Source organism: Streptomyces canarius (assembly GCF_014650735.1).
In the GTDB taxonomy this organism is placed as follows: Bacteria; Actinomycetota; Actinomycetes; order Streptomycetales; family Streptomycetaceae; genus Streptomyces; species Streptomyces olivaceoviridis.
Genome location: NZ_BMVN01000004.1, coordinates 112,672 through 226,116 on the forward strand (window position 1 = coordinate 112,672; position 113,445 = coordinate 226,116).

102 protein-coding genes and 4 pseudogenes (2 of these 106 cut by a window edge) are annotated in these 113,445 nt (G+C 71.7%); 42 read left to right on the top strand and 64 right to left on the bottom strand.

Annotated elements, in window-relative coordinates:
* Positions 1-612, top strand: partial view of a TerD family protein gene (locus IE294_RS07480; RefSeq protein WP_189883636.1) — the 3' portion only. 585 nt of this gene lie to the left of the window's left edge; the window shows 612 of its 1,197 coding nt (coding positions 586-1,197); the start codon falls outside the window, past its left edge; it ends in the stop codon at positions 610-612.
* Between the two features lie 91 nt (positions 613-703).
* On the opposite strand, the gene IE294_RS07485 is transcribed toward IE294_RS07480, so the two are convergent.
* A complete protein-coding gene (locus IE294_RS07485) occupies positions 704-1,276 on the bottom strand; it encodes a TetR/AcrR family transcriptional regulator (RefSeq protein ID WP_189883638.1) in 573 nt (190 codons plus the stop codon).
* A 149-nt stretch (positions 1,277-1,425) separates the two neighbouring features.
* Between IE294_RS07485 and IE294_RS07490 the strand changes: the two genes are divergently transcribed.
* Positions 1,426-2,898 (top strand): MFS transporter, encoded by a 1,473-nt coding sequence (locus IE294_RS07490; RefSeq protein WP_189883640.1) that lies wholly within the window; start codon positions 1,426-1,428, stop codon positions 2,896-2,898.
* Between the two features lie 177 nt (positions 2,899-3,075).
* Here IE294_RS07490 and IE294_RS07495 read toward each other — a convergent pair whose 3' ends face one another.
* Positions 3,076-4,530: an alkaline phosphatase PhoX gene (locus IE294_RS07495; RefSeq protein WP_189883642.1), complete on the bottom strand. Its 1,455-nt coding sequence runs from the start codon at positions 4,528-4,530 to the stop codon at positions 3,076-3,078.
* A gap of 188 nt (positions 4,531-4,718) precedes the next feature.
* Entirely contained in the window at positions 4,719-6,146 is a 1,428-nt protein-coding gene (locus tag IE294_RS07500) for a hypothetical protein (protein ID WP_189883644.1), read from the bottom strand.
* 265 nt (positions 6,147-6,411) lie between these two features.
* Between IE294_RS07500 and IE294_RS07505 the strand changes: the two genes are divergently transcribed.
* Positions 6,412-8,238 carry a DUF8508 domain-containing protein gene (locus IE294_RS07505; protein ID WP_189883646.1) on the top strand — a complete coding sequence of 609 codons (1,827 nt, stop codon included), beginning with the start codon at positions 6,412-6,414 and terminating at the stop codon, positions 8,236-8,238.
* Positions 8,239-8,352: 114 nt separating this feature from the next.
* Here IE294_RS07505 and IE294_RS07510 read toward each other — a convergent pair whose 3' ends face one another.
* Genes IE294_RS07510 through IE294_RS07525 form a run of 4 tightly spaced genes read right to left on the bottom strand, consistent with a single transcriptional unit; the run spans position 8,353 to position 10,197 of the window.
* Entirely contained in the window at positions 8,353-8,886 is a 534-nt protein-coding gene (locus IE294_RS07510; RefSeq protein WP_189883648.1) for a DUF3618 domain-containing protein, read from the bottom strand.
* The gene (locus IE294_RS07515; RefSeq protein ID WP_014671967.1) at positions 8,883-9,302 is read right to left on the bottom strand and encodes a phage holin family protein; all 420 of its coding nucleotides are present in this window, start codon (positions 9,300-9,302) and stop codon (positions 8,883-8,885) included. Before IE294_RS07515 ends, IE294_RS07510 begins: the two co-directional genes overlap by 4 nt.
* Before the next feature lie 53 nt (positions 9,303-9,355).
* Positions 9,356-10,051, bottom strand: a complete 696-nt coding sequence (locus tag IE294_RS07520; protein WP_189883650.1) for a hypothetical protein — start codon at positions 10,049-10,051, stop codon at positions 9,356-9,358.
* Positions 10,048-10,197: a hypothetical protein gene (locus IE294_RS07525; RefSeq protein ID WP_189883652.1), complete on the bottom strand. Its 150-nt coding sequence runs from the start codon at positions 10,195-10,197 to the stop codon at positions 10,048-10,050. Before IE294_RS07525 ends, IE294_RS07520 begins: the two co-directional genes overlap by 4 nt.
* A 166-nt stretch (positions 10,198-10,363) precedes the next feature.
* Here IE294_RS07525 and dapA point away from each other — a divergent pair, with 166 nt between their 5' ends.
* A complete protein-coding gene (gene dapA / locus IE294_RS07530; RefSeq protein ID WP_189883654.1) occupies positions 10,364-11,263 on the top strand; it encodes a 4-hydroxy-tetrahydrodipicolinate synthase in 900 nt (299 codons plus the stop codon).
* Positions 11,264-11,323: 60 nt separating this feature from the next.
* Here dapA and dapD read toward each other — a convergent pair whose 3' ends face one another.
* The 3 genes from dapD to IE294_RS07545 form a co-directional block, all read right to left on the bottom strand.
* Positions 11,324-12,310: a 2,3,4,5-tetrahydropyridine-2,6-dicarboxylate N-succinyltransferase gene (dapD, locus tag IE294_RS07535; RefSeq protein ID WP_189883656.1), complete on the bottom strand. Its 987-nt coding sequence runs from the start codon at positions 12,308-12,310 to the stop codon at positions 11,324-11,326.
* 64 nt (positions 12,311-12,374) lie between these two features.
* The gene (locus IE294_RS07540; RefSeq protein WP_189883658.1) at positions 12,375-12,908 is read right to left on the bottom strand and encodes a TetR/AcrR family transcriptional regulator; all 534 of its coding nucleotides are present in this window, start codon (positions 12,906-12,908) and stop codon (positions 12,375-12,377) included.
* Positions 12,908-13,231, bottom strand: a complete 324-nt coding sequence (locus IE294_RS07545) for a DMT family transporter (protein ID WP_189815482.1) — start codon at positions 13,229-13,231, stop codon at positions 12,908-12,910. The genes IE294_RS07540 and IE294_RS07545 overlap by 1 nt, the downstream gene beginning before the upstream one ends.
* Before the next feature lie 110 nt (positions 13,232-13,341).
* Here IE294_RS07545 and IE294_RS49305 point away from each other — a divergent pair.
* Positions 13,342-13,437: pseudogene (locus IE294_RS49305) on the top strand (AbfB domain-containing protein); the annotation flags it as partial.
* A gap of 152 nt (positions 13,438-13,589) precedes the next feature.
* Here IE294_RS49305 and IE294_RS07555 read toward each other — a convergent pair.
* From IE294_RS07555 to IE294_RS07590, 8 genes are read right to left on the bottom strand one after another with little or no spacing between them, the layout of a single operon-like run.
* Positions 13,590-13,922, bottom strand: a complete 333-nt coding sequence (locus IE294_RS07555) for a metal-sulfur cluster assembly factor (protein ID WP_189815483.1) — start codon at positions 13,920-13,922, stop codon at positions 13,590-13,592.
* The gene (gene sufU / locus IE294_RS07560) at positions 13,919-14,386 is read right to left on the bottom strand and encodes a Fe-S cluster assembly sulfur transfer protein SufU (protein WP_189883660.1); all 468 of its coding nucleotides are present in this window, start codon (positions 14,384-14,386) and stop codon (positions 13,919-13,921) included. The genes IE294_RS07555 and sufU overlap by 4 nt, the downstream gene beginning before the upstream one ends.
* Before the next feature lie 18 nt (positions 14,387-14,404).
* Positions 14,405-15,661 carry a cysteine desulfurase gene (locus tag IE294_RS07565; RefSeq protein WP_189883662.1) on the bottom strand — a complete coding sequence of 419 codons (1,257 nt, stop codon included), beginning with the start codon at positions 15,659-15,661 and terminating at the stop codon, positions 14,405-14,407.
* Positions 15,658-16,422: a Fe-S cluster assembly ATPase SufC gene (gene sufC / locus IE294_RS07570; RefSeq protein WP_189883664.1), complete on the bottom strand. Its 765-nt coding sequence runs from the start codon at positions 16,420-16,422 to the stop codon at positions 15,658-15,660. The genes IE294_RS07565 and sufC overlap by 4 nt, the downstream gene beginning before the upstream one ends.
* Positions 16,423-16,429: 7 nt before the next feature.
* Positions 16,430-16,750 (bottom strand): non-heme iron oxygenase ferredoxin subunit, encoded by a 321-nt coding sequence (locus IE294_RS07575; protein ID WP_014671978.1) that lies wholly within the window; start codon positions 16,748-16,750, stop codon positions 16,430-16,432.
* Positions 16,747-17,931 carry a Fe-S cluster assembly protein SufD gene (sufD, locus tag IE294_RS07580; protein WP_189883666.1) on the bottom strand — a complete coding sequence of 395 codons (1,185 nt, stop codon included), beginning with the start codon at positions 17,929-17,931 and terminating at the stop codon, positions 16,747-16,749. The genes IE294_RS07575 and sufD overlap by 4 nt, the downstream gene beginning before the upstream one ends.
* A gap of 58 nt (positions 17,932-17,989) precedes the next feature.
* Positions 17,990-19,411 (bottom strand): Fe-S cluster assembly protein SufB, encoded by a 1,422-nt coding sequence (sufB, locus tag IE294_RS07585; RefSeq protein WP_189883668.1) that lies wholly within the window; start codon positions 19,409-19,411, stop codon positions 17,990-17,992.
* Entirely contained in the window at positions 19,408-20,142 is a 735-nt protein-coding gene (locus IE294_RS07590; RefSeq protein ID WP_189883670.1) for a helix-turn-helix transcriptional regulator, read from the bottom strand. The genes sufB and IE294_RS07590 overlap by 4 nt, the downstream gene beginning before the upstream one ends.
* Positions 20,143-20,325: 183 nt before the next feature.
* Here IE294_RS07590 and IE294_RS07595 point away from each other — a divergent pair, with 183 nt between their 5' ends.
* The 4 genes from IE294_RS07595 to IE294_RS07610 are packed head-to-tail and all read left to right on the top strand — an operon-like array spanning position 20,326 to position 23,933.
* Complete coding sequence (locus tag IE294_RS07595; protein ID WP_189883672.1) at positions 20,326-21,141, top strand: AAC(3) family N-acetyltransferase; 816 nt, start codon at positions 20,326-20,328, stop codon at positions 21,139-21,141.
* 31 nt (positions 21,142-21,172) lie between these two features.
* Positions 21,173-22,096: an ABC transporter ATP-binding protein gene (locus IE294_RS07600; protein WP_189883674.1), complete on the top strand. Its 924-nt coding sequence runs from the start codon at positions 21,173-21,175 to the stop codon at positions 22,094-22,096.
* Complete coding sequence (locus tag IE294_RS07605) at positions 22,093-22,863, top strand: ABC transporter permease (RefSeq protein WP_189883676.1); 771 nt, start codon at positions 22,093-22,095, stop codon at positions 22,861-22,863. Before IE294_RS07600 ends, IE294_RS07605 begins: the two co-directional genes overlap by 4 nt.
* A gap of 59 nt (positions 22,864-22,922) precedes the next feature.
* Positions 22,923-23,933 carry a COX15/CtaA family protein gene (locus IE294_RS07610; protein ID WP_189883678.1) on the top strand — a complete coding sequence of 337 codons (1,011 nt, stop codon included), beginning with the start codon at positions 22,923-22,925 and terminating at the stop codon, positions 23,931-23,933.
* Between the two features lies 1 nt (position 23,934).
* On the opposite strand, the gene IE294_RS07615 is transcribed toward IE294_RS07610, so the two are convergent.
* The 4 genes from IE294_RS07615 to IE294_RS07630 form a co-directional block, all read right to left on the bottom strand.
* Positions 23,935-24,678 (bottom strand): nucleotidyltransferase domain-containing protein, encoded by a 744-nt coding sequence (locus IE294_RS07615; protein WP_189883679.1) that lies wholly within the window; start codon positions 24,676-24,678, stop codon positions 23,935-23,937.
* 18 nt (positions 24,679-24,696) lie between these two features.
* Positions 24,697-25,803, bottom strand: a complete 1,107-nt coding sequence (locus IE294_RS07620) for an amidohydrolase family protein (protein ID WP_189883681.1) — start codon at positions 25,801-25,803, stop codon at positions 24,697-24,699.
* Positions 25,804-25,942: 139 nt separating this feature from the next.
* A complete protein-coding gene (locus tag IE294_RS07625; protein ID WP_189883683.1) occupies positions 25,943-26,263 on the bottom strand; it encodes a hypothetical protein in 321 nt (106 codons plus the stop codon).
* A gap of 70 nt (positions 26,264-26,333) precedes the next feature.
* On the bottom strand, positions 26,334-27,290 hold the full coding sequence (locus IE294_RS07630) for a heme o synthase (RefSeq protein ID WP_373315795.1): 957 nt from the start codon (positions 27,288-27,290) through the stop codon (positions 26,334-26,336).
* Between the two features lie 378 nt (positions 27,291-27,668).
* Between IE294_RS07630 and tkt the strand changes: the two genes are divergently transcribed.
* Genes tkt through pgl form a run of 5 tightly spaced genes read left to right on the top strand, consistent with a single transcriptional unit; the run spans position 27,669 to position 34,330 of the window.
* Entirely contained in the window at positions 27,669-29,756 is a 2,088-nt protein-coding gene (tkt, locus tag IE294_RS07635) for a transketolase (protein ID WP_189883687.1), read from the top strand.
* 33 nt (positions 29,757-29,789) lie between these two features.
* Positions 29,790-30,908 carry a transaldolase gene (gene tal, locus IE294_RS07640; protein ID WP_189883689.1) on the top strand — a complete coding sequence of 373 codons (1,119 nt, stop codon included), beginning with the start codon at positions 29,790-29,792 and terminating at the stop codon, positions 30,906-30,908.
* 1 nt (position 30,909) lies between these two features.
* Positions 30,910-32,448, top strand: a complete 1,539-nt coding sequence (gene zwf, locus IE294_RS07645) for a glucose-6-phosphate dehydrogenase (protein ID WP_189815494.1) — start codon at positions 30,910-30,912, stop codon at positions 32,446-32,448.
* Complete coding sequence (opcA, locus tag IE294_RS07650; protein ID WP_189883691.1) at positions 32,445-33,551, top strand: glucose-6-phosphate dehydrogenase assembly protein OpcA; 1,107 nt, start codon at positions 32,445-32,447, stop codon at positions 33,549-33,551. Before zwf ends, opcA begins: the two co-directional genes overlap by 4 nt.
* Complete coding sequence (gene pgl, locus IE294_RS07655) at positions 33,548-34,330, top strand: 6-phosphogluconolactonase (RefSeq protein ID WP_189883693.1); 783 nt, start codon at positions 33,548-33,550, stop codon at positions 34,328-34,330. Before opcA ends, pgl begins: the two co-directional genes overlap by 4 nt.
* A 47-nt stretch (positions 34,331-34,377) precedes the next feature.
* Here the strand turns inward: pgl and IE294_RS07660 are convergent, their stop codons facing one another.
* The 5 genes from IE294_RS07660 to IE294_RS07680 form a co-directional block, all read right to left on the bottom strand.
* Positions 34,378-35,217, bottom strand: coding sequence for a carbohydrate ABC transporter permease (locus IE294_RS07660; protein ID WP_189883695.1), 840 nt, complete (start codon positions 35,215-35,217; stop codon positions 34,378-34,380).
* 10 nt (positions 35,218-35,227) lie between these two features.
* Positions 35,228-36,583: an ABC transporter permease gene (locus IE294_RS07665; protein WP_189883697.1), complete on the bottom strand. Its 1,356-nt coding sequence runs from the start codon at positions 36,581-36,583 to the stop codon at positions 35,228-35,230.
* Between the two features lie 10 nt (positions 36,584-36,593).
* The gene (locus IE294_RS07670; RefSeq protein WP_189883699.1) at positions 36,594-37,919 is read right to left on the bottom strand and encodes an ABC transporter substrate-binding protein; all 1,326 of its coding nucleotides are present in this window, start codon (positions 37,917-37,919) and stop codon (positions 36,594-36,596) included.
* A gap of 32 nt (positions 37,920-37,951) precedes the next feature.
* Positions 37,952-39,562, bottom strand: a complete 1,611-nt coding sequence (locus IE294_RS07675) for a glycoside hydrolase family 13 protein (RefSeq protein WP_189883701.1) — start codon at positions 39,560-39,562, stop codon at positions 37,952-37,954.
* Between the two features lie 157 nt (positions 39,563-39,719).
* The gene (locus tag IE294_RS07680; RefSeq protein WP_189883703.1) at positions 39,720-40,991 is read right to left on the bottom strand and encodes an ABC transporter substrate-binding protein; all 1,272 of its coding nucleotides are present in this window, start codon (positions 40,989-40,991) and stop codon (positions 39,720-39,722) included.
* Positions 40,992-41,115: 124 nt separating this feature from the next.
* Here IE294_RS07680 and IE294_RS07685 point away from each other — a divergent pair, with 124 nt between their 5' ends.
* The 3 genes from IE294_RS07685 to IE294_RS07695 are packed head-to-tail and all read left to right on the top strand — an operon-like array spanning position 41,116 to position 44,683.
* Positions 41,116-41,631 carry a PadR family transcriptional regulator gene (locus IE294_RS07685; protein WP_189883705.1) on the top strand — a complete coding sequence of 172 codons (516 nt, stop codon included), beginning with the start codon at positions 41,116-41,118 and terminating at the stop codon, positions 41,629-41,631.
* Positions 41,628-42,380 carry an ABC transporter ATP-binding protein gene (locus IE294_RS07690; RefSeq protein ID WP_189815503.1) on the top strand — a complete coding sequence of 251 codons (753 nt, stop codon included), beginning with the start codon at positions 41,628-41,630 and terminating at the stop codon, positions 42,378-42,380. Before IE294_RS07685 ends, IE294_RS07690 begins: the two co-directional genes overlap by 4 nt.
* A 20-nt stretch (positions 42,381-42,400) precedes the next feature.
* Positions 42,401-44,683 carry an ABC transporter permease gene (locus IE294_RS07695; protein WP_189884078.1) on the top strand — a complete coding sequence of 761 codons (2,283 nt, stop codon included), beginning with the start codon at positions 42,401-42,403 and terminating at the stop codon, positions 44,681-44,683.
* Positions 44,684-44,793: 110 nt separating this feature from the next.
* On the opposite strand, the gene pgi is transcribed toward IE294_RS07695, so the two are convergent.
* From pgi to uvrC, 12 genes are all read right to left on the bottom strand, one after another.
* Complete coding sequence (gene pgi / locus IE294_RS07700) at positions 44,794-46,482, bottom strand: glucose-6-phosphate isomerase (protein WP_189883708.1); 1,689 nt, start codon at positions 46,480-46,482, stop codon at positions 44,794-44,796.
* A 52-nt stretch (positions 46,483-46,534) separates the two neighbouring features.
* Complete coding sequence (locus IE294_RS07705) at positions 46,535-47,728, bottom strand: MFS transporter (protein WP_229917057.1); 1,194 nt, start codon at positions 47,726-47,728, stop codon at positions 46,535-46,537.
* Between the two features lie 200 nt (positions 47,729-47,928).
* Positions 47,929-48,264, bottom strand: a complete 336-nt coding sequence (locus tag IE294_RS07710) for an RNA polymerase-binding protein RbpA (RefSeq protein WP_003976875.1) — start codon at positions 48,262-48,264, stop codon at positions 47,929-47,931.
* A gap of 204 nt (positions 48,265-48,468) precedes the next feature.
* A complete protein-coding gene (gene secG, locus IE294_RS07715) occupies positions 48,469-48,699 on the bottom strand; it encodes a preprotein translocase subunit SecG (protein WP_041665101.1) in 231 nt (76 codons plus the stop codon).
* 113 nt (positions 48,700-48,812) lie between these two features.
* The gene (gene tpiA / locus IE294_RS47365; RefSeq protein WP_229917051.1) at positions 48,813-49,589 is read right to left on the bottom strand and encodes a triose-phosphate isomerase; all 777 of its coding nucleotides are present in this window, start codon (positions 49,587-49,589) and stop codon (positions 48,813-48,815) included.
* Between the two features lie 3 nt (positions 49,590-49,592).
* Positions 49,593-50,804, bottom strand: a complete 1,212-nt coding sequence (locus tag IE294_RS47370) for a phosphoglycerate kinase (protein WP_229917052.1) — start codon at positions 50,802-50,804, stop codon at positions 49,593-49,595.
* A gap of 136 nt (positions 50,805-50,940) precedes the next feature.
* Entirely contained in the window at positions 50,941-51,948 is a 1,008-nt protein-coding gene (gap, locus tag IE294_RS07725; protein WP_189815505.1) for a type I glyceraldehyde-3-phosphate dehydrogenase, read from the bottom strand.
* Between the two features lie 298 nt (positions 51,949-52,246).
* On the bottom strand, positions 52,247-55,201 hold the full coding sequence (locus tag IE294_RS07730) for a M14 family metallopeptidase (protein ID WP_189883715.1): 2,955 nt from the start codon (positions 55,199-55,201) through the stop codon (positions 52,247-52,249).
* A gap of 152 nt (positions 55,202-55,353) precedes the next feature.
* A complete protein-coding gene (gene whiA / locus IE294_RS07735) occupies positions 55,354-56,343 on the bottom strand; it encodes a DNA-binding protein WhiA (RefSeq protein ID WP_030583311.1) in 990 nt (329 codons plus the stop codon).
* Positions 56,334-57,401: a gluconeogenesis factor YvcK family protein gene (locus IE294_RS07740; protein ID WP_189815508.1), complete on the bottom strand. Its 1,068-nt coding sequence runs from the start codon at positions 57,399-57,401 to the stop codon at positions 56,334-56,336. The genes whiA and IE294_RS07740 overlap by 10 nt, the downstream gene beginning before the upstream one ends.
* Positions 57,398-58,480: an RNase adapter RapZ gene (gene rapZ / locus IE294_RS07745; RefSeq protein ID WP_189883717.1), complete on the bottom strand. Its 1,083-nt coding sequence runs from the start codon at positions 58,478-58,480 to the stop codon at positions 57,398-57,400. Before rapZ ends, IE294_RS07740 begins: the two co-directional genes overlap by 4 nt.
* A complete protein-coding gene (gene uvrC, locus IE294_RS07750; protein ID WP_189883719.1) occupies positions 58,477-60,723 on the bottom strand; it encodes an excinuclease ABC subunit UvrC in 2,247 nt (748 codons plus the stop codon). The genes rapZ and uvrC overlap by 4 nt, the downstream gene beginning before the upstream one ends.
* A 716-nt stretch (positions 60,724-61,439) precedes the next feature.
* Between uvrC and IE294_RS07755 the strand changes: the two genes are divergently transcribed.
* Positions 61,440-62,387, top strand: a complete 948-nt coding sequence (locus IE294_RS07755; protein ID WP_189883721.1) for a hypothetical protein — start codon at positions 61,440-61,442, stop codon at positions 62,385-62,387.
* 69 nt (positions 62,388-62,456) lie between these two features.
* Here the strand turns inward: IE294_RS07755 and IE294_RS07760 are convergent, their stop codons facing one another.
* Positions 62,457-62,885, bottom strand: a complete 429-nt coding sequence (locus tag IE294_RS07760; RefSeq protein ID WP_189883723.1) for a Rieske (2Fe-2S) protein — start codon at positions 62,883-62,885, stop codon at positions 62,457-62,459.
* A gap of 276 nt (positions 62,886-63,161) precedes the next feature.
* Here IE294_RS07760 and IE294_RS07765 point away from each other — a divergent pair, with 276 nt between their 5' ends.
* The gene (locus IE294_RS07765; protein WP_189883724.1) at positions 63,162-64,289 is read left to right on the top strand and encodes a LacI family DNA-binding transcriptional regulator; all 1,128 of its coding nucleotides are present in this window, start codon (positions 63,162-63,164) and stop codon (positions 64,287-64,289) included.
* On the top strand, positions 64,286-65,206 hold the full coding sequence (locus tag IE294_RS07770) for a carbohydrate kinase family protein (RefSeq protein WP_189883725.1): 921 nt from the start codon (positions 64,286-64,288) through the stop codon (positions 65,204-65,206). Before IE294_RS07765 ends, IE294_RS07770 begins: the two co-directional genes overlap by 4 nt.
* A gap of 159 nt (positions 65,207-65,365) precedes the next feature.
* Here IE294_RS07770 and uvrA read toward each other — a convergent pair whose 3' ends face one another.
* The gene (gene uvrA / locus IE294_RS07775) at positions 65,366-68,392 is read right to left on the bottom strand and encodes an excinuclease ABC subunit UvrA (RefSeq protein ID WP_189883726.1); all 3,027 of its coding nucleotides are present in this window, start codon (positions 68,390-68,392) and stop codon (positions 65,366-65,368) included.
* A 224-nt stretch (positions 68,393-68,616) separates the two neighbouring features.
* Here uvrA and IE294_RS07780 point away from each other — a divergent pair, with 224 nt between their 5' ends.
* From IE294_RS07780 to IE294_RS07800, 5 genes are all read left to right on the top strand, one after another.
* The gene (locus IE294_RS07780) at positions 68,617-69,303 is read left to right on the top strand and encodes a maleylpyruvate isomerase family mycothiol-dependent enzyme (RefSeq protein WP_189883727.1); all 687 of its coding nucleotides are present in this window, start codon (positions 68,617-68,619) and stop codon (positions 69,301-69,303) included.
* 63 nt (positions 69,304-69,366) lie between these two features.
* Entirely contained in the window at positions 69,367-70,023 is a 657-nt protein-coding gene (locus IE294_RS07785; RefSeq protein ID WP_189815517.1) for an MBL fold metallo-hydrolase, read from the top strand.
* A gap of 451 nt (positions 70,024-70,474) precedes the next feature.
* Positions 70,475-71,359, top strand: a complete 885-nt coding sequence (locus IE294_RS07790) for an ABC transporter substrate-binding protein (RefSeq protein ID WP_189883728.1) — start codon at positions 70,475-70,477, stop codon at positions 71,357-71,359.
* A complete protein-coding gene (locus IE294_RS07795; protein WP_189883729.1) occupies positions 71,356-72,291 on the top strand; it encodes an amino acid ABC transporter permease in 936 nt (311 codons plus the stop codon). The genes IE294_RS07790 and IE294_RS07795 overlap by 4 nt, the downstream gene beginning before the upstream one ends.
* 67 nt (positions 72,292-72,358) lie before the next feature.
* A complete protein-coding gene (locus IE294_RS07800; RefSeq protein ID WP_306433387.1) occupies positions 72,359-73,087 on the top strand; it encodes an amino acid ABC transporter ATP-binding protein in 729 nt (242 codons plus the stop codon).
* Positions 73,088-73,100: 13 nt separating this feature from the next.
* Here IE294_RS07800 and aroQ read toward each other — a convergent pair whose 3' ends face one another.
* Positions 73,101-73,574, bottom strand: coding sequence for a type II 3-dehydroquinate dehydratase (aroQ, locus tag IE294_RS07805; protein ID WP_189883730.1), 474 nt, complete (start codon positions 73,572-73,574; stop codon positions 73,101-73,103).
* Between the two features lie 209 nt (positions 73,575-73,783).
* Between aroQ and IE294_RS07810 the strand changes: the two genes are divergently transcribed.
* Positions 73,784-75,055 carry an MFS transporter gene (locus tag IE294_RS07810; protein WP_189884084.1) on the top strand — a complete coding sequence of 424 codons (1,272 nt, stop codon included), beginning with the start codon at positions 73,784-73,786 and terminating at the stop codon, positions 75,053-75,055.
* A 27-nt stretch (positions 75,056-75,082) separates the two neighbouring features.
* Here the strand turns inward: IE294_RS07810 and IE294_RS07815 are convergent, their stop codons facing one another.
* From IE294_RS07815 to IE294_RS07840, 6 genes are all read right to left on the bottom strand, one after another.
* The gene (locus IE294_RS07815; RefSeq protein WP_189883731.1) at positions 75,083-76,183 is read right to left on the bottom strand and encodes a calcium:cation antiporter; all 1,101 of its coding nucleotides are present in this window, start codon (positions 76,181-76,183) and stop codon (positions 75,083-75,085) included.
* Between the two features lie 246 nt (positions 76,184-76,429).
* Positions 76,430-77,431, bottom strand: a complete 1,002-nt coding sequence (locus IE294_RS07820) for a TerC family protein (RefSeq protein ID WP_189883732.1) — start codon at positions 77,429-77,431, stop codon at positions 76,430-76,432.
* Between the two features lie 228 nt (positions 77,432-77,659).
* Complete coding sequence (locus tag IE294_RS07825; RefSeq protein WP_189883733.1) at positions 77,660-79,711, bottom strand: TerD family protein; 2,052 nt, start codon at positions 79,709-79,711, stop codon at positions 77,660-77,662.
* 266 nt (positions 79,712-79,977) lie between these two features.
* On the bottom strand, positions 79,978-80,556 hold the full coding sequence (locus IE294_RS07830; protein WP_014672031.1) for a TerD family protein: 579 nt from the start codon (positions 80,554-80,556) through the stop codon (positions 79,978-79,980).
* A 172-nt stretch (positions 80,557-80,728) separates the two neighbouring features.
* Positions 80,729-82,876: an excinuclease ABC subunit UvrB gene (uvrB, locus tag IE294_RS07835; RefSeq protein WP_189883734.1), complete on the bottom strand. Its 2,148-nt coding sequence runs from the start codon at positions 82,874-82,876 to the stop codon at positions 80,729-80,731.
* A gap of 40 nt (positions 82,877-82,916) precedes the next feature.
* The gene (locus IE294_RS07840; RefSeq protein WP_189883736.1) at positions 82,917-83,795 is read right to left on the bottom strand and encodes an MHYT domain-containing protein; all 879 of its coding nucleotides are present in this window, start codon (positions 83,793-83,795) and stop codon (positions 82,917-82,919) included.
* A gap of 279 nt (positions 83,796-84,074) precedes the next feature.
* Between IE294_RS07840 and IE294_RS07845 the strand changes: the two genes are divergently transcribed.
* Positions 84,075-84,947, top strand: coding sequence for a glycerophosphodiester phosphodiesterase (locus IE294_RS07845; protein WP_189883738.1), 873 nt, complete (start codon positions 84,075-84,077; stop codon positions 84,945-84,947).
* A gap of 41 nt (positions 84,948-84,988) precedes the next feature.
* Entirely contained in the window at positions 84,989-85,543 is a 555-nt protein-coding gene (locus IE294_RS07850) for a methylated-DNA--[protein]-cysteine S-methyltransferase (protein ID WP_189815527.1), read from the top strand.
* Positions 85,544-85,559: 16 nt separating this feature from the next.
* Here the strand turns inward: IE294_RS07850 and IE294_RS07855 are convergent, their stop codons facing one another.
* Positions 85,560-85,991 (bottom strand): VOC family protein, encoded by a 432-nt coding sequence (locus IE294_RS07855; RefSeq protein WP_189883740.1) that lies wholly within the window; start codon positions 85,989-85,991, stop codon positions 85,560-85,562.
* 100 nt (positions 85,992-86,091) lie between these two features.
* On the opposite strand from IE294_RS07855, the gene IE294_RS07860 reads away from it, so the two are divergent.
* Entirely contained in the window at positions 86,092-87,000 is a 909-nt protein-coding gene (locus IE294_RS07860; RefSeq protein WP_189883742.1) for a pseudouridine-5'-phosphate glycosidase, read from the top strand.
* Entirely contained in the window at positions 86,985-87,920 is a 936-nt protein-coding gene (locus tag IE294_RS07865; RefSeq protein ID WP_373315788.1) for a carbohydrate kinase family protein, read from the top strand. The genes IE294_RS07860 and IE294_RS07865 overlap by 16 nt, the downstream gene beginning before the upstream one ends.
* 213 nt (positions 87,921-88,133) lie before the next feature.
* Here the strand turns inward: IE294_RS07865 and IE294_RS07870 are convergent, their stop codons facing one another.
* Positions 88,134-88,928, bottom strand: coding sequence for a methyltransferase (locus tag IE294_RS07870; protein WP_189883743.1), 795 nt, complete (start codon positions 88,926-88,928; stop codon positions 88,134-88,136).
* A gap of 176 nt (positions 88,929-89,104) precedes the next feature.
* On the opposite strand from IE294_RS07870, the gene IE294_RS07875 reads away from it, so the two are divergent.
* Complete coding sequence (locus IE294_RS07875) at positions 89,105-90,232, top strand: magnesium and cobalt transport protein CorA (protein ID WP_189883744.1); 1,128 nt, start codon at positions 89,105-89,107, stop codon at positions 90,230-90,232.
* Between the two features lie 407 nt (positions 90,233-90,639).
* Here the strand turns inward: IE294_RS07875 and IE294_RS07880 are convergent, their stop codons facing one another.
* Together IE294_RS07880 and IE294_RS07885 are read right to left on the bottom strand one after the other, a co-directional pair.
* Positions 90,640-91,272, bottom strand: a complete 633-nt coding sequence (locus IE294_RS07880; protein WP_189883745.1) for a nucleoside/nucleotide kinase family protein — start codon at positions 91,270-91,272, stop codon at positions 90,640-90,642.
* A 50-nt stretch (positions 91,273-91,322) separates the two neighbouring features.
* Complete coding sequence (locus IE294_RS07885) at positions 91,323-91,715, bottom strand: winged helix-turn-helix transcriptional regulator (protein WP_229917053.1); 393 nt, start codon at positions 91,713-91,715, stop codon at positions 91,323-91,325.
* A 98-nt stretch (positions 91,716-91,813) separates the two neighbouring features.
* Between IE294_RS07885 and IE294_RS07890 the strand changes: the two genes are divergently transcribed.
* The 4 genes from IE294_RS07890 to IE294_RS07905 all read left to right on the top strand — a co-directional run bounded on the left by IE294_RS07890 (position 91,814) and on the right by IE294_RS07905 (position 95,891).
* Positions 91,814-92,506, top strand: coding sequence for an NAD(P)-dependent oxidoreductase (locus IE294_RS07890; protein WP_189883746.1), 693 nt, complete (start codon positions 91,814-91,816; stop codon positions 92,504-92,506).
* Between the two features lie 136 nt (positions 92,507-92,642).
* Complete coding sequence (locus tag IE294_RS07895) at positions 92,643-93,341, top strand: DUF2293 domain-containing protein (RefSeq protein ID WP_189883747.1); 699 nt, start codon at positions 92,643-92,645, stop codon at positions 93,339-93,341.
* A gap of 427 nt (positions 93,342-93,768) precedes the next feature.
* The gene (locus tag IE294_RS07900) at positions 93,769-94,248 is read left to right on the top strand and encodes an anthrone oxygenase family protein (protein ID WP_189884090.1); all 480 of its coding nucleotides are present in this window, start codon (positions 93,769-93,771) and stop codon (positions 94,246-94,248) included.
* A gap of 155 nt (positions 94,249-94,403) precedes the next feature.
* Positions 94,404-95,891, top strand: coding sequence for a glutamate synthase subunit beta (locus IE294_RS07905; protein ID WP_189883748.1), 1,488 nt, complete (start codon positions 94,404-94,406; stop codon positions 95,889-95,891).
* 58 nt (positions 95,892-95,949) lie between these two features.
* Here IE294_RS07905 and IE294_RS07910 read toward each other — a convergent pair whose 3' ends face one another.
* Positions 95,950-96,489 (bottom strand): carboxymuconolactone decarboxylase family protein, encoded by a 540-nt coding sequence (locus tag IE294_RS07910; RefSeq protein ID WP_189883750.1) that lies wholly within the window; start codon positions 96,487-96,489, stop codon positions 95,950-95,952.
* Positions 96,490-96,535: 46 nt separating this feature from the next.
* Here IE294_RS07910 and pdxR point away from each other — a divergent pair, with 46 nt between their 5' ends.
* Entirely contained in the window at positions 96,536-97,975 is a 1,440-nt protein-coding gene (gene pdxR / locus IE294_RS07915; RefSeq protein ID WP_189883752.1) for a MocR-like pyridoxine biosynthesis transcription factor PdxR, read from the top strand.
* A gap of 130 nt (positions 97,976-98,105) precedes the next feature.
* Here pdxR and IE294_RS07920 read toward each other — a convergent pair.
* The 3 genes and pseudogenes from IE294_RS07920 to IE294_RS07930 form a co-directional block, all read right to left on the bottom strand.
* Positions 98,106-98,914, bottom strand: a pseudogene (locus IE294_RS07920) (SAM-dependent methyltransferase).
* Positions 98,915-99,000: 86 nt separating this feature from the next.
* Positions 99,001-99,255, bottom strand: coding sequence for a DUF397 domain-containing protein (locus IE294_RS07925; protein WP_171157330.1), 255 nt, complete (start codon positions 99,253-99,255; stop codon positions 99,001-99,003).
* Positions 99,256-100,116, bottom strand: a complete 861-nt coding sequence (locus IE294_RS07930) for a Sco1979 family transcriptional regulator (RefSeq protein ID WP_189883754.1) — start codon at positions 100,114-100,116, stop codon at positions 99,256-99,258. It lies immediately after the preceding gene.
* 175 nt (positions 100,117-100,291) lie between these two features.
* Between IE294_RS07930 and IE294_RS47375 the strand changes: the two are divergent.
* From IE294_RS47375 to IE294_RS07945, 3 genes and pseudogenes are all read left to right on the top strand, one after another.
* Positions 100,292-100,999: pseudogene (locus IE294_RS47375) on the top strand (ATP-binding protein); the annotation flags it as partial.
* A 557-nt stretch (positions 101,000-101,556) separates the two neighbouring features.
* A complete protein-coding gene (locus IE294_RS07940) occupies positions 101,557-101,994 on the top strand; it encodes a hypothetical protein (protein ID WP_189883758.1) in 438 nt (145 codons plus the stop codon).
* Positions 101,995-102,293: 299 nt separating this feature from the next.
* On the top strand, positions 102,294-104,411 hold the full coding sequence (locus tag IE294_RS07945; RefSeq protein WP_189883767.1) for an ABC transporter ATP-binding protein: 2,118 nt from the start codon (positions 102,294-102,296) through the stop codon (positions 104,409-104,411).
* A gap of 15 nt (positions 104,412-104,426) precedes the next feature.
* Here IE294_RS07945 and IE294_RS07950 read toward each other — a convergent pair whose 3' ends face one another.
* The 5 genes and pseudogenes from IE294_RS07950 to IE294_RS07965 form a co-directional block, all read right to left on the bottom strand.
* The gene (locus IE294_RS07950; RefSeq protein ID WP_189883769.1) at positions 104,427-104,603 is read right to left on the bottom strand and encodes a DUF8839 family protein; all 177 of its coding nucleotides are present in this window, start codon (positions 104,601-104,603) and stop codon (positions 104,427-104,429) included.
* Between the two features lie 196 nt (positions 104,604-104,799).
* Positions 104,800-105,477 carry a DUF899 domain-containing protein gene (locus IE294_RS07955; RefSeq protein ID WP_189883771.1) on the bottom strand — a complete coding sequence of 226 codons (678 nt, stop codon included), beginning with the start codon at positions 105,475-105,477 and terminating at the stop codon, positions 104,800-104,802.
* Positions 105,478-105,532: 55 nt separating this feature from the next.
* Positions 105,533-106,159 (bottom strand): annotated as a pseudogene (locus IE294_RS47380) (amidohydrolase family protein); the annotation flags it as partial.
* A complete protein-coding gene (locus tag IE294_RS47385) occupies positions 106,141-108,000 on the bottom strand; it encodes an FUSC family protein (protein WP_229917054.1) in 1,860 nt (619 codons plus the stop codon). The gene IE294_RS47385 and the pseudogene IE294_RS47380, both read right to left, overlap by 19 nt.
* 127 nt (positions 108,001-108,127) lie before the next feature.
* Positions 108,128-108,895, bottom strand: a complete 768-nt coding sequence (locus tag IE294_RS07965; protein ID WP_189883773.1) for a nucleotidyltransferase domain-containing protein — start codon at positions 108,893-108,895, stop codon at positions 108,128-108,130.
* A 162-nt stretch (positions 108,896-109,057) separates the two neighbouring features.
* On the opposite strand from IE294_RS07965, the gene IE294_RS07970 reads away from it, so the two are divergent.
* Together IE294_RS07970 and IE294_RS07975 are read left to right on the top strand one after the other, a co-directional pair.
* A complete protein-coding gene (locus IE294_RS07970) occupies positions 109,058-109,477 on the top strand; it encodes a RidA family protein (protein ID WP_189883775.1) in 420 nt (139 codons plus the stop codon).
* On the top strand, positions 109,474-109,929 hold the full coding sequence (locus IE294_RS07975) for a GNAT family N-acetyltransferase (protein WP_189883777.1): 456 nt from the start codon (positions 109,474-109,476) through the stop codon (positions 109,927-109,929). Before IE294_RS07970 ends, IE294_RS07975 begins: the two co-directional genes overlap by 4 nt.
* Positions 109,930-110,352: 423 nt before the next feature.
* On the opposite strand, the gene IE294_RS07980 is transcribed toward IE294_RS07975, so the two are convergent.
* Positions 110,353-111,075 carry an aspartate/glutamate racemase family protein gene (locus IE294_RS07980; protein ID WP_189883778.1) on the bottom strand — a complete coding sequence of 241 codons (723 nt, stop codon included), beginning with the start codon at positions 111,073-111,075 and terminating at the stop codon, positions 110,353-110,355.
* A 5-nt stretch (positions 111,076-111,080) separates the two neighbouring features.
* Positions 111,081-112,538 carry an NCS1 family nucleobase:cation symporter-1 gene (locus IE294_RS07985; RefSeq protein ID WP_189883780.1) on the bottom strand — a complete coding sequence of 486 codons (1,458 nt, stop codon included), beginning with the start codon at positions 112,536-112,538 and terminating at the stop codon, positions 111,081-111,083.
* 167 nt (positions 112,539-112,705) lie between these two features.
* On the opposite strand from IE294_RS07985, the gene IE294_RS07990 reads away from it, so the two are divergent.
* Positions 112,706-113,407, top strand: a complete 702-nt coding sequence (locus tag IE294_RS07990) for a GntR family transcriptional regulator (RefSeq protein WP_189815549.1) — start codon at positions 112,706-112,708, stop codon at positions 113,405-113,407.
* Between the two features lie 22 nt (positions 113,408-113,429).
* Here IE294_RS07990 and IE294_RS07995 read toward each other — a convergent pair whose 3' ends face one another.
* Positions 113,430-113,445, bottom strand: the 3' end of a protein-coding gene (locus IE294_RS07995; RefSeq protein WP_189815550.1) for a uracil-DNA glycosylase. Its footprint extends 680 nt past the window's final position; only the last 16 of its 696 coding nucleotides appear in the window; its start codon lies off the right edge, out of view — the gene reads right to left on this strand; it ends in the stop codon at positions 113,430-113,432.

Consider the following 113,445-nt stretch of genomic DNA (forward strand, 5'->3'; position numbering starts at 1 on the left):
GTGGCACCTCCGCCCGCTCCCGCGCCGGGCGCCGGGAAGATCAATCTGGACAAGGGCCGGGTCAGCCTCCAGAAGAACCAGACCGTGTCCCTCATCAAGGGCGGCCGGCCGCTGCTCTCCCAGGTGCGGATGGGCCTCGGCTGGGAGCCGGCGTTCCGCGGCAAGGACATCGACCTGGACGCCTCGGTCATCGCCTACGGCCCGCAGCGCAACCACATCGACAGCTGCTACTTCGGCAAGCTGACGATCCTGAACGGCGCGATCCGGCACTCCGGGGACAACCTGACCGGCGAGGGCGGGGGCGACGACGAGGTCATCACGGTCGACCTGGGCCGGCTGCCCCAGGAGGTCACCGGGCTGGTCTTCACCGTCAACTCCTTCTCCGGCCAGAAGTTCACGGAGGTCGCCAAGGCGTACTGCCGTCTGGTCGACGCCTTCTCGGGCGAGGAGCTCGTCCGTTTCGACCTCACCGGCGCGGAGCCCCGGACCGGCGTCATGATGGCCAAGCTCATCCGCCAGTTCTCCGGCGAGTGGGACATGACGGCGATGGGCGAGTTCGTGAAGGCCCGCACCGTACGGAACATGGTGGAGCCGGGCGCCCGGGCCCTGTAGTCCGGTAGGGGCCGCAGCCGCGGCCGGGGACTCGCCGCCGTCCGGACGGCAGTCCCCCGGCCGCGGCTGAGCCGTGCCCGGGACCACCGGCTCAGCCGGCCCGCAGCCCCTCCGTCAGCAACCCCAGGTACCGCCGGATCTCCCGCTCCCCCACCCCCGCCAGTTCCGCCGCCGAAGCCACTCCGTGGGCCAGGCGCAGCACCTCGATCGGCTCCACGTCCCGCCGCAGCGCGCCCGCCGCCTGTGCCGCCTCCACCAGCCGGGTCGTCGCCCCCTTCACCACGGTCCCGCACGCCGTCAGCGCCGCCGCGCTGCCGGGCTCCGTCACCGCCGAGCTGAGCAGGGCCTTCATCCCCCGCACCTGAAGGGTGCGGACCGCCAGCTCGTACAGCCACTCCATGAGCGCCTCGCCCGGCGGCCGTTCCTCCGCCAGTTCGCCGGCGCGCGCCCCGAGCGCCTCGATCCGGTCGACGTACGCCGCCTCCAGCAGCGCCTGCCGGGTCGGGAAGTGCCGGTAGAGCGTGCCCGAGCCGACGCCCGCCCGCTTGGCGATGTCATCGAGTGACGCGTTCTCCCCATGCTCGGCGAAGGCCTCGGCCGCCACCTTCAGCAGCCGCTCGTAGTTGCGCCGAGCATCCGCGCGCATGGGCCTGCCCTGCGTCATCCACTCACTCCTTGCAAACCGGGGACCCTCTCCGTATCTTATCGAGCACTAAACGGAGACAGTCCCCGTTTACCGCGTAGTGCTCCGTGGGCAGCTCACCCCTGCCCGGACATCCGCGTGCCCGGGGACGCCCAGACCGGGAGACCGTCATGTCCACCCCGTCCACCCCGCCCGCCCCGTCGGCACCCTCCACGCCGTCGGCCTCGCCGACCACCGAACCCTCCGCCAGGGCCGCGCCACCGGCGCGGCTCGGCACCACGCTCCTCGTCATCGTCACCGCCTACCTGATGGTCGGCGTCGACTCCACCGTCGTCAACGTGGCGCTGCCGGACATCCAGCGCGGCCTGCACTTCAGCCGCACCGGCCTGTCCTGGGTCCTCAACGCCTACACCCTCGCCTTCGGCGGCCTGCTGCTGCTCGGCGGACGCGTCGGCGACCTCCTCGGCCGCCGCCGCACCCTGACCGCGGGCGTCCTGCTGTTCGCCCTGTCCTCCCTGCTCGGCGGCCTCGCCGCCGACGGCGGCCAACTGCTCGTCGCCCGCGCCCTACAGGGTCTGGGCGCCGCCCTGATCGCCCCGAGCACCCTGGCCCTGATCACCACCAGCTTCCCCGAGGGCCCGCGCCGGCACCGCGCGCTGAGCGTCTACTCCTCCATGGCCGGCGTCGGCGGCTCCGTCGGCCTGGTCCTCGGCGGCCTGCTCACCTCATGGGCCTCGTGGCGCTGGGCACTGCTCGTCAACGTCCCCATCGGCCTCGCCCTGGCCCTCGCCCTGCCCCGCTTCGCCCCCGAGACCCCGCGCCACACGGGCCGGTTCGACCTGCTGGGCGCGCTGACCGGGACGGCCGGCACGACCTCGCTGGTGTACGCGTTCATCCGGGTCTCGGAGGGCGGCTGGGGCGACACCCGCGCGCTGCTCGGCTTCGCCGCGGCGGCCGTCCTGCTCGCCTGCTTCCTGCTGGTGGAGTCCCGCGCGGACCAACCGGTGCTGCCGCTGCGGCTGTTCGCCGACCGCGACCGGGCCGGCGGGTACGCGAGCATCCTGCTGCTGCCCGCGGGGATGTTCGGCGCCTTCTACTTCCTCACCCTGTTCGGCCAGCAGGTGCTGGGCTACAGCCCGTTGCGCGCGGGCTTCGCGTTCCTGCCGATGACCCTGGTGATGTTCACGACCGTGCGGCTGGTGCCCCGGCTGCTGGCCCGGTTCGGCACCAAGCCGGTACTGCTGACCGGCATGTCCCTGGCCGCGCTCGGCACCGGCTGGCTGGCCCGGCTGGAGCCCGGGGACGGCTACGCGGCCGGGCTGCTCGGGCCGCTGCTCCTGGTGGGCCTGGGTCTCGGCCTGAGTTTCATGCCGCTCAACGCGACGATCCTGTCCGCCGTCACCCCGAGGGACGCGGGCGCGGCCTCCGGACTGCTCCAGACCTCGCAGTGGCTGGGCGGCACGGTCGGCCTGTCGGTCCTGGTCACGGTGTACGGCACGGCCACCCGGCACACCACCGGCTCCCCCGGCGCCGTCCTCACCCACGGCGCCGCCCAGGCCTTCGCCGCCGGTGCCCTGATCACCCTGGCCGGTCTGCTGCTGGCGGCGACGGTCCTGACCGGCCGACGCGAGCCGGTGAGGTGACCGCGGCTCCCGCGCCGGGAGGCGTCTGACGTTTCGCCGCCTTCCGCCGCCTTCTGCTGCCTTCCGCTCCCTTCCGCTGCCCGAAGACGCATGGCTCGTTCCCACGGCCACCCGTACGAGGATCACTCGCGAAGGGAACCGCGGGAACGAGCCGGCGCGTCAGTCACCGAGCAGGGCTCAGTCGCTCTTCTGGCGCTTCCAGGGGCCGGTGATGGCGAGCATGATGCCGGGCGTCTGGATGTTGGCGAAGAGGGTCTTGCCGTCGGGCGAGAAGGTGACGCCGGTGAACTCGCTGTACTCCGGCGCCTCGGCGGTGCCGATGTTGAGCTCGTTGCGGGCGATCGGGTAGGTCCGGCCGCTGTCGGTGGCGCCGAACAGGTGCTGGACGCCCTCGCCGTCCTCGGCGATGACCAGGCCGCCGTACGGGGAGACGGTGATGTTGTCGGGGCCGTCGAAGGCGCCGTCCTTCGCCGGGTCCGGGTTCACGCCGAGCAGCACCTTCAGCGTCAGCGTGCGGCGCTTGGGGTCGTAGAACCAGACCTGGCCGTCGTGCTGGACCGGGCTCTCCTGGCGGGCGTAGGAGGAGACGACGTAGACGCCGCCGTCGCCCCACCACATGCCCTCCAGCTTGCGGGCGCGGGTGACCTGGCCGTCGGTGAACTGCTTGCGCACCGAGACGGTCTTGGCGTCACGGTCGGGGACGTCCACCCAGTCGACGCCGTACACGGTGCCGATCCTGGTGGCGCGGGACAGGTCGTCCACGAACTTGCCGCCGGAGTCGAAGCACTTGAACGCCTGGAGCACGCCCGCGTCGTCGGCGAGGGTGCGCAGCTTGCCGCGGCCGTGGCGGAAGCCCTCCGGCGGGGTCCAGCGGTAGAACAGGCCGTTGGGGCCGGAGGCGTCCTCAGTGAGGTAGACGTGGCCGCGCTTGGGGTCGACCACGACGGCCTCGTGGGCGTAGCGGCCCAGCGCCTTGATCGGCTTGGGGTCACGGTTGGCCCGGCGGTCCTCCGGGTCGACCTCGAAGACGTAGCCGTGGTCCTTGGTGAAGCCGTTCTTTCCGGCCTTGTCCTCGGTCTCCTCGCAGGTCAGCCAGGTGCCCCAGGGGGTGCTGCCGCCGGCGCAGTTGGTGGCGGTGCCGGCGATGCCCACCCACTCGGCGACCTCGCCGCCGCGGCGGACCTCGACGACGGTGCAGCCACCGGCCGCCGCCGGGTCGTAGACCAGGCCCTCGGTGAGCGGCACCGGGTACGGCCACTGGGCGCGGGCACCGGCCAGCTCGTGGTTGTTGACGAGCAGGGTGGTGCCGCGGGGGCCCTCGAAGGTGGCCGTGCCGTCGTGGTTGGACGGGGTGAACTCGCCGGACTCCAGCTTGGTCCTGCCGCTGTACGTGACGATCTTGTACGAGAAGCCGGCGGGCAGGGCGAGGATGCCCTTGGGGTCGGCGATCAGCGGGCCGTAGCCGACGCCGCGGTGGTGGCCCCCGTGCGCGGACTCGGCCTCGGCGCTCTCGGTGTCCGTGGCGGCGAGGGCGTTCGGCGCGGTGGCGAGGGCGCCGACGCTGCCCGCCAGGGCGACCCCGGCACCGGTGATCGCGGATGCTCTGGCGAAGTCCCTGCGGGTGAGCGACATGGTGTCTCCTGTGACGACGGTGGTAGTGCCGTGGAGGGTGGGGGGCCTCGGTTCGGCGCACACGCTCCCGCCCACTTGTGAACGCGAGTTGAACGCCGGGCTACTTCACCGGTCCTTGTTCAAGAATCCGTACGCACTACCCCATCGCCAGCAAAAGGGCACGGGCCGGGCCGCGACCGGCCGGGCCCTCAACTCCCCTGCTGGGAGCGCGCCTTGAACGCCGCCTTCCGTGCCTGCTTGGCCACCTTCTTGTCCGGGTGCAGCCGTCCCATCGCGTCCAGGACCTCGGCGGTGGCGGGGTGCTCCACCCGCCAGGCCGCCGCGAAGAACCCGCTGTGCTGGGCGGCCAGCCCCTCCACGAGGGCCTGGAGCTCCTCGGAGTTGCCCTCGGCCGCCAGCTGTGCGGCCAGCGTGTCGACGGTCAGCCAGAACACCATGTCCTCGGACGGTGCCGGCACCCCGGCGGCGCCCCGCTCGCTCAGCCACACCCGGGCGAGCCCGCCCAGCTCGGGGTCGTCCAGCACCTCGCGCAGCGCGGGTTCGGCCTCGGCGCCGACGAGCGACAGCGCCTGCTGGCAGCGGAGCCTGCGCAGCGGGGCCCCGGCGTCCGCGCCGCGCGCCGCCGCGAGCAACTCCCGTGCCGCCGCGAGCGGTTCGCGGCGGGCCAGCCACTGCTCGGTCTCGGCCCGCGCGGCAAACCGGCCGAACCGGGCGGTGCCGTCGAGCAGGACGTCCGCTCCCTTGTCGGCCAGGTCACCGACGGCCGGCGCGTCGAACCCGGCCTCCAGCAGCCGCGACCGCAGCCCGTACACGCCGAGCGGAGTGAGACGGACCATGCCGTAGCGGGCGACGTCGGTGTCGTCCACGGTCGCGGCGGGTTCCTCGTCGGTGTCGGCCATCAGCGCCTCGTCCACCGGCCGGTAGTCCACGAGTCCGACCGGCTCCAGCACCCGGAACTGGTCGTCCAGCCGCATCATCGCGTCGGAGACCTGCTCCAGGACGTCGTTGGTGGGCTCGCCCATGCCGTCGGGCACGATCATGGAGGCGGCGAGGGCGGGCAGCGGGACGGTGCCGTCGCCGGGGCCGTCCTCACTGACGGTCAGCAGGTAGAGGTTGCCGAGGACGCCGTCGAGGAACTCCGCGTCGGCCTCCGGGTCCCAGTCGAGTGACGAGAAATCGACCTCCCCGCCCTGGTCCAGGGCGTCGACCAGGTCCTCCAGGTCGGGGACGGTCGCGTCGGCGACGACGGTCTCCAGCGCGGCCAGCCACACGGTGAGCACGTCGCGCGGGGAGCCGCCGGTGAGCAGCTTCAGCTCCTCCCCGGCCCGGACGGTGCCGGCCTCCTCGTCCACGATCTCGACCAGACCGGCGTCCACGGCGACCCGCCAGGCCTCGCTCGCGTACGCGGCGGCGTCGCCACCGGTCAGTCCGAGCAGTTCGACGGCGGCCGGCACCTGTTCCTCGACCAGCCCGCCGCCGGCGTCGACACGGGTGCCGGGCCCGGCCCAGCGCGCGAGGCGGGCCGCCCGGGAGAGCAATGGCGTGGACAGCGCGGCGCGCGCCAGCTCCGCTTCGGGATGCAGCCGTACGGGCGGCAGGGGGGAGCTGTCTGACATCGGCTGGTTCTCCTCGGACCGTGAACGGGCTCAGCCGCTCAGCCTAGACGGATTTCCACCCATGCCGCCCGGTTCATCTCACCGTAAGCAGCCGGACATGGCCGAAACCTTGACAACTTCCCGGGCCAGGCAGGAGATTGACGCGCGTAGAAGTTGGGGGGACAACTGTTCACTCGGCTCTACGCGCGTCACAGAGGGCTACGACCTCCACACGCTCCCGTTCCACCCTCGTCCCGGCGCATCGTCACGTCCCCGGAGGGATCCCTTGCCGAGCAGGTCTTCCGCGCGCCTCGCCGCGCTCACCGTCGCCGCCGTATGCAGCGCGGCGTCCGCCGTCGTCCTCACCTCCCCCGCGCACGCCGACTCGGTGCGCGTCCACGACATCCAGGGCACGACCCGGACGTCCCCGTTCGCCGGGCAGAAGGTGACGGACGTGCCCGGCATCGTCACGGCCACGCGCACCTACGGCTCCTCCAGGGGCTTCTGGATCCAGGACCCGGCCCCGGACGACAACCCGGCCACCAGCGAGGGCGTGTTCGTCTTCACCAGCTCCACGCCGAAGGTCGCGGTCGGTGACGCGGTGAAGGTGACCGGCACGGTCTCCGAGTACGTCCCGGGCGGCAACTCCTCCGGCAACCAGTCGCTGACGGAGATCACCAAGCCGGTGGTCACCACCGTCTCCACGGGCAACGCGGTCCCCGCGCCGGTCGTCGTCGACGAGGACGCGGTGCCGGACGCGTACGCGCCCGCCGGCGACGCCGCCGCGGCCAACTCGGTCAACGGCCTCCCCCTGGACCCGTCCGCGTACGCACTGGACTACTACGAGTCCCTGGAGGGCATGAACGTCCAGGTCGCCGACGTCCGCGTGGTCACCGCGACCGACCCGTACAGCGAGCTGTGGGTCACCGTGAAGCCGTGGGAGCACCGCAGCCGCCGCGGCGGCACGGTGTACGGCTCCTACGACTCCCAGAACACCGGCCGGCTCCAGATCCAGTCGCTGGGCTCGACCGCCGACTTCCCGAAGGCGAACGTCGGCGACACCCTGGAGGGCACCACCACCGGCCCGCTGGACTTCAACCAGTACGGCGGCTACACCCTGGTCGCGAGCGAGCTCGGCACGCTGAAGAGCGCCGGCCTGGAGCGGGAGACGACGCGCGAGCAGTCGGGCCGCGAGCTGGCGGTGGCGACCTACAACGTCGAGAACCTCGACCCGTCGGACGCCACCTTCGGCCGGCACGCCTCCGCGATCGTGCACCACCTCCAGTCGCCGGACATCGTGTCCCTGGAGGAGATCCAGGACAACAACGGCGCCAAGGACGACGGCACGGTCGACGCGGACCAGACCGTGACCAAGCTGATCGACGCCATCGTTGCCGCCGGCGGCCCGCGGTACGACTGGCGGTCGGTCAACCCGGTCAACGACCAGGACGGCGGCGAGCCCGGCGGCAACATCCGCCAGGTGTTCCTGTTCAACCCGGAGCGGGTGTCCTTCGTGGACCGCGCGGGCGGCGACCCGACCACTGCCGTCGGCGTCACCAAGGTGCACGGCAAGGCGCAGCTGACGGTCTCCCCGGGCCGGATAGATCCGGCGAACGCCGCCTGGAGCAACAGCCGCAAGCCGCTCGCGGGCGAGTTCCTCTTCCGCGGCAAGACCGTCTTCGTGATCGCCAACCACCTCAACTCCAAGGGCGGCGACCAGGGCCTGACCTCGCAGTACCAGCCGCCGGTGCGCAGCTCGGAGATCCAGCGGCACGCCCAGGCGACCGAGGTGAACGCGTTCGTCAAGGACATCCTGTCCGCGCAGAAGAACGCGGACGTCATCGCGCTCGGCGACATGAACGACTTCGAGTTCTCCGAGACCGCGCGGATCCTGGAGGGTGACGGCGAGCTGTGGTCGGCGATCAAGTCGCTGCCGAAGAACGAGCGTTACACCTATGACTACCAGGGCAACCAGCAGGTCCTGGACCAGATCCTGATCAGCCCGGCGATCCGCCGCGGCGGGGACTTCGAGTACGACAGCGTGCACATCAACTCGGAGTTCAACGACCAGATCAGCGACCACGACCCGCAGGTGCTGCGGTTCCGTCCGTGACACGACGGCGGGACCGGCCCGGCTTCGCGCCCGGCCCGTCCCGCCGTCCCGTGCTCACCGACCGCTGCTCACCGGCAGCGGCTCACCACCGGCAGCGGTTCGGCGGCAGGGGGCTCACTGGCAGCGGTCGACGCGGCGCCAGATCACGGCCGCGCCGACGACGACGGCGCCCGCCGCGCCGATGATCAGTACCGGCCGGGGGTGCCGCATCGCGGCGCTCACGGCGGACCGCACCGGGCGCGGCACCCGCGCGTCGTGCTCCATGGTGTGACCGGCGTGGGTCGCCCGGTCCCGCAGGGCGTGCCGGCCGTGTCCGGCCTGTTCCTGCACCAGGTGCCCGGCCTTGGTCATCCGTTCCTGCGCGGTGTGGCCGGCCCGCGCGGCGCGGTCCTGGACCAGGTGGCCCGCCTTGGCCGCCCGGTCCTGCACGCCGTGCCCCGCCTGGGCGGCGCCGACGCGCAGCTGGACGGTCATGGCGCCGGCCTTGTCCCTCAGGTCGGCGGCGCGCGCCCGGGCCCGGCCCTTCACATCGACCCGGTCCACCAGCTGGGCGACGGTGTCGCCGAGCTGGCTCCGGGTGTGTTCGATCTGCCGCCGCAGCTCATCGGGGCCCTTGGCGCCCGAGCCGTGCGGGTTCCTGTGCGTCATCGGTGTGCCCTTTCTCTGATCGCGTCGACGTCCGCCCTGACACTGCCGAGGGTCTTCTCGGGCGTGGGCGGGGCGGCGCGGCGCAGCTGGGCGCGGCCGGTCGCGGCCAGCAGGCCGGCGACGGCGAAGAACACCGCTGCCACGATCAGCGCCGCCGCCCACACGGGCAGTGCCAGGGACAGGGCGGCGGTGGCCGCTCCGGCCAGGGTGATCAGCCCGACGTAGCCGACGGCGCCGGCGGCGCCCAGCAGGCCGCCGCCGCGTCCGGCCCGGCGCCCTTTCTCGGTCAGCTCCTCCTTGGCGAGGGCGACCTCCTGCCGCAGCAGCCGGGAGAGCTGTTCGGTGGCCCGGCCGACGAGTTCGCCCGTGGAGGGGTGCCCGTCGGCCGCGGGCCGGGTGTGCGAGGTCACGGTCACGGCGTTCCGCCTCCTCTCAGTGCGGAACCTCCGGGTACCCGGGCCGAAGGTCGTTAGCCCTGCCCGGTGCCGCCGGGCCCGCGTTCGCCGAGCCGCGCGAGTTGGGACTGGAACCAGTCCAGACGGGCCTGCAACAGGGCCGCCTCGGCGACGAGTTCGGGTACGCCCGGCTCGCCGTCCGCTGTCAACCCGGCGGCGGCGGGGGCCGTACCGCCGACGGTCGCGATCACCCGGAGCCCGTGCCCGGCCAGCCGGGCGAACTCCGCGGGCGAGACCGGCGCGCGCCCGCGCACGCAGCCCCCGCAGACGGGTGCGAGGACCCGCCAGCCCGGCCGGCCCCAGCCGGCGTCGGCCAGCGCGACGGCACCGGCGCCGCAGCCACACGGCCCGGCCGTGGCCGTGCGCACCCGCTGCCGGGCGTAGCGGAAGCCGCGCTCGAAGCGGATGTAGGCGCCGAGGACGGAGACCTCCAGCAGGACGGCCGCGCGATGGTCGGCGGTGCACAGCAGGGCCTCGGCCGCCGCCCGGTCGTGCACACAGTGGAAACCGCAGTCGCACCGGCGGGCGGGCGGGCGGTGCCGGAAGCCGTAGACGCAGGAGGCATCGTCCAGGACGCCGTACGGCAGTGCGCCGCCGAGCGACACACCCGTGAACCCGGCCCGGGTGCCGTCCTGGGACAGCACCGGGTGGGCGATCTTGTAGCCGGTCGGCGGCTCCGTCGGGCGTTCCGCCGGGAGCCGCAGCCTCATCGGGCGGCCGGGACCTCTTCGCGGGCCGCCCCGGCCGGTTCGACCGCGTCCGCGCGGACGGTCTCCTCGGGGACCTGCGGCTTCTCCTCGCGGACGAGTGGCTGCTCCTCCGCGACTCCGGTGGCCAGTGCCTTGCCGAGCTTCATGGTGCCTCCATGACAGACGTCGGTGACCCTACGGCCATAGTGACCCATGAGGTGCCGAGTTGGACATAGGGCCTCCGCCCACACTGGCGAGCCGTTAGCAACTCTTACCGATACCTCGTAGGAGAATTAAGTAGAGCTTCACGAAGGTGCTGCCGAGACTACTCCCATGACGAGTCCCCGCAGGCCCGCTCCCTTCGGCCGCACCCTCTGCGCCATGATCACGCCGTTCACCGAGGAGGGCGCCCTCGACCTGGACGGCGCCCAGCGGCTGGCCGCGCACCTGGTGGCGCGGGGCTGTGACGGCCTGGTCCTCAACGGCACCACCGGCGAGTCGCCGACCACCACCGACGAGGAGAAGGCACGGCTGGTCGCGGCCGTGCGGGAGGCGGTCGGCGACCGGGCCGCGCTGGTCGCGGGCGTGGGCACGTCCGACACCCGGCACACGGTGGAGCTGGCGCTGGCGGCCGGGAAGGCGGGCGCCGACGGTGTCCTGGTGGTGACGCCGTACTACAGCCGGCCCCCGCAGGAGGCCGTGGCCGCCCACTTCCGCCAGGTCGCCGACGCGAGCAACCTCCCGGTGATGCTCTACGACATCCCGGGCCGCACGGGCACCCGGATCGAGCCGGACACGATGATCCGCCTCGCGGACCACCCGCGGATCGTGGCCGTCAAGGACTGCTCCTACGACTTCCTCGGCACCCTGAAGGTGCTCCGGCGCACGGAGTTGGCGTACTACGCCGGCTGCGACGAGCACGTACTGCCGCTGTACGCGGTCGGCGCGGCGGGGTGCGTGAGCACGGTCGCGAACGCCGTACCGGACCGGGTCGCCGCGATCCTGGCCGCGTTCGACGCCGGCGACACCGCCCGCGCGGCCGGACTCCAGCGGGCCGTGACCCCGTTGACCGAGGCGATGATGGGCGCGGGCCTGCCCGGCACGGTCACCGCGAAGGCCCTCCTGACCCGCCTCGGCCTGCCCTCGGGTCCGGTCCGCGCCCCCCTGCTGCCCGCCGACCGGGAGACGGCCGCCGGACTGCTGACGGCGTACCGGGCGCTCACCGCGGGCTGATCCGCGCGGTGCGCCCCGAAGACGCGGGGAACCGCGCGACCAGCAGTCGGACGCGGTGCGTCAGTTGTGGCTGTGCAGGATGTCGTTCAGGCCGCCCCAGACCGCGTTGTTCGGGCGGGCCTCGACCGTGCCGGTGACCGAGTTGCGGCGGAACAGGATGTTGGAGGCGCCGTTCAGCTCCCGGGCCTTGACGATCTGGCCGTCGGGCATGGTGATGCGGGTGCCCGCGGTGATGTACAGGCCGGCCTCGACCACGCACTCGTCGCCGAGCGCGATGCCGACGCCCGCCTCCGCGCCGACCAGGCACCGCTCGCCGATGGAGATGATCACGTTGCCGCCGCCGGACAGGGTGCCCATGGTGGAGGCGCCGCCGCCGATGTCCGAGCCGTCGCCGACCACGACACCCGCGGAGATCCGGCCCTCGACCATGGAGGTGCCGAGGGTGCCGGCGTTGAAGTTGACGAAGCCCTCGTGCATGACCGTGGTGCCCGCCGCGAGGTGCGCGCCGAGGCGGACCCGGTCGGCGTCGGCGATGCGCACGCCCTTCGGGGCGACGTAGTCCGTCATGCGCGGGAACTTGTCGATCGAGGTCACCTGGAGGTGCAGGCCCTCGGCGCGGGCGTTCAGGCGCACCTTCTCGATGTCGTCCACGGCGACCGGGCCGAGCGAGGTCCAGGCGACGTTGGCGAGGTGGCCGAAGATGCCGTCCAGGTTCTGGCCGTGCGGCTTGACCAGGCGGTGCGAGAGCAGGTGCAGGCGCAGGTAGACGTCGTGGGCGTCGACCGGCTTCTCGTCCAGCGAGGCGATGACCGTGCGGACCGCGACCACCTCGACGCCCCGGCGGGCGTCCGGGCCGGTCGCCGCGGTCGCGCCGCCGCCCAGCAGCTCGGCCGCCCGCTCGGCGGTCAGCCGCTCGGTGCCGGCCGGGCCCGGCTCCTCGACCAGCTCGGGGGCCGGGAACCAGGTGTCGAGAACGGTGCCGTCGGAGGCGATCGTGGCGAGGCCGGCGGCGACGGCGCCGGTGGTACGGGTTGCAGACTCGGTCATGGGAGAAAACCTAACGTGGGCGGGGTGGTGAGGGCGAACCGCGTCTCACGTGCCGGGCGCGGGTTCAGGGGATCAGCCGAGCCAGCGTGGCGCGCGCGTACTCCTCGTCGTAGGAGCCGCCCGTCAGCAGCACCTGGAGGCAGATGCCGTCCATCAGCGCGAGCAGGGCCCGCGCCGTGACCGGGTCGGTGCGGCGGGCCAGCAGCGCTGCCCCCCGCTCGGTCCACTCGGCGGCGACGGGACGCAGTGCGGGGCGGCGCAGCGCGGCCAGGTACAGCTCGTACTCCAGCTCCACCCCGGTGCGCTCGCCCGCCAGCCACTCCCCGAGCGCACGGGCGAGATCCGCGGCGAGATCGCCGCCGCCGCCCTCCGGCAACAGCTCGGCCAGCACCCGGCCGAACCCCTCGTTCGCCTGCCGCAGCGCGGCCACCAGCAGCTCTTCGAGGGTGGCGAAGTGGTACGTCGTGGAGCCGAGCGGCACGTCCGCCTCGACGGCGACCGTACGGTGGCTCAACCCCGCGATGCCGTCCCGGCCGACCACGCGGATCGCCGCGTCGATGATCCGCTGCCGGCGCCCGGGGTCGTAGCGGCGCGGCATCAGTGCGTCGCCCCGCCCAGGTTCAGCACCACCACTCCGCCGATGATCAGCACGATCCCGGCGACCTTGGTCAGGCTGAGCCCCTCGCCGAACAGCAGCAGACCGAGGACGGCGATGGTCGCGGTGCCCACGCCGGACCAGATCGCGTACGCCGTACCGATCTGGACGGTCTTCAGCGTCCGGGCGAGCAGCGCGAACGAGACGACGTACCCCACAGCGGTCACGAGCGAGGGCCAGAGCCGGCTGAATCCCTCGCTGTACTTCATCGCCGTCGTGGCGGCGACCTCGGCGGCGATGGCACCGGAGAGCAGCAGATACCCCATATGTACGAGCGTACACAACGACGCGTACGGCCGTACCCGAGGACTCCGGCAGGCCGCCACCCCGGCCGCCCCACCGGCACGGGACGTCCGTCCGCTCGTGAAGCTCGGCCGTGGACCGCCGCGCCGTCACCTTCACCCGCGTCAAGGGCCTCGCCGACGGCCGCTGTCGGTCCTTCACCACGGCCGACGGCGGCTGCCTCCGCCACCGCGACTTCCCGCTCCGCGCCGAACCCGCCGACGGCTCGCCCCTGTTCAGGCAGGACGCCGTTCTGCCCGCGTTCCGCTGGGCGGACGGGCTCCCCTGCGCATGCGAAAGGGGCCGTGGCACATGGCCACGGCCCCTGTCACAGGCGGTGTGTCAGACGTTGAACCCGAGCGCCCGCAGCTGCTCGCGGCCATCGTCCGTGATCTTGTCGGGACCCCACGGCGGCATCCAGACCCAGTTGATGCGGAGTTCGTTGACGAGGCCGTCCGTGGCGGACTTGGCCTGGTCCTCGATGACGTCCGTCAGCGGGCAGGCCGCCGAGGTCAAGGTCATGTCGATGGTGGCCACGTTGGAGTCGTCGACGTGGATGCCGTAGATCAGGCCGAGGTTGACCACGTCGATGCCCAGCTCGGGGTCGACCACGTCCATCAGGGCCTCGCGGAGTTCTTCCTCCGAGACCGGCTTCATCTCTGCGGTGTCGGTCATGCCGTCTTCCTTTCGGCGTCGGCGCCGCCCAGCGCCTGGGTCGTCGCGTCCTTCCACGCCATCCAGCTCAGGAGGGCGCACTTGACCCGCGCGGGGTACTTGGAGACACCGGCGAACGCGACCGCGTCCTCCAGGACCTCCTCCATCGCGTCGTCGGGCTCGATCCTGCCCTTGGACTGCATCAGCTCCAGGAAGGTCTCCTGGATCTTCTGCGCCTCGGCCAGGTCCTTGCCGACGAGGAGCTCGTTGAGCACGGAGGCGCTCGCCTGGCTGATCGAGCAGCCCTGGCCCTCGTACGAGACGTCCTCGATCTTCGTGCCGTCGTACCTCACGCGCAGGGTGATCTCGTCGCCGCAGGTCGGGTTCACATGGTGCACCTCGGCGTCGCCATCCCTCAGACCACGCCCGTGCGGGTTCTTGTAGTGGTCCAGGATGACGTCCTGGTACATCGAGTCCAGCTTCACGGTGTCAGCTCACGCCTCTCAGCCGAAGAAGTTCCGTACGTGCTCCAGGCCGTCGACCAGAGCATCGATCTCGGCCGGCGAGGAGTACAGGTAGAACGACGCTCGCGTGGTCGCAGGAATTCCGTAGCGGAGGCAGACCGGACGGGCGCAGTGGTGGCCGACCCGGACCGCGATGCCCTGCTCGTCCAGGACCTGGCCCACGTCGTGCGGGTGGATGTCCCCGAGCGTGAAGGAGATCGCCGCCCCGCGGTCCTCGGCCGTCGTCGGGCCGATGATCCTCAGGTCGGGAACCTCCGTCAGGCGCCGCACCGCGTACTCCGTCAGCGCGTGCTCATGGGCGAGGATCTTGTCCATGCCGATCGACTGGAGGTAGTCGATCGCCGCGCCGAGGCCGACCGCCTGGGCGATCGGGGGCGTGCCCGCCTCGAACTTGTGCGGGGCGGGGGCGTACGTCGAGGAGTGCATCGAGACCGTCTCGATCATCTCGCCGCCGCCGAGGAACGGAGGCAGGTCCTCCAGCAGCTCCTGGCGGCCCCAGAGGACGCCGATGCCGGTCGGGCCGCACATCTTGTGGCCGGTGAAGGCCACGAAGTCGGCCTGGAGCGCCTGCACGTCCAGCGGCATGTGCGGGGCGGCCTGGGAGGCGTCGATGCAGACGAGCGCGCCGACCTCCTGGGCGCGGCGGATTATCGCCTCGACCGGGTTGACCGTGCCCAGGATGTTGGACACCAGCACGAAGGAGACGATCTTCGTCTTCTCGGTGATGATCTCGTCGATGTTCGACAGGTCGAGCCGGCCGTCGTCGGTGAGGCCGAACCACTTCAGCTTCGCGCCCGTGCGCTGCGCGAGCAGCTGCCACGGCACGATGTTGGAGTGGTGCTCCATCTCCGTGATGACGATCTCGGTCTCGTGGTCCACCCGGTAGGGCTCGTCGGCCCAGCCCAGCATGTTCGCCACGAGGTTCAGCGACTCGGAGGCGTTCTTGGTGAAGATCACCTCGTCGCGGCTCGGCGCGTTGATGAACGCGGCGACCTTGTCGCGCGCGCCCTCGTACAGCGCCGTGGCCTCCTCGGCGAGCACATGCACACCGCGGTGGACGTTGGCGTTGTAGCGCTCGTAGTACTCGCTCAGGGCGTCCAGTACCTGGCGCGGCTTCTGCGAGGTCGCCGCGTTGTCCAGGTACACGAGCTTCTTGCCGTCGTGGACGACTCGGTCCAGAACGGGGAAGTCCTTGCGGATCGCCTCGACGTCGAGGAGGCCCGGCAGCTGTGTCACGCGGATGCGCCACCCTTCACGTATGTCTCGTAGCCCTCGTTCTCCAGCTTGTCCGCGAGCTCCGGGCCGCCGGACTCGACGATGCGGCCGCCGGCGAACACGTGGACGTGGTCGGGCTTGATGTAGCGCAGGATGCGCGTGTAGTGCGTGATCAGCAGGGTGCCGACCTCGCCGGACTCGCGGACGCGGTTGACGCCCTCGGAGACGATGCGCAGCGCGTCGACGTCCAGGCCGGAGTCGGTCTCGTCCAGGATCGCGACCTTCGGCTTGAGCAGCTCCAGCTGGAGGATCTCGTGGCGCTTCTTCTCACCGCCGGAGAAGCCCTCGTTGACGTTGCGCTCGGCGAAGGACGGGTCCATGTTGAGGCGCTCCATGGCCTCCTTGACCTCCTTCACCCAGGTGCGCAGCTTGGGGGCCTCGCCGCGGATGGCGGTGGCGGATGTGCGCAGGAAGTTGGAGACCGAGACGCCGGGGACCTCGACCGGGTACTGCATCGCCAGGAACAGGCCCGCACGGGCGCGCTCGTCGACGGACATCTCCAGGACGTCCTCGCCGTCCAGGGTGACGGTGCCGCCGGTGATCGTGTACTTCGGGTGACCCGCGAGGGAGTAGGCGAGGGTCGACTTGCCGGAGCCGTTGGGGCCCATGATGGCATGCGTCTCGCCCTGCTTCACGGTGAGGTCGACGCCCTTGAGGATCTCCTTCGTGGCGTTGTCGGCCTCGACGGTGACGTGCAGGTCTCGGATTTCAAGCGTTGCCATGGGTGCCTCAGGACTCCTGGGTGAGGGAGACGAGAACGTCGTCCCCTTCGATCTTTACGGGGTATACGGGGACGGGGCGCGTCGCGGGGAGGCCGGACGGCTTGCCGGTGCGCAGGTCGAAGGCGGAGCCGTGCAGCCAGCACTCGATCTGGCAGTCCTCCACCTCGCCCTCGGAGAGGGAGACGTTCGCGTGGGAGCAGATGTCGTAGATCGCGAACACCTCGCCCTCGGTCTTCACGACCGAGACCGGCGTGCCGTCGAGTTCCACCCGCTTCGGGGTGTCCTCCTCCAGCTCGCTCAGCCCACAGGCGCGTACGAACGACGTCATGCGACCGAAGCCTCCAGCTCTTCCTCGATCTTGGCGAGCAGGCGCTCCTCGATGTCGGCGACACCGATCTGCTGGACCAGCTCGGCGAAGAAGCCGCGGACCACCAGGCGGCGGGCCTCGTGCTCCGGGATGCCGCGGGCCATCAGGTAGAAGAGCTGCTCGTCGTCGAAGCGGCCGGTGGCGGAGGCGTGCCCGGCGCCGACGATCTCGCCGGTCTCGATCTCCAGGTTCGGCACCGAGTCGACGCGCGCGCCGTCCGTGAGGACCAGGTTGCGGTTCATCTCGTAGGTGTCCGTGCCCTCGGCCTTGGCCTCGATGAGCACGTCACCGATCCAGACCGCGTGCGCGTCGTCGCCCTGGAGGGCGCCCTTGTAGACGACGTTCGACTTGCAGTGCGGGGTGTTGTGGGTGACCAGCAGGCGGTGCTCCTGGTGCTGCCCGGCGTCGGTGAAGTACAGGCCGAACAGCTCGGCCTCGCCGCCGGGGCCGGCGTACTCCACGCGCGGGTGCAGGCGGACCACGTCACCGCCGAAGGTCACGACCACGGACTTCAAGGAGGCGTCCCGGCCGACCAGCGCGTTGTGCTGGGCGACGTGGACGGCCTTGTCGTCCCAGTCCTGGACGGAGACGACGGTCAGCTTGGCACCGTCCCCGAGGACGTAGTCGACGTTGGCGGCGAGCACCGCGTCACCGGTGTGGTCGATGACCACGACGGCCTCGGCGAAGGCGCCCAGCTCGATCACCTGGTGGCCGAAGGCGGTGCCGCCCCGGCCGTGCACGGCGATGCGGATCGGCTCGGTGAGGACGGTCTCCTTGGGGACGGTCACGACCGAGGCCTTCTCGAAGGCGGAGTACGCCTGGGCCGCGACGCGGTCCACCGGGGTGCCCGCCTTGCCGAGGCGCGCGTCGTCGCGGCCGACGGTCTCGACGGTGACGCCCTCGGGGGCTTGGACGTCGACCTTCACGCCGTCGCCGTTCGCGACGGCGGTGCCGTCGTGCAGGCCGCGCAGGCGCTCCAGCGGGGTGAACCGCCACTCCTCCTCACGGCCGTGCGGGACCGGGAAGTCCGCGACGTCGAAGGACGGGGGCGCGCTCATGCGCGAGACGACGGTCGACTCCGCGGCGACCGCGATCGAGCCGGCGGTGGTGGAACCCACCGGGATGTTCTGGGCCTCAGCCATGGCTGTCGTAATGCTCGCTTTCTTGCGTGTGGGCTTGACGGGGAGTGCGGACCGGTGGTTAACCGACCGCGCCCTCCATCTGCAGCTCGATCAGCCGGTTGAGCTCCAGCGCGTACTCCATGGGCAGTTCCTTGGCGATCGGCTCGACGAAGCCGCGCACGATCATCGCCATGGCCTCGTCCTCGGAGAGGCCGCGGCTCATCAGGTAGAAGAGCTGGTCCTCGGAGACCTTGGAGACGGTCGCCTCGTGGCCCATGGACACGTCGTCCTCGCGGACGTCGACGTACGGGTACGTGTCCGACCGGGAGATGGTGTCGACCAGCAGCGCGTCGCACAGCACGTTCGACTTCGACCCGGCGGCGCCCTCGCCGATCTCGATCAGACCACGGTAGGACGTACGGCCGCCACCGCGCGCGACCGACTTCGAGACGATGTTGGACGACGTGTTCGGCGCCATGTGGACCATCTTGGCGCCCGCGTCCTGGTGCTGGCCCTCGCCCGCGAAGGCGATGGACAGGGTCTCGCCCTTGGCGTGCTCGCCCATCAGGTAGACGGCCGGGTACTTCATCGTCACCTTGGAGCCGATGTTGCCGTCGATCCACTCCATGGTCGCGCCCTCGTAGGCCACGGCGCGCTTGGTGACCAGGTTGTAGACGTTGTTCGACCAGTTCTGGATGGTCGTGTAGCGGCAGCGGGCGTTCTTCTTGACGATGATCTCGACCACCGCGGAGTGCAGCGAGTCCGACTTGTAGATCGGCGCGGTGCAGCCCTCGACGTAGTGGACGTAGGCACCCTCGTCGACGATGATCAAGGTCCGCTCGAACTGGCCCATGTTCTCCGTGTTGATGCGGAAGTAGGCCTGGAGCGGGATCTCGACGTGCACGCCCTTCGGCACGTAGATGAAGGAGCCGCCGGACCACACGGCGGTGTTCAGCGCGGCGAACTTGTTGTCACCGGCCGGGATGACCGTGCCGAAGTACTCCTTGAAGAGCTCCGGGTGCTCCTTCAGCGCGGTGTCGGTGTCGAGGAAGATGACGCCCTGCTCCTCCAGGTCCTCGCGGATCTGGTGGTAGACGACCTCCGACTCGTACTGGGCGGCGACACCGGCGACCAGGCGCTGCTTCTCGGCCTCCGGGATGCCCAGCTTGTCGTAGGTGTTCTTGATGTCCTCGGGCAGGTCCTCCCAGGACTCCGCCTGCTTCTCCGTGGAGCGCACGAAGTACTTGATGTTGTCGAAGTCGATGCCCGAGAGGTCGGAGCCCCAGTTCGGCATCGGCTTCTTCCCGAAGAGCTTCAGGCCCTTCAGGCGCAGCTTCGTCATCCACTCCGGCTCGGACTTCTTGCCCGAGATGTCGCGGACGACGTCCTCGTTGAGGCCGCGCCTGGCGGAGGCACCGGCCACGTCGGAGTCGGCCCAGCCGTATTCGTACTTGCCCAGGCCCTCCAGCTCAGGGTGGGCAGTCTCCGTGGGGAGAGTCATGCGGGGTTCCTCCCGGCCGTGCTTGCAGGTGCGTCAGTGGAAATCTTGGGGATGAACGTCGTGCAGACGCCGTCGCCGTGCGCGATGGTCGCCAGTCGTTGGACGTGGGTGCCCAGCAGCTCGGCGAAGATCTCGGTCTCCGCCTCGCACAGCTGCGGGAACTGTTCCGCGGCGTGGGCGACCGGGCAGTGGTGCTGGCAGAGCTGCTCGCCGACCGGTGCGCTGCGCGCCGTAGCAGCGTACCCGTCGGCGCTCAGGGCCTTGGCCAGCGCTTCGGCGCGTTTTTCGGGGGTCACGGACTCGATCGCCTCGCGGTACGCGCCCGCCTGGGCGGCGATCCGGGCGCGGGCGAAGGCGGCGACCGCCTCGGGGCCGCCCCCCTGCTCGGCGATCCAGCGCAGCGCGTCCACGGCGAGCTTGTCGTACGACTGGTCGAAGGCGTCCCGGCCGCAGTCGGTCAGCGCGAAGACCTTCGCGGGGCGCCCGCGCGTGCGCGTGCCGTACACCCGCTGCTCGCGGGCCTCGACGACGTCGTCGGCGACCAGCGCGTCCAGGTGACGCCGGACGGCCGCCTGGGTCAGTCCCAGCCGGCCGGCGAGTTCGGCGACGGTCGACGGCCCGTGGTCCAGGATGGAGCGCGCGACCCGGTTGCGCGTCGAGCGCTCACCGGTCGCTAGCTCCTCCTGAGGGACCCCCGTGGGGGTCGCCCGAGCCTCGCCGACGTTTTTCACAACGCCATTGTTGCGTAATTCCGCGGAGCCTGACAAGCGGCGTCCGGATCACCCGACGGTGCCCTGCGTCACTTAGGCATACCTAATCTGACCTGCGGAAACGATCATCCGGTCGATCGCCCCGCTCACCGGCAGGGGCAATTCGGTGGCGCCCCGCGCGCCCGTCCGGGAGACTCCCGGACCATGCCCACACCCCCTCCGACCGGCCCTCTTGTCACCCGGGACGACATCGCCGCACAGCTGGGACCGCTCGGCGTCGAGACCGGTGAGACCCTTCTGGTGCACTCCTCGCTCAGCTCCCTCGGCTGGGTCAACGGAGGCGCGGTCGCCGTCGTCCAAGGGCTCCTGGACGCGCTCGGCCCGTCGGGCACGCTCGTCGTCCCCACCCAGACGGGCGGCCACTCCGATCCGGCCGTCTGGGCGAACCCTCCCGTTCCCGAGGAGTGGTGGGACCGCATCCGCGCCACCATGCCGCCGTACGACCCGCTGATCACCCCCTCCCTCGGGGTCGGCGTCGTCCCGGAGACCGTGCGCACCTGGCCGGGCGCCCGGCGCAGCGCCCACCCGCAGACCTCCTTCGCCGCTGTCGGCCCCCGCGCGCGGGAGATCACCGACGGCCACGCCCCCGACTGCCGGCTCGGCGAGCACAGCCCCCTCGCCCGGCTGGAGGAGCTGGGCGCCCGGGTCCTGCTGCTGGGCGCGGGCTACGACTCCTGCACCGCCTTCCACCTCGCCGAGTACCGGATATCCGCGCCCCGCGTGCGGGTCGGCCGGCCGGCTCCCGGCGGCGGCTGGGAGACGGTGACCGAGGTCTCGATCACCTCCGACCGGTTCGACGAGCTGGGGCACGACTTCGAGCGGGACCGGCCGGTCGTCCGGGGAAGGGTGGGTGCGGCGGACGTCCGGCTGTTCCCGGTGGCGGACGCCGTGGCCTACGCCGAACGGTGGCTTCCGCTGCACCGGCCCCGTGCGGAGGACTTCGGCCACCCCCGCGCCTGAGCACCGGACGGCGTACCTAGACTCTGGACCCATGCGAAGTGAGCCGGTGGTCCAGGTCCAGGCCTTGGTGAAGCGGTACGGCACGAAGACCGCGGTGGACGGCCTCGACCTGGTGGCCCAGCCGGGCGTGACCGCCGTACTCGGCCCCAACGGGGCGGGGAAGACGACCACGGTCGAGACCTGCGAGGGGTACCGGAAGCCGGATTCCGGCACGGTGCGCGTCCTGGGCCTCGACCCGGTACGGCAGTCCGCCGAGCTGCGTCCCCGCATCGGCGTGATGCTCCAGTCCGGAGGCGTGTACTCCGGTGCCCGGGCGGAGGAGATGCTGCGCCACATGGCGAAGCTGCACGCCCACCCGCTGGACGTCGACGCCCTCGTCGAACGCCTCGGCCTCGGTTCCTGCGGCCGGACCGGCTACCGCCGGCTCTCCGGCGGCCAGCAGCAGCGGCTCGCGCTCGCCATGGCCGTCGTGGGCCGCCCGGAGCTGGTGTTCCTGGACGAGCCGACCGCCGGGCTCGACCCACAGGCCCGCCGGGCCACCTGGGACCTGGTGAGGGACCTGCGCGCCGACGGCGTCTCGGTGATCCTCACCACGCACCACATGGACGAGGCCGAGCAGCTCGCCGACGACGTCGCGATCATCGACGGCGGCCGGGTCGTCGCCCAGGGCTCCCCGGAGGAGCTGTGCAAGGGCGGCGCCGAGAACACCCTGCGCTTCACCGGCCGGCCCGGCCTCGACGTCGGCTCCCTGCTCAAGGCGCTGCCGGCCGACTGCACGGCCGCCGAGCTGACCCCCGGCTCCTACCGGGTCGTCGGCAAGGTCGACCCCCAGCTGCTGGCCACGGTGACGTCCTGGTGCGCCCAGCACGGGGTGATGCCCGACCGGATCTCGGTGGAGCGGCACACGCTGGAGGACGTCTTTCTTGAGCTGACCGGCAAGGAGCTGCGCTCATGACCACGGCGGGTACGTACACCCCGAAGCCCGGAGCCGCCCCGCTCCCCCGCATGATCGCGGCGCAGGCGGCGCTGGAGACGAGGATGCTGCTGCGCAACGGCGAGCAGCTGCTGCTGACGGTCGTCATCCCGACCCTGCTGCTGGTGCTCTTCAGCTCGGTCGACATCGTGGACACCGGCAAGGGCGAGGCGGTCGACTTCCTCACCCCCGGCGTCCTGGCCCTGGCCGTGATGTCGACGGCGTTCACCGGCCAGGCCATCGCCACCGGCTTCGAGCGCCGCTACGGCGTGCTGAAACGGCTCGCCTCCTCGCCGCTGCCCCGCTGGGCCCTGATGACCGCGAAGACGGCGTCCGTGCTGGTCACGGAGGTCCTCCAGGTCGTCCTGCTGACCGTCATCGCCTTCGCGCTGGGCTGGTCCCCGCACGGCGACGCCGCCGCCGTCCTGCTGCTGCTCGTCGTCGGCACCGCCGCCTTCTCCGGGCTCGGCCTGCTGATGGCGGGCACGCTGAAGGCGGAGGCGACGCTGGCCGCCGCGAACCTGGTCTTCCTGCTGCTGCTCGTCGGCGGCGGGGTCATCGTGCCGCTGGAGAAGTTCGGCTCGACGGGTGAACAGGTCCTCGGCCTGCTGCCGATCTCCGCCCTGTCGGACGGCCTGCGGGACGTGCTCCAGCACGGCGCCGGCATGCCCTGGGGCGACCTGGGGATTCTCGCCGTCTGGGCGGTGGCCGGCCTCGCCGCGGCCGGGAAGTTCTTCCGCTGGGAGTGACAGATGCCGCACGCGTCGGGGCGGACCCTCGTGAACGCGTGCACAAGCGGCGGCCTACGATGGTGCGCGTGCCAAAGCTGAACCGCGCCGACGTCGAAGCCGCCCTGCGCAACCCGCTCGCGTTCATCGCCGACCGCTGGACCCCGGACCCCCGGACCGTCCGGCGGGCTGTGCTCGCCGCGCTCGTGATGTCGGTGGTGATCGTCGTGACCGGCGGCGCCGTCCGCCTGACCGGCTCGGGCCTCGGCTGCCCGACCTGGCCCACCTGCACCGACGACTCCCTGACCACCACCCGGGCCATGGGCTTCCACGGGGTCATCGAGTTCGGCAACCGCATGCTGACGTACGTGCTGTGCGCGGCCGTCGGCTGGGCGATCATCGCCGCCCGGGCCCAGAAGCCATGGCGGCGCGGCCTGACCCGGCTGGGCTGGGCCCAGTTCTGGGTGGTCATGGGCAATGCCGTGCTCGGCGGCATCGTCGTCCTGGTCGGCCTCAACCCGTACACCGTCGCCGCGCACTTCCTGCTCTCCACCGCCCTGATCGCCATCGCCACGGTGATGTGGGAGCGCGCGCGGGAGGGCGACGGGGCGCCGCGTCCGCTGGTCGGCCAGGCGGTCCGGCAGCTCGTGTGGTTCCTGGTGCTGGCGTCCGTGCTGCTCATCGCGGTCGGCACGGTGGTGACCGGGGCCGGGCCGCACGCCGGCGACTCCAGCGAGGTCGACCGCATCCCGATCGACTGGGAGACGGTCGCCAAGCTGCACGCGGTGCTCGCGTGGATCGTGGTGACGCTGACGTTCGCCCTGTGGTTCGTCCTGAAGGCGGTCGACGCGCCGAAGGGCCCCCTGGCCCGGACCCGCGAGCTGTTCATCGTGCTGCTGGCCCAGGGCGTGATCGGTTACGTGCAGTACTTCACGCACCTGCCCGAGGTCCTGGTCGCCCTGCACATGCTCGGCTCGTGCCTGATCTGGATCGCCGCCCTGCGCGTCCTGCTGTCGCTGCGCGAGCGCCCGGAGGCCGCCCTGGACCTGCCGGGCCCGGCGGCCGAGGTGCCGGTCGGCACCCGCGCCTGAGTCATCCGTACGTGGTGACGAGGGCGTCGATCGCCGGCCCCAGGTAGGCGCGGGTCAGCCCGGCCCGGCGGGTGGGCCAGTCGGTCGGCGCCGGGGCGGGGGCCGGAACGGCGTAGCGGCGGCGGGTGACGTCCTCGACGACCTCCGCCGGAGCGCCCAGCGCCACGAGCTCCGCCAGGGCCTCCCGCTTGGAGATCAGCCGGCCCTCGCGCAGGGTCACGGTGGCCCTCGCGAAGGTCAGCAGGCCCAGGTCGACCCAGATGTCCTGCCGCCACAGCCGGGCCTTGTCCACAGCCGGCCGCCAGTAGTCGCGCTGGTCGCGTACGACGAAGTCGGCCAGCTGCCCGTCCGGCACCGGCGGGAGCAGCGCTGCCGGGGCCTCGCCGTACAGCACGCGTCCGAAGGCGTGCAGCTCGCGCCGGGTGACGGGGGTGACCGGGCGGCGCATCACCCGTTCGTGTGCCCAGGTGAGGTGCGAGCGGTCCGCGTCGTGCAGGGTGGCCGGTGTGAGGTAGCTGCAATGGAGCTTCGCCGCGAGGGGTTCCCCGCGCCGCCCGCGGTGCAGCGCCACGAGCCGTCGTACGGTCCCCAAGGTCAGCGGGCCCGGCAGGACGGCGATCAGGTCGAGGTCGCTGCGGCCCTCCTGGTAGTCGCCGCCGGCCAGTGAGCCGTGCGCCCAGACGGCGCGGGGCCGCAGGGGCAGCAGGGCGTGCAGGAACCCGTCGAGCAGGGACGCGGTCGTCATCCGCTCAGTCTGGACGGCTCACCCGAGCCCGTACACCCGTCGTGCGTTGTCCGCCGCGATCATCTTCGCCACCCGCTGGGCGTCCTCCGGTGACCAGGCGCCTTCGGTGACCCAGTTGCCCAGCACGCGGCCCAGCGCCTCCCGGAAGAGGCAGGCGCCGACGACATGCAGTTCCGGCAGGCCCCGCGCGCCGGTGGAGAAGAGGATCTTGCCGAAGGGGGCCAGTTCCAGGATCTCGGCGAGGACCGTGGCCGCCCGGGCGCCGGTGCGGACCAGCGCGGCGCCGGAGTCGGCGTAGACGTGCGGGAAGACACCGGCCAGGTGGGCGGCGTGGCGGTGGTACGGATAGCCGTGCAGCAGGACCAGGTCGGTGCCGAGGCCGGCGGTGGCCCGGACGAAGTCGGTGAGCAGCACCGGGTCCGTGCGGTCGATGCGGGAGCCGGGCTCGCCGAGGCCCGCGTGCAGTTGCAGGGGCAGGCCCGAGGCGACGGCGATCCACAGCAGGTGCCGGAGCAGGACGGGGTCGGTGAGCGCCCCGCCGACGCGCCGTCCGGCCAGCCAGCGGCCCGCCGCGCCCCGCACCTCCCCCGGTCCCGGCGGCTCGGGCGCGAGGGCCAGGCCGTGTCTGAGGCCCGCGACGGAGGTGAAGGCGACGGCGGTGGCCGCGGCTCCGTGCACCGACTCGGCGAGGTTGGCGAGGAAGGACTCGACGGTGCCGGAGGTGTCGGCGACCTGCTCCGCGAGCGGTTCGAGCCGGATGGTCTCGCGGGCCTGGGCCGCCGCCGCGGAGGCCAGTTCGGCGGGGCCCGTGAGGTCGCCGGGCAGCCCCGTGTCGACCAGGTACGTCGTGATGCCGCTGCCGCGCAGCAGCCTGCGGCCCGACTCCAGGACGCCCAGTTCGCGGCGCCGGGCCAGATACCGGGCGGGCGGGCAGTGCGGTTCGAGGCCGAGCAGGGGCGGGCACCAGCGCCGTACGGCGAAGCCGGTCTGCGTGTCGAAGAGCGTGGTGCCCGGGGCCGGGGGTCCCTCGGTGCGGGCCAGCTGGGCCTCGAAGGTGCCGAGGCCCAGTTCCGTCCGCAGTACGCCGTGGCAGTACTGGTCCACGAGGGACGGCGTTTCGATCATTCCGGCTCCCCGTGGGACGTGGGCGCGCTGTGCTGCCTCACACGTCCTAACGGGTGATCCGGGGTTCAGGTGGCGGCAGCCGACCCGAAGGAACGCGGCGCTGCATCTGTGTACGGCTCCGCCACGGGCGCCGGCAGAGCTAGCCGCCGACCTGGATACCGGCCATCCGCTTCCACTCGTACGGGCCCGTCCGCACCTTCGCGGCGAACTCGCCGTCGAAGGACTCGTGGACCGTGATGCCCGCTTTCTCGACGGCCTTCTCGGCGATCTCGTACGTGGGAGCCACCAGGTCGCCCCAGCCGCCGTCCTCGCCGACGAGGACGATGCGGGCGCCGCGTTCACCGATGTGGGCCACCTGGCCCTCGGCGCCGCCGTGGGCCTTGGAGAAGGCGCTGATCTCCCGGGCGAGCCTGGCCACCTTGCGCTCGGCCCTCGCGTCAACCTGCTGCGTGTCTGCCATGACCAGGATGCTACCGACGGGTAGGTCGGCTGGCGAGGTCAGGGCTCTGTGACGTACGCCCGCCGACGTCTCAGCGCAGGAACGGGTCCACCGCGATCGCGACGAACAGCAGCGACACATAGGTGATCGACCAGTGGAACAGCCGCATCTCCTTCAGCTTCGCGCCCGTGACCTCGGCCTTGGCCCGGTTCTGGAGCGCGTGCGCCTCCCACAGCCACCAGCCGCCGGCGGCCAGCGCGACGGCCGTGTAGAACCAGCCGGTGTAGCCGAGGGGGGTGAGGAGCAGGGAGACGGCGACCATGACCCAGCTGTAGACGACGATCTGCCGGGCCACGACCTTGTTGGAGGCGACGACCGGCAGCATCGGCACGCCCACACGGGCGTAGTCGTCCTTCACCTTCATGGACAGCGGCCAGTAGTGCGGCGGGGTCCAGAAGAAGATCACCAGGAACAGGATGACCGGCGCCCAGGAGAGCGAGTTCGTCACGGCCGACCAGCCGATGAGCACGGGCATGCAGCCCGCGATGCCGCCCCACACGATGTTCTGCGCCGTACGCCGCTTGAGGAGCATCGTGTAGACGACGACGTAGAAGAGGAGCGCCCCGAGCGAGAGCCAGGCGCTCAGCCAGTTGACGGTGAGGCCGAACAGCAGTGTCGAGACCACCGCGAGGGTGATGCCGAAGACCAGGCACTCGGGCGGGCTGACCATGCCCGTCACCAGGGGCCGCTGCGAGGTGCGGTCCATCAGGGCGTCGATGTCCCGGTCGATGTACATGTTCAGCGCGTTGGCGCCGCCCGCCGACAGATAGCCGCCGACGCAGGTGAGCAGGACCAGCTTGAGGTCGGGCACGCCCTGCTGCGCCAGGAACATCACCGGAACGGTGGTGATGAGCAGCAGTTCGATGATCCGCGGCTTGGTCAGCGCCACGAACGCCTTGGCACGGGCCCCGAACGGCCGGCGAACCGGGCCTTGGCTCGCACCCCCGAGCACACCAGCTGGACGGGATTCGACGGCCGTCACGCACACCCCTGACAGAGACATCCCAGCGAGCCTCCCCCGTTAAGTACCGGTAAAGGCTCGCGCGTACCACGCCACTTTAGACGTTGCCCATACCCCGCCCTTCGCGGGGGTGGGGTCGTGTTGACGCACGTCCCATAAGAGGGGTCCCGGCACTCGATTGAGCGCTCAGATGACCGGCTCCGTATTCATGTGCCAAATGCCGTTCCCGGCCGGTCGGGAGGCGGATCGCGCGGACTCCCGGCAGTCTGGAAACACTCGAAAAAACGCACGTCCTTACGGGGGTAGGCTCGACAGCGGCCGGCGGGCGACAAGCCCGTCGGCGGCCGGGTGGGCGCATGCCCCGACGACCGGCGACCGACATGTGGAGAGGAGCCCTGACCCAGGGTGAGCACCAAGCCGACCACCACAGACCTTGAGTGGACCGAGCTGGACCAGCGGGCCGTGGACACCGCCCGTGTCCTGGCCGCAGACGCCGTACAGAAGGTCGGCAACGGCCATCCCGGTACGGCGATGAGCCTGGCCCCGGCCGCCTACACCCTCTTCCAGAAGGTGATGCGGCACGACCCGGCGGATCCGGAGTGGGTCGGCCGCGACCGCTTCGTGCTGTCCGCCGGACACTCGTCCCTGACCCTCTACACCCAGCTCTACCTGGCCGGCTTCGGCCTGGAGCTGGACGATCTGGAGTCGTTCAGGACGTGGGGCTCCAAGACCCCCGGCCACCCGGAGTACGGGCACACCAAGGGCGTCGAGACCACCACGGGCCCGCTGGGCCAGGGTGTCGCCAACGCGGTGGGCATGGCGATGGCCGCCCGCTACGAGCGCGGTCTGTTCGACCCCGAGGCCCCGGCCGGCGAGTCCCCCTTCGACCACTTCATCTACTGCATCGCCGGTGACGGCTGCCTCCAGGAGGGCATCTCCGCAGAGGCGTCCTCGCTGGCCGGCCACCAGAAGCTCGGCAACCTGATCCTGCTGTGGGACGACAACCACATCTCGATCGAGGGCGACACCGAGACGGCCGTCTCCGAGGACACCGTCAAGCGGTACGAGGCCTACGGCTGGCACGTGCAGCGCGTGGAGGCCAAGGAGACCGGCGACCTGGACCCGCAGGCGATCTTCGCCGCGATCCAGGAGGCGAAGCGGGTCACGGACCGGCCGTCCTTCATCGCGATGCGCTCCATCATCGCCTGGCCGGCCCCGAACGCCCAGAACACCGAGGCCGCGCACGGCTCGGCGCTGGGCGAGGACGAGGTCGCGGCCACCAAGCGCGTCCTCGGCTTCGACCCGGAGAAGTCGTTCGAGGTCGCCGACGAGGTCATCGCCCACACCCGCAAGGCGCTGGAGCGCGGCGCCGAGGCGAAGTCCGAGTGGGAGAAGTCCCTCCAGGAGTGGCGCGAGGCCAACCCGGAGCGGGCCGCCGAGTTCGACCGGATCAGCAAGGGCGAGCTGCCCACCGGCTGGGAGGAGAAGCTCCCGGTCTTCGAGCCCGGCAAGGGCGTCGCGACGCGTGCCGCGTCCGGCAAGGTGCTCCAGGCGCTCGGCGCGGTGATCCCCGAGCTGTGGGGCGGCTCCGCCGACCTCGCCGGGTCGAACAACACCACCATCGACAAGGACAGCTCGTTCCTGCCCGAGGGCAACCCGCTGCCCGAGGCCAACCCGTACGGCCGCACGATCCACTTCGGCATCCGCGAGCACTCGATGGGCGCGGAGCTGAACGGCATCACGCTGCACGGCAACACCCGGGTCTACGGCGGCACCTTCCTCGTCTTCTCCGACTACATGCGCAACGCGGTGCGCCTGTCGGCCCTGATGCACCTGCCGGTGACGTTCGTGTGGACGCACGACTCCATCGGCCTCGGCGAGGACGGCCCCACCCACCAGCCGGTCGAGCACCTGGCCTCGCTGCGCGCGATCCCGGGTCTGAACATCGTGCGCCCGGCGGACGCCAACGAGACCGCCATCGCCTGGCGCGAGATCCTGAGGCGCTGGACCAAGGAGTTCGGCAAGGGCCAGCCGCACGGCCTCGCGCTCACCCGCCAGGGCGTACCGGTGTACGAGCCGAACGAGGACGCGGCCAAGGGCGGCTACGTGCTGTTCGAGGCCGACGGCGGCGAGCCGCAGGTCATCCTGATCGCCACCGGTTCCGAGGTGCACGTGGCCGTCGAGGCGCGTGAGCAGCTCCAGGCCGAGGGCGTGCCCACGCGTGTCGTCTCGATGCCGTCCGTCGAGTGGTTCGAGCAGCAGGACCAGGGGTACCGGGACTCCGTGCTGCCGCCCTCCGTGAAGGCCCGGGTGTCGGTCGAGGCGGGCATCGGTCTCACCTGGCACAAGTACGTCGGGGATGCCGGCCGCATCGTTTCCCTGGAGCACTTCGGTGCTTCCGCCGACGGCAAGGTGCTCTTCCGGGAGTTCGGCTTCACCGCGGAGAACGTGGCCGCGAAGGCGCGGGAATCCCTCGCCGACGCTCAGCGCTGACGCTCATATACGACACGTAGGAGATGTAATTCCATGACAGACGCACTCAAGCGCCTCTCCGACGAAGGCGTCGCGATCTGGCTGGACGACCTGTCGCGCAAGCGGATCACCTCCGGCAATCTCGCCGAGCTGATCGACCAGCAGCACGTCGTGGGCGTCACCACCAACCCGACGATCTTCCAGAAGGCGATCTCCCAGGGCGACGGCTACGACCAGCAGCTGTCGGACCTCGCCGCCCGCAAGGTCACCGTCGAAGAGGCCATCCGCATGATCACGACGGCGGACGTCCGCGACGCCGCCGACATCCTGCGGCCGGTCTTCGACGCGACGAACGGCCAGGACGGCCGGGTCTCCATCGAGGTCGACCCGCGCCTGGCGCACAACACCAAGGCGACCGTCGCCGAGGCCAAGCAGCTGGCCTGGCTGGTGGACCGCCCCAACACCCTGATCAAGATCCCGGCCACCCAGGCGGGTCTGCCGGCGATCGCCGAGACCATCGGCCTCGGCATCAGCGTCAACGTCACGCTGATCTTCTCCCTGGAGCGCTACCGCAAGGTCATGGACGCGTACCTGACCGGCCTGGAGAAGGCGAAGGAGCGGGGTCTCGACCTGTCGAAGATCCACTCGGTGGCGTCCTTCTTCGTGTCCCGCGTGGACACCGAGATCGACAAGCGGCTGGACGGCATCGGCACCGACGAGGCCAAGGCGCTGCGCGGCAAGGCCGCCGTCGCCAACGCGCGTCTCGCCTACCAGGCGTACGAGGAGGTCTTCTCCTCGGACCGGTGGAGCGCGCTGGAGAACGCGGGCGCCAACAAGCAGCGTCCGCTGTGGGCGTCGACCGGCGTGAAGGACCCGGCGTACCAGGACACCCTGTACGTCACCGAGCTGGTCGCCCCGAACACGGTCAACACCATGCCGGAGGCCACGCTGGAGGCCACCGAGGACCACGGTGAGATCACCGGCGACACCATCTCCGGTACCTACGAGCAGGCGCGCGCCGACCTCGACGCGCTGGAGAAGCTCGGCATCTCGTACGACGACGTCGTGCAGGTGCTGGAGGACGAGGGCGTCGAGAAGTTCGAGGCGTCCTGGACCGACCTGCTGAAGTCCACCCAGGCGGAGCTTGAGCGCCTCGCCCCTTCGGAGGACTGACTTGTCACCCGTTTCCGGTTCCGGAGCGAACCCGCTTCGTGACCCGGCCGACCGACGGCTCCCGCGTATCGCGGGGCCGTCGGGCCTGGTCATCTTCGGCGTCACCGGCGACCTGTCGCGCAAGAAGCTGATGCCCGCGGTGTACGACCTCGCCAACCGGGGTCTGCTGCCGCCGGGCTTCTCGCTGGTGGGCTTCGCCCGCCGCGACTGGGAGCACGAGGACTTCGCCGAGGTCGTCCACGACGCGGTCAAGGAGCACTCGCGCACTCCGTTCCGCGAGGAGGTCTGGCAGCAGCTCATCCAGGGGATGCGCTTCGTCCAGGGCACCTTCGACGACGACGAGGCATTCGAGCGGCTGCGCGCCACCATCGACGAGCTGGACAAGGCACAGGGCACGGGCGGCAACTTCGCCTTCTACCTGTCCGTGCCGCCGCGCTCCTTCCCGGTGGTCATCCAGCAGCTGAAGAAGCACGGTCTGGCCGACCAGACCGGCGGTTCCTGGCGGCGAGCGGTCATCGAGAAGCCGTTCGGGCACGACCTCGAGTCGGCCGAGGAGCTGAACAAGGTCGTGCACGAGGTGTTCGAGCCGGAGCAGGTCTTCCGGATCGACCACTACCTCGGCAAGGAGACCGTCCAGAACATCCTGGCCCTGCGCTTCGCCAACCAGATGTTCGAGCCGATCTGGAACCGGTCCTTCGTGGACCACGTCCAGATCACCATGGCCGAGGACATCGGCATCGGCGGCCGGGCCGGCTACTACGACGGCATCGGCGCCGCCCGGGACGTCATCCAGAACCACCTGCTCCAGCTCATGGCCCTCACGGCCATGGAGGAGCCCGCCTCCTTCGGCGCGGACGCGCTGGCCGCGGAGAAGGAGAAGGTGCTCGGCGCCGTCCGGCTGCCGAAGGACCTGGGCGCCGACACCGTGCGCGGGCAGTACGCGGCGGGCTGGCAGGGCGGTGAGAAGGTCATCGGCTACCTCGAAGAGGAGGGCATCGACCCGAAGTCGAAGACCGACACCTACGCCGCGGTCAAGCTGGAGATCGACAACCGCCGCTGGGCGGGTGTCCCCTTCTACCTGCGCACCGGCAAGCGCCTCGGCCGCCGGGTGACCGAGATCGCGGTCGTCTTCCAGCGGGCCCCGCACTCGCCGTTCGACACGACGGCGACCGAGGAGCTGGGCCAGAACGCGATCGTCATCCGCGTCCAGCCCGACGAGGGCGTCACCGTCCGCTTCGGCTCCAAGGTGCCGGGCACCTCGATGGAGATCCGGGACGTCTCCATGGACTTCGCCTACGGCGAGTCGTTCACGGAGTCCAGCCCGGAGGCGTACGAGCGGCTCATCCTGGACGTGCTGCTGGGCGACGCCAACCTCTTCCCGCGCACGGAGGAGGTCGAGCTGTCCTGGAAGATCCTCGACCCGGTCGAGGAGTACTGGGACACGCACGGCAGGCCCGCGCAGTACAAGTCGGGCACCTGGGGTCCCGTGGAGGCGGACGAGATGCTCGCACGAGACGGACGGAGCTGGCGCCGGCCATGAAGATAGACCTGACCGACACCACCGCCGGAGCGATCAACAAGGCGCTCGTGCGGGGCCGCCGCGCCATCGGCACGCCCGCCGTCGGCATGGTGCTGACCCTCGTCCTCGTCACCGACGAGGAGAACGCCTACGACGCCCTGAAGGCCGCCAACGACGCCTCGCGCGAGCACCCCTCGCGCACGCTGGTGGTCATCAAGCGGGTCTCCCGCTCCCTGCGCGACCGCACGTCCTCGCGTCTGGACGCCGAGGTGCGGGTGGGCGCGGAGGCGGGCACCGGCGAGACGGTCGTCCTGCGTCTGTACGGCGAGGCCGCGGACCACGCCGACTCGGTGGTCCTGCCGCTGCTGCTGCCGGACGCGCCGGTCGTCGTGTGGTGGCCGGTGAACGCCCCGCTCGACCCGGCGAAGGACCCGCTGGGCGCGCTCGCCCAGCGCCGGGTCACCGACACCTACACGGCCGAGGAGCCGGTGCGGGAGCTGTCGGCCCGCGCCGAGGCCTACACGCCGGGCGACACCGACCTGTCCTGGACGAGGATCACGCCGTGGCGTTCCATGCTCGCGGCGGCCCTCGACCAGGTCACCTGTGAGGTGAAGGCCGTCGAGGTGGAGGGCGAGGAGTTCAACCCGAGCTGTGAGCTGCTGGCGATGTGGCTCGCGGACCGGCTGGACGTACCGGTGAAGCGCTCGCTGTCGTCCGGCCCGGGGCTCACGGCCGTCCGCATGGACACCGACTGCGGCCCGATCGTGCTGGACCGGGCCGACGGCTCGCTGGCCACGCTGTCCATCGAGGGCCAGCCGGCCCGTGCGGTAGCGCTGAAGCGGCGGGACACCGCCGAGCTGATCGCGGAGGAGCTGCGCCGGCTGGACCCGGACGACACCTACGCGTCGGCGCTGCGCTACGGCGTGGACCGGCTGGACACGGTGCCGCGGCAGGCGTCCGAGGCGCCGGCCGGGGATGCGGACGCCGGGTCCGCCGCCGAGCCGGTCGCCGTACCGGAACCGGTCGAGGAAGCGGCCAAGGCCCCCGCGAAGAAGGCGGCGGCCAAGACCGCGAAGAAGGCACCGGCGAAGAAGGCACCGGCGAGGAAGGCGACGGCGAAGTGAGCACTCCGCAGCTGGTCGTCCACCACGACAAGGAACTGATGGCGCAGGCCGCCGCGGCCCGCCTGATCACGAAGATCGTGGACGCGCAGGCCTCCCGGGGCACCGCGTCCGTGGTCCTCACCGGCGGGCGCAACGGCAACGGTCTGCTGGCCGCGCTGGCGGCGGCTCCCGCCCGGGACGCCGTCGACTGGGGCCGCCTCGACCTGTGGTGGGGCGACGAGCGCTACCTCCCCGAGGGCGACCCCGAGCGCAATGTCACGCAGGCCCGCGAGGCGCTGCTGGACTCCGTGCCGGTGGACCCGGAGCGCGTGCACGCCATGCCCGCCTCCGACGGCCCGCACGGCGCGGACGTGGAGGCGGCGGCGGAGGCGTACGCGGCGGAGCTGGCGAAGGCGGCCGGTCCGGAGAACCACGGCGCGGTGCCCACCTTCGACGTCCTGATGCTGGGCGTCGGCCCGGACACCCACGTGGCGTCGCTCTTCCCGGAGTTGCCCGCGGTCCGGGAGACCGAGCGCACGGTGGTCGGCGTCCACGGCGCCCCCAAGCCGCCGCCCACCCGGATCTCCCTCACCCTCCCGGCGATCCGCGCGGCCCGCGAGGTCTGGCTCCTCGCGGCCGGCGAGGACAAGGCGGAGGCCGTGGCCATCGCCCTGTCCGGCGCGGGCGAGATCCAGGCCCCGGCGGCGGGCGCGTACGGCCGCTCGCGCACGCTGTGGCTGCTGGACTCGGCGGCGGCTTCGCAGCTGCCGAGGTCGCTGTATCCGCCGGCGTCCGCCTGACGCACATGCCGGTGTAGCCGCGGCGGGGGCTCCGGCCCCCGCCGCCGCTATTTCACCGACCCGGCCATCACGCCCTGCACGAAGTGCCGCTGGAACGCGAAGAACACCACCACCGGCACGATCAGGGACAGGAACGCGCCCGGGGCGAGGACGTCGATGTTGCTGCCGAACTGGCGGATCTGCGACTGGAGTTCCACGGTCAGCGGCTGTGCCGAGCTGTCCGCGAACAGCAGGGCGACCAGCATGTCGTTCCAGACCCACAGGAACTGGAAGATGGCGAGCGAGGCGATGGCCGGGCGGCCCACCGGCAGGACCAGACGCGTGAAGATGCGCCATTCGCCGCCGCCGTCCATCCGTGCCGCCTCCAGCATCTCCTTCGGCATCTCCGCGAAGTAGTTCCGCAGCAGGAAGACGGCGAAGGGCAGACCGTAGGCGACGTGGAAGAGGACGACGCCGGGGATCGTGCCGAACAGGCCCAGCGCGCCGAAGAGTTTGGCGACGGGCAGCAGGCCGATCTGCACCGGCACCACCAACAGGGCCACCACCAGCAGGAAGAGGGGTTCCCGCAGCGGGAAGTCCAGCCAGGCGAAGGCGTATCCGGCGAGGGCCGCGATCACGACGACCAGCGTGGTGGCCGGCACCGAGATCAGCACGGTGTTCCAGAAGGCCTGGCTGATGCCCGCGTTCTTCAGCAGCGCCGAGTAGTTGTCGAAGGACAGCTGGCCGGGGCTGGCCAGCGCCGTCCACCAGCCGCCCTTCGCCGTGTCCTGGGCCGAGCGCAGGGAGGACAGGAACAGGCCGGCCAGCGGGGTCAGCCAGACCAGGCCGATGACCACCAGGAAGGCCTGCACCAGGCCGCTGCCCAGGCCGCGCCTGATCGCGTTCATCGCTGACTCCTCATCGTTGACTGTTGCGGAAGCGGCGGACGTTGAAGACCATCGCGGGGATCACCAGGAGCAGCAGGAGCACGCCGAGGGCGCTGCCGAGGCCCTGGTCGTTGCCGCCGCCGAAGGACACCAGCCACATCTGGGTGGCGAGGACGGTGGCGTCCTCCTGCACCGGGCCGGGCGCGATGATGTAGACGAGGTCGAAGACCTTCATCACGTTGATCACCAGGGTCACGAAGACCACGGTGAGCACGGGCGCGAGCAGCGGGACGGTGATCCGGCGGAAGATCTGCCACTCGTTGGCCCCGTCCATCCGGGCGGCCTCCAGGGCGTCCCGCGGGAGCGTGGAGAGGCCCGCGCCGATCAGGACCATCGCGAAACCGGTCCAGATCCACAGGTAGGCGCCGATGATCGCGGGGGTGACGAGGGTCGGACCGAGCCAGGAGACGCCCTGGTAGGGCGGGGCGAAGTTCGACTCCGGGAGCTTCACCGTGTACGGGCCCGCCGTGAGCCCGGAGAAGCGGAAGGAGCCGTCGGCGGCGGTGGTCGCGCTCGCCACCGTCTCGCCGTCGCGCACCGCCTCGACCTTCATGCCGGGCAGGCCGCTCTCCTTGGCGTCAACCTTGCCCTGCCGGCCTCCCCCGCCGGGGGTGAAGTCCAGGTAGACGACACCGCGGAGTTCGCCGGGCGCGGCCTTCCGCGCCGCCGCCGTACGGGCGGGCGAGGCGTCGCCGGGCAGGTCCTTGGGCAGCACGCCGACCATCGGCAGCGTCACGGTGTCGCCCGCCGAGGCGGTCATGCGGTAGGAGCCGTCCCGGTCCTGGGTGAGCGGTCCGGTGCGGCCACGGGCCGTCGGGTAGGTCGACGTGCCCTGGAAGGCGTCGTGGACGGAGACGACGGCCGCGTTGAGCACGCCCTTGTCCGGGTCCTCGTCGTAGGCGAGGCGGAAGATGATGCCGGCGGCGAGGAAGGACACCGCCATCGGCATGAAGAGGAGCAGCTTGAACGCCGTCGCCCAGCGGACCTTCTCCACCAGGACGGCGAGGATCAGGCCGAGGCCGGTGAGCAGGGCGGGGGCGACGACGACCCAGATGGTGGTGTTGCGGATGGCCTTCAGGGTGGCCGGGTCGCGGAACATCTCGGTGTAGTTGTCACCGCCGACGAACCGGGTGCCGGAGGCGTCGAAGAAGCTGCGGCCGACGGAGAACAGCACCGGGTAGACGACGAGCGCGCCGAGCAGGAGCAGCGCGGGGAGGACGAAGAGCAGGGCGATCAGCCGGGTGCGGCGCCGGCCGCGGCGCGCGGGCGCCGGGCCGGCGGCGGGACGCGGGTCCGCCTGCTGTTTCACGACAGTGGGGGCGGTCATGGTGTGCCGCTCAGCCCTGGTAGGCCTTGGCCGCGGCGGCTTCGAGCTTCGCCGCCGTGCCCTTCGGGTCCGACGGGTCGCGCAGGAAGTCCTGGAGGAGCTTCCACTCGCCGGCTCCCTTGGTGCCGCCGAAGGCCGCCGGTGCCTGGTCGGACATGTCGAAGCGGACCGAGTCCCCGGCGCCCACGAGGGACTTGGCGGTGGCGCGGGTGACGTCGTCGCCGTACGCGGAGAGGTTCAGCTTCTTGTTCGGGGACAGGAAGCCGCCCGCCTCCGCCCACACGGCCGCGGCCTCGGGGGTGGCCAGGTACTCCAGGAGCTGCATGCCGGCCTTGGCGTTCTTGCCGTCCTTGAGGACGACGGCCGCGTCACCGCCGCTGACGACGGGTGCCGTGCCGGCGCCGACCGCCGGGAAGGGGAAGAAGTCGGCCTCCTTGCCGATGGCCTTGCCGTACTGGTCGTGGGCGACGCCGGCGACGAAGTCGCCCTCGTAGACCATGCCGGCCTCGGGCTTGGGTCCGAACACCTTCTCCACCGAGCCGGGGAAGTCGGTGTTCAGGGCCCCGTTCTGGCCGCCGGCGATGAGCTGCTTGTCCTTGAAGAGCTTGCCGAGGGTGGTGAGCGCCTTGACGACGGACGCGTCCGTCCACTTCAGCTGGTGCGCGGCGAGGGCGTCGTACTTCTCGGGGCCCGCCTGGGAGAGGTAGATGTTCTCGAACCAGTCGGTGAGGGTCCAGCCGTCCTGTCCGGCGACCGCGAAGGCGGCGAGGCCGGAGTCGGAGACGGTGTGCCCGGCCTTGAGCAGCTCGTCGTACGTCTTCGGCGGCTTGACCCCGGCCTGGGCGAGGGCGTCGGGGCTGTACCAGACGGTGGACTTGTGGGCGGCCTTGAAGTAGAGGCCGTAGAGGGTGCCGTCGACGCTGCCGTACTTCTTCCACACCGGCGCGTAGTCGGCGTCGATGGTCTGCCGGGCGGTCGGCGAGAGCGGCTTGAGCCAGCCCTTCTGCGCGAACTGCTTCAGGACGCCGACCTGCGGGACCATCACGACGTCGGGCGCGTTGCCGCCCTCGATCTTGCTGCCGACGACCGTGGAGACGTTGTCGCCGGTCGACACGAACTGGGTCTTCGCGCCGGTCTTCTCGGTGAAGGCGTCCAGCACCTTCTGGAAGTTCTTCTGCTCGCTGCCGGACCAGACACCGGCCACGGTGACGGTCTGGCCGCTGAGCGCCTTGTCGCCGCCGCCCGCCGAGACGGGGCCGCCGCCGCAGGCGGTGGCGCCGAGGGCGAGGGCGAGGGCGGTGCAGCCGGTGAGCAGGGTCGTGCGTCGTCGCATCATCGTTGACGGACCTTTCATCGGGGACGGGGTGATCACAGGTCGTTCAGCCACCAGGCCGCCGTGGCGCCGGGCAGGACGCCGGGCGGGCAGGGGCCGCTGGAGAGCAGGGGGGTGCCGGGGGCCGGCGCGGGGGCGGGGGCCGTACCGAAGTTGACGGCGCAGACCAGGCCGTCGCCGCGGACGAAGGCGAGGACGTCCGGCGGGGTGTCCAGCCAGCGCAGCGTGCCTTCGCCCAGCTGGGGCAGGGACGCGCGCAGTTGGAGACCGTCCCGGTACAGGTGCCAGAAGGAGCGGGTGTCGGCGAGGGCGCGGTCGGTGGCGTACTCGGCGAAGTACGACGGCTGCGGCAGCCAGGGCTTGGCGCCCTCCACGCCGGAGGTGAAGCCGAACGGGGAGGCCTGTCCGGACCAGGGCAGCGGCACCCGGCAGCCGTCGCGGATGCGGGCGCGGCTGCCGGTGCGCCGGAAGATCGGGTCGGTGAGCACGTCGTCGGGCAGGTCGACGACCTCGGGCAGGCCCAGTTCCTCGCCCTGGTAGATGTACGCGGCTCCGGGCAGCGCCAGCATCAGCAGCGCGGCGGCGCGGGCGCGGGCGGCGCCGAGACCGCTGCCCCCGGTGGCCGGTTCTCCGTAGCGGGTGACGGTGCGGACCTGGTCGTGGTTGTTGAGGACCCAGGTGACCGTGGAGCCGGTGCCGGCGATGTCCTGCATGGCCTCGGAGATGACCTTGCGGAAGGCGTCGGCGTCCCAGGGGGCGCCGAGCAGGTCGAAGAAGAAGGCCTGGTGGAGCTCGTCCGGGCGGACGTACAGGGCGTGTTCGCGGGCGGTGGGGACGGAGACCTCGCCGACGAGCAGGCGTTCCAGGCCGTCCCGGTCGGCGTACTCCTCGCACAGGGAGCGCCAGCGCCGCCATACCTCGTGCACCTCGGGCTGGTTCCAGGCGAGCGGGTTGACCGAGTCGCGGGTGCGGGCGTCGGCCTCCGGGTCGTCGGAATCGGGCAGCTCGGGGTGCTTGAACAGACCGGCGGCGACGTCGATGCGGAACCCGTCGACGCCCCGGTCGAGCCAGAACCGCAGGGTCCGGTCGAACTCGTCGGGGATCTCGGGGTTGCGCCAGTTCCAGTCGGGCTGTTCGGGCGTGAACATGTGCAGGTACCACTGGCCGTCGGGGACCCGGGTCCAGGCGGGGCCGCCGAACATGGCGTGCCAGTTGTTGGGCGGCTCGCTGCCGTCGGGGCCGCGGCCGTCGGCGAAGTGGAAGCGGGCGCGGGCCGGGCTGCCGGGCTCGCCGGCCAGGGCCTCGCGGAACCACGGGTGCTCGCTGGAGCAGTGGTTGGGAACGATGTCGAGCAGCACCTTGATGCCGAGCCGCCGGGCGGCGGCCATCAGCGAGTCGAACTCGGCGAGGTCGCCGAAGAGCGGGTCGACACCGCGGTAGTCGGCCACGTCGTAGCCGTGGTCGTGCTGCGGCGAGGGGTAGAAGGGGCTCAGCCAGATCCCGTCGACGCCGAGCTTCTTCAGGTACGGCAGCCCGGCCCGGACGCCGGCCAGATCGCCGATGCCGTCACCGGTGCTGTCCAGGAAGCTGCGGACGTACACCTGGTAGATCACGGCGTCCCGCCACCAGTGGTGCTTACTCAACATGCATGCATGTTAGGTAGGCGTGTCACGGCGATGTCAACGAAAAGAACAGAGACTACTGGGGAGTTGGGGAGGCAAATGCGGACTTACCAGGACACTCGGAGGCCAGTTGAGATATCCGCGTTACCTAACAAGTATCTAGCGGTTGGTCCGCGACCGTCTAGCGGCTGGCGATGGCGTCGAGTTCGCGCGCCAGCCGGCGCACGGCCTGCCCGGGCGTCTGCCGCCCGGTGAGCGCGTCCTGCACGATCGCCTGCACGGCCAGGCTCACCTGGTCGTAGTGGGGGCTCTTGGGACGCGGCCGGGCGGTGAGCACGGCGGTGCGCAGGGTCGGCAGATAGGGGAACCGCCGGATGAGCGCGGGGTCTTCGTAGAGCCCGGCGCGCACGGGCGGCAGCGCGCCCCGCGTGAGCACCTGGCGCTGCACGGGCGCGCTGGTGAGGTAGGCGATCAGGCGCGCGGCGGAGTCCGGGTGCCGGGCGTGGGTGTTGACCGCGAGGTTGGAGCCGCCGAGGACGCTCGTCCCCGGACCGTCGGGCCCGGGCAGCGGTACGGCGCCGATCTTCCCGGCGACCCGGGAACCCGGGGCGGAGGCCACGGCGTAGGCGTAGGGCCAGTTGCGCAGGAAGAGCAGCCTGCCGTCCTGGAAGGCCTGTTTGGACTCCTCCTCCTTGTACGTCAGCGCCTGCCTCGGGATCCAGCCCTCGCGGATGCCGCGGGCGAGGAAGCCGATGCCCTCGCGGGCGGCGGCCGAGTCGACGGTGACGCGGGTGCCCTCGCCGCCGACGATGGTGCCGCCCGCCGAGTACACCGCCTCGGCCGCGTTCACGGTCAGGCCCTCGTAGGGCAGGAACTGGCCCGCGTAACCGCCGAGTCCGTACTTCGGCGCGATGGTCCTCGCGTCGTGCTCCAGCTCGGCCCAGGTGCGCGGCGGGGACACCCCCTCCTGGTCGAGGATGTCCTTGCGGTACAGCAGGAGTCCGGCGTTCGTGACGTACGGGACCGCGTACAGCCGTCCGTCGTAGGTCGCCGTGTCCACGACCGGAGGCAGGAAGCTGTCCAGCGGGAAGCGGTCGCGGGGCAGGGGGCGGATCCAGCCGGCCGCCGCGAACTCGGAGGTCCAGTCGACGTCGATGTTGAGGACGTCGAACCGGCCCCGGTCGCCGCCGCGCAGGTCGGTCGTCATCTGCGCGTGCGTCTCGTCGGCGGAGTCCGGCAGCTCGACCAGGGTGACCTTCTCGCCGGGGTGGGTGCGGTTCCAGCCCTGGAGCAGCGGGCCGAGATAGCCGGTGAGGTCACCGGCGGTGGCCAGCGTGAGCGGGCCTCGGCCGCCTCCCGCGCCCTCGTCGGCGTGGGCGCCCGAGGCCCCGTAGCCGGCCATGACCACGACGAGAACGAGAAGGCCCCTACCGGCGGCGCGTATCCACCGCATAGGTTCCTCCCTGTACACCCGGCACCACGGGCACCCTCGCCCGGGGACAGAGGCCATGTATACCTGTTAGGTATGCGCGATACTAGGGCCTGGAGCACATGAACCAGACAGGAGGACAGCACGAGTGCGCCTGCCCCTCCTGGCACTCCTCGCCCGCGGCCCGGCCCACGGCTACGAGCTGAAGCAGGACCTTGAGCAACTGCTGGGCGCCGCGTACCCTCAGCCGAACGTCGGCCAGATCTACGTCACCCTCGGCCGCCTGGAGAAGTCCGGGCTGATCGAGGGCGAGGACGTCGAGCAGTCCAGCCGGCCCAACAAGAAGGTCTACCACCTCACCGACGCCGGGCGCGAGGCGCTGCAAGCCTGGTTCGAGGAGACCGAGGACGAGCCGCGGGTGCGGGACGAGTTCTTCATGAAGCTCGCCCTCGCCCCGCAGACCGGCCTCGCCGACCAGATCGCCCTCATCAACCGGCAGCGGCGCCAGTACCTCAACACCATGCGCAACCTGTCGAAACTGGCCGCGGCCGAGAGCCGGGACAACCGAATCGCCCACCTGCTGATCGAGGGCGCGATGCTGCACCTCCAGGCCGACCTCGACTGGCTGGAGCGGTGCCAGGAGGAACTGGAGGATCTGGAGTGAGTGACGGCCACGCTCCGGTGCTGCGGGCCGAGGGGCTGGTGAAGACCCACTACGGCGAGGGCGCGCCCGCGCACGCCGTGCGCGGGGTCGACCTCGGCGTGGCCCGCGGCGAGTTCGTCGCGATCACCGGGCCGTCCGGCGCGGGCAAGTCCACGCTGCTGCACCTGCTCGGCGGGCTCCAGCGGCCGGACGAGGGCAGCGTCTGGCTCGACGGCCGGTGCACGGACTCCTTCAGCGAGGCCCGCTGGGCGGTGGAGCGCAGGAAGGCCATCGGGATCGTGTTCCAGTTCTTCAACCTGGTCTCGAACCTGTCGGTCGCCGACAACGTGGAGCTGCCCGCGCTGCTGGCCGGGGTCCCGCCGAAGAAGGCCCGCGCCGAACGGGAGGCGCTGCTCGCCGAGCTGGGTCTGGAGGGCAAGGAGCGCAGCATGCCGGGTGAGCTGTCCGGCGGTGAGCAGCAGCGGGTCGCGCTCGCCCGGGCGCTGGTCAACCATCCGCCGCTGCTGCTCGCGGACGAGCCGGCCGGCAGCCTGGACAGCAAGGGCACCCGCGAGGTGATGCGGCTGCTGTCCCGCTTCCACGGGCGCGGCCAGACCATCGTGCTGGTCACCCACGACGCCCGGCTGGCCAGCGCCGCCGACCGCGTGATCAGCTTCTTCGACGGCCGCATCGCCGACGACGCGACCCTGGACGGCGCGCCGCCGCCCCGGCGGAGCGGCATCACCGGCGTGCTGGAGCTGAGGGACTGACCGTGCCGGACCTGAGGGACGTGCGGGCCACCCTGCGCTGGGCCCACTCCGACCTGCGCACCCACCGCGGCGAGGCACTGTTCCTGGTGCTGGCCACCGCGGGCATCGTCGCCTCGCTGCTGCTCGCCGCCGCCCTGTTCGGCTACGCCACGAACCCCTGGCAGCGGACCTTCGCCGAGGCACGCGGCGCCCACGTCTGGCTGCACACCGTGCCGTCCGCCGACGCCCGCGCGCTGGCCCGGCTGGACGGCGTCACCTCCGTCGCCGGTCCCTACCGCGCCGAGTCCGCCACCGTCGCCGCCCGCGGCACCCGCGCCTCCGTCGAACTGCGCGCCACCCCGGAACCGCCCACCGTCGGCCGGCCCCTGCTCACCGCCGGGCACTGGCTGGACCCGGCCGCGCCGGACGGCGTGGTGCTGGAGAGCAGCCTGGCCCGCGCCCTGCTGGCCGAGCCCGGCGACACCCTGACGCTGCCCGGCACGGCCCGCACCCTCACCGTCGAGGGCATCGCGGACAGCGCCGAACCCCCGTACCGCCCCGGCGAGCAGTCCGGTCTCGTGTGGGCGCTGCCGTCCGCCGTGCGGGCCCCGGCCGGCCAGGTCATCGGGCTGCGGCTCGGCGATCCGTCCGACACCGACTACGCCGTCCAGCGGGCCGTCACCGTGCTGGGCGCCGGCGCGGTCGGCGAGGTCTCCACCTGGCAGCAGGCCCGCGCCGAGGCACAGGGCGAGAACCGGCTGCTCGGCCAGGTGCTCGGGCTGTTCGGTCTGGGCGCCCTCGTCGCCGCCGGGTTCGCGGTGCACGGCGCCATCGCGACCCGCATCCGCGGGCACCTGCGGGACCTGTCGGTGCTGAAGGCGATCGGCTTCACGCCCGGCCAGGTCGTACGGATCTTCCTGCTCCAGCACCTGGCGTACGCGCTGCTCGGCGCGGTGGCCGCGGCCACGCTCACCGAGGGGCTGGGCAACCGGGTCCCCGGGCGGCTCGGGGACGCGGTCGGTGTGTGGCAGGGGCTGCCCGGACACACGCTCGCGCTGTGTGCGGTGCCGGCGGGCGCGGTGCTGTTCATCGGTCTGACCACGGGGCTCGCGGCCTGGCGGGCGGGGCGGGTGCCACCGGTCCCGGTGCCGCGTCCGGCCGCGCCGACGGGCGGACGGCTGAGCGGGGCGGCCCGGCGGGCGCTCGGGCTGCGGCTGCCGGCCGCGCTGGTCCTCGGCTGCCACAAGGCGTTCGCGGGGCGCGGCCGGTCACTGGCGACCGTGGCCCGGCTGACGCTGCCGCTGCTGCTCATCGTGGTGGCGCTCAGCGCCTGGACCACGATCGACCGCTTGCACAGCAGCCCCGAGCGGGTGGGCCTGCCGACGGCGCTCACGGTCCGCTCGGACGGCGCCCTGGACGCGTCCGGGGTACGGACCGTGCTGGCCCGCGACTCCCGGGTCGCCGCCGCCTACCCCGGCGTCGAGGTGGCCGCGCTGGTCCCCGGCCAGAACGCGACCATCGCCCTGCGCGGCGTCGGCACCCGCGCCGAGCCCTATCCCTACGCCCTCGCCGAGGGCCGCGCCGCACGCGGACCGGACGAGGCGGTGGCCGGGCAGGGCCTGCTCGACCTGCTGGACGCGCGGGTCGGCGACTGGGTGCGGATGACGGTGGGCGACCGGCCGCAGATCCTGCACATCGTCGGCCGCACCCTCGAACCGCGCAACGCCGGCCGGGTCGTCACCACCTCACTGGACGCCCTCAGGGAGAACGACCCGGAGCTGTCCCCGGCCTTCTACGAGCTGCGGCTGCGGCCGGGCGCGGACCCGCACCGCGTGGCCGCCGCCCTCGCCTCGGCCGGCCACGGCCACCTGGAGGTGCATCCCGTGACGAACCCCGCCGACGGGCTGTCCCCGCTGCGCGGTGTCGTCGCCGGACTGATCGCCGTCCTGGCGCTGATCGGGCTGGTGGAACTGCTCACCGCGATCGGCGGCAGCGTCCGCGAGGGCGAGCGGGACGTGCTGGCGCTCCGGGCGATCGGCATGTCGCCACGGCAGATCACCGCGATCACCGTCACGGCGACGAGCTGTACGGCCCTGGCGGCGGTCGTCGCCGGTACGGCGCTGGGGCTGCCCCTGGCCCGCCGGCTGATCGACGCCCAGGGCGGGTCCAGCGGCATCGGCGCCGGAATCGCCCAGCCCCCCTCCCCCGGCCTGCTGCTCCTGCTGGGCTCGGCCGCCGTTCTGGGGGCGGCGGCCCTGGCCACCCTGCCCGCGTCCCGCGCGGCCCGCCGGCGCCTCGCGGACACACTGAGCGCGGTGGCCTGAGCCGGCTCAGGGGCGCGAGTGAGCAGGCAGGCGTCGGTGAACCCCTCTGCCCCGGCCGGAACCGAGCCCGGACGGGGCCCGCTCCGGACGGGCCCCGCTCCGGCCGGGGATCAGCTCCGGCCGCGCAGTTCCCGGTACGTGGCGACCAGCGCCTTCGTCGACGCGTCCAGGCCGGGTACGTCGGCGCCCTCGGTGAGCGCGGGCTCGACACGCTTGGCGAGCACCTTGCCCAGCTCCACGCCCCACTGGTCGAAGGAGTCGATGTTCCACACCGCGCCCTGCACGAACACCTTGTGCTCGTAGAGGGCGACGAGCTGGCCGAGGACGGACGGGGTCAGCTCACGGGCGAGGATCGTCGTGGTCGGCCGGTTGCCCTGGAAGGTCTTGTGCGGGACCAGCTCCTCGGGGACCCCCTCCGCGCGGACCTCCTCGGCGGTCTTGCCGAAGGCGAGCGCCTGGGTCTGGGCGAAGAAGTTGGCCATCAACAGGTCGTGCTGGGCCTTCAGTTCCTCGCTCAGCTCCGCGACCGGCCGGGCGAAGCCGATGAAGTCGGCCGGGATCAGCTTGGTGCCCTGGTGGATCAACTGGTAGTAGGCGTGCTGCCCGTTGGTGCCGGGCGTGCCCCACACGATGGGCCCGGTCTGCCAGTCCACCTGCTTGCCGTCGCGGGCGACGTACTTGCCGTTGGACTCCATGTCGAGCTGCTGGAGATAGGCGGTGAACTTGGAGAGGTAGTGGCTGTACGGCAGCACGGCGTGCGACTGGGCGTCGTGGAAGTTGTCGTACCAGATGCCCAGCAGGCCCAGCAGCAGCGGGACGTTGTCCTCGGCCGGTGCGGTGCGGAAGTGGTCGTCGACGATCCGGAAGCCGTCCAGCATCTCCCGGAAGCGGTCCGGGCCGATCGCGATCATCAGGGAGAGGCCGATCGCGGAGTCGTACGAGTACCGGCCGCCGACCCAGTCCCAGAACTCGAACATGTTGGCCGTGTCGATGCCGAACTCGGCGACCTTCTCGGCGTTCGTGGACAGCGCGACGAAGTGCTTGGCCACGGCGGCCTCTCCCCCACTCTCGGCTTCGCTCGAGCGGGAGGTGCCCCCATCGAGCGCGGCCAGCAGCCACTTCCGCGCCGAGGTGGCGTTGGTGATGGTCTCGATGGTGGTGAAGGTCTTGGAGGCGACGACGAACAGCGTCTCCGCCGGGTCGAGGTCCCGGGTGGCCTCGTGCAGGTCCGCGCCGTCCACGTTGGAGACGAAGCGGACCGTGAGGTCGCGGTCGGTGAAGCAGCGCAGCACCTCGTAGGCCATCGCGGGCCCGAGGTCCGAGCCGCCGATGCCGATGTTGATCACGTTCCTGATGCGTTTGCCGGTGTGCCCGGTCCAGGCGCCGGAACGGACGCGGTCGGCGAAGCCGGCCATCCTGTCGAGCACGGCGTGCACGGCCGGGACCACGTTCTCGCCGTCGACCTCGACGGCCGCGTCACGCCGGGCGCGCAGCGCGGTGTGCAGCACGGCCCGGTTCTCGGTGACGTTGATCTTCTCGCCGCGGAACATGGCGTCCCTGAGGCCGAAGACGTCCGTCGCCGCGGCCAGCTCGCGCAGCAGGCGCAGGGTCTCGTCGGTGACCAGGTGCTTCGAGTAGTCGATGTACAGGTCGCCGACCTGGAGCGTGTACCCGGTGCCGCGCGCCGGATCGGCGGCGAACAGGTCCCTGAGACGGGTGTCCGCCAGCTCCTCCCGGTGCTTGGCCAGAGCGGTCCACTCGGGCGTCTGGTTGAGCCTGGTACGGCCGTCTGCGTTCATGTCCGACTTCCGCCTTCTTTCGTGCCTGTCCCAGCTGTTCCAACCTAATTGATCAGCGCGCGGGACGGGCGGTGGAGACGCTGTCCGCACGGGCGGCGACGGGTGCGCCGGGCTCGCGTGCCGGTATCAGCGCGATGACGGCCGAGGCGAACAGGCCGGCCGCGAGCAGGGCGGGCGCGTTGAGGCCGTACAGCCCGGCCACGGCCCCGCCGAGGAACGCGCCGAGCGGGGCACCGGAGGTGGAGGACGTACGGAAGGCCGAGGCGATGCGGCCCACCATGGACTCGGGGCTGCGCTGCTGCATCAGGGTGACCTGGTTGATGTTCCAGACCAGGTTCATCGCGCCGAGCAGCAGCATCCCGGCCACCAGCGCGGGTACGTGCCGCACGGAGCCGATGAGCAGCAGCGCGCCCGTCTGGAGTGTGCCGCCGAGCAGCAGGGCCCGCACCCGACCGGTGCGGCGCGCGATCCGCTGGGCGACGAGACCGCCGGCCAGGCTGCCGGCCGAGTACGCCGTCATGGCGGCGACGTAGCCGGTGTCGCCCGCGTGCAGCCAGCGGGTGACGTGCAGCGCCAGCGTGGCGATCAGGGCGCCCATGCCGATGTTGCACAGCAGTGTGGCCACGCACACCGCGCGGAGCGCCCGGTCGCGCCACAGCGCGCGCAGGCCCTCCCCGATCTCCGTGCGCAGGGTGCTGCCCACCGGGCGGGGCTCCCGCTCCGGCGGCCGTATCCGCAGGGACGCCACGAGCGCGGCGGCCAGCAGGTACGTGCCCGCGTCCGCCGCGAACGGCATGAACGCCCCGGCCGCCAGCAGCAGCGGCACGAACGGGCCTGCCAGCAGTCCGCCCGCGAGCTGCTGACCGGTCATCAGCCGGGCGTTCGCACTGCCCAGGGCCTCCTGGTCCACCAGGGACGGCAACAGGGCCGTGGAGGCGTTGTCGAAGAGCGTCTGGAGCGCGGTGAGGGAGAAGGCGAGGGCGATCAGCAGGGTTACGGAGGCGTGCCCGAGGCCCACGGCGAGGGCGAAACCGGCGACGAGCAGACCCCGTGCCGTGTCCACGAGCCACATCGCCCGCCGCTGGTCGACACGGTCCGCCACAGCACCGCCGAACAGCCCGAACAGCAGCCAGGGCAGATAGCCGCAGGCGGTGACGGAGGCGACGACGAGGGGCTCGTCGGTGAGGCTCACGGCGAGCAACGGCAGCGCGGACGTGCGCAACGCGTCGCCGAACCGGGAGACCACGGCGGCCGTCCACAGCCGGCCGAATCCCCCGCGCCAGGCAGGTGTCCCGCCCCTGCTCGCCGTCCCGGCCACAGCCACGCTCGCCCCCTCACGATGCGCCGATGCACACACCGTAGAGGGCACCACTGACAACGGGCCGTCCGCAGCGGGGGAAAACGGCTCCGGCCAGGCACCCGCGGGCACCCGGCCGGTCACAACTCCTAGATCTCGCCTCGCAGTTTGGCGAGCGCCTCGGCGAGGATCGCCTCGCCGTCCGCGTCGCTGCGCCGCTCCCGTACGTACGCCAGGTGCGTCTTGTACGGCTCGGTGCGCGGCGGGTCCGGCGGGTTGTCCCGGTCCTGGCCGGCCGGGAAGCCGCAGCGCGGGCAGTCCCAGGTCTCGGGAACCTGCGCGTCGCTGGCGAAGCTGGGCTGCGTCTCGTGCCCGTTGGAGCACCAGAAGGAGATGCGCAGACGCGGCGCGGACTCGCCGCGCTCGGCCTCGCCCATCGGCCCCGCCCCGACCCGGCTTCCTCGGATCGCGTTGCCACTTGCCACGGTCGTAACTCCCTGCGTGATGGTGCCGCGAAGCGAGTCGGCGTTTCGCTTCGCCGCGAGCGCCTCAGTCTACGTAAGGCCCAACGCGCGTCCAGTGATTGGAGTTACCGGCCCCCACACCCAGACGCAAGCCCCATGATAGGCCGCGCTCAGGAGCGCGTACCGAACATGGGGCTTTACGTGCGGAATGTACTGCTCGCGTGTTCAGCTGTTCGTCTTGATCAGCATGCCGAGGACGATGATGCACGCGAACCACAGCAGGCCGACCACGATGGTGATCCGGTCGAGGTTGCGCTCGGCGACCGAGGAGCCGCCGACGGAGGACTGCATACCGCCACCGAACATGTCGGAGAGGCCGCCGCCCTTTCCCTTGTGCATCAGCACCAGCAGCATCAGCAGCAGGCTGAAGATGATCAGGGCGATCGAGAACCCCAAAACCACGGCTGGACCAACTTCCTCGGATTCGGATGGACGACGGGGGCACAGCACCTGGCTGTGCCCCCGCAAGGGTACGACGTATCGCCGCTACCGCCTACTCACGGACATGATCACTGGTCGCGGAAGCGCACGATCTTGACGAACTCCTCGGCGTCCAGCGAAGCACCGCCGACCAGGGCGCCGTCGATGTCGGCCTGGGACATGATCTCCGCGACGTTGCCCGACTTCACGGAGCCGCCGTACTGGATGCGGACCTGCTCGGCCACGTCCTGGGAGTACAGCTCGGCGATCTTGGCGCGGATGGCGGCGCAGACCTCCTGGGCGTCCTCGGCACCGCAGACCTTGCCGGTGCCGATGGCCCACACCGGCTCGTAGGCGATCACGATGGTCTCGGCCTGCTCGGCCGGCAGGTCCTTGAGACCGCCCTCGACCTGGGTGAGGGTGTGGCTGACGTGGTCGCCCGCCTCGCGGACGTCCAGCTCCTCGCCGACGCACAGGATCGGGGTGAGGCCGTGCTTGTAGGCGGCCTTGACCTTGGCGTTGACCAGCTCGTCGGTCTCGTTGTGGTACTGGCGCCGCTCGGAGTGGCCGATCGCCACGTAGGTGCACTTCAGCTTGGCCAGCATCGGGCCGGAGATCTCGCCCGTGTAGGCGCCGGAGTCGTGCTGGGAGATGTCCTGGGCGCCGTACTTGATCTTGAGCTTGTCGCCGTCGACCAGGGTCTGCACGGAGCGCAGGTCGGTGAAGGGCGGCAGGACGGCGACCTCGACGGCCTCGTAGTCCTTGTCGGCCAGGGCGAACGCGAGCTTCTGGACGTGTGCGATGGCCTCCAGGTGGTTGAGGTTCATCTTCCAGTTGCCCGCCATCAGCGGCGTGCGCGTGCTCAAGGGTCAGTCCTCCAGTGCGGCGAGGCCGGGGAGCGTCTTGCCCTCAAGGTATTCGAGGGAGGCGCCGCCACCGGTCGAGATGTGGCCGAATGCGTTCTCGTCGAAGCCGAGCGTGCGCACGGCCGCGGCGGAGTCACCGCCGCCGACGACGGTGAAACCGTTCGTGCCGACGAGCGCCTGGGCGACCGCCTTGGTGCCCTCGGCGTAGTCGGGGTGCTCGAAGACGCCCATGGGACCGTTCCAGAAGACGGTCTCGGCGTCGGCGAGCTTCGAGGCGTAGAGCTCTCGGGTCTTGGGGCCGATGTCCAGGCCCTCCTGGTCGGCGGGGATCTTGTCCGCGTCGACCACGGTGTTCTCGGTGGGCGCCTTGGTCTTCAGGTCCGGGAAGGTCCGGGAGACCACGACGTCGACGGGGAGCAGCAGCTCGACGCCCTGCTTCTCGGCGCGCTCCATGTACTCCCTGACGGCGGGGACCTGGTCCTCCTGGAGGAGGGAGATGCCGACCTCGTAGCCCTTGGCCTTGAGGAAGGTGTAGGCCATGCCGCCGCCGATCAGGAGCCGGTCGGCCTTGCCGAGCAGCTGGTCGATGACGGCCAGCTTGTCGGAGACCTTGGCGCCGCCGAGCGCGACGACGTAGGGGCGCTTGACGTCCTCGGTGAGCTTCTTCAGGACGCCGACCTCGGTGGCGATCAGGTAACCGGCGTAGTGCGGCAGCCGGGCCGGGAGGTCGTAGACCGAGGCGTGCCCCCGGTGCACGGCGCCGAAGCCGTCACCGACGTAGACGTCGGCGAGAGCGGCCAGCCGGTCGGCGAACTCACCGCGCTCGGTGTCGTCCTTGGACGTCTCGCCGGGGTTGAAGCGCAGGTTCTCGATGACCGCGACCTGGCCGGGCTGGAGGCCGTCGACGGCGTCGTGGGCGGCGGGACCGACGGTGTCCTGGGCGAAGGCGACCGGGGCGCCGAGCAGTTCACCGAGGCGCTCGGCGGCGGGCAGCAGCGAGAAGGCGAGGTCCGGGGCACCCTTGGGGCGGCCCAGGTGCGAGGCGACGATCACCTTGGCGCCCGCGTCCGCGAGGGCCTTGACGGTGGGCAGGACGGCGCGGATGCGGCCGTCGTCGGTGATCGTCCCGTCGGCGAGCGGCACGTTGAGGTCGGCGCGGACGAAGACCCGCTTGCCGCTCACGCCGTCGGCGAGAAGTTCGTCGATCGTCTTCATGGGAGTGGACTCCTACAGGAGAGCTCGTGGTGCACCTGATCGTAAAAGGACGTGGTCAGTACGTGGGACAGGGCCCGGACAGCGCGGCGGTGCGCTGCACGGGCCCTGCTCCCACTTCGGGGTCCTGCTTCGGCGATCAGAGCTGGTTGCCGACGAAGACCGTGAGGTCGACGAGGCGGTTGGAGTAGCCCCACTCGTTGTCGTACCAGCCGATGACCTTCACGTTCTTGCCCTCCTGGACCATGGTCAGGGAGGAGTCGAAGGTGCAGGAGGCCGGGGCGTTGACGATGTCGGAGGAGACGATCGGGTCCTCCGTGTAGTCGAGCAGGCCCTTCAGCTCACCCTCGGCGGCCTTCTGGAAGGCGGCGTTGACCTCTTCCTTGGTGACCTCGCGGCCCAGCTCCACGACCAGGTCGGTGACGGAGCCGGTCGGGACCGGGACGCGCATGGCGATGCCGTCCAGCTTGCCCTTGAGCTGCGGCAGGACCAGGGCGGTGGCCTTGGCGGCACCGGTGGTGGTCGGGATGATGTTCTCGGCGGCGGCACGGGCGCGGCGCAGGTCCTTGTGCGGGAAGTCCAGGATGCGCTGGTCGTTCGTGTACGCGTGCACCGTGGTCATCAGACCCCTGACGATGCCGAAGTTCTCGTCGAGGACCTTCGCCATCGGCGCCACACAGTTGGTGGTGCAGGAGGCGTTGGAGATGACGTGGTGGTTCGCCGGGTCGTACTTGTCCTGGTTGACGCCCATCACGATGGTGATGTCCTCGTCCTTGGCCGGAGCCGAGATGAGGACCTTCTTCGCGCCACCGGCGATGTGCTTCGCGGCGTCTTCCTTCTTGGTGAAGATGCCGGTCGACTCGATGACGATGTCGACGCCCAGCTCGCCCCACGGGATGTCGGCCGGGTTGCGCTCGGACAGCACCTTGATGGTGTGGCCGTCGACGGTGATGGTGTCGGCGGTGTGGGAGACCTCCTGCTTGAGGCGGCCCAGGATCGTGTCGTACTTGAGCAGGTGCGCGGTGGTCGCGGTGTCACCCAGGTCGTTGACAGCCACAACCTCGATGTCCGCTCCCTGCTCCAGCAGCGCGCGGAAGTAGTTACGACCGATGCGGCCGAAGCCGTTGATGCCTACGCGGATCGTCACGAACCGATCTCCTCGTTGGTACGCCGGCTATGCGGTGCCGACGAGCTCTGTTTGGGATGTCCCCGACCACCACCGACCCTACCTCTCTGCGGGCCCCGGGGTGACATCGAGATGGCGCATACACGGGCAGGCGGTCCGTACCAGTCAGTAGAGGTACGGACCGCCTTGGATCGACAGCGGATTCACCCGTATTTGGTACGGAACGCGGGGCGCTTCCGACGCCGGTTTCACTCGTTCGTGAGCGTGTCGGCTCACTTGATGCGCACGCTCTGCGCGCACCCTTGAGAAGGGGTCCCGCTCACCTGTCGAGCGAGTCGAACGCCTTCCGCAGCAGAGCCGTCCGATCGGCCGCCGACGGCACCTGTTCCAGACCGAAACCGAGCAGCACGGTGTCGTCCGTGGTGACCGATCCGTACGTCTGGAACAGCGTCCCGGTGCGCGTCCAGTCCTTCAGCACCGCCGGGCTGCCGGCGGGTGGTCCGGCCGCCTTCCAGGCGCCGAGGTCCGACTCGAAGCCCTCGGTCTCCCGCGCCGTGCCGCCGACGACCAGCGAGGCGTCGTCGGCGAGGACACCGTGCCCGCCGCTGCCGGGGTCGGTGATGTAGCCGATCGAGATCTCGACGGACTTCCCGGCGTACGCGCTCAGGTCGAAGCCCACCTGCTGCCAGCCGCCGGAGCTGCCGGTGAGGCTGTGCCACGCACCGGTGGTGCCGGTCGCGGCGCAGGTGTTGCCGGTGAGCGTCAGGTAGTGCTTCAGCCACGGGTGCTCACCGATCAGGAAGCCTGCCCCGCACTCGTCCGGCACGGCCGCCTTCGTGGCCCCTCCGGCCTCCGGCAGGGTCGTCCAGTCGTCGGCGCCGACGGTGTGCGCCTCGACCACCGCGTGGTCGTAGCCGCGCTCGGTGTCCCACAGCAGCCGGGTGCTCAGGGCGGGCTTGTCGGCGGCGGCGACCCCGGTGAGGTCGACGGTGCGGGTGAGACGCTTGTAGGCGTCGTCGGTGTGCACGGCGGCGGCCATCGAGGCACCCGTGTACGGCCCGTACGGGTTGACGGTGCCGGCGAAGGTGCCCGCGCCCGCGCTCTCGAACTGCGGGTGGGTGGCCACCGGCAGTTCGTCGGAGGTGACGCCGTAGGTGCCGGCCTTGTCCAGCGGGTTGCCGGGCGCGTCGCCGAGGGCGCCGGTGAAGCCGTCGAGCGCGCCGGAGCCGGTGAAACCGTTGGCCCCCTTGGTCGACGTACGGCTGTAGGCGCCGAGGTAGTACTGGCTGAAGTCGTCGGACAGGGCGCCGTCGCCGAGGTCGACGCTGCCACCGGCCAGCTCGCCGGCCTCGATCAGCCTGCCGCCCTCGTTGAGGTAGGCGCGCAGCCGGAGCTGGGTGGCGTTGGCGGGGCCGTTGGCTCCGGAGTAGTGCACGACCGTCCGGAAGTGCTTCAGCACGCCGAGCGCGTCCGGGGCGCCCTGCGTGGCCACGTCCCACACCAGCGCCCGGTGCCCGGCGCCCTTCAGCGCGTCCACGTACGTCCGCGCCTGTGCGGCGGCCGTGCCCTCCTCGGCGACCACCAGGGTGTCGGCCGCCGGCCGCTTCGCGATCGTGTAGGTGAAGTGGGTGCTGGAGACCTTCTTCCCGCTCCTGGTCCGTCCGGTGAACCACACCTCGACCTTGTCGCCCGGCTCGCCGTCCCGCACCTTCGCGCGGTACTCGTCGAAGTAGAGGTTGTCCTCACCGCCGTACGTCTCTCCGCCCTTCCAGTGCTTCAGCGCCTGGTCGCGCGTACGGCCGCCGTTGACGCGGTACTTGAGTTCCTTGTCCCGGACCGCCTTGCGGACGACGACCGAGACCTCCTGGTCCGCGCCCCGGGAGTACGACGTCGAGAACGCGGCCGGGGTGAAGTCGGCGGCGCTCAGACCGACCGAGGAGACCGGCTTGTCGGGGTGTACGGCGGTCTCGGCGACGGAGAGCGCGAACGGGATGTTCTTGGCGAACTCCTGCTGGACCAGCTTCTCGTCGTCGGGGAAGTTGAAGACGGACTGGCAGTCCTGGCTCTTCCAGGCGTCGTCCGGGTCGAGGTCCGACGCGGTCTGACAGGTCGACATCTCCGGGGTGAACATCGCCATCCCGTTGACGTTCGACGCGTGGCCGTCCGCCTCGCCGTTGGTGGTGTACAGCTCCGAGGAGACCTGCGGGTGGTAGCCCGGGACGGCGGAGTCGCCGGGGGTGCCCGCGAGCGCCTTGTAGAGGACGTCGTCGGGCGTCGGGGTGGCCACCTGCCAGCCGACGCCGTAGAGGAGGAGTTCGGCGGCGGAGTGGTAGTTGATGCCGTACCGGAAGCCGACGCGCTTCTCGAAGGCGTCGAGGGCCTTGGTCTCGGGCTCGGAGCCGGGGCTCGCGCCCCGGTAGGTCTGGCTGGTGGGGTTGGGGGACGAACCCTCGTCGTCGTAACCCCACTTGTAGGGGAAGTTGCGGTTGAGGTCGACGCCGTCGCCCGTGCCGATGACGCCGTCGCCGTTGACGTCCCGCAGGTTCTTGCGCCACAGGCGGGTGCCGGAGTCCTTGAACGTGTAGTCGTAGCCGTCCGGGTTGGCCGAGAGGACGAACCACAGCTCCGTCGAGTCGACGATCTTCTTGACGCGCCGGTCGGTCGTGTAGCGGTCCAGGTAGTAGTGCATCAGGCGCCGGGTCATCTCCGGCGTGATCCACTCGCGCGCGTGCTGGTTGGACATGTAGAGCACGGCGGGCCTGGAGCCGTCCTTCGACTTCTTCGCGTTCCTGGTCAGTTTGAGCGCGAGGATGTCCTGGCCGCCGAGGGTCTGGCCGATGGACTCGACCTTGGTGAGGCCGGGGTGGGCCCGGGCGGTCCGGAGGATCTCCTCCTTGAGCCCGCCGCTTCCGCCGTACGGGCGGAACACGCCCTGGGCGGCGTCCTCGACCCTGGCCTCCGCCTTGGCCGAGAGCGCGTGCTCGGTGAGGTCGACGCCCTGCTCGCGCAGTCGCGCGGCCTGCTTGCCGGTGAGGTAGACCTCGACCTCGGTCCTACCGCCTGCGCCCACCCGCTCACCGAGTTCATGGCCGTCCTGGCCGGCCTTGAGCAGCAGGGGTACCTGCTGCCCGGTGACCTCGGCGCGGTAGACCTTGACCTCTTCCGGCCCGGACGGCGCCGGACTTCCGTTCTGTGCCTGGGCGATGGGCGCGAGACTCGCTCCGCCGATCAGAAACGCGCCGACAGCGAGGATCGATCTCGCTCTGTGTCTCATGAACCCCCCTAGCGGTGGTCCGCCACAGCGACGAACAGGTTGCCAGGCTCATGCCACTTGATGATCGAGTCAAGAGCACCACAAGGACACGCAAAAGCCGGTGCCGACCACCCGAACGGCCGTCGGCACCGGCGAATTGACGTGTCGTCCGGTCAGCCGGCGAGGTTGTCCGCCAGCTCCTCGCTGAGGTTGGCCTCCGTGCCCGGGATGCCCAGGTCGGCGGCGCGCTTGTCGGCCATCGCCAGCAGCCGGCGGATACGGCCCGCGACCGCGTCCTTCGTCAGCGGCGGATCGGCGAGCGCGCCCAACTCCTCCAGGGATGCCTGCTTGTGCTCCATGCGCAGCCGCCCTGCCGCGGCCAGGTGCTCCGGCACCTCGTCGCCCAGGATCTCCAGGGCGCGCTGGACCCGGGCCCCGGCGGCCACGGCGGCACGGGCCGAACGGCGCAGATTGGCGTCGTCGAAGTTGGCGAGCCGGTTGGCCGTGGCCCGCACCTCGCGGCGCATCCGGCGCTCCTCCCAGGCCAGCACGGACTCATGGGCGCCCAGCCGGGTGAGCAGGGCACCGATCGCGTCACCGTCCCGGACGACCACCCGGTCCACCCCGCGCACCTCGCGGGCCTTCGCGGCGATCGACAGTCTGCGCGCGGCACCGACCAGCGCGAGCGCCGCCTCCGGGCCCGGGCAGGTCACCTCCAGCGACGAGGAACGGCCGGGCTCGGTCAGCGAGCCGTGCGCCAGGAAGGCACCGCGCCAGGCCGCCTCCGCGTCGCAGGTGGCCCCCGAGACCACCTGCGGGGGCAGACCGCGGATCGGGCGGCCCCGGCCGTCCACGAGACCCGTCTGCCGGGCCAGCTGGTCACCGCCCGCGACGACCCGTACGACATACCGCGAGCCGCGGCGCAGCCCGCCGGGCGCCATCACGATCAGCTCGGAGCTGTGCCCGAAGATCTCCAGGATGTCCCGCTTGAGCCGGCGCGCCGCCATCGCGGTGTCCAGCTCCGCCTCGATCACGATGCGCCCGCTCACCAGGTGGAGGCCTCCGGCGAACCGCAGAATGGCGGAGACCTCCGCCTTCCTGCAACAGGTCCGGGTGACGGGTAGCCGGGAGATCTCGTCCTTCACCGCTGCCGTCATCGCCATGGGCCGATCCTTCCATGCATCCGAAAAATACGGTCGTACGCGGCGGCCAACAGCTCCGGATCGTGCCGGGGTGATCCGTCGGTCCGGGCCACCGGGGCCAGCTCGACCGCGGCTCCCAGCCGCTTGGCGGCCTCGGTGAGCGAGTCGCGGTCGGGCACGGCGGCCACGTCGGCCAGCACCACGTCCAGGGCGAGTTTAGGGGCGTGTCGCCCCAAAACCTCCAAATGACGCTGCGGGGAGAAGCCCTCGGTTTCTCCCGGCTGCGGCGCCAGGTTCAGCGAGAGCACCCGGCGCGCCTTGGTCTCGGTGAGGGCGTCCAGCAGCTCGGGGACGAGCAGGTGCGGGATGACCGAGGAGAACCAGGAACCGGGGCCGAGCACCACCCAGTCGGCGTCCAGGACCGCCGCCACGGCCTCGGGGACGGCGGGCGGATCGTTGGGCACGAGGTGCACCGACTGCACCTCGCCGGGCGTCAGGGCCACGGTCGCCTGCCCGCGCACCGTGTCCACGTCGTCCGGGCGCTCCGGGTCGTGCCCCTTGACCAGGGCCTGGAGCTCCAGCGGCACGGCCGACATGGGCAGCACCCGCCCATGTGCGCCGAGCAGCTTGCCGACCAGGTCCAGGGCCTGCACATGGTCGCCGAGCTGCTCCCACAGGGCGACGATCAGCAGGTTGCCGACCGCGTGCTCGTGCAGCTCGCCCTGGGACTGGAAGCGGTGCTGGATGACCCGGGCCCACGTCTGGCCCCAGTCGTCGTCCCCGCACAGCGCGGCCAGCGCCTTGCGCAGGTCGCCGGGCGGCAGCACGCCCAGCTCGTCCCGGAGTCGCCCGCTGGAGCCGCCGTCGTCGGCCACGGTGACGACGGCGGTGAGATCACCGGTGATCCGGCGCAGCGCGGCGAGCGAGGCGGACAGGCCCATGCCGCCGCCGAGCGCGACCACCTTGGGCTGGGCGCCGCGCCGGCGGGGCCGCGCCCCGCGGGCCTCGGCCGAGCGGCCGGCGCGCGCCTCGGGCACCATCCGGCGCAGCCGGCTCAGCCGCGGTGTACGTTCCGTCATTCCCGTCCCATGTCCCGGTGCACGACCACCGTCTCCACGCCCTCGGCCGCGAGACGCGCGGCGAGCTTCTCCGACATCGCGACCGAGCGGTGCTTGCCGCCGGTACAGCCGATGGCGATGGTCACATACCGCTTGCCCTCGCGCCGGTAGCCGGCCGCGATGAGCCGCAGCAGTTCGGCGTACCGGTCGAGGAACTCCTTCGCACCGGGCTGGTTGAAGACGTAGGCGGCGACCTCCTCGTTGAGGCCGGTGTAGGGACGCAGTTCCGGGACCCAGTGCGGGTTGGGCAGGAACCGCATGTCCGCGACCAGATCGGCGTCGACCGGGAGGCCGTACTTGAAGCCGAAGGACATCACGGTGGCCCGCAGCTCGGGCTCCTCCTCACCGGCGAACTGGGCGTCCATCTTGGCGCGCAGCTCGTGCACGTTGAGGCTGGAGGTGTCGATCACCAGGTCGGCGTCGCCGCGCAGCTCGCGCAGCAGCTCCCGCTCGGCGGCGATGCCGTCCACGATGCGTCCGTCGCCCTGGAGCGGGTGCGGGCGGCGCACCGACTCGAAGCGGCGGACCAGGGCCTCGTCGGAGGACTCCAGGAAGACGATCCGCCGGGTGACGCCCCGGGTGTCCAGGTCGGCGAGGGACTCGCGCAGGTTGTCGAAGAAGCGCCGGCCGCGCACGTCCACGACGACCGCGATCCGCGCCACGTTGCCCTGGGAGCGGGCTCCCAGCTCCACCATGGTCGGGATGAGGGCGGGCGGGAGGTTGTCGACGACGAACCAGCCGAGGTCCTCCAGACACTTCGCCGCCGTGGACCGGCCGGCCCCGGACATGCCGGAGATGATCACCAGCTCGGGGATGGCCGCCTCGGGGACCCCGGCTGTTTCGTTGCCCGTACTCACCTGTGCTCCGTTGTCCTGACCGGTGTCCTGTCCGGCGTCCTGGTCGGTGCCGGGCCGGCCGGTGTCCCGGCCGGTCTCGGGCCGGGCGGTCTCCCGGCCGGTGTCGTGCCGGACGACATCGTCGCCCGTGCCGCTGTGCGCCTGATCTCGCTGTGCTGTGGGCTCTGCGTCGTGCTCGGTCATGTCTCCTGCCCCCGTCGTTCGTCCGGGACGCCCGCGGTCACGGGCTCCCCCGAGGAACCCCCCGTCGTATCGGGTTCCTCGTCCTCAATGATCTCTCCGGTCGCCGTGTTCACGGCGGGAGCGGCCGGGGCTGCCTGGGCGAGAGCCACGGCGATGGTCTCGGCCGTCTTCCGGCCTATCCCGGGCACTTCCTGGATCTGCTCGATTGTGGCGGACCGCAGCTTCTTCACCGAGCCGAAATGCTTGATGAGCGCCTGTTTGCGGGTCTCGCCGAGGCCGGGGACGTCGTCCAGCGGGCCCGCGCGGAAACGCTTGGCGCGCTTGGTGCGCTGGTAGGTGATCGCGAACCGGTGCGCCTCGTCGCGAACGCGCTGGAGCAGATAGAGACCCTCGCTGGTGCGGGGCAGCACCACCGGATCGTCCTCGCCGGGCACCCAGACCTCCTCCAGGCGCTTGGCGAGACCGCACACGGCGATGTCGTCGATGCCCAGCTCGTCCAGCGCGCGCCGGGCCGCCGCGACCTGCGGCTGGCCACCGTCGACCACGACGAGCTGGGGCGGGTAGGCGAACTTCTTGGGACGGCCGTCGTCGTCCTTGAGGGAATCGGCGATCACCTCGGCGTCGGCGAGCACGGCGCCGGCGTCGAGGAGGGAGCCGTTGACGCCGGGGCCTCCGGCCAGGAGGGCGGGGGTGCCGGAGCCTCCGGTCAGGGGGGTGTCAGTGCCGGAGCCTTGGGCGAGGGAGCCGTGGGTGCCGGATTCTCCGGTCAGGGGGTTGTCGGTACCGGAGCCTTCGGCCAGGGAGTCGTCGGTGCCGGAGCCGTCGGCCCACTCCCCCGTCCGCTCCTTCTCGGCGAGGTAGCGCTTGAAGCGGCGGGTGATCACCTCGTGCATGGAGCGGACGTCGTCCTGCCCCGCGAAGCCCTTGATCTGGAACCGCCGGTACTCGCTCTTGCGCTGCAAGCCGTCCTCGAAGACGACCATGGAGGCGACCACGTCGTCACCCTGGAGATGCGAGATGTCGTAGCACTCGATCCGCAGCGGGGCGCTGTCCAGGTCGAGGGCCTCGGCGATCTCCTCCAGCGCACGCGAGCGCGTGGTCAGGTCGGAGGCGCGCTTGGTCTTGTGCAGCGCGAGGGCCTGCTGGGCGTTGCGCTCCACGGTCTCCATGAGCGCCTTCTTGTCGCCGCGCTGCGGGATGCGCAGCGACACGTTCGACCCGCGACGGCCGGTCAGCCACTCCTGGACCGGCTCGACCGGCTCGGGCAGGGCCGGGACCAGCACCTCCTTGGGGACCGCGTCCCCGCTCTCCTCGCCGTACAGCTGCTGCAAGGCGTGCTCGACCAGGGCGCCGGTGGTGACCTCCTCGACCTTGTCGGTCACCCAGCCACGCTGACCGCGGACCCGGCCGCCACGCACATGGAAGATCTGCACGGCCGCCTCCAGCTCGTCCTCGGCGACGGCGATGAGGTCGGCGTCGGTCGCGTCGGCGAGCACGACCGCGTTCTTCTCCATGGCCTTCTTCAAGGCCCCTATGTCGTCCCGCAGGCGGGCCGCCCGCTCGTACTCCATCTCCTCGGCCGCCTCCATCATCTGCTTCTCCAGACGGCGGAGGTAGGTGCCGGTGCGGCCGGCCATGAAGTCGCAGAACTCCTCGGCCAGCTCCTGGTGGTCCTCGGGGGTGATCCGGCCGACACAGGGGGCGGAACACTTGCCGATGTAGCCGAGCAGGCAGGGCCGGCCGGTGCGGGCGGCGTTCTTGAAGACGCCGGCCGAGCAGGTGCGCACCGGGAAGACCCGCAGCAGCAGATCGACGGTGTCCCGGATGGCCCACGCGTGCGCGTAGGGCCCGAAGTAGCGGACGCCCTTCTTCTTGTGACCGCGCATCACCTGGACCCGCGGGAACTGCTCGTTCATCGTGACCGCGAGGTACGGGTAGCTCTTGTCGTCCCGGTACTTGACGTTGAACCGGGGGTCGTACTCCTTGATCCAGGAGTACTCCAGCTGGAGCGCCTCGACCTCCGTGGACACCACCGTCCACTCCACGGACGCTGCTGTGGTCACCATCGTCCGGGTGCGCGGGTGCAGGTTCGCCAGGTCCTGGAAGTAGTTCGCCAGGCGCTGGCGCAGGCTCTTCGCCTTTCCGACGTAGATCACCCGGCGGTGCTCGTCACGGAACCTGTACACCCCCGGAGAGTCCGGGATGTCTCCCGGCCTGGGGCGGTAGCTGGAGGGGTCGGCCATGTCTCACACCCTACTGGCGAGCACCGACACCGCGTCGGGCCTGTGGACAACGCCCCCACCCGGACGGCGCCCGCGCGGGGGCCCCGCCGCACCCCTTTTGGCCTGCGGCCGGCCGGCGGTCTCTTTCGGGGGCTTGCGGGGTCTCCTGGACATGGTGCACGCGCTGGGATGGGCGGTACGAGGGCGGTAGGGCCGCAGGGCGGCAGGAGAGGAGACGGGGCACGGTCCGCGTCGAGAGGAGAGAACCGGAGACCGGGGCACGGGCGCCCTCTCCTGACGTTCTCCGTACCGCTCTTCCTGACGTCCTCCGCGCCCCTCCTCCTGACGTCTCCGCGCCCCGCGGCCCGGCCGTCAGTCGCCTTCCCCGCCATGCCGGTGACGTTCCCTCCCGGCGTCGTCTCTCCGGTCAAGCCCTGGATGAGGCAGGCGGCCACTCCCGCCGCCCCCGCCCACCTACCCCGCCCACCGGCCGCGGAACGGCAGGGTCCGGCCAGTCGGCCGGAACGGCCGGGTCCTAAGTGTTGTCGGGTTCTGGTCAACACGCTTCAATGCGGGGGAACTCGGGGCCCTGCACACATGCGTACGGGCCGGCGCGGCGTGCCCAGCCAGGCGCGCCCGCGGTGCCCACGGGGGTGGCCCCGCACACCCGCACACCCGCACACCCGCACAGACGGTCTGACCAGCCGTAGCGACACCTCACAGGAAGGCCCCTCGGCATGCGGCATGCCACAGAGCACGCGGACGTCCCCACCACGGAACTGGACGCGGCCCTGCGCGGCGGCCCCTTCCATGTGGCGCTGCGCGCCGCGATCGCCGCACGCGGACTGCCGCTCCAGCGCGTCCAGCACCATCTGTCACGCCACGGGGTCAAGGTCGGCGTCACCAGCCTGAGTTACTGGCAGCAAGGTGCTCGCCGCCCGCAGCGCCCGGAGTCGCTGCGCGCCGTACGCGCGCTGGAGGAGATCCTCCGGCTACCGGACGAGTCACTGATCCGGCTGCTCGCCGAGTCCGACGAGCGGGCGACGGCCGACCGTCCGGCGGGCCGCTCCTACCGCTCCCTGATCGAGGCCTCGGGCGTCGTGGACCGGCTCACCGCCGACCTCGGCTGGTCCCTGGACGGCGGCCTGCACACCGTGGGGCACCACGAACGCGTCCGGATCGGCGCCCGGCGCGAGCTGGTGAGCCGCGAAGCCCACCACATCGTGCGGGCCCACCACGACGGCGTTGACCGCTTCGTCGCCCTCCACCACGGCGACCTCGGCTGCGACCCGCGCCGTGTCACCGTGCACGCCCTGGAGAACTGTCGCACCGGTCGCCTCCGCTGGGACCAGGACACCGGCGTCCTCGTCGCCGAACTGCTCTTCGGCACCCGGCTGCGCGCCGGCGACACCTTCCTCTTCCGGTACGGCATCGAGGACGGCACGGCCGGGACGTCCCGCGAGTATCTCCAGCGGTTCGGCTTCCCCGGCGGCCAGTACGCGCTCCAGGTGCGCTTCGACACGGCCGCGCTGCCGGTGCGCTGCCACCGCTTCGCCCAGCACTCGGCCGCGGCCCCGCGCAGCGGCTGGCAGGAGCTGCCCGTGACCAGTCCGCACCACTGTGCCCACCTGGTCGATCCCCGGATCCGGCCGGGTGTCCTGGGGATCGCCTGGGACTGGGAGTGAGCTCGCCCCCGCGTCCGCACGCTGAGCCGGCCTTCCGCCCACCGCTCCCGTCGGCCCGCGGCTCTTCGGTCAGTCCGCGGGACCGGCGACGATCCTGCCCTTCGCGGCCTTCACCGACAGCTCGGTCAGGGGCTCGGTGGCCGGCGCCTGGACCACCTTGCCCGTCACGGCATCGAACTCGCTGCCGTGGCAGGGGCAGACCAGGGTCGTTCCCCGCAGCTTGTTGATGGGGCAGCCGGCGTGCGTGCAGATCGTGCTGTACGCCTTCAGGGTGCCGTCCTCGGCACGGCTGACCACCACGTTGTGATCCCGGTAGAGCTTGGCCCCGCCCTTCGCGACCTCGTTCTCGGCGCCGAGGTCGACCGGTGCGGTGGGGGCGGCAGTGGCGGAACCACTGCCGTCCGGGGCCGAGCACGCGGCCAGGCCGAGCCCGGCGACCGGGGCCGCGGCGGCCCCTCGAAGGACGGTACGGCGGGTCGCGGAGGAGTGGGCGGGCATCTGGAACTCCACTGGTCAAGGGGTGTGCAGGGCGACGATACCCGGGCAGAGGGGGCGGTCTGGGAGCGGGGGCCGCTCTGGCTGGGGACGGGGCCCGATGTCCGCCCGAAGGGCAGCGAGGCGAGTCCAGTGGTGTGGAGGGAGGAGGCACCCCAGGAACGTAAACGCTTACGTAAGCGTTTACGCGGGGCAGGGGCATGGGATAGCGTCCGGCCGGAAGCTGAGAAGACCGGGGCCGGCGCCGACCGAACGGCAGCCTCGGGGAAGGGAGCGCGCATGGCCACCATGGCGGATGTCGCCCGTAGTGCCGGGGTCTCCGTGGCGACCGTCTCCCACGTGCTCAACGGCACCCGGCCGGTGCTCCCCCACACCCGCCAGGCCGTGCTCGACGCCGTGGACACCCTCGGCTACACCCCGAACACCCTGGCCCGCTCTCTGGTGACCTCGCGCACCCGCTCCATCGGGCTCGCGGTGTCGGCCATCAGCAACCCGTACTTCACGGAGATCCTGCAAGGCGTCGAGGCGGCTGCCCTGGAGGCGGGCTACAGCCTGCTCATCGCGGATCCGCATGACGACCCCCGGCACGAGCGCAAGGTCGTGCAGTTCCTCCACGAGCGCCGGGTGGACGGCATGATCGTCGCCCCGTCCGCCGAGCCGAGTGACCTCGTCGGCTACCTGCGCCGCCACGCCGTACCGACGGTGTTCCTGGACCGGCTGGTCGACGCCCGCGCGGCGGAGGACGGTGCACCAGGTGACGGTGCGGACGGTGCCGCCGCTTCGCCGAGCACCCCGTGCTTCGACCAGGTCTGTGCCGAGAGCGCCGCGCCGACGGCCCTGCTCGTGACCCATCTCGCCGGGCTGGGGCACCACCGGATCGCCCTGGTCGCGGGCCTGCCCGGGCTCAGTACCACCAGCGAGCGCGTCTCCGGCTACCGGGAGGGCCTCATCGCGGCCGGTCTGGCATACGACGAGCGTCTCCTCGTGTCCGGCAACTCCGAGTCCGCCGGGGCCGAGCGGGCCACGGCCGACCTGCTCGCCCTGCCCGATCCGCCCACCGCACTCGTCACCGCCAACAACGCGATGACCATCGGCGCGCTGCGCGCGCTGCGCCGGCACGGCCGGTCCGTTCCGGACGACCTCGCTCTGTGCTGCTTCGACGACTTCGCCTGGGCCGACCTGTTCTCGCCCCGGCTGACCGCCATCGCCCAGCCCAGCCGGGAGTTGGGCGCCCGTGCCGTCCGGGTGCTCCTGGACCGTCTGGCCGAGCCGGACCGGCCGGCCCGGACGGTCCGGCTGCCGTGCGCGTTCGTCCACCGCACGTCCTGCGGCTGCCCGGAGGAGCCAGGCAGCGGCACCGGGGCCACCGCATCATCCACGCTTGCCGAGAAGGGAACCGCCTCGTGATCGTCGTCGCCGGTGAGGCACTGATCGACCTGGTTCCGCAGGGCCCCGGTGCCCTCGCGGACCTGAAGCCGGCGCTCGGCGGCGGCCCGTACAACACCGCCGTGGCGCTGGGCCGGCTCGGCTCCCGCACCGCCTTCTGCTCCCGGACGTCGGACGACGCCTTCGGCGAGGCCCTGCTCGACGGGCTGCGGCGGGCCGGCGTCGATGTGTCCGGCGTCCAGCGGGGACCGGAACCGACGACCCTCGCCGTGGCCACGCTCGACGCCGCCGGTTCGGCCGCCTACTCCTTCTATGTCGACGGCACCGCCGACCGTCTGTTCACGGCGCCGGCCGCGCTCCCCGCCGGTACGCGCGCGGTGTCCTTCGGCACCTGTTCGCTCGTCCTGGAACCGGGGGCGAGCGCCTACGAGGAACTGATGCGGACCGCGGCCGGGCAGGGGCTCTTCACCGCCCTGGATCCCAACATCCGGGCGGGACTCATCCCGGACGCGGACGCCTACCGGGCACGCTTCAAGAGCTGGCTGCCCTCGGTGACGCTGCTGAAGCTGTCCGCGGAGGACGCGGCGTGGCTCGGCGGCACCCCGAGCGAGTGGCTGGCCGCGGGACCGGCGGCCGTGGTGGTCACGCGGGGCGGCGACGGTCTGACCGTGTTCACCCGGGACGGCGGGGAGCACTCCGTGCCGGGTGAGAAGGTCGATGTCGTGGACACCATCGGCGCCGGTGACACGGTGAACGCGGCCTTGCTGCACGGGCTGGCCGCCCGGGACGCGCTGTCCGCGGAAGCGCTCGCCGCCCTCGGGACGGAGGGCTGGACACGGCTGCTGCGCTTCGCGGCACGGGCGGCGGCGATCACCTGCTCGCGGGCGGGGGCCGAGCCGCCGTACGCGGCGGAGCTGGGCGGTTCGGCCGCGCTGTGAGCGGTCTGCTTTCCCTGTGCTGTTGACAAGGTACGACCGGTCCTGCGGTGTGGCGGGGACCTGTCGGACCGCCGGACCGGGCTGGCTGATGGTGGAACGAACGGCGCCCCGCGGGAAGTTCCCGCGGGGCGCCGCATTTTTGATGGCGTGTCAGACGGCTCAGGCCTTACGGGCCCGCGTCGTCTTCTTCGCGGGCGTCGCCGTCTTCGTGGCCGTGACCGCCTTCTTGGTCGCGGTGTTGTTGGCCTTGGCCGTCACCGTCTTCCTCGTCGACGACTTGGCCGCGGCCGTCTTCCGTGCCGTGCCGCCCCGCTGTGCCTTGACCGGCTCGGCGTCACTGATGCGGTCGGCGCCGAGGATGTCGCGCAGGAACTTGCCCGTGTGGCTCGCCGGAACCCCGGCGACCTCCTCCGGCGTACCCTCGGCGACCACCAGGCCACCGCCGGCGCCGCCCTCCGGACCCATGTCCACGACCCAGTCGGCGGTCTTGATCACGTCGAGGTTGTGCTCGATGACGATGACCGTGTTGCCCTTGTCGACCAGTCCGCCGAGCACCGTCAGCAGCTTGCTGATGTCCTCGAAGTGCAGACCCGTGGTCGGCTCGTCCAGGACGTAGACCGTGCGTCCGGTGGACCGCTTCTGTAGTTCGCTGGCGAGCTTGACGCGCTGCGCCTCACCACCGGAGAGGGTGGTGGCGGACTGGCCGAGGCGGACGTAACCGAGGCCCACGTCGTTCAGCGTCCTGAGGTGACGGGAGATCGCCGGGACCGCCTCGAAGAAGTGCATGGCCTCCTCGATCGGCATGTTCAGCACCTCGGCGATGGACTTGCCCTTGTAGTGGACCTCCAGGGTCTCCCGGTTGTACCGGGCGCCGTGGCAGACCTCGCACGGGACGTAGACGTCCGGGAGGAAGTTCATCTCGATCTTGATGGTGCCGTCGCCCGCGCAGTTCTCGCAGCGGCCGCCCTTGACGTTGAAGGAGAAGCGCCCGGGCTGGTAGCCACGGACCTTCGCCTCGGTGGTCTCGGCGAACAGCTTGCGGATGTGGTCGAAGACACCGGTGTACGTCGCCGGGTTGGACCGCGGGGTGCGGCCGATCGGTGACTGGTCGACGTGCACGACCTTGTCGACCAGGTCGTCGCCGTCCACGCGCGTGTGCCGTCCGGGGACGGTCCGCGCGCCGTTCAGCTCGCGCGCCAGGTGCGTGTAGAGGATGTCGTTGACCAGGGTCGACTTGCCGGACCCGGAGACGCCGGTGACGGCCGTGAAGACACCCAGCGGGAAGGACACGTCGATGTCCTGGAGGTTGTTCTCACGGGCGCCGTGCACGGTGAGCTGCCGGGAGGGGTCGCGGGGGCGCCGTACGTCCGGGAGCGGGATCGACTTGCGGCCCGAGAGGTACGCGCCGGTCTGCGACTCGGTGTTGGCGAGCAGTTCCTTCACGGAGCCGCTGTGCACGACCTTGCCGCCGTGCTCACCGGCGCCGGGGCCGATGTCCACGATCCAGTCGGCGACCTTGATGGTGTCCTCGTCGTGCTCCACCACGATGAGCGTGTTGCCCATGTCGCGCAGGCGGACCAGGGTCTCGATCAGACGGTGGTTGTCCCGCTGGTGCAGGCCGATGGACGGCTCGTCCAGGACGTACAGCACGCCGACGAGACCGGAGCCGATCTGGGTGGCGAGGCGGATGCGCTGGGCCTCGCCGCCGGAGAGGGTGCCGGCCGCGCGGTTGAGGGAAAGGTAGTCCAGGCCGACGTCGACCAGGAAGCGGAGCCGCTCGTTGACCTCCTTCAGGACCCGCTCGGCGATCTTCTTGTCGCGGGCGTTCAGCTTCAGCTCGCCCAGGAAGTCCGCGCAGTCGCTGATCGACATCGCGGAGACCTCGGCGATCGACTTCCCCATGATCGTGACCGCGAGGACGATCGGCTTCAGACGCGTGCCCTCGCAGGAGGGGCAGGGCACCTCGCGCATGTAGCCCTCGAAGCGCTCGCGGCTGGCGTCGCTCTCGGCCTCGCTGTGGCGGCGCTTGACGAAGGGCACCGCGCCCTCGAAGGGGGTGGTGTAGACCCGCTCGCGGCCGTACCGGTTGCGGTAGCGCACCTCGATCTGGGTCTTGTGGCCGTAGAGCAGGGCCTTCTTGGCCCGCTGGGGCAGGCCCGCGAAGGGGATGTCCGTGCGGAAGCCGAGGGCGTCGGCCAGGGCGCCGATCAGGCGGCCGAAGTAGTCCTTGGTGTGGCCGTGCGACCACGGGTGGATGGCGCCCTCGTCCAGGGACTTGTCCTCGTCCGGGACGATCAGCTCCGGGTCGACCTCCATGCGCGTGCCGATGCCGGTGCACTCCGGACAGGCGCCGAAGGGCGAGTTGAAGGAGAAGGAGCGGGGCTCCAGCTCCTCGAAGGACAGGTCGTCGTACGGGCAGTACAGGTGCTCCGAGTACATGCGCTCGCGCTCGGGGTCCTCCTCGGGGAGGTCCACGAAGTCGAGCACGACCATGCCGCCGGACAGGCCGAGGGCGGTCTCCACCGAGTCGGTGAGGCGGCGCTTGGCGGAGTCCTTCACCGTGAGGCGGTCCACGACCACCTCGATGGTGTGCTTCTCCTGCTTCTTCAGGACCGGCGGCTCGGACAGCTGGACGGTCTGGCCGTCCACGCGCGCGCGGGAGTAGCCCTTGGTCTGGAGGTCGGCGAAGAGGTCGACGAACTCGCCCTTGCGCTCGCGCACCAGGGGGGACAGCACCTGGAAGCGGCTCCCCTCGGGCAGCTCCAGGACCTTGTCCACGATGGCCTGCGGCGACTGGCGCGAGATCGGGCGGCCGCACTGGGGGCAGTGCGGCTTGCCGATGCGCGCGAAGAGCAGACGGAGGTAGTCGTAGACCTCGGTGATCGTGCCGACCGTCGAGCGCGGGTTGCGCGAGGTCGACTTCTGGTCGATGGAGACCGCCGGGGAGAGGCCCTCGATGAAGTCGACGTCGGGCTTGTCCATCTGGCCGAGGAACTGCCGTGCGTACGAGGAGAGCGACTCCACGTAACGGCGCTGGCCCTCCGCGAAGATCGTGTCGAAGGCCAGGGAGGACTTGCCCGACCCGGACAGGCCCGTGAAGACGATGAGCGAGTCACGTGGCAGGTCGAGCGAGACATTCTTCAGGTTGTGCTCGCGCGCGCCACGGACGATGAGACGGTCGGCCACGCCGGTCCGCACCTTTCTTGAGAGAAGTGACAGGGGCGGGGCCCCCGTGCTTCTTCAGACTAGGGGGAGCCACTGACAACGCCGGTCGGATTGCCCGGTTGCATAACAACCCCCGACCATCCAGCATGCCCGACTCCGCCCTCGACCTTATAGCACGTGCATTCGATTTTCGGGCGGGGTTCGTCACCTTCACCCGAAGGAGTGGCCGGACTAGGGTCGGCGTCATGATGGATCACGCTCATGACCTGGCCTGTGTACGGGAAGCGACGGATCGGCTCCTCAGCGCGGTCATCGCCCTTGACAACGCATCGCTCGCCGAGCCGTCACGGCTTCCGGGCTGGAGCCGCGGACACGTCCTGGCCCATCTCGCCCGCAACGCGGACGCGCTCGTGAACGTCCTCCAGGGCCGTCCCATGTACGCGAGCGCCGAGGCGCGGGACGCCGACATCGAGCGGGACGCCCCGCGCCCCGTGGAGGTCCAGGTCACCGACGTCCGCGAGAGCGCGGCCCGCTTCCAGGCGGCCGGGCAGGCCCCCGCGGACTGGACGCGCACGGTGGAGCTGCGCAACGGAGTCACCGACTCCGCGTCCCGGGTGCCGTTCCGCCGGTGGGGGGAGGTGGAGCTGCACCACGTCGACCTCGGGACCGGGTACGAGCTGGAGGATCTTCCGGCGGAATTCCTGGAGCGGGAGACCGGCTTCCTCACCGAGCGGTTCTCCGGGCACCCGGACGTCCCGGCGACCCGGGTCACGGACGGCACGCACGCGTGGACGACCGGGCGCGCGGCGGACGAGCCCCGGATCACGGTCACCGGCCGGCCGGCGGACCTGGTGGGCTGGCTCGCCGGGCGCCGCGACGGGGCGGCGCTGGAGGTGCGGGGCGGGACGCTGCCGGAACTGCCCCCGCTGTAGGTCGGACCGTGCGCGGCCCGACCCGGCCGTCCACCAGGGCTCCCGCGCTATAGGCTGACCTTCATGACGTACTCCGGAGAGGTCAGGGTCGGCGGACCGGCGGATGTGCACGAGCTGAAAGACCTGATGATCACCAAGATCGCGGTCGGCCCGATGGACAACAACGCCTATCTGCTGCGCTGCCGTGCCACCGACGAGCAGCTCCTGATCGACGCCGCCAACGAGGCGGAGACGCTCCTCGGCATGATCGGTGACGACGGCATCGCGTCCGTCGTCACCACGCACCAGCACGGCGACCACTGGCAGGCACTCGCCGAGGTCGTCGCGGGCACGGGCGCGCGTACGTACGCCGGCCGCGACGACGCCCCCGGCATCCCGGTGCCCACCGACGTCCTCGTCGACGACGGCGACGTCATCAGGGTGGGCCGCGTGGAGCTCACCGCGCGCCATCTGGTCGGGCACACGCCCGGATCGATCGCCCTGGTCTACGACGACCCGCACGGCCACCCGCACGTCTTCACCGGCGACTGCCTCTTCCCCGGCGGTGTCGGCAACACGCGCAAGGACCCGAAGGCGTTCGCCAGCCTGATCCACGATGTGGAGACGAAGCTCTTCGACGTGCTGCCGGACGAGACGTGGGTCTACCCGGGGCACGGCAACGACACCACGCTGGGCGCGGAACGGCCGCATCTGCCGGAGTGGCACGCGCGCGGGTGGTGAGCGGGGCGCCGACCGGCTCGCATCCCTCATCCTCGATCAGCTCGCACCTCTGGTCGGCTCACGTCCCAGGGCGCGCCTCGGTGCACAGGCCGTACGCGCGCCCCACGCAGGGCAGTTGTGCGTGAGCCGCGCGTGCGCCGTACACGCACCCGGCGTGCACGCCCCCTCCGCGCGCCCCGTGTGAACCTTTCGCACGCACCGGACCTCCGTGCGCACTCCCGGAGAGCGGGCGACCGCAGTCAACTGGTAGCAGCCCCGCGCAGGATGACGGCTCCTGAGCGGTAGGGGCCGCCGGTCTCCAACCCCGCCCTCGGCCGGCGGCCCAGGCGCGGCCCACGCGCGCGTGGGCCGCGCGCAGCCGCGTTCACACGGCCGCAACACCCCTTCCCAGCATGCGGACAACCACCGTCGTGACCTGGACAGACGCCGCGTTCACTGCCAGTCTCCCGCCATGCATGCTGCCCCTCTCGCCCTGCGCCGCGCGGTCGCCGCCGTCACCATAGCCCTGCTCGCCACCGCCGTCGGCTGCGCTCCACAGCCCGAGGAGAAGGCGTCGGCCGCCCCGTCCGGGTCGGCCGCGAAGAGCTGCGCCAAGGGCGAACTCGCCACCAAGACGGCCGGAAAACTGACGATCGCGACGGACGAACCGGCGTACGAGCCCTGGTTCAAGGACGACAAGCCCGCCAACGGCAAGGGCTTCGAGTCGGCCGTCGCCTACGCCGTGGCGAAGCAACTGGGGTACGACAAGAACGCGGTCGTCTGGCAGAGCGTGCCCTTCAACAAGGCGTTCGCGCCCGGGGTGAAGACGTTCGACTTCGACATCAACCAGGTGTCGATCAGCGCCGAGCGCAAGACGGCCGTGGACTTCTCCTCCGGTTACTACGACGTGCGTCAGGCGGTCATCGCCCTGAAGGGCGGCAAGGCCGCCGAGGCGAAGAGCATCGCGGACCTCAAGAAGCTGAAGCTGGGCGCGCAGGTCGGCACCACGAGCCTCGACTACATCACCGACGTCGTGAAGCCGGCACAGGACGCTGCCGTCTACGCCAAGAACGACCAGGCGAAGTCAGCCCTGAAGAACGGCCAGGTCGACGCCATCATCACGGACCTGCCGACCGCGTTCTACATCACGGCCGCCGAGGTGACGAACGCCAGGATCGTCGGCCAGTTCGAGCACCGGACCGGCACACCCGAGCAGTTCGGGCTCGTGCTGGACAAGGGCAGTGCGCTGACCACGTGCGTGAGCGGCGCCGTCGATGCCCTCCGCAAGGACGGCACGCTGGCCGCGATCGAGAAGCAGTGGCTCTCGGACGCCGTCGACGCCCCGGTGCTCAAGTGACGGTCACCAAGGGTGAGTCGGCCCGGGAGGGGGCGGACGACAAGGGGGACATGACCGGCGGCACCGGCGGCGGTGTCCCGGACGACGGCTACGCGCCCTCCGAGCGGCGTCTGGCGCGCGAGCGCTACCGACGCGCGCGGGCCCGCCGCGCCACCGCCGTCGCGGCCCTCTCCACGCTCGTCACGGCCGCCCTGCTCTACCTGGTCGTCGTCAGCGCACCAGGCTGGCCGCGCACCAAGGAGACGTTCTTCAGCGCGCACTACGCGCGCGAGGCGTTCCCGAAGGTCCTCGAAGGACTGTGGCTGAACGTCCGCCTCCTGCTGATCTGCGGTGTCGCCGTCCTGGTCCTGGGCATGCTGATCGCCGTCGCGCGGACCCTGCGCGGCCCGGTCTTCTTCCCGCTGCGGGTGCTCGCGGCGGCCTACACCGACTTCTTCCGCGGTCTGCCGCTGATCATCAACCTGATGATCGTGGTCCTGGGTGTGCCGGCGCTGCGGCTCCAGGGCGTGACGGTCGATCCGGTGCTGCTCGGCGGTACGGCGCTGACGCTGACGTACTCGGCGTACGTGGCGGAGGTGTTCCGGGCCGGCATCGAGTCGATCCACCCCTCGCAGCGTGCCGCGGCGCGCTCGCTGGGCCTCACCAACCGGCAGGCCCTGCGTTACGTCGTCCTGCCGCAGGCGGTGCGCCGCCAGGTGCCGCCGCTGCTCAACGACCTGGTGTCGTTGCAGAAGGACACCGGCCTGGTGTCCATCGGGGGTGCGGTGGACGCGGTACGGGCGGCCGACATCATCGTGGGCCGCAGTCTGAACTACACGCCGTACATCGTCGCGGGGCTGGTGTTCGTGGCGCTGACCATCCCGATGACCCGGTTCACCGACTGGGTGACGGCCCGGATGGACCGGCGGCGGGCCCAGGGAGGGTCCCTGTGAGCGCCTGGGGAGGAGCCCTGTGAGCACGCCCGAGAACACGCCCGTCAGCAACGCGCCGGTGCTGCGGATGGAGTCCGTCCGCAAGACCTTCGGCGGCTCGGTCGTCCTGCGGGACGTCGGTCTGGAGGTCGCCCCGCACACGGTGACCGCGCTGATCGGCGCCTCCGGCTCGGGCAAGTCCACGCTGCTGCGCTGCGCCAATCTCCTGGAGGAGATCGACGACGGCGCCATCTGGCTGGACGGTGAGGAGATCACCGACCCGCGCGTGGACCAGGACGCGGTACGGCGCCGGATCGGCGTCGTCTTCCAGGCGTACAACCTCTTCCCGCACATGACGGTGCTGGACAACATCACGCTCGCTCCGCGCCGGGTGCACGGCGTCTCCCGCACGGAGGCCGAGGAGCGGGCCAGGGAGCTGCTGGAGCGCCTCGGGCTGGGCGGCAAGGCCGATGCCTACCCGGACCGGCTCAGCGGCGGTCAGCAGCAGCGTGTGGCGATCGTCCGGGCCCTCGCGGTGCGGCCCCGGCTGTTGCTGCTGGACGAGATCACGGCCGCGCTCGACCCCGAGCTGGTGGGCGAGGTGCTGGAGGTGGTGCGTGGCCTCAAGGACGAGGGCATGACCATGGTGCTGGCCACGCACGAGATGGGCTTCGCGCGGGACGTCGCCGATCAGGTCTGCTTCCTGGACAGTGGGGTCGTGCTGGAGCGCGGCACCGCCGAGCAGGTCTTCGGTGACCCGCAGCAGGAGCGCACGCGGCGCTTCCTGCGGCGGATCGTGGAGGCGGGCCGGCTGTAGTCCCGCGCGCGGGTCACGCGTCCGCTCGCGCCGCTCCGGCCAGTGCCGCGACCCGCTCCACGCCGAACACATAGCCCTGCACTCCGCATCCCGCGATCACGCCGTCGGCGCGCAGCGAGACGTAGGAGTGGTGCCGGAACGATTCGCGCCGGTGGATGTTGGAGATGTGCACCTCCAGCACGGGCATGCCGTCACAGGTGTTGAGCGCGTCCAGGATGGCGACCGACGTGTGCGAGTAGGCGCCGGGATTGATGACGATCCCGCAGTGGCTCAGCCGCGCCTCGTGGATCCAGTCGACCAGCTCCCCCTCGTGGTTGGACTGCCGGAAGTCGACCGTGCCGCCGTGCGCGGCCGCCGCCTTGGCGCACAGCGCCTCGACGTCGGCCAGTGTCTCGTTGCCGTAGATCTCGGGCTGGCGCTGACCGAGGAGGTTCAGGTTGGGCCCGTTGAGGATCATGATCGGGGCGTTGGCCAGGGTGCGGGGCACGGTTCCTCCGGTCCGTTCGGGGCGGTCCGTCCACGACCGCTGCTCGCACCGGTCTATCACGCCGGTCGGCGCCGGCAGCGGGCCCCGTACGCCGGTCGCCACGGCGCGCACCCACGTCCCGTGATCGCCTCCGCGCGCCCCCGTAACCCTTGATTACTGTGGGTAGTTGACGCGGCATGCACGATGTACGCGCCGTAAACGCCCCGTCCATGCCGCGGCTCGCCGCCGCCTCGCTCGCCGGGACAGCGATCGAGTTCTACGACTTCTTCGTCTACGGGACCGCGGCGGCTCTGGTCCTGGGGCCGCTGTTCTTCCCGACGTTCTCGCCGGTCGCCGGGACGCTCGCGGCGTTCGGGACGTTCGGGGTGGGGTTCGTGGCCCGGCCGCTGGGCTCGGTGATCTTCGGGCACCTCGGGGACCGGCGCGGCCGGCGTCCGGTGCTCGTCATCTCGCTGCTGCTCACCGGCGCCTCGACGGTCGCGGTCGGCTGTGTGCCGTCCTACGGGACCATCGGCGTGGCCGCGCCCGTGCTGCTGCTCGTGCTGCGTTTCCTACAGGGGCTGGGGCTCGGCGGCGAGTGGGGCGGGGCGGTGCTGCTGACCGCCGAACACGCTCCCGCCGGGCGGCGTGCCCTGTGGTCGAGCTTCCCCCAGATCGGGCCGGCACTCGGCTTCGTCCTGGCCAACGGGGTGGTGCTCGCGCTGTCGGCAGGGCTGTCCGACGCGGAGTTCGCCCGGTGGGGCTGGCGCGTGCCGTTCTGGGCGGCCGGCGTCCTCGCGCTGGCCGGTCTGTGGCTGCGCTCCTCCCTCAGGGAGAGTCCCCGCTTCCTGGAGATCGACGATCACGCGCGCGTGCCGCTCGTGGAGGTCGTACGGCACCACGGGCGGCTGGTGCTGCTGACGGCCGGAGCTCTCGCGGTCGGTTACGCGGTGTTCTATGCGGTGACGACCTGGTCGCTGGCGTACGCGACGGAACGGCTCGGCGTGAGCCGTACGGTCATGCTGATGTGCGTCATGGGCGCGGTGCTGGTGAAGGGCGCGCTCACGCCCGTCGTGGCACTGTTCGGCGACCGGTACGGACGCCGGCCGCTGTGTCTGACGGGGTGTACGGCCTGTGTCCTGTGGATGCTGCCGATGGTCGCCCTCCTCGCGACCGGCGAGCAGCTGCTGATGTTCCTGGCCATCCTGGGCGCCCTGATCGCCTTCATCACCATGTTCGCGGTGATCGCCGCGTACCTGCCGGAACTGTACGAGGCCCGGGTGCGCTGCACGGGCGCCGCCGTGGGCTACAACCTCGGTGGGGTCTTCGGCGGCGCCCTCACCCCGATCGTCGCCACGGCGCTCGCGGAGCGGGGCGGACGGGTCCCCTGGGGCGTGGGGGCGTACCTCACGGGCATCGCGCTGATCAGCCTGGTCTGTTTCGCACTGCTGCCGGAGACGCGGCCGGTGCCCGTGCCGGCGGTCGAGCCGGTCACGGGCTGACCGGACGCATCGCGGGCTTCCCGCCCGCTACGGGTTGATCGCCAGTTCCAGGTAGGCGGCGAACAGCACCAGGTGGACACCCCCTTGGAGGGGCGTGGCCCGGCCCGGCACGACGGTCAGGGAACTGACCACCACGGTCAGCGCGAGCAGCAGCATGTGGGTCGCGCCGAGGCCCAGGACGAGCGGCCCGGACAGCCATACGGACGCGAGCGCCACGGCCGGGATGGTCAGGCCGATGCTGGCCATCGCGGAGCCGAGCGCCAGGTTGAGGCTGGTCTGCACGCGGTCGCGGCGAGCGGAGCGCAGGGCGGCGATGGTCTCGGGCAGGAGGACGAGCAGGGCGATGATCACACCGACGACGGCCTGGTGCAGGCCCGCCGCCACCACGCCCGACTCGATCGTGGGCGACACGCCCTTGGCAAGGCCGACCACGCCGATCAGCGCCAGCCCGAGCAGGCCGAGGCTGGTCCAGGCGGTACGCGCGGACGGGGGCCGGGCGTGGTCGTCGGCCGTGATGACCTCTCCCTGCCGGGTGATCGGCAGGAAGTAGTCGCGGTGGCGCACGGTCTGGGTGGCCACGAACAGCCCGTACAGGATCAGTGAGGACAGCGCCGCGAAGGTCAGCTGGATGGTGGAGAACTCGGGTCCGGGCTTGCTGGTGGTGAAGGTCGGCAGCACCAGGCTGAGCGTGGCCAGCGTCGCCACGGTCGCCAGCGCCGCGCCGGTGCCCTCGGGGTTGAAGACGGCCGTGCCGTGCCGCAGGGATGCGACGAGCAGGCAGATCCCGACGACGCCGTTGCAGGTGATCATCACCGCGGCGAAGACGGTGTCCCGGGCCAGGGTGGCACTCTTGTCGCCGCCGTCCGCCATGAGGGTGACGATCAAGGCCACCTCGATGATCGTGACGGCGATGGCGAGCACCAGGGAACCGAAGGGCTCGCCGACTCGGTGGGCGACCACCTCGGCGTGGTGCACGGCTGCCAGGACGGCACCGGCGAGAACGAGGGTCATCAGGCCGACGACCGCGCCGGGCATGCCCCGGCCCCAGGTGAAGACCAGCAGGACGACCGCGAGCACCGGCACGAGGATCGTCCATTGGCGGGCGAGCGACCGGAGCCGAGTGATCATGCGGCGATGGTCGCAGAGGCGTACAGAGTTCGCATTCCGTTCTTTCCGGATACCTCTCATCCTTTCCGGTGCGGAGCCCGGCGCCGGTGGGGCCGGGCCCCGCGTCGCTACGAGACGCCGCCGAGGGGCGATGAGACCCCGCCGAGGACCGATGACCTCGCCGAGGGATCACGCACCCCCGGCGAGGGCCGATATCCCCGTTCACTATGCGGCTACGCGGAACCTCGTGCTTCCGCTGCGCCCCGGTCAGACATCGACGCTGCTCTTGCGAGCGTCCTCGCCGTCGGCATGCGCCTCCTCGACGGCCGCCTGCTTCTTTGAGGCCAGCAAGCTGGTGACCGTGGTCACGGCCAGGACCGCGCAGATCACGCCGAGCGAGACCGGGATGCTGATCTCGGGCACGTGGACACCGGACTCGTGCAGGGCGTGCAGCACCAGCTTGACGCCGATGAAGCCGAGGATGATCGACAGCCCGTACGACAGGTGGACCAGCTTCCTGAGCAGCCCGCCGATGAGGAAGTACAGCTGCCGCAGACCCATCAGGGCGAACGCGTTGGCGGTGAAAACGATGTACGGGTCCTGGGTCAGACCGAAGATCGCAGGGATGGAGTCCAGGGCGAACAGCACGTCCGTGGTGCCGATGGCGAGCATCACGACCAGCATCGGGGTCATGACGCGCTTGCCGTTCTGCTGGATCCACAGCTTGGTGCCGTGGTACCGGTCGGCCACTCCGAACTTGCGCTCCACGGCCTTCAGCAGCTTGTTCTCCTCGTACTCCTCGTCGGCCTCGTCCGAACGGGCCTCCTGGATGAGCTTCCAGGCGGTCCAGATCAGGAAGGCGCCGAAGAGGTAGAACACCCAGGAGAAGCTGGCGAGGATCGCGGCCCCGGCGGCGATGAAGACGGCCCGCAGGACCAGGGCTATGAGGACGCCGACGAGCAGGACGCGCTGCTGGTACTGCGCGGGAACCGCGAACTTCGCCATGATCAGGACGAAGACGAAGAGATTGTCGACGCTCAGGGACTTCTCGGTGATGAAGCCCGCGAAGAACTCACCGGCCGGTTGCCCGCCACCGAAGACGAGGAGGCCGAGACCGAAGAGACCGGCCAGGGCGATCCAGACGACCGTCCAGATGCCCGCTTCCTTGATCGACACCTCGTGCGGCTTGCGGCCGATGAAGAAGTCGACCGCGATCAGGGCGGCGAGACCCGCGATGGTGAGGACCCACAGGGTCATGGAGACTTCCACTGCACCTCCGGCATTACGTGACGGCAAACACATCAGCGTTGTCGCTGCCGGAGGTCTCTTCCACCCGCGATGGGCCGACGCCCCGGGACCGGACCGGTCCGTACTGACGGGTGCGCCGCAGTCAAGGAGTACTCCCCTCCGTACGGAAGACTGTACCCCAATCACCAAGGAAAGGTAAAGCAATAAGTAAAGGAAACACCAAGTTAGCTGGTCAAGCGACCTTTACCATCACTTGGTGCGGACTCTGGCCACCTCGGTGAGCACGGCGTGCACGATCCGGTCGGCGGCCGGGGGCCGTGAGGGTTCGTATGTCCAGGCGTGACCGATCCACGGATCGGCGAGGTGGTCGTCGGGCAGCGGTGTGAGTCGCAGCAGCGAACGCCACAGTGGATCGAGCAAGGGGCCGTAGGCGGCGGCCTCCCCACGGTCGGCGACGAGAAGGAGGTGTACGCCGGCGGCCGGGCCCTCGTCGGCGAGGTACCGGAGCCGGGTCACCGACCGGTCGTCGAACCCGTGCGGGAAGTCGTTGACGATCAGGAGCTGCTGGGCGGTGTCCACATCGGCCGACAGCGACTCGGCCGCGCCGCCGCGCACCGCCATCTGCACCAGGTCGACCCGCCGGGTGAGCCGCTCCAGCGTCTGCGAGACACCCGCCGCCCCGGTCGCGGGCGGCGACGCGAGAACCCCGGCCCGCGTCAGCGGCAGCAGCGCGTGGTTCCCGGCACCGGCAGGGTCGACCACCTGCACGGCGAACTCCCCAGCCGGGTGGACGGCGAGCAGGCGCGCCGCGAGGGCGACGGCCACGGACATGGCCAGGTGCCGCAGCTCGGCGGGGTCCGTCAGGGGAGCGGCGTCGGCCGCCGACGGACCGCTGTCGATCCACAACCCCCTCTCCAGGGGCAGCCTGACCAGCAGGGGGATGCGCAGGGGCGCGCTTTCGGGCAGGTGGACATCGCCGAGCCGCAGCGCCATCGGCGGCTCGGCAGGAACGCGGTAGGCGTGCCAGACGGGGCTGTCCCAGCGGGCGTAGGCGGGCGGGAGCGCGGGTTCGACCACCTCGGCCTCGGCGATGAGCTGGGCGAGGTCGCGATCGAAGGCTGCCCGCGCTTGGCCGGCCAACTGGGTCCGGCGAACGTGGGCCGCCTCGCGCGCGGCACCGCCCGCCGTGCCGAGCCGCGTGCGGGGGTCGGCGAGGGCCTGGTCCAGTTCCTGCTCCAGGCGGGAGTCGGCGAAGTCGATGGCGCTCCGGTAGGCCGCCGTGGTGCGGGCGAGGTCCTCGAACATGCCCCAGACCTGGTTGTACAGCCGTTCCTCCATCGACCAGCCCACAGCGTCTCCGGCAACGGGCCGCGCGGGCTGTCCGTCGGCGACCGAGGGGGCCGGGGGCGGGGACGGACGGCCGCGGGTGCGGCGCGGGTGTGTGTAGTCGACGGGGCCGCCCGGCTGGTGGGGATCGGGGCCGCCGTCCTCGTCAGGGCGCCGCGGGCCGTACGAACGCGGCGGCTCCGCCGGCCCGGAAGCGGGCGACCGGGACGCGGTGGCGGGCCGAGGAGCCGACGCGGGTGGGGAAGGTGGTGAAGCGGTGGCGGGCTGAGAAGCCGACGCGGACGGGGACGCGGTGGCCGGCTGAGAAGTGGGCACCGCCTGATGGGTGGGCGAGGCCTGCGGTGCCGGAGCGGAGGTGGTCCGGGGATCGCGATCGGTCGGCGGTACGGGTGTCGTACCGGGCAGGCCCTGGGCCAACGTCTCCTGGATGGCCGTCGCGAGGTCGTCCGCGTCGGGCAGCCCCCGGTCGGCGAGGAGGGCGGGCAGGCCGCGCGCATAGCCCTGGCCCATCGCGCGCACTTTCCAGGCGCCCTGTCTGCGGTACAGCTCCAGGGCGATCACGGCCGTCTCGGTGTCCAGGCCGGTGAGGGTGTAACAGGCCAGTTCGGTGCCGTCGTGGCCGCTCACCGTGGTGTGCGGGGCCGGGACGGCGCCGAAACCGAGCGGGCCCGCCGTGCCGGTGGGCAGGGCGAGGAACACGTCGACGCGGTGCACGGCCTCGGGCAGGGCGGCCAGGTCGACGGCCAGGCGGTGCTCGGCGGCCACCTGCCGGGGCACCTCGACCCCGGGCAGGTGGGAAGCGCCGGGGTGGGCCACCCACTGGCGGCCGTGCACCGTGCCGTGCTCGTCGCCGAGCGTGGCTCCGGCGAGGACCGGCACTCCGGCCGAGATCCGGATCTCCAGCCGGACCTGGGACAGCGGGTGGTTCTGCCCCCGCACCAGCTCGGCTCCCATCGCCGTCGCGCCCCCTGTGTCGTTCGCTCGTGCGTGCCGCGCCGGGTGAGCGGGCGGTCCGGTGCCAGGGCCTGTCGTCACCTTCCCGTCCGTCGCCCGCAGGACGGCCCCGCGGCGTCTGGTGCGTGCTCTGGGGTTCCCCCGGCCGAAGGCCGGGGGAAAGTGCCGGGCCCAGGCCCTCGTGCGGGACGCACTCGGGTCTGGGGCGGGCGCGGCGACACTACGTGCGTGGCGTCGCGCGGCGGACGCGCGCTGTCGGACAGGCCCTAGAGGTGCGGCAGGATCGCCGGCATCAGGTCCTGGAAGGTACGGCCCCTGGCCGGGGCGCCGATGGCCGTCATCGTCCAGCCGGAGCCCGCCCGCTGCACCTTGGCCATGATCTGGGCGGTGTACTCGCCGCCACCGGCCAGGGTGTAACGGGCGAGTTCCTGGCCGTTGGTCTCGTCCACGAGCCGGCAGAAGGCGTTCTGCACCTCCTGGAAGGTCTGGCCGGTGAAGGAGTTGACCGTGAAGACGATCTGGTCGATGTGGACCGGGACGCGTTGCAGGTCCACCAGGATGGCCTCGTCGTCCCCGCCCTGGCCGGCGCCGCCGACGAGGTTGTCACCGGTGTGGCGCACGGAACCGTCGTCGCTGACCAGGTGGCGGAAGAAGACGACGTCCTTGGGTTCCGCGCCGGCGAAGAGGACCGCCGAGGCGTCCAGGTCGATCTCGCGGGTGCGGGAGCCGAACAGGCCGCGCCGCTTGGCGGCCTGCCAGCCGAGGCCCATGCGGACCGCCGTCAGGGTGGCCCCGTCCTTCTTCTCCAGGCTGATGGCCTGACCCTTGGACAAGTTGACGGACACGGCTGAATCCCCTCTCGACGGTCCCCTGTTGCCGCGCCGAGCCGTTGCTGCGCACCGCGCGGTTGATCAGAACACTACGCAGGACCGCGGACAGTGCCGACCCCCGGCCCGGGCTTTGTGTCGGGGTTGCAACACTTGGCGTGCGGGCCGGGGGCCGGTACCGGGCGGAGACTCAGGCGAGGCCGGCCTCGCGCATCTGGCGCAGTTCCTTCTTCATCTCGGACACCTCGTCGCGCAGCCGGGCCGCGATCTCGAACTGCAGCTCCGCGGCGGCGGCACGCATGCGCTCGGTCATCTCCTCGATCTGCTCCGCCAGTTCGGCCGCGGGACGGTCCGTGGGCACCGCCTTGGCCTTGGCCGTCCTGGTGGCCTTTCCGGCCTTCGCGCCCTTGGCCGCCTTGTCGCCGAGCGACGGGACGGGGGCCTTGGCTCCCTTGCCGTCCTTCGTCTTGCGGTAGCCGGAGCCGAGGAGCTGTTCCGTGTCGACCTCCTCGCGGGCGATCTGGGCGACGATGTCGTTGATCTTCTTGCGCAGGGGCTGCGGGTCGATGCCGTTCGCCTTGTTGTAGGCGACCTGCTTCTCCCGGCGGCGGTTGGTCTCCTCGATGGCCTTCTCCATCGCCGGGGTGATCTTGTCGGCGTACATGTGGACCTGACCGGAGACGTTGCGTGCCGCGCGGCCGATGGTCTGGATCAACGAGGTACCCGAGCGGAGGAAGCCCTCCTTGTCGGCGTCCAGGATCGCCACCAGGGACACCTCGGGCAGGTCGAGGCCCTCACGGAGCAGGTTGATGCCGACCAGGACGTCGTACTCACCGGAGCGCAGTTCGCGCAGCAGCTCGACGCGGCGCAGGGTGTCGACGTCGCTGTGCAGGTAGCGCACCTGGATGCCGAGTTCCAGGAAGTAGTCGGTGAGGTCCTCGGCCATCTTCTTGGTCAGCGTGGTGACGAGGACCCGCTCGTCCTTCTCGGTGCGCTTGCGGATCTCGTGCACCAGGTCGTCGATCTGGCCCTCGGTGGGCTTGACCACGACCTCCGGGTCGACCAGGCCGGTCGGGCGGATGATCTGCTCCACGAAGCCGTCCGAGCGCGACAGCTCGTAGGGGCCCGGGGTGGCCGACAGGTAGACGGTCTGCCCGATGCGCTCCTGGAACTCCTCCCACTTCAGCGGCCGGTTGTCGAGGGCGGAGGGCAGGCGGAAGCCGTGGTCCACGAGAGTGCGCTTGCGGGAGGCGTCACCCTCGTACATCGCGCCGATCTGCGGGACGGTGACGTGCGACTCGTCGATGACGAGCAGGAAGTCGTCCGGGAAGTAGTCCAGCAGCGTGTTGGGCGGGGAGCCCGGCGAGCGGCCGTCGAAGTGCATCGAGTAGTTCTCCACGCCGGAGCAGGTGCCGATCTGGCGGAGCATCTCGATGTCGTAGGTGGTGCGCATCCGCAGACGCTGGGCCTCCAGGAGCTTGCCCTGCTTCTCCAGCTCGGCCAGGCGCTCCCCCAGCTCCTTCTCGATGTCGTTGACGGCCCGCTCCATGCGCTCGGGGCCGGCGACGTAGTGGGAGGCGGGGAAGACGTAGAGCTGCTGGTCGTCGCTGATGATCTCGCCGGTGAGCGGGTGCAGCGTGGACAGCGCCTCGATCTCGTCGCCGAACATCTCGATGCGGACGGCCAGCTCCTCGTAGACCGGGAAGATCTCGATGGTGTCTCCGCGGACCCGGAAGGTGCCGCGGGTGAACGCCATGTCGTTGCGCGTGTACTGGATGTCGACGAAGCGGCGCAGCAGCTCGTCCCGGTCGATCTCGTCGCCGACCCTGAGGGTGACCATGCGGTCCACGTACTCCTGCGGAGTACCGAGGCCGTAGATGCAGGACACCGAGGCGACCACGATGACGTCGCGGCGGGTGAGCAGCGAGTTGGTCGCAGAGTGGCGCAGGCGCTCGACCTCCTCGTTGATCGAGGAGTCCTTCTCGATGTAGGTGTCCGACTGCGGGACGTACGCCTCGGGCTGGTAGTAGTCGTAGTACGAGACGAAGTACTCGACGGCGTTGTTCGGCAGCAGCTCGCGGAACTCGTTGGCCAGCTGGGCGGCCAGCGTCTTGTTCGGCGCCATCACGAGCGTGGGGCGCTGGAGCTTCTCGATCATCCACGCGGTGGTGGCGGACTTGCCGGTGCCGGTCGCGCCGAGGAGGACGACGTCCTTCTCGCCGGACTCGATGCGCTTGGCCAGCTCGGCGATGGCCGCCGGCTGGTCGCCGCTGGGCTGGTAGGGGCTGACGACCTCGAAGGGCGCCACCGTGCGTTCGATGTGGGAAACGGGCCGCATGACATCAACCGTACGACCCCGCACTGACAACCGGTTCCGATCAGCGGTTCTGCGGGGTGCGGGAGGCGTGGTGCTCGGTTCGGCGCGCGGGCCGGCGCCCGTCGTGATCGGTGGGGCGGCGTTCGGTGTGGGAGGCGACGGCGGTGGCCGGGACGCCCGGTTTCCGCTCGACGGGCCGCCAGTCGGGGCGGCCCATGACCATCAGCGGGTCGAAGATCACGACGGCGCCCGCGAGGAGCAGGAAGGCGAGCGGGCCGATCAGCATGGGCGCCAGCACGGACGCGGCGGGCACGCCCCCGGGGGTGTGGGAGGGGCCGTCGAGGTGGACGCTCAGCGCGGCCATGCCGGTGTAGTGCATACCGCTGACCGCGAGCCCCATGACGAGGCTCGCGCCGATGCTCCACAGGAAGCCCCGCACCTGTCCGGCGGCCCACAGGGCGGTGGTGGCGGCCACGACCGCTATGACGACGGAGGCGGCGACGGTGAACGTGTTGTAGGTGAACCGTCCGTGGAAGCGGACGCCCGCCATACCGAGGTAGTGCATCGAGGCGACGCCCAGACCGGTGATCGTGCCGCCGGTGAACAGCGGGATGCCGGTGGCGCCCTGGTAGCCGACGATGAAGATCCCGACGCCGACCATGACGATGGCGAGGCCGAGGCTCGCATAGGTGATCGGCTTGTCGTAGTGGAGCGGTGCCTCTTTGATGCTGAAGCCCATCATGGCGACGAAGTGCATGGTCCAGATGCCGGAGCCGATCGCCGCCGAGCCGAGGGCCAGCCAGGCGGGCCGCCGTGCGTGCGTGACCAGCAGGGATCGTGTGGTGCAGCGCAGGCCGAGCGCGCCACCGAGGCACGCCATCAGGTAGGCCACCAATGGGGTGACGGCCCCGTAACTGAATCCGTCGACCGTGCCTTGCATCCGCGGCTGCCCTTCCCGCCTTCTTCTGTCCCGGAAAAACCCGAATACGTCCCCGTCCCAGGACCGCGCGGGCGGTCAGGGGTGTCGCAGAGAGTATGACCCCCACCGGAAGGGTCGAACGATTTTCCGGCAAAGAAACACGGCCTTGCCGCAGTTGTGCGGCACCGGTGTGCGGACTTGGACAACTCCAGTCAATGTGTGGCCGCCGTGCGCCGAGTGGCGTTGACTCGATGCTGTCAGTCTGTTGCTGTCCGTATCCGCTCGATGCGAGGAGTACGCATGCACGCGCGCGTAGTCGCCGCCCCGGTCGCCGCGGCCCTGGGGGCGGTGATCTCCCTGCTGAGCCCCACGTCCGACGCCCGGGCGGGCGAGCACGGCATGCCCATGGTGATCGCCCACCGGGGCGCCTCCACCTACGCACCCGAGAACACGCTGGCCGCCGTCGACAAGGCCGCCGAACTGGGCTTCTCCTGGGTCGAGAACGACGTCCAGCGCACCAAGGACGGCGAGCTGGTCGTCCTGCACGACGACACCTTGCAGCGCACCACCGACGTCGAGGAGGTCTTCCCCGACCGGGCGCCGTGGAAGGTTCGGGACTTCACCGCCGCCGAGATCGCCCGGTTGGACGCAGGCAGCTGGTTCTCCCCCGCGTACGCGGGCGCGCGTGTGCCGACGCTGAAGGAGTACATGCGCCGGATCGAACACAATCACGAGAAACTCCTCCTTGAGATCAAGAATCCGGAGCTGTACCCGGGCATCGAGCAGCAGACGCTGAAGCTCCTCGACAACGAGGGCTGGCTGGACGGCGGGCACCTGGGGCGACTGGTCGTGCAGAGCTTCAGCGCCGACAGCGTGCGGACCGTGCACGAGCTGAAGCCGGCGGTCATCACCGGCTACCTCGGCACGCCCACCGTGGCGGAGCTGCACCGGTTCACGCGCTTCACCGACCTGATCAATCCCTCGTACGGGTCACTCTCCCAGGGGTACGTCGCCTCCGTGCACGCCTTGGACGGACCGCACGGCCGGCCGCTGGAACTCTTCGCCTGGACGGTGGACGACGCTGCCACCGCCCGCGAAGTCGCCGGTTACGGGGTCGACGGGATCATCAGCAACAAGCCCGACGTGGTGCGGGCCGCGCTGGGTTCGGACTGAGCCGGGCGGGCGTTGTCAGTGGTGGGTCGTACGGTAGGCGCATGGACAGCCATGGGCAGGATGAGCAGCGGGTCGTGTGGGCCGTCGTCGCGACGGACATCGGCCCGCTGATGCTGGCGGCGACCCGCGACGGCCTGGTCAACGTCGTCTTCCACGCCTCGGACGCGGTGCGCGACCGGGCGCTGGAGCGGCTGGCCGCACGGCTGGGTTCCGAGCCCGTGGAAGATCCGGACTCGCCGCTGCTGGCCGAGGCGATACGCCAGCTGCGGGCCTACTTCGCGGGGCGGCGGCACGACTTCGACCTGCCGCTGGACTGGTCGCTGATCTCCGGTTTCAACCGGCAGGTCCTGCGCGAACTGGCCTCCGGTGTGCCGTACGGCACCGTGGTGGGGTACGGCGATCTGGCGGGCCGGGTCGGCCAGCCCGGCGGGGCGCAGGCGGTCGGCGCGGCGATGGGCGCCAATCCGCTGCCGGTGGTCGTGCCCTGCCACCGGGTGGTGGAGAGCGGTGGCGGCATCGGCGGTTTCGGGGGCGGGCTGGAGACCAAGCGGAAGCTGCTCGCCCTGGAGGGTGTGCTGCCGGAGCCGCTGTTCTGACCGGTCCGGGGCGCGGCTAGTCGTCGTAGTGCCGGGCCTCGAAGATGTTGCCGTCCGGGTCGCGGAAGTAGAAGCTGCGCGTGGCGTCGCCGCGGGCCCCGGACAGGCCGTGGTCGATGCCCGACACGGGGACGCCGTGTTCCTCCAGGCGCGCGCGCAGGGCGTCGAAGGCCTCGGCCGGCAGCGACAGGCAGACGTGGTTGACGGGGTGGCCCGCACTGTCGGCGGAACCGGGCAGCATCCTCATCTGATCGGCGAAGCTGTGCGGGGCGAGGTCGAGGATGGTGTCCTCGTTGACGCGTACGGAGGGGAAGGCCACCTTGCCCTCCGCGTACTCGGCGACCCTGACCGGCGCCAGGCCGACGGCCGTCTCGTAGAAGGCTGCCGCGGCGACCGGGTCGGCCACCCACAGGACGACGTGGTCGAGGCGCGTGGTGTTGTTCCTCATGGGCACCAGGCTGGTGGCCTCCACGACGGGTCACAAGCGTTTATCCGGGGCCGGCGCCCGCCAGAGACTAGGAAGGGACCGACGGACAGGAGGCGGGCACGTGGTGCTGGTGGTGTCGGAAGAAGTCCGGGAGGCGATCGACGCGCGGCGGCCGGTGGTGGCTCTGGAGTCCACGATCATCGCGCACGGCCTGCCTCGTCCGCGCAACATGCAGGTGGCGCTGGAGCTGGAGGAAGCGGTGCGGCGGGAGGGCGCCGTGCCCGCGACCATCGCCGTGCTCGACGGGCGGCCCCGGGTCGGCCTGGACAAGGACCAGCTGGAGCGGGTCGCGAACGAGGACGGCATCCGCAAGCTGGGCCATCGTGACCTGCCGCTCGCCGTGGCGGCGGGGGCGAGCGGCGCGACCACCGTGTCGGCGACGGCGCAGCTGGCCTCCCTCGCGGGGGTACGAGTGTTCGCCACCGGTGGGCTGGGCGGGGTGCACCGGGAGTGGACCGTGACCCAGGACGAGTCGGCCGACCTGGGACTGCTGGCGCGGACCCGGATCACGGTGGTGTGCGCGGGCGTGAAGTCGATCCTGGACGTACCGGCGACACTGCAACGGCTGGAGACACTGGGCGTGGCCGTCGCCGGGTACGGCACGGACCGGTTCCCCGGCTTCTATCTGTCGGACTCGGGGCATCCGGTCGACTGGACGCTGGACACCCCGGAGCAGGTCGCCGCCGTCATGCGCGCCCAGGACGCGCTGGACGCACCGGAGTCGGCGCTGATCGTCGCCCAACCCGTCCCGGAGGCGGAACAGCTCGATCCCGAGCTGCACGCGCGCGTGCTCGCCGACGCGCTGCGCGCCTGCGCGGAACAGGGCGTCACCGGGCAGGCGGTGACTCCGTTCCTGCTGGACCACCTGGTCCGGCACACGGACGGTGCCTCGCTGAGCGCCAACCTGGCGGCGGTGCGCGGCAACGTCCGGCTCGCGGCGCGGATCGCCACGGCGTGGGCCAGGGAGTGACCGCGGCCCGCAGCGGCGCGCTGTTGGTCGTCGGCGACGTGGTCACGGACGTCGTCGCCCGGCATCGGGGGCCGCTCGCGGCCGGCACCGACACGGCCGCCGTGATCCGGAGGCTGCCGGGCGGCGCGGGCGCCAATGTGGCCTGCTGGGCCGCCCACACGGGCTGCGCAAACGTACGGCTGCTGGGGCGGGTGGGCGCCGACGCCGCCGCGTGGCACGAGCGCGAGCTGGCCGCGGCCGGGGTGCGGCCCCGGCTCGTGGTGGACCGGGAGGCGGCGACCGGGACCGTGATCTGCCTCGTCGACACGGGTGCGGCGGCCGAGCGGACGTTCCTGACGGACAGCGGGGCATCCCTGCGGCTCGGCCCCGCCGACTGGTCGGACGCACTGCTCGACGGGGTGGCCCGGCTGCATCTGTCGGGCTATCTGCTGTTCACGGAGTCGAGCCGGGCGCTCGCGGAAATCGCGCTCGCGGCGGCACGCGCGCGTGGTGTGCCGGTCAGCCTGGACCCTGCCTCGGCCGGCTTCCTGGTCGAGCTGGGGGTGGACCGCTTCCTGGCGTTCGCGGAGGCGCTGGACGTGCTGCTGCCCAGCCGGGACGAGGCATGTCTGCTGACGGGGCTGCCGGATCCGGCGGACGCGGCGGCGAAGCTGAGCCGTCTCGTGCCGCTGGTGGTGGCCAAGGCGGGTGCGGACGGGGCGCTCGTGGCCCGTTCCGGCGCCGCGCCGGCCCGGGTTCCGGCCGTGCCGGCGGAGCCCCGGGACACCACGGGCGCGGGTGACGCCTTCACCGGCGCGTTCCTGGCCGCCCTGCTCGCTGGCGTGGCCCCGGAGGAAGCGGCGGCACGGGGTTGCCGGGCGGGTGCGGAGGCGGTGGGACGGGTGGGCGGCAGACCGCCGCTTCCGGGCGACGGGGGTTAGGCGGACGGGGACGTGCCGGCCGCTTCCGCCGGCTGTCAGGGGCTCGCGAACGGTGGGCCGCCTTCGCCAGGTATCGGGGGGCTTGCGAACAGTGGCCGGCCGGTCATGCCCTCTGCCGGACATCGGGGCCCTGCCGGCGGCTACTCCGGCAGGCGCGTAGAACCGCCGGACGCTGAAACGGTCCGGCAGCCCCGAGTGCCCCTCTGCCGCCGGCTACCCCTTGCGTCCCCACGCCGAGATCATCGGCGCGGTGGTCAGGTCCATCGTGCCGGTCTCCACGTTGGCCAGGTGCTGGTCGATCTCCGCGTCGGTGGCCAGGCCGGCGGCGACGAGCCGGGCACGGATCTGGCGGACCGTCGCGGTCTCCAGGGCGGTGCAGGCGGGCGAGGCCACGGGGAAGTACGCGTCGGCCTCCACGTCGTGGAGTCCGGCCTCGCGGAGCAGGCGTGGGAGTTTGCGGCCGTAGGACAGGTCGGCACCGCGGTCGGCGAGCAGCTCGCGGAAGCCTTGGCGCAGCCGGTTGGCGAGTCGCTGCTCGGGGCCGTACTCGTCGGGGCAGGTCAGGGGCTGGAGGGCGGGGTCGGCGTCCTCGATCAGCAGGCGTCCGCCGGGCCGCAGGGATTTGATCATGTTCCGCAGGGCCCGTTCCCGGTCGGGTACGTGCACGAGGACGAGCCGGGCGTGGACCAGGTCGAAGCCCTCGCCCGGCGGCTCCTCGGCGCCCACGTCGTGGACGCGGATCTCCACCGGCGGGCGGGCCGCGGCGGTGAGCCGGGAGGTGTCGATGTCGGTGGCGACGACCTGACCGGCCGGCCCCACCTTCTCGGCGAGCCAGGACGCGACGGAGGGGCCGCCGGCTCCCACTTCCCAGCAGCGCCAGCCGGGGCCGATGCCGAGTCCTTCGAGGTGCCGGAAGGTCGTGGGGTCGAAGAGGGCGGTGAAGGCGTCGAAGCGTTCGCCCGCCTCGTTCTGCCGGTTGTCCAGGAGGTATCCGTCGGAGCGCGCCATGCTCCGATCATCCCAGTCAGCCGGCCCGTCCGGCTCGGTCGCCCCTTTGTCCACAGGCGGGAACAAAGCGGAACTCCCTGTTCCCACAGGCTTGCCCGGACTTCGCCGAGGACTGGCAGACTTGCCGGGCAAGGCGCGAAAGCGTCAGGCGAGGAGATCCACACGAGGAGATCCAGATGTCCATGGCAGGGAATCTGCGGAAGGTCACGGGGCTGGGCAGGGTCGGCGGCCTGCGCAAGGTGGCGCGGTTGGCCCGGCGCCGGCCGCGCGTGGACCTGAGCCATCCCGCCAGGTCGCCGCTGGGCTCGTCGGTGGTGAAGTGCGTGACGTATCAGGACGGCGTGCGCGTGCCCGGGTGCGCCGACCTGGTGGATGCCGTACGGCTAGTACGCAAGACCGGCGAGGGCTTCGTCTGGCTCGGGTTGCACGAGCCGACGGACCGTGAGTTCACCGGCATCGCCGAGCTGTTCGACCTGCATCCGCTGGCGGTGGAGGACGCGGTCGAGGCACACCAGCGGCCGAAGCTGGAGCGCTACGGGGACACGCTCTTCGCGGTGTTCAAGACCGTCTGTTACGTCGAGCACGAGCAGTTGACGGCGACCAGCGAGGTGGTGGACACCGGCGAGATCATGGTGTTCGTCGGCGAGGACTTCGTGATCACGGTGCGGCACGGCCTGCACGGCTCATTGGGGCCGTTGCGCGAGGAGTTGGAGGCGGACCCGCACCAGCTGGCCAAGGGGCCGGCGGCGGTGCTGCACGCGATCGCCGACCACGTGGTCGACGACTATCTCAGCGTCACGGACGCGGTGCAGGCCGACATCGACCAGGTCGAGACGGACGTGTTCTCGGAGAACGGCGCGCGTCTGGACGCGGGCCGCATCTACCAGATGAAGCGCGAACTGCTGGAGCTGAAGCGGGCGGTGGTGCCATTGGGCCGCCCGGTGGAAGACCTGGCGACGCGGCCGATACGGGTCGTCGCGCCGGAGATACAGACCTACTTCCGGGATGTCCTCGACCACTTGATCCGGGCCAAGGAACAGATCGCCGCGTTCGACGAGTTGCTCAACTCCATCCTCCAGGCGCATCTCGCGCAGGTGACGGTGGCGCAGAACGAGGACATGCGGAAGATCACGGCCTGGGCCGCGGTGGTCGCCGTGCCGACGATGGTGTGCGGGGTGTACGGCATGAACTTCGAGCACATGCCGGAGCTGCACTGGCGATTCGGCTACCCACTGATCATGGCCGTGACGGCGGGGGCGTGTCTGGCGGTGTACCGGGGCTTCCGGCGCAACGGCTGGCTCTGAACGGCGAGGTCACGGGGACCGGGGGTCGCAGGTCCGAGCTGCGGACCGGGCTGCGGACGGGGCTGCGGACGGGGCTGCGGACGGGGCTGCGAGGTGCCGGCTCCCGATGGCCACGTGGGAACCCCGGCTGGACCCGGTCAGGGCGTGAAGGTACGGGAGCCGCTTGTCCTCGTCCGGCAGATCTCTGCGACGCCCCGGATCACGGCCGAGTGACAGGGGTTCGCCAGGTCGAAGACGGAGCGGCTGATACCGCGGGTCGCGGCGGAGGTTGCGCACCTTCTGACGGCGGTCGACGGACGAGAAGAACACGTTGTCGCCCTCGCGTTTGACCAGACGACGGAGTTCTGCCGGACGCCGTCGGGCGTGAGGGCGGCTCACCGGACGGATCTGCGGGCGGCGCCTCCGGATCAGCCGCTCCAGGCGGGATGGCGCGGGTCGTCGGCTCGTACCAGGACGTCCGCCGTCCCGGCCGGGTCGGTCTCGGCCTCGTAGCGCTCGAAGGCGGGGAGGGTCCAGTGGTCGGCCTCGGGTGTACGGCGGCGCAAGGCACCCGGGGAGAGGAGGAGGTGCACGGTCAGATCGAAGGGGAACCAGTGACGCAGCAGGAGGGGACCGTGGAGCAACAGGATCCCGCCGGGCGGGAGTTGGACGTAGGGGCTGCGGGTGGCCCGGTCCGTGGCCGGGTCCCACAGGTCGGGCAGGACCCGCCCGCTGCCTCCGGGGTCGAGCGGCCCGAAGACCTCCCGCCACAGGGCACCCGTGTCGAACCATCCGTTGTAGTACGACTCCGCGTCCCGCCGCCCGTGCTCCAGGCGGAGCGAGGCGGGGCGCAGGAAGCCTTCGGTGCCGATCACGAGCGAGGGCCGGCCGCGCACCCGCAGTGCCTCGCCGACACGCGCGGCGAGGTCTCCCGGGCGGGCGGCCGGGGCCCCGTCGAAGCCGACGCGTTGCCAGGCCGTGCCGTCGGCCGGCTCCACACCGGCCAGCCGGTCGGCGAGCCGCTCGGCCAGCCGCTCCCAGGTGATCGCTTCGAGTCGCACAGGCCCATGATGCCGGGTGGCGGACAAGGGCGGCGCGAGTGCCGGCGGCGTCAGACGGGCTGTCCGGCCGCGCGGCGGGCCGCGAGCAGGGCGGGGAGATGGGTTTCGCTCCAGGCGCGGGCGGCGTCGAGAAGGGGGATCAGGGTGCGACCGAGGGGGGTGAGGGCGTACTCGACGCGGGGCGGGTTCTCGTCGTACGCGGTACGGATCACCAGGCCGTCGCGCTCCATGGCGCGCAGGGTCTCGCTGAGGACCTTGGGTGTGACGGCCTTGAGCGGGATCCGCAGTTCGCCGAAGCGGCGTGGCCCGCCCTCAAGACAGCGGATCACCATGCCGGACCACTTGTCGCCGACCCGGAAGGGCATGGCGGACGACGGGCAGCGGGGGTGGAACATGTCGGGATCGAGAGGTGCGGAACGGTCGTGGGCCGTCGCGTCGGTCATCCGTCGAGGGTAGCGCCGATTACGTTGCGGTAACCGGGGGTCCGGTCCCTAACGTCCTGGTCCGATCGCGGGCGACCGCGCAGGACTGGGAGGTTGGGATGAGCGGAATCGTGGTCTTCGGTGCCGGGGGCCGAGCCGGGCGGGCGGTGACGGCCGAGGCGCGTGCGCGTGGGTACGCGGTGACGGCCGTGGTGCGGGATCCGGCGGGGTATCCGGATCTCGGAGCGGAGGGTGTCACGGTCGTACGGGGCGATGTCACCGATCCCCGATCGGTCGCCGGGACCGCTGCGGGCCACACCGGGGCCGTGCACGCCGTCTCGCCGTTCAGCGGGCCGGAGCAGGGGCTCGACACGCTCGACCACGGGTTCTTCGTGAAGGCGGCGGACGCGCTGCTCGACGGACTCGCCGTGGCCGGTGTGGGCCGGCTCGTCGCGGTGGGTCTGGGGGCGAACCTGCTCGGCGCGGGCGGGCGGCCGGTGATGGACGATCCGGGCGCGTTCCCGCCGGAGATCCGGCCGTTCGCGCTGGCGCACACGGCCGGCCTGCACCGGCTGCGGGAGCGCGGGGACGGCCCCGTCGACTGGGTGATGCTGACGCCCGCCGGGCACCTGGAGCACGGCGGTACCCGGACGGGGCGGTACCGCATCGGCGGGGAGCGGCTGCCCGACGACGGTCCTGAGCCATGGCTGTCGTACGCGGATCTCGCGGTGGCGGTGGTCGACGAGATCGAGCGCCCGGTGCGGCACCGTACGCGGGTGTCGGTGTTCAACTTCCGGCAGGAGAGGGGGTAGTTGCGGCGGACGGAAGAAGAGGGAGGAGAACGTACGGGGAGATCCGGGCGGTGACACAGGAGGAGGGTCGGAGCAGGCAACTGGCGGACGGGAAACGGCGTGGGAGGCGTGGGAGGTGACGGGGAAAGTACCGCGTGTGGCGCTTCCCTCGACTCCCCACTCCCCCGGTCGGCTTGTCGTCATCCAGCCGTTGAAGCGCAAGCGGTGTGCCGGTTGCCGGCGCGGTCCGCTGTCGCTGCTGGTGCTGGAGGACGGGGCGCCGCGCTGTCTGGACTGCGCCGACCTCGGCCACCTGGTGTTCCTGCCGCGCGGCGACACGGCCCTGACCCGCAGGTCGCGGGAGGAGAGCACGTTGTCGGTGGTGGTCGTGCGGTTCAACCGGCGCAAGAGCCGCTACGAACGCCAGGGCGTGCTCGTGGAGGAGGCCGCGCTGGCCCGGGCCGAGAACCGCTGTCTGGCGGACGCGGAGGCCCGGCGTCGGCGGCGGGCGCGGGACGCGCGGCGCCGGGCGGCGGAGGACGAACGGTTCGCGGCGGCGTTCGCGGCCGAGATCCTCCGGCTGTTCCCCGGTTGCCCGGCCGAGCGGGCCCGCGCCATCGCGGCCCACGCGTCGGTGCGGGGCAGTGGGCGGGTGGGGCGCAGCGCGGCCGGGCGGGCGCTGACCGAAGGGGCGGTGATCTCGGCGGTCGTGGCGGGCGTACGGCATGGGGACACGGCGTACGACCAGCTCTTGATGAGCGGGGTACCGCGGTATGAGGCGCGGCGCCGGATCGCGGGGACCGTGCAGAGCGTGCTGCGGGCGTGGCAGGGCGTCGGGGAGGAGGGTGTGGGTTGAGAAATGGGGTGGGGGTGAAGGTGGACGAGTGGCCGGCCGGGGCGTGCGCGAGCGAGGACTCGGGGCGTCCGCAGGAACAGGTGCGACCGCAGGCCTCGGCTGGGGCCGGCAAGGTTCCTCGCCAGAGGATGTGCCCCCAAGAGGGGGTGTGCCCAAGAGGGGGGTACCCCCAGCGCCCACCCATGCGGCCCCAGGGCACGCTGCCCGCGACTGCGGGCCGTGGCCGCCCGCGGCTCCGCGGGGTCGGCAGCCGCCGCTCGATCGGCGCCGCCCCCAGCGGCATGGTTGCCGGTTGCCGCGGCTGCGGCGGGGCGTGGGAGCTGTGCGAGCAGCCAGGATGTGGCCGCAGGTACATGGGTGCGGTGGTGCGTGAAGGTGTTGTCAGTGCCGGGCGGTGGTCCGGGTGGGACGGATTGGGGGCGTGGGGATGATCGGCGGGCCGTTCTTCGTGCTGGTCGTGCTGGGCATTCTCGGGACCGGCCTGGTGGCCGGTGTCTTCTGCGGGTTCTCGACCTTCGTGATGCGGGGGCTCGCGGCGCTGCCGCCCGCGCAGGGCGTGGCGGCGATGAACGCGATCAACGTCGCGGCGGTACGGCCGGCCTTCATGACCGTGTTCGCCGGATCGGCGGCGTTGAGCGCGCTGATCGCGGTGGTGACGTTCGTGGTGTGGCCGGAGGAGGGGAAGGTGGAGCTGCTGCTGGGCAGCGCGCTGTACCTGGTCGGCTCGTTCGGGCTGACGATCGTGGCGAACGTGCCCCGCAACGAGCGGCTGGCCCGGCTCACTCCGGGGGCGCCGGAGGCCGCGGTGTACTGGCCGGCGTATGTGCGCGAGTGGACGTTCTGGAACCACGTCCGGACGGTCGCCTCCGCCGCGGCGGCCTTGCTCTACATAGTGGCCCTCACCTGAACCGTCCCCCGGCGGCGCGGCCCCGGGAGAAAGCGCTGTCCGCCACTCTGCGCGGGCGTCGGCGGAGACGTATCGTGGCCGGAAGAGTGCCGCCCGATGACGCACGGCCCTTCGTACACCCGGTGCCTGTGGTGCCCGTACGCGAGGAAGACGCCATGGCCGATCCCAAGGGGTTCATGACCACGCCGCGCCAGGAGTGGCCGCGGCGGCCCGTCGAGCAGCGGGTGCGGGACTGGGACGAGGTGTACGTCCCGGGCGCGCTGCTGCCCATCATCAGCAAGCAGGCCGACCGCTGCATGGACTGCGGCATCCCCTTCTGCCACCAGGCCTGCCCGCTGGGCAACCTCATCCCCGAGTGGAACGACCTGGTCGCGCGGGAGGACTGGCGGTCGGCGAGTGACCGGCTGCACGCCACGAACAACTTCCCGGAGTTCACCGGGCGGCTGTGTCCGGCGCCGTGCGAGGCGGGGTGCGTACTGGCGATCAACCAGCCGGCCGTCACCATCAAGAACGTCGAGTGCGCGATCGCCGACCGGGCGTGGGAGGAGGGCTTCACGCCGCCCCGGCCGCCCGAGCGGCTGTCCGGGAAGACGGTCGCCGTCATCGGCTCCGGGCCCACCGGCCTGGCCGCGGCGCAGCAGCTGACCCGGGCGGGACACACGGTGGCGGTGTACGAGAAGGACGACCGGATCGGCGGGCTGATGCGGTACGGCATCCCCGAGTTCAAGATGGAGAAGCGGCATCTGGAGCGGCGGATCGAGCAGATGCGGGCCGAGGGGACGAAGTTCCGTACGTCGACGGCGGTCGGCCGGGACGTCCCGGCGGCCGAGCTGCGGTCCCGGTACGACGCGGTGGTGATTGCCACGGGCGCGACGGCGTGGCGGGAACTCCCGGTGCCGGGGCGTGCGTTGAACGGGATACACCAGGCGATGGAATACCTGCCGCTGGCCAATCGGGTGTGTGAGGGGGATTTGGAGGCATCGCCGCTGTCGGCCGCCGGCAAGCACGTCGTGATCGTCGGCGGTGGGGACACCGGGGCGGACTGTCTGGGTACCGCGGTGCGCGAGGGGGCCGCGTCCGTGACCCAGCTGGACATCTACGCACAGCCGGGTGCGGAGCGTGACGAGGACGCCGAGCCGTGGCCGACGTACCCGAAGGTCTACCGGCTGTCGGCCGCGCACGAGGAGGCGCGGGAGCTGCGTACGGCACCGGCGGCGGACGCGGACGCGCGGCTGTTCGCGGCGTCCACGCTCCGCTTCACGGGAGACGAGAGGGGGAATGTGCGGTCACTGCATCTGGTGGAGGTGGACGAGCAGCGGCTTGCGGTGCCGGGGACCGGGCGGACGCTCCCCGCCGACCTGGTGCTGCTCGCCCTCGGGTTCTCCGGGCCGGACCAGAAGGACGGTCTGATCGAGCAGTTGGGGCTGGCGTTGCAGCCGCGTGGCACGATCGCCCGGGACGACGGTTTCGCGACCAACGCCCCAGGGGTGTTCGCCGCGGGGGACGCGGCGCGCGGGCAGTCGCTCATCGTGTGGGCGATAGCGGAGGGGCGGGCGGTCGCGGCGGCCGTGGACCACTATCTGACGGGGAGTTCCCGGCTCCCGGCCCCGATCCGGCCCACGGACCGGCCGATGGTGGTCTGATACGTCGTCAGGGAGGCGGACGGCAACGGGTGCGGCCGGGGACCGGTGGCGCCCGTCCTCAGCCGGCGGTGCGTTCGTCCGTGCCCGCGACCTTTCCGGTGGCCAGGGCCACGCGGTTCCACGTGTTGATCGTGAGGATCAGGGAGAGGACGTGGGCCAGTTCCTGGTCCTCGAAGTGGGCGGCGGCCTCGGCGTAGACGGTGTCGGGGACACCGCCGTCGGCGACCAGGGTCACCGCCTCTGTCAGGGCGAGGGCGGCCTGTTCCTTCGGGGTGAAGAAGTGCCGGGCCTCGCGCCAGACGGCGACCATGTGGAGGCGGTCCTCGTTCTCGCCGGCCTTGCGGGCGTCGTTGGTGTGCATGTGCAGGCAGTAGGCGCAGTGGTTGAGATGGGAGGCGCGGATCTGGATCAGTTCGACCAGGGCCGGGTCGAGACCCTGGCGGGCGGCGGCGTCCAAGCCGACGATCGCCCGGAACACCTTCGGGGCGGCCTTCGCGAAGTCCAGGCGGGTGCGGGCGGCCTCGGCCGTGACGATGCCGCCCGGGAGGTCGACGGTGGAGGTGGTGGCGGCGGTCGCGGTGGTCGTGTTCATCGTCATGGCTTCAACCTAGAGGCCGAAAAGACCGACTGTAGGGTGCATTTCCATGACGGAATCGTGGGTCAATTCCGCGGAGCGGATCGGTGCGGACCTGCACCTGGAGCTGTCGGGGCCGGGGGGCCGACGGGCGGCGCTGACCAGGGCACTGCGCGAGGCCGTGCGCGGCGGGCGGCTGGCGCCGGGCACCCGGTTGCCGCCGTACCGGTCGCTCGCCGCGGACCTGGGGGTGGCCCGCAACACGGTGGCCGACGCGTACGCCGAGCTGGTCGCGGAGGGCTGGCTGACCGCCCGGCAGGGTTCCGGGACGCGGGTGGCGGAGCGGGCCGAGCCGCTGCGTGACACCGTACGAACGCCCGTCGAGGCACCTTCGCGCGCGCGGGGGCCGGGGCACGACCTGCGGCAGGGGGCGCCGGACGCGTCGGCCTTTCCGCGGGCGGCGTGGGCGGCCTCGTACCGCCGGGCGCTCCAGGCAGCGCCGAACGAGGCGTTCGGGCCGGGCGATCCCGCCGGGCGCCGCGAGCTGCGCGAGACCCTGACGGAGTATCTGGCTCGCGCGCGTGGGGTGCGGACCGAGCCGGACCGGATCGTGATCTGCTCCGGTTTCGCGCACGCGCTGCGGCTTCTCTTCGGCCGGGGCGTCCGGGACGGACCGGGTGCGGGCGGGGTGCTGCGTGGTCCGCTGGGCGTGGAGGCGTACGGCTTGGGGTTCCACCGGGAACTGCTCGCGGCGGCCGGTGTGCGCACCGTACCGCTGCCGCTGGACGAGCACGGGGCGCGGGTGGACGCGCTCGGGCGCGAGCGGGCGGTGCTGCTGACGCCCGCGCACCAGTTCCCGACCGGCGGCCCGCTGCACCCGGAGCGCCGGGCGGCGGTGATCGGCTGGGCACGCGCGCGGGGGGCGGTGGTGCTGGAGGACGACTACGACGGCGAGTTCCGGTACGACCGCCGGCCCGTCGGCGCGCTCCAGGGGCTCGATCCGGAGCGGGTGATCCACATCGGGTCGGTCAGCAAGAGCCTGTCGCCGGCCCTGCGGCTGGGCTGGATGGTCCTGCCGCAGCGGTATGTGGAGCCGGTGCTGGCGGCGAAGGGCGAGCGGGAGGGGTGGGCAAGCGTGCCGGACCAGCTCGCCCTCTCGGACTTCGTCGCCCGTGGGTCGTACGACCGTCATGTGCGGCGTATGCGGCAGCGGTACCGGCGGAGGCGGGACCGGCTCCTCGCCGCGCTGGCCGCGCAGGCGCCGCACATCGAGGTGGCGGGGATCGCGGCCGGGCTGCACGCGGTGCTGCGGCTGCCGCCCGGCACGGAGCGGTCGACGGTGCGGGCCGCCGTGTGGCGGGGTGTCGCCCTCGACGGTCTCGCCGCGTTCCGGCATCCGCGGAGTCCGACGGATGCCGGCGACGGCCTGGTGGTGGGATACGCGGCCCCGGCCGAACACGCCTACGGGGCCGCGCTGGAGGCACTGTGCGGGGTGCTGCCGCCGGGGTGAGGCAGGGATCGCCCCGGGAAGCCGGAGCGAGGCAGCGATCGCCCGGGGAAGTTAGGGCGGGGCAGCAATCGCCCCGGGAAACCGGGGTGAGGCAGGGATCGCCCGGGGAAGCCGGAGCGGGGATCCCGGTCTATGGCTTGCGCGCCACCGCCCCGTACCCCGGGATGACGCCGTCGACCTGGCCCGGGACCGGTTCGCCCAGGTCGGGGTGCCACTTGTGGACGATCTCGACGCCGGGGTCGACCACGTCGAGGCCGGTGAAGAAGCGGGCGAACTCCTCGCGGGAACGCAGGGCGAGGGTGACGCCGGCGGCCTTCAGTTTCCCGACGGCCGCCGCCGACTCCTCGGGCGTGAAGTCGGCCGTGGCGTGGGTCGTCATCAGGTAGCTGCCGGACGGCAGGGCGGACAGCAGCCGGGAGACGAGGGCGTGCGCGCCGTCCTCGTGGGGGATGAAGTGGAGCAGGGCGACCAGGGAGAGGGCGACCGGCCGGTCCAGGTCCAGGATGCGCCGGGCGCCCTCGATGATCGCGTCCGGGTCGCGGACATCGGCCTGTAGGTACTCGGTGACGCCCACCGGGGTGCCGCGCAGCAGGGCCGCCGCGTGGGCCGGCACGATCGGGTCGTTGTCGCAGTAGACGACCCGGGCGTCGGGCGCGATCCGCTGGGCGACCTGGTGCAGGTTCGGCTCGGTGGTATGCCGGTGCCGATGTCCAGGAACTGCCGTACGCCCTGCTGGGCCAGCCGGCGCGTGGCGCGGTGCATGAACGCGCGGTTGACCCGGGCCATCACCGGCACCCGGGGGTCGAGGGCCAGCATCTGCCGGCCCATCGCCTCGTCGACGGGGTAGTTGTCCTTGCCGCCGAGATACCAGTCGTACATCCGCGCGGGATGCGGCTTGCTGGTGTCGATCTCGGTGGCCGTCGGGTCCTGCCCTGTCATGCGGCAGTCCGTAGACGTAGGACGCGATGGTTGATCAAATGGTGGTCACATTAAGGGAGTTGACTGATAAACAACACATGCCGGCGTCAGGACAGCAGGAAGTCGGCCTCCCCTGCCTTGGCACCCTCTATGAACGCGGTCATCTCGGCCGTGGTGTAGATCAGGGCCGGCCCGTCCGGGTCGGTCGACTGGCGCACGGCGATCCGTCCGTCGGCCAGCTTCATGGCCTCCAGGCAGTTGCCGCCGTTGCCGCCGCTCCAGGGCTTGTGCCACCCCTCACTGCCCAGTTCCCGCGCGGGCATGCCGTTGTAGACGTGTCCGCGCGGCTTGATGCGATCCATTCACAGCTCCTTGCGGAGATCCCGGAGGATCTCCTTCGTGCGTCGTGCCGTAGCGGCCTGCGCCGCCATGCGGTCCATGACCTCCAGGTGGGCAGCCACCTCGGTGCGCGCGTCGAGGTAGACGGCGCCGGTCAGGTACTCGCTGTAGACCATGTCCGGCAGTTCTGACATGGCAAATCGGAACAGCACGAAGGGCCCGTACGTCCCCGGGTGCGGCCCGTTGGCGAACGGGGCGATCTGGAGCGTCACATGGGGCAGCTTCGTGGCGTCGAGCAACTTGTCGATCTGCGCACGCATCACCTCCGGGTCGCCGACCGGGCGGCGCAGGGCGGTCTCGTCCATCACCACCCAGAAGCGGGGGGCGTCGGGACGGGTGAGCAGTTGCTGGCGTTGCATGCGCAGCGCGACGTGGCGCTCGATGTCCTCCGGGCTCGTCTGGCCGACGGCACCGGATTTCAGCACTCCGCGCGCGTAGTCCTCGGTTTGCAGCAGACCGGGGACGAAGTGCGGTTCGTAGGAGCGGATGAGGCTGGCCGCGCCCTCCAGGCTGACGTACATCGAGAACCAGCCCGGCAGGATGTCGTGGAACCGCTGCCACCAGCCGGGCTTGTTCGCCTCCTCGGCCAACTGGACGAAGAGCTCAGCCTCGTCGTCGGGGACGCCGTAGGCCTTCAGCAGCAGTTGGAGGTACGGGATCTTGAGGGAGACCTCGGCCATCTCCATGCGGCGGACGGTGGCGGGGGCGACACGGAGGACGCGGGCGGCCTCCTCGCGCTTCAGTCCGGCGCGTTCCCGCAGGTCCAGCAGGCGCCGACCGAGGACCACCTGGCCCACCGTCGGCGCGGACCGCGGTTCGCTCACGCTCCCACCTCCACCGAAAGTTCACTACAGCCCTGCGGCGCCGTTCGAAGATTCATTCGAAGACCGGGCCGGACCTCCGACGACTCCAATTGGCGCCGCGCGACGTGCTGTTGCGAGCAGTCTGCCACGAGCCCTGACCGAGTCACACAGCACTCTGCAATTTTCAGAGTGACTCTTGCCAAGTGTCCATGGCAGAGCGATAGTGGCAGGCGTGATTCCGTCCGCGCCTTTAGGAACAGACGCCGCCGCAGACCGTTCCGGTCTCGGCGCCGATGGGGGTTCCCCCGCGCGAGCCGGTTCGAACGTGGGGGAGGCAGCGACCTCCCAGGGGGGCACTGCCGAGCGCAGGTTCCGCTTCGAGCTGGCCGCACATCCCGGTTCCGTCGCCCGGGCCAGACGCCTGGCGCACGCTCGGCTGTCCGGCTGGGCGGTGTGCGCGGACACCTGCGACAGCGCCGCCCTGGTCATATCCGAACTGGTCACGAACGCGATCGTGCACACCGCGAGCGGCCGGGTCGTGTGCGAGCTGCACGAGCACGACGACATGGTGCGCATAGCCGTACGTGACGAGGGCTGTGCTCCTGGCGAACCCCACCCGTCTCCGCAGCGACCTGACGAGGAGCACGGGAGGGGGTTGCTTCTCGTCGACGCGCTGTGCCGGGCCTGGGGTGCCCAGGAGCACGGCTCCGGGCTGCTGGTCTGGGCCGAGCTGGCCCGCCAGGACGACGCCGTCGCCCCGGACGCCCTCGCCCCGGACGCCGCCGAGCCGCGCGACGACCTGGGCTGGGGCGCCCGCCCCAAGCCGGGCCGTCCGGACGACTCCGACAACGGCCGGCCGGCCGAGGCGAGTGGGCGGGTGGCGCCGGAGGAGGAGCGGGGTACGGCACCGGGGCAGCAGCACCGGAACGCCCTGCCGGGGGGACACCGGGACGCGTCCTTTGGACAGCACTGGGACGCGACCTCGGAACACCGCCGGGACGCCCTACCGGAGCAGCAACGGCGGACTCCTCAGCCGGACGGGCCTGGGAGGGCCGGACAGCTCGGGCCTGAGACGCGTGGGTCTGAGACGCGTGGGTCTGGAACGCGTGGGCAAGTCGGGCCTGAGACGCGGAGGCAGTTCGGGCCGGGTGCGCCCGGGTCGCACGGGCGGGGGGAGCCGGAGCGTCACCGGCACCTCCCCGCCGGGCAACCGCTGCGCCGGCTGCCCGAGCAGCACGGGTATGGGGCAGCGGAGCAACAGCCGCACGCTGGGGCTCCGAAGCAGCATCCGCACGCCGGGCTTCCGGAGCAGCACCCGCACGCTGAGGCTCTGAAGCAGCACCCGCACTCCGGGTATCCGGAGCAGCACCCGGACACTGGGCTTCCGGAGCAGCACCGGCCCCTCCCACCGGGCCAACACCCGCACGACACACCGGCGCCCCGCCTGCACGGGGAGCGGCCGTGACCGGCGGGCGGCCCGGTGGCAGCCAGGAGCACGCCATCGGTCTGGACACGCTGGTACGGCTGCAACGCCGGCGCCCGGCCCCTGATCCGGGCCACCGTCTGACCCTGCCGGACGGCATGACGGCCCCGCTCGGCTGCGACGCCGTCGCCGTGCCCGACCGCCTCGGCCCGCTCGTCGTACCCCGGCTGCCACGGCTGGGATGCGTGTACGCCGACGGCTCCCACTGGTGGTGGATCGTTCCGTCGGACTCCGACTACGCCCTGCCCTGGCCGTCCCCGGCCCACTACGCCGTCGGTGCCCTGGTCACCGGCCCCACCCGGCTCATCCATCGCCCGGACGGCACGGTTCCGTACACCCCGCCGATCCCGCTGTACCTGGCCCTGTGCCGGGTGACGGGAACGGCTCCGGACTGGTCACGGGCGGTCTCGGCGTAGCCGTTGCCGCCCGGGTGCCGGCCGTCGCCGCCGTCCCGGCGCACGTGCCGTCCGGCGCCACCACCGCTGCCCCAGCCCGAACCACCACCGCTGCCCCAGCCCGAACCACCACCACCCTCACCGCCCAGGCCCCGGTCCCCCAGCCCCCGTCAGGTCCCCACAGGCCACCCAGCGCCCGCCCACCGCGCCGCTGACGCGGATCGTGCTCCCTCCGCGCCCCTCGTACGTCTGCTCGCGCCCTGCCGAGCCGGGGTCCCGGCCGGAATAGTGGCCGTTCGGTCGGGGTCCGGGAGGTCACGGTGCGGAAGAAGCGGGAGGCGGCCGAGCCGGTGGTGTCGGCGTCGGAGCGGCTGCTGTTCGGCGGACCGCTGCGGTACGACATGGGCTGGAACCAGCACGCGGACGCCTTCCTCGCGCTGACCTTCCGCGCGATGCTGACCCGGCTGCCCGGCATGCTGTCGTCCAGTCTCCGGCTGGCCCGGCAGGCGGACGCGCGGGCCGCGCGGGTGGTGCTGGCCGCCGAGGCGGGCCGGGGCGTGGCCCAGGCGGTGAGCCTGCTGGCCGTGAACAACGCGCTCGGCAAGCTGCTCACCGGCCCCGACATCGAGCAACGGCTGCGCGCGGCCACCCCCGCCCTCGTCGTGATGGCCGTCGTGACCCTGGTCGCCGCGCTGCTTCGGGCCGCCTCCGTCTACGCCACCGGACGGCTGGAACCCAAGGTGGAGCGGGTGGCGACCGAGCTGTACCTGGAGCGGGCGGCGAACGTCGAGCTGGCCGCGATCGAGGACCACGCCTTCCACAAACTGCTGGACACGGCGCAGTACGGCGCCCGGTCCGCCCGGCACATGATCGGCTACAGCGCCCGGGTGATCAACGCGATGATCTCGCTGGTCGCCGCGGCGGGCGTGCTCACCGTGCTGCATCCGGCGCTGCTGCCCCTGCTGGTCACCATGACCCTGCCCAGCGCCTGGAGCGCGCTGACCAACGCCCGGCGCCGCTACGAGTCCTTCCACACCTGGGTGCAGCACGCGCGGGCCGGTCAGTTGATCAGCGGTCTGCTCACCGAGCCGACCGCCGCCCCGGAGATCCGGGTGCACGGTGTGGGTCCGTTCCTGCTGCGCCACTTCCGGTCCATGTCGGAGACCGCGGAGGCGGAGCAGGCCCGGCTGTCGCGGCTGGCCGCGCGGACCGGTCTGATCGCCGCGGCCTGGACGGGCCTGGCGACCCTCGCCACGTACGCGACGCTGGGCGCGCTGCTGCTCGCCGGCGCGATGGCCCTGGCGGTGGCCGGTACGGCGGTGATCGCGATCCGCACGGGTGCGGCGAGCCTGGACACGCTGGTGCTGGAGATCAACCAGCTGCACGAGGAGGCTCTGTTCGTGGGCGATCTCCAGCGGCTGTACGCCGCGGCGGCCGAGCGGGCCATCCCGGCGGGCGGCGAGCCGCTGCCGGAGGACCCCCAGGAGATCCGCTTCGAGAACGTCACCTTCAGTTACCCGCACGACGAGCCGCCGGCCGAACCCGAACAGCACCCGACCGGTGACCACGCAGCCGCTGCGCCTGCGACCGTCCCCCACCCGACCGGAGAAGCCGCGACCCGAGAACACCCGACCGGAGAACACCCGACCCGGGGAGACCCGCCCGCAGACCACCCGCCCGGCAGGCCCCCGAGCGGCCCCGCCCCCCGCCCCGCCCTCGACGATGTCACCCTCACTCTCCCCCTCGGCCGGATCATCGCGCTCGTCGGTGAGAACGGCTCGGGCAAGACCACGCTGGTCAAGCTGCTCGCAGGGCTGTACACGCCGGACCGGGGCCGGATCCTGTGGGACGGCGTCGACGCGGCGCGCGCCGACCGGCGGCTGCTCGCCGAGCGCATCGCGATGGTGGCCCAGGACTTCAAGCGCTGGCCGTTCACCGCCCGGGTGAACGTGGCCGTCGGCCGCTCCACCGCGCCGATGACCGAGGAACGGCTGGCCACGTCGATCGCCGAGGCGGGCGCCGAGGACGTGGTCGCGGACCTGCCGCGCGGCCTGGACACCCTGCTGGCCCGGAACTTCAGCGGCGGACACGAGCTGTCCGGCGGCCAGTGGCAGCGGCTCGGCATCGCCCGGGCGGCCTACCGGCGCGGGAGCATCCTGATCGTGGACGAGCCGACGGCGGCGCTGGACGCGCGGGCCGAGCTGGAGGTGTTCGAGAAGATCCGGGCGCTGGCCGGCGGCGGGCAGACGGTCGTCCTGATCACCCACCGGCTGGCCTCGGTCCGGCATGCCGATCTGGTGCACGTGCTGGAGCAGGGGCGCCTGGTGGAGTCCGGCACCCCGGAGGAACTGCTGACCAGGGGCGGTGTCTACGCGGAGCTGTACTCCCTCCAGGCGCAGCAGTTCACGGCGCGAGTGCCGGCCCCCAAGCCGGCCTGAGTGCCCCGGACCGGCTCAGTCGACCCTCTCGCCACCGCGGACGATCACCAGGAAGGTGTCCGTCGCGAGGTCCATGACGACCTCGGCGGGCAGGCCTTCCAGTCGCCGCGCGTGCGCGAACTCCTCCGCGGGCCAGGAGCCCCGGGGACCACCGGCGGGAAAGCGTTCGAGCACCGTTCGCCCGTTCACCATCTCGCACCTCCAGGAAGCGTCGTACGTGTAGGGAGTTAACGCCCTGGAGAGGGGAAACGGCTCGGTCAGTGACGGGACTGAGACATTGTCGACACCGGGTCGGCGCGGACCGTGAGGATCCGTTCACCTTGTGACACGAACCGCACGCTCCGTATCAGTGGTCGAACAGTCCGTGTCGGCATCCGCACCTCCAGCATCAGTAGTCGTACTCGTCATGCAGCCGAAGCGCCTCGCTTCCGGCCGGGCTGCGGCCGAGTGCGGTCAGGTCGAGCAGGGCCGTGGTGGTGCCCAGTCCGTCCAGCCCGTCGTCGTAGACGGAGTAGGTGTGGAAGACCCGGTCGCGGTCGCGCAGGAAGCAGCTCAGGCCCGGGCGCTCGACCAGCTCGCCGCCCGACTCGACGGTGGCCTCGAAGTCGCGGTTGAAGTCGCGGCCGGAGCCACGGTCGCGGTCGCCGCCGTCGCCGTGCGCCGAGGAGTACCAGGGCATCGCCCACCCCATCCGGGCCTTGAACGGCAGGATCCGGGTGAACGGTGCCCGGGAGACGACCGCGAAGGAGGTGTTCCGGGCGCGCAGGTGGGCGAGGTGGCCGACCTGGTCCAGGAAGGCCGCGCAGCAGGGGCAGCCGGTCTCCCACTCCGGGGCGAACATGAAGTGGTGGACGACGAGCTGGGTCCGTCCCTCGAACAGGCCGAGCAGGGTGGCCTTGCCGTCGCCGCCCTCGAAGACGTACTCCGGGTCGACCTCGACCATGGGCAGCCGCCGGCGCTCGGCGCCCAGCACCTCGCGCACCCGTCTGACCGCCTCCTCCTTGCGCAGCAACTCCTCGCGCGCCGCGCGCCACTGCTCGCGCGAGACGATCTCCGGGTACGACATGGGCCCTCCTGTCCGACGGTCGGTTCAGGGTGGTGACCGCCGGCGGCAGCGGAACTCATCGCGGGGGACGGAGGATTTTTCGGCCAAGTCCTGCCCGGCTTCCGGCCAGGAGCGGGCTGGAGCGCGCCCGCCGGCTGCTCAGGTGTCGTACCTCCTGGAGGCGTCGCCCGTGGTCGCGTGCGGGCAGCCGGTCCGTCAGTTCCCGCACGAGCGCCGGTCCGTCGAGGGTGGGCAGTTCGCGGTCCCGCATCGGCACGCGGCCGTCGACGAGCGTCGTGCGGACGTCGGCGGCGCTGGCGCTGTGCACGAGGGTGGCGACGAGGTCGTGCACCGGCCGGGTGTGCGGGCCGGTGCGGTCGACGAGGGCGGTGTCGGCGCGCCGGCCGGGTGCGAGGGTGCCGACCCGGTCGCCGAGCCCGACCGCGCGGGCGCTCTGCCGCGTGGCGTGGCGCCGGGCCTGGCGGGAGGTCAGCCGGCGCGGTCGCCCCCCGGCGGACTTCTGGATCAGGGACGTCGGCGCCATCGCCTCCCACACGTCGAGGGAGTCGTCGAAGGCGGCGCCGTCGGTGACGCGGCCGACCGGGACGCCTGCCGTGCGCAGGGCCCGTACCGAAGTGGTCGTCGGCCAGGCGAACCTGAGGCAGCCGCGGGGCGCGGATACGGCTAAGCGGCAGCCGCCGCGCCCGCCGGCTCCCGCATCCCCCGCCGCTCCAGCTCCCCCAGCGCGTCCCGGAGCCGGCTCAGGTGCCGAGGGGTGAGCCGGCCGGTCTCGTCGAGGTGCACGGCGCAGGCCGTGGTCGTGTCCACGAGCCGTTCCAGCACCTCGGCGACGGCGTCCGTGCCCTCCGTGTGCCGGGCGAGGGCGGGCAGTTCGGCGGCGGCGACGGCGATGGCGGTCCGGGCCTCGGCGAGGGTCCGGTAGGCCTCCCGGCGCAGCGCCCACCGCTCGGCGCGGTCGCCGGACTCGCCGAGAACGTGCAGGAGATAGGCGTCGGCGGCGCTGCCGGCCGCGGCGAGCCGGGCCCGTACCCCGCCGCCCCGCTTCCCCGGCATCGGCAGATGCCCCACGACCAGCACGAGCGCGCAGGCCAGCAGCGTCTCACCGATCCGGCTGACCGAGGCCTGCGGCTCCCCACCGGCCATGACCAGGGCGAGGACGAGGACGGTGACGGCCGCGGTGAGCGCCGCGAAGTGCCGGGTGGCGACCGGTATGACCGCGCCGCTGACCGCCACCAGCGCGATCAGTCCGGCCGGGCGGGGCAGCAGCGCGGCGAGCCCGGCGAACACCAGGGCGCCGAGCACGGTCCCGGCGGCCCGGCACAGCACCCGTGAGGCGAGCGGGCCGAGGTCGGGCTTGACGAGGAAGACGGCGGTGGCGGGCAGCCAGTACCAGTGCTCGTGCTGTCCGTACCAGCGGGCGTGGTGCAGGGCCTGGGCGATGGCGGCGCTGGCGCCGAAGCAGAGGGCGACGCGCAGCCCGTACTCGCGCCCACCGGTGCCCAGGGCGGCCCGCAGGGCGTGCCGGAAGCCGCGGCGGCGGCCGAGCAGCCCGCGGTGGGCGCCCTCGCCCCGGTCGAAGGCGTCGGCGGCGCGCAGCAGGGCGTCGTCCAGGGCGCGCAGGGCGGGGGCCGACCGGTGCGGCGCGGGCAGCGGGCCGGTGCCGGTGTTGCCGCGGACGGCGGCGGCGAGCCGCCGGGGGCCCTGCGCCGCCCGCGCCGGCACGGCTTCTCCCGCCCAGTACAGGGCGGTCGCGGCCTCGGCCAGGGGCAGGGCCGCCGCGAACCGGGCGTGCAGCCGGCGTTCGGCGGCACAGCCGGCGTACCGGCGCAGCCGGGGTCCGGCGAGGGCGTCCTGGGCGTGGTCGAGCGCGGCAGTCAGCGCGGCCCGCCGGGCGGTGGCGTGCTCCCCGCCCACGGCGTCGACGAGCGCGGCGATGGCGTCGTACACATCGGCGACCGCCTCCCGCTCGCCGTCGAACCGGAAGTCACCGGCGAGCGAACCGGGGGTGGGCAGGGCGAGCCGCAGTGCCAGCAGCCAGCCCGCGCCGGCCAGGAAGGCCAGGGCCCGCTGCCACCCGCTCTCGGCCGCGGGCATCCCGGCGCCGATGGCCGCGGCGACGAGCAGCTGGGTGCCGGCGGCGGAGGCTACGGGCCCGACCGCGCTGATGCCGCCGGCGACCAGTCCCAGCCCGGTGAGCGCGAGGGTCAGCGGTACGGCGGCCAGGCCCTGCCCCGCGTACGTGCCGAGGAACAGCCCCAGTGCCCCGGCCAGTGCGGGCACCCCGAGCCGCTTCACGGACGCGCGCCGGCTGCCGGGCCGGTCGTTGATGCCGGCGAGCATCGCACCGATGGCGGCGAGCACACCTGAGGCCGTCTGCCCGCCGAGCATGCCGGCCAGCAGCAGCGGCCCGGCGGCGAGCGCTCCGCGGCACACGGCGCTCCAGGGAACGGGACCGCGCTGGGCGCGGAGGGCATGAGCGAGCCAGAGGGGTACAGCACGCCGCGACACGGGGCTCCTGTTCATACGAGGGCGGGGATGGGCCTTCGGACGACGGTGGCCGGTGGAGGTACCTCCACAGTAGATCGCGTTCCCCGCGTGAACGGTGCGCTCACGTTTCAGGCAGGTGAAAGGTGCCGGGTGCGCGGTTTCTTTATGAACGCAACGCCTCGGCGATGATGTCCTCGGCCGCGGTCACGGCATCGGCCAGGGCGCCGGGCTCGGCCCGCAGCGCGCCCACGACCGCGTCGATCCCCCGCAGCCCCGCCCGCTCCAGGAGGCGCTTGTCGTTGGTCACCCATGCGCCGCGGGCCGCGAGGACGGCGTGGGCGGCCTGGGTGGCGGCTGTCGCCAGGGCGCCGGCGGTTTCGGTGAGGCGGGCGTGGGGGGCGTGGTGGGCCTTGGCGTAGGAGAGGGTGGCGCGGGCGGTGCCGGACCAGCGGTCGAAGGCGGTGCGGCTCAGTGCGGGTGGGTAGCCGGCCGGGCGCGGGAGGTCGCCGCGCAGGACCTGGTTGAGCGCCAGTTCGGCGACGACCAGGTAGGTGGGGATCCCGGCCAGGTGGAACAGCAGCGGCTCCACCCGGAAGCGGCCCTCCTCCGCCTCGGCCAGTTCGTGTGCGACGACGTCCAGGTCCCGGTAGTGCACGTCGACCCGGCGTCCGTCGATGGTCAGCCAGGCTCCGCCGTTGAAGACACCGCCGCCCCAGCCGCCGATGTCGGAGACCTTGCCCGGCCAGCCGAGGGCGCGCAGGTCACCGGGGTCGAAGGGGCCTCGGTAGTAGACGGCCAGGTCCCAGTCGCTGTCCGGGCGGTGGGTGCCCTCGGCGCGGGAACCGCCGAGGGCCACCGCCCGCACGGTGGGCAGGGCGGCCAGGCGGTCGGCGGTGGTGGCGAGGAAGTCGGCGTCGGAGGACTGCGGCATGTCCTCAGCCTGGCGCAGCCGCACCGAAGTCCGCTCCTGGAATTCCGGCGAGCACCTGCCAGGGGCCTGGACGCGCGCGTAATTCGGATGCGGGCAGGCCCGAGAAGGCCCGATCATCGGAAAGTTGCCCGCCGACCGTCGTCGTTCGAGGAGCCGCTCACCGTGATCCGGCGCGTCACCGCCCCCGCCCTCTTCCCTCCGCCCGCCTACTCCCACGCCTCCGTCGTCGAGGCCGGTACGAAGCTCGCGTTCCTCGCCGGGGCCGTGCCCCTCGACGAGCGGGGAGAGATCGTCGGCCCCGGCGACCCCGTACGGCAGGCCGAGCAGGTCATCGCCAACCTGCGGGAACAACTCCGTGCCGTCGGCAGCGACTTGGCGCACGTGCTGGCGACGGACGTGTACGTCGTGAGCGGTGAGCCCTCGGTGCTGTCCGAGGTGTGGGAGGTGGTGGAGTCCTCGGGGCTGAGCACGGGCCCACACTCCTCCACCCTGCTCGGTGTCGCCTGCCTCGGCTACACCGGTCAGCTGGTGGAGATCACGGCCACCGCCGTGGTGCCGGAGCGGGCGGGAGACGGCGGATGACGGAAACGGTCGTCCTCCGTCGCGCGGTCGCGGCGGACGCCCGCGCCGCCGCCGACGTCTATCTGCGCTCCTTCGACGCCGCGCTGCCGACGGTCGTCCGGCCGCACACCGACGACGAGGTCCGGGACTACATCCGGGACGTCGTGGTGCCGCTCCGGGAGACCTGGGTGGCCGAGGCGGCCGGGGCCGGGGTGGTCGGCCTGATGGTCCTGGACGGGGAGTCGCTGTCCCAGCTGTACCTGGACCCGCGGTGGCGGGGGCGGGGCATCGGGGACCGGTTCATGGCACTGGCCAAGGAACGCGGTCCCCAGGGCCTCAGCCTGTGGACCTTCCAGGTCAACAAGCCCGCCCACCGCTTCTACGAGCGGCACGGGTTCGTCGCCGCCGAGTACACGGACGGCAGCGGGAACGAGGAGCGGGAGCCGGACGTCCGGTACGTCTGGCGTCCGTGACGGTCGCATCGGGTACGCATCTCGTGCGTGACGGTCACGTCGGGTACGTCTGGCGTGCGTGACGGTCGCGTCCGGTACGTCCGGCGTGCGTGACGGTCACGTCGGGTACGTCCGGCGTGCGTGACGGTCGCGTCCGGTACGTCCGGCGTGCGTGACGGTCACGTCGGGTACGTCCGGCGTGCGTGACGGTCGCGTCCGGTACGTCCGGCGTGCGTGACGGTCACGTCGGGTACGTCCGGCGTGCGTGACGGTCACGTCCCGTACCTCTGACGCCCGCGACAGTCACCTCCCGTACCTCTGACGCCCGCGACAGTCACCTCCCGTACCTCTGACGCCCGCGACAGCCACGTCCCGTACCTCTGACGCCCGCGACAGTCACGTCCGGTACCGGGGCCGCCCGCGCCGGGAGTCGTGGGTGCCGGCTCACCCCGCCGGTCGCCCCCACACCCTCCCCTTGGGCAGTGGCCGTGCGTAACCGCCCGCCCGGCTCGTCGTCAGTCCCAGCCCCACCAGCGACTCCGCGAGTCTGACGGCCGCCCCGACGCCGTCGACCACCGGCATCCCCAGCTTCTCCCCCACCGCCCGGTGCAGCCCCGTCATCCCGGCGCAGCCCAGGACCAGGACCTCGGCGCCGGCTTCCCGGGCGCGTTCGGCGGCGGCCAGGAACGCCGACTCCGTGCGGGCCTGGTCCTGCGCGAGGTCGAGCACACCGAGGCCGGTGCCGACGACGGCGGCGCAGTTGCGCGCCACGCCCGCCGTCTCCAGGCTGTCCTCGATCAGGCCGCAGGACCGGTCGAGGGTGGTGACGACGCCGTAGCGACGCCCGAGGAGACAGGCGAGGTGGGCCGCGGCCTCGGTGATGTCCACGACCGGTACGTCCACCAACTCCCTCACGCCTTCCCGCCCGTGCTCCCCGAACCCGGCCAGCACGACCGCGTCGTAGGCGGGGCCGTCGTACGTCCGCAGCGCGTCGAGGACGGCCGCGGCGGACAGATAGCTGTCCAGCCAGCCCTCGGCGGACTCGGGGCCCCAGGTGGGCGTCAGCCCGGCCACGGTGGTGCCCGGACCCGCCGCGGCACGGGCACCTCGGACGATCTCCTCCGTCATCTGCCCCGTGGTGTTGCAGTTGGTGACGATGATCCGCACGTCCGTCAGCCCTCCTGCCCCGCCGTCGCGCGTTCCCGTCGGCACAGCGCCGCATACACACCCGCGGCGAGGGCCGTGCCGATGAACCAGGAGTAGGGGGAGACGTCACTGAAGCCGTGCACGAGCGCGAGGACGGCGGCGACCGCGGTGGCCGGCAGGAACGCCCACAGCGCCTTGGGGTTGACCCCCCTGCGGTAGTGGTACGCGGTGCCGGGCCGGGCGTCGAACAGCGCGTCGACGTCGATCCGGCCGCGCTTGACCCAGTAGTAGTCGACCATGATCACGCCGAACAGCGGGCCCAGGAAGGCACCGAGTCCACCTAGGAAGTAGTTGACGACGGTCGGGTTGGAGAAGAGGTTCCAGGGGGTGACCACCAGGGCCGCCACCGTGCTGATCATGCCGCCGACCTTGAAGGTGATCTTCTGCGGCCAGACGTTGGCGAGGTCGTACGCCGGTGAGACGAAGTTGGCGACGATGTTGACGCCCATGGTGGCGATGGCGAAGGTCAGGGCGCCGAAGACGAGCACCCAGGTGTTGCCCACCTTGGCGACCAGCTCCGCCGGGTCGGTGATGGCCTGCCCGAACGCCTCCAGCGAGCCCGCCGTGACGATGACCGAGACGACCACGAACGCGGTGGAGTTGATGGGCAGTCCCCAGAAGTTGCCGCGCCGGACGGTCCGGTCGTCGGGCGCGAAGCGGGAGAAGTCGCAGAAGTTGAGCATCAGCGTGCCGTAGGTGGCGAGGATGAGCCCGATCGCGCCGAACCACTGGCGCCACTGCTCGCCGACCGGGACCGGGTGCGGGGTGGAGGTCAGCGAGATGCTCCAGTGGGCCTTGGCCAGGACCCACAGCGCCAGCGCGATCATCACCAGCCAGATCGCCGGACCGCAGAAGTCCTGGAACTTCCGCACCGACTCCATGCCCCGGCTGATGATCAGCGCCTGGAGGAGCCAGAGCGAGACGAAGGAGATCCAGCCGAGCGCGTCCAGGCCGAGGAAGGAGGGGTGCGTGAGCGACTCCAGGCCCGGCCAGGCCGCCAGCAGCATCACATTGACGGCGACGGAGGCCAGATAGGTCTGGATGCCGTACCACATGATGGCGATCACGGCCCTGATCAGCGCCGGGATGTTGGCGCCCCAGACGCCGAAGCTGATGCGGCTGACGACCGGAAACGGCACGCCGTGCCGCTGGCCGATCCGTCCCATGCGGTTCATGCCGGCGTAGATCAGCACGAAGCCGACGAGGAGCGCGGTGAAGACCTGCCAGACGTTCATGCCGAGGACCAGCAGGCCGGCGGCGAAGGTGTAGTTGCCGAGGTTGTGGACGTCGGACATCCACATGGCGAACAGGTCGAAGACCTTCCAGTTCCGCTGCTCCGCGGGAGCGAGGTCCTCGTTGACGAGGCGGGGATCGGGGACGAACGCGGGGGCGCCGGTGGCTGCGGCGCGGTCGGCCAGGGACACGGGACCTCCATGGGCGAGGGGACGGAGGACGGCGGCTCTCCTCGAGTGCCGGACGAGCGCGTTTGGTATACCAAACTGCCGTCATGGTCCCGCCGTCAAGCGTTCGGACCGATGTCGTCGCCGTTACGGCCCCGTAAAAGTCCCCCGGCTTCGGCGAAGATGGGCCCATGACCCCCACGACGAGCCCCGGAAGGGCGAAGACCGAACCCCTGGGCGCGGTGCGCGAACGCGTCCTGGCGAGCCTGCGGGAGGACATCATCGCCGGGCGCCTCGGCCCCGGTGACCGGCTCGTCGAGCGGGAACTCGCCGAGCGGTTCGGCGTCTCGCGGGTACCGGTGCGGGAAGCGATCCGCGCCCTGGTCGCCGAGGGGTTCGTCCTCTTCGAGTCGGCCCGCCGCACGGTCGTACGCCGGCTCACCCCCGCCGACGTCCGCGAACTCTTCGAACTGCGCGAGGCCCTGGAGGTCTACGCGGCCGGGCTGGCGGCGTCCCGGGCGACCCCCGAGGCCCTGGCGGAGCTGCGGGACCTGCTCGACCAGGCGGCCCGGGCGACGAAGGAGGACGACGCCGAGGCGATCACGGACATCAACACGCGCTTCCACGACCGCGTCCTCGCCATGGCCGGCAACAGCCTGCTGATCTCCGTCATGGAACCGGTCGACGGCCGCCTGCGCTGGCTCACCCGGCGGAACGAGGAGTGGCCCCAACTCCTCACCGAGCACCGCGAGTTGTACGACGCCATCGCCTCCGGCGACCCCGACCGCGCCCGCGCCCACGCCCTCGGCCACGTCCGCGCCAACTACCGCTCGACGGTGCGGCACCTGTTCGGACCGGACCCGGCGGACGCCCCCGGGACCGACGCCGGCTGAGCCAGCCCCGCGCCCGCGAGCGCTACGGCAGTCCGGCC

Bases quoted from the DNA above. Each gene is read 5' to 3' on its own strand.
- IE294_RS07730 (WP_189883715.1), bottom strand. From the start codon at position 55,201: ATGAGACACAGAGCGAGATCGATCCTCGCTGTCGGCGCGTTTCTGATC.
- uvrC (WP_189883719.1), bottom strand. From the start codon at position 60,723: ATGGCCGACCCCTCCAGCTACCGCCCCAGGCCGGGAGACATCCCGGAC.
- IE294_RS07670 (WP_189883699.1), bottom strand. From the start codon at position 37,919: ATGATGCGACGACGCACGACCCTGCTCACCGGCTGCACCGCCCTCGCC.
- IE294_RS07810 (WP_189884084.1), top strand. From the start codon at position 73,784: ATGCCGCGGCTCGCCGCCGCCTCGCTCGCCGGGACAGCGATCGAGTTC.
- IE294_RS07975 (WP_189883777.1), top strand. From the start codon at position 109,474: ATGACGGAAACGGTCGTCCTCCGTCGCGCGGTCGCGGCGGACGCCCGC.
- IE294_RS07870 (WP_189883743.1), bottom strand. From the start codon at position 88,928: ATGGCGCGCTCCGACGGATACCTCCTGGACAACCGGCAGAACGAGGCG.
- IE294_RS07510 (WP_189883648.1), bottom strand. From the start codon at position 8,886: ATGACGCACAGGAACCCGCACGGCTCGGGCGCCAAGGGCCCCGATGAG.
- IE294_RS07965 (WP_189883773.1), bottom strand. From the start codon at position 108,895: ATGCCGCAGTCCTCCGACGCCGACTTCCTCGCCACCACCGCCGACCGC.
- IE294_RS07950 (WP_189883769.1), bottom strand. From the start codon at position 104,603: ATGGTGAACGGGCGAACGGTGCTCGAACGCTTTCCCGCCGGTGGTCCC.
- tal (WP_189883689.1), top strand. From the start codon at position 29,790: ATGACAGACGCACTCAAGCGCCTCTCCGACGAAGGCGTCGCGATCTGG.
- IE294_RS07990 (WP_189815549.1), top strand. From the start codon at position 112,706: ATGACCCCCACGACGAGCCCCGGAAGGGCGAAGACCGAACCCCTGGGC.
- IE294_RS07845 (WP_189883738.1), top strand. From the start codon at position 84,075: ATGCACGCGCGCGTAGTCGCCGCCCCGGTCGCCGCGGCCCTGGGGGCG.
- pdxR (WP_189883752.1), top strand. From the start codon at position 96,536: ATGACGGAATCGTGGGTCAATTCCGCGGAGCGGATCGGTGCGGACCTG.
- whiA (WP_030583311.1), bottom strand. From the start codon at position 56,343: ATGGCGATGACGGCAGCGGTGAAGGACGAGATCTCCCGGCTACCCGTC.
- IE294_RS07500 (WP_189883644.1), bottom strand. From the start codon at position 6,146: ATGTCAGACAGCTCCCCCCTGCCGCCCGTACGGCTGCATCCCGAAGCG.
- dapD (WP_189883656.1), bottom strand. From the start codon at position 12,310: ATGACCGAGTCTGCAACCCGTACCACCGGCGCCGTCGCCGCCGGCCTC.
- IE294_RS47385 (WP_229917054.1), bottom strand. From the start codon at position 108,000: ATGAACAGGAGCCCCGTGTCGCGGCGTGCTGTACCCCTCTGGCTCGCT.
- IE294_RS07925 (WP_171157330.1), bottom strand. From the start codon at position 99,255: ATGGATCGCATCAAGCCGCGCGGACACGTCTACAACGGCATGCCCGCG.
- IE294_RS07495 (WP_189883642.1), bottom strand. From the start codon at position 4,530: ATGTCGCTCACCCGCAGGGACTTCGCCAGAGCATCCGCGATCACCGGT.
- IE294_RS07520 (WP_189883650.1), bottom strand. From the start codon at position 10,051: ATGAGGCTGCGGCTCCCGGCGGAACGCCCGACGGAGCCGCCGACCGGC.
- IE294_RS47370 (WP_229917052.1), bottom strand. From the start codon at position 50,804: ATGAAGACGATCGACGAACTTCTCGCCGACGGCGTGAGCGGCAAGCGG.
- IE294_RS07555 (WP_189815483.1), bottom strand. From the start codon at position 13,922: ATGACCGACACCGCAGAGATGAAGCCGGTCTCGGAGGAAGAACTCCGC.
- IE294_RS07605 (WP_189883676.1), top strand. From the start codon at position 22,093: ATGACCACGGCGGGTACGTACACCCCGAAGCCCGGAGCCGCCCCGCTC.
- IE294_RS07760 (WP_189883723.1), bottom strand. From the start codon at position 62,885: ATGCCCGCCCACTCCTCCGCGACCCGCCGTACCGTCCTTCGAGGGGCC.
- rapZ (WP_189883717.1), bottom strand. From the start codon at position 58,480: ATGACCGAGCACGACGCAGAGCCCACAGCACAGCGAGATCAGGCGCAC.
- IE294_RS07780 (WP_189883727.1), top strand. From the start codon at position 68,617: ATGATGGATCACGCTCATGACCTGGCCTGTGTACGGGAAGCGACGGAT.
- IE294_RS07855 (WP_189883740.1), bottom strand. From the start codon at position 85,991: ATGAGGAACAACACCACGCGCCTCGACCACGTCGTCCTGTGGGTGGCC.
- IE294_RS07840 (WP_189883736.1), bottom strand. From the start codon at position 83,795: ATGCAAGGCACGGTCGACGGATTCAGTTACGGGGCCGTCACCCCATTG.
- dapA (WP_189883654.1), top strand. From the start codon at position 10,364: ATGACGAGTCCCCGCAGGCCCGCTCCCTTCGGCCGCACCCTCTGCGCC.
- IE294_RS07765 (WP_189883724.1), top strand. From the start codon at position 63,162: ATGGCCACCATGGCGGATGTCGCCCGTAGTGCCGGGGTCTCCGTGGCG.
- uvrB (WP_189883734.1), bottom strand. From the start codon at position 82,876: ATGCGGCCCGTTTCCCACATCGAACGCACGGTGGCGCCCTTCGAGGTC.
- IE294_RS07625 (WP_189883683.1), bottom strand. From the start codon at position 26,263: ATGGCAGACACGCAGCAGGTTGACGCGAGGGCCGAGCGCAAGGTGGCC.
- IE294_RS07885 (WP_229917053.1), bottom strand. From the start codon at position 91,715: ATGACCGACGCGACGGCCCACGACCGTTCCGCACCTCTCGATCCCGAC.
- IE294_RS07525 (WP_189883652.1), bottom strand. From the start codon at position 10,197: ATGAAGCTCGGCAAGGCACTGGCCACCGGAGTCGCGGAGGAGCAGCCA.
- IE294_RS07740 (WP_189815508.1), bottom strand. From the start codon at position 57,401: ATGACGGAACGTACACCGCGGCTGAGCCGGCTGCGCCGGATGGTGCCC.
- IE294_RS07540 (WP_189883658.1), bottom strand. From the start codon at position 12,908: ATGCCGCGCCGCTACGACCCCGGGCGCCGGCAGCGGATCATCGACGCG.
- IE294_RS07665 (WP_189883697.1), bottom strand. From the start codon at position 36,583: ATGACCGCCCCCACTGTCGTGAAACAGCAGGCGGACCCGCGTCCCGCC.
- opcA (WP_189883691.1), top strand. From the start codon at position 32,445: ATGAAGATAGACCTGACCGACACCACCGCCGGAGCGATCAACAAGGCG.
- IE294_RS07615 (WP_189883679.1), bottom strand. From the start codon at position 24,678: ATGACGACCGCGTCCCTGCTCGACGGGTTCCTGCACGCCCTGCTGCCC.
- IE294_RS07620 (WP_189883681.1), bottom strand. From the start codon at position 25,803: ATGATCGAAACGCCGTCCCTCGTGGACCAGTACTGCCACGGCGTACTG.
- IE294_RS07600 (WP_189883674.1), top strand. From the start codon at position 21,173: ATGCGAAGTGAGCCGGTGGTCCAGGTCCAGGCCTTGGTGAAGCGGTAC.
- IE294_RS07900 (WP_189884090.1), top strand. From the start codon at position 93,769: ATGATCGGCGGGCCGTTCTTCGTGCTGGTCGTGCTGGGCATTCTCGGG.
- IE294_RS07595 (WP_189883672.1), top strand. From the start codon at position 20,326: ATGCCCACACCCCCTCCGACCGGCCCTCTTGTCACCCGGGACGACATC.
- IE294_RS07815 (WP_189883731.1), bottom strand. From the start codon at position 76,183: ATGATCACTCGGCTCCGGTCGCTCGCCCGCCAATGGACGATCCTCGTG.
- IE294_RS07610 (WP_189883678.1), top strand. From the start codon at position 22,923: ATGGTGCGCGTGCCAAAGCTGAACCGCGCCGACGTCGAAGCCGCCCTG.
- IE294_RS07910 (WP_189883750.1), bottom strand. From the start codon at position 96,489: ATGACGATGAACACGACCACCGCGACCGCCGCCACCACCTCCACCGTC.
- IE294_RS07875 (WP_189883744.1), top strand. From the start codon at position 89,105: ATGTCCATGGCAGGGAATCTGCGGAAGGTCACGGGGCTGGGCAGGGTC.
- sufD (WP_189883666.1), bottom strand. From the start codon at position 17,931: ATGGCTGAGGCCCAGAACATCCCGGTGGGTTCCACCACCGCCGGCTCG.
- IE294_RS07955 (WP_189883771.1), bottom strand. From the start codon at position 105,477: ATGTCGTACCCGGAGATCGTCTCGCGCGAGCAGTGGCGCGCGGCGCGC.
- IE294_RS07485 (WP_189883638.1), bottom strand. From the start codon at position 1,276: ATGACGCAGGGCAGGCCCATGCGCGCGGATGCTCGGCGCAACTACGAG.
- IE294_RS07575 (WP_014671978.1), bottom strand. From the start codon at position 16,750: ATGACGTCGTTCGTACGCGCCTGTGGGCTGAGCGAGCTGGAGGAGGAC.
- IE294_RS07890 (WP_189883746.1), top strand. From the start codon at position 91,814: ATGAGCGGAATCGTGGTCTTCGGTGCCGGGGGCCGAGCCGGGCGGGCG.
- sufB (WP_189883668.1), bottom strand. From the start codon at position 19,411: ATGACTCTCCCCACGGAGACTGCCCACCCTGAGCTGGAGGGCCTGGGC.
- IE294_RS07545 (WP_189815482.1), bottom strand. From the start codon at position 13,231: ATGGGGTATCTGCTGCTCTCCGGTGCCATCGCCGCCGAGGTCGCCGCC.
- IE294_RS07905 (WP_189883748.1), top strand. From the start codon at position 94,404: ATGGCCGATCCCAAGGGGTTCATGACCACGCCGCGCCAGGAGTGGCCG.
- pgi (WP_189883708.1), bottom strand. From the start codon at position 46,482: ATGAACGCAGACGGCCGTACCAGGCTCAACCAGACGCCCGAGTGGACC.
- IE294_RS07660 (WP_189883695.1), bottom strand. From the start codon at position 35,217: ATGAACGCGATCAGGCGCGGCCTGGGCAGCGGCCTGGTGCAGGCCTTC.
- IE294_RS07675 (WP_189883701.1), bottom strand. From the start codon at position 39,562: ATGTTGAGTAAGCACCACTGGTGGCGGGACGCCGTGATCTACCAGGTG.
- sufC (WP_189883664.1), bottom strand. From the start codon at position 16,422: ATGGCAACGCTTGAAATCCGAGACCTGCACGTCACCGTCGAGGCCGAC.
- IE294_RS07490 (WP_189883640.1), top strand. From the start codon at position 1,426: ATGTCCACCCCGTCCACCCCGCCCGCCCCGTCGGCACCCTCCACGCCG.
- IE294_RS07785 (WP_189815517.1), top strand. From the start codon at position 69,367: ATGACGTACTCCGGAGAGGTCAGGGTCGGCGGACCGGCGGATGTGCAC.
- IE294_RS07755 (WP_189883721.1), top strand. From the start codon at position 61,440: ATGCGGCATGCCACAGAGCACGCGGACGTCCCCACCACGGAACTGGAC.
- IE294_RS07825 (WP_189883733.1), bottom strand. From the start codon at position 79,711: ATGGGAGCCGAGCTGGTGCGGGGGCAGAACCACCCGCTGTCCCAGGTC.
- IE294_RS07790 (WP_189883728.1), top strand. From the start codon at position 70,475: ATGCATGCTGCCCCTCTCGCCCTGCGCCGCGCGGTCGCCGCCGTCACC.
- IE294_RS07800 (WP_306433387.1), top strand. From the start codon at position 72,359: ATGGAGTCCGTCCGCAAGACCTTCGGCGGCTCGGTCGTCCTGCGGGAC.
- IE294_RS07850 (WP_189815527.1), top strand. From the start codon at position 84,989: ATGGACAGCCATGGGCAGGATGAGCAGCGGGTCGTGTGGGCCGTCGTC.
- IE294_RS07680 (WP_189883703.1), bottom strand. From the start codon at position 40,991: ATGCGGTGGATACGCGCCGCCGGTAGGGGCCTTCTCGTTCTCGTCGTG.